111 protein-coding genes and 1 pseudogene (1 of these 112 only partly in view) are annotated in these 113028 nt (G+C 53.6%); 53 read left to right on the top strand and 59 right to left on the bottom strand.

What is annotated here, in order from left to right; translation table 11 throughout:
• Positions 1–357 carry the 5' portion of a hypothetical protein gene (locus IGQ16_RS02410; protein ID WP_024125770.1) on the bottom strand. 81 nt of this gene lie to the left of the window's left edge, so the window shows 357 of its 438 coding nt (coding positions 1–357); it begins with the start codon at positions 355–357; its stop codon lies off the left edge, out of view.
• A gap of 178 nt (positions 358–535) precedes the next feature.
• Here IGQ16_RS02410 and IGQ16_RS02405 point away from each other — a divergent pair, with 178 nt between their 5' ends.
• The 6 genes from IGQ16_RS02405 to scpB all read left to right on the top strand — a co-directional run bounded on the left by IGQ16_RS02405 (position 536) and on the right by scpB (position 5122).
• Positions 536–1162: a DUF3038 domain-containing protein gene (locus tag IGQ16_RS02405; protein ID WP_297060113.1), complete on the top strand. Its 627-nt coding sequence runs from the start codon at positions 536–538 to the stop codon at positions 1160–1162.
• Positions 1162–1821, top strand: coding sequence for a DUF4335 domain-containing protein (locus IGQ16_RS02400; protein WP_024125772.1), 660 nt, complete (start codon positions 1162–1164; stop codon positions 1819–1821). Before IGQ16_RS02405 ends, IGQ16_RS02400 begins: the two co-directional genes overlap by 1 nt.
• A 44-nt stretch (positions 1822–1865) precedes the next feature.
• Complete coding sequence (locus IGQ16_RS02395) at positions 1866–2399, top strand: gamma carbonic anhydrase family protein (protein ID WP_024125773.1); 534 nt, start codon at positions 1866–1868, stop codon at positions 2397–2399.
• 183 nt (positions 2400–2582) lie between these two features.
• Positions 2583–3608: a phosphate acyltransferase PlsX gene (gene plsX / locus IGQ16_RS02390; protein ID WP_024125774.1), complete on the top strand. Its 1026-nt coding sequence runs from the start codon at positions 2583–2585 to the stop codon at positions 3606–3608.
• Positions 3608–4597, top strand: coding sequence for a beta-ketoacyl-ACP synthase III (locus tag IGQ16_RS02385; RefSeq protein WP_024125775.1), 990 nt, complete (start codon positions 3608–3610; stop codon positions 4595–4597). Before plsX ends, IGQ16_RS02385 begins: the two co-directional genes overlap by 1 nt.
• A 3-nt stretch (positions 4598–4600) precedes the next feature.
• Positions 4601–5122, top strand: coding sequence for an SMC-Scp complex subunit ScpB (gene scpB / locus IGQ16_RS02380; protein ID WP_024125776.1), 522 nt, complete (start codon positions 4601–4603; stop codon positions 5120–5122).
• On the opposite strand, the gene IGQ16_RS02375 is transcribed toward scpB, so the two are convergent.
• Both IGQ16_RS02375 and IGQ16_RS02370 read right to left on the bottom strand, forming a co-directional pair.
• Complete coding sequence (locus tag IGQ16_RS02375; protein ID WP_024125777.1) at positions 5082–5960, bottom strand: FHA domain-containing protein; 879 nt, start codon at positions 5958–5960, stop codon at positions 5082–5084. The two genes, scpB and IGQ16_RS02375, sit on opposite strands and share 41 nt — an antisense overlap.
• Before the next feature lie 51 nt (positions 5961–6011).
• Complete coding sequence (locus IGQ16_RS02370) at positions 6012–6281, bottom strand: hypothetical protein (RefSeq protein ID WP_024125778.1); 270 nt, start codon at positions 6279–6281, stop codon at positions 6012–6014.
• A 161-nt stretch (positions 6282–6442) separates the two neighbouring features.
• On the opposite strand from IGQ16_RS02370, the gene IGQ16_RS02365 reads away from it, so the two are divergent.
• The 3 genes from IGQ16_RS02365 (at position 6443) to cysE (ending at position 9420) form a co-directional block, all read left to right on the top strand.
• Complete coding sequence (locus tag IGQ16_RS02365; protein ID WP_024125779.1) at positions 6443–6997, top strand: late competence development ComFB family protein; 555 nt, start codon at positions 6443–6445, stop codon at positions 6995–6997.
• Entirely contained in the window at positions 6994–8604 is a 1611-nt protein-coding gene (gene cimA, locus IGQ16_RS02360) for a citramalate synthase (RefSeq protein ID WP_297060111.1), read from the top strand. The genes IGQ16_RS02365 and cimA overlap by 4 nt, the downstream gene beginning before the upstream one ends.
• A 75-nt stretch (positions 8605–8679) precedes the next feature.
• Positions 8680–9420: a serine O-acetyltransferase gene (cysE, locus tag IGQ16_RS02355; RefSeq protein ID WP_024125781.1), complete on the top strand. Its 741-nt coding sequence runs from the start codon at positions 8680–8682 to the stop codon at positions 9418–9420.
• On the opposite strand, the gene IGQ16_RS02350 is transcribed toward cysE, so the two are convergent.
• The 9 genes from IGQ16_RS02350 to IGQ16_RS02310 all read right to left on the bottom strand — a co-directional run bounded on the left by IGQ16_RS02350 (position 9417) and on the right by IGQ16_RS02310 (position 17511).
• Positions 9417–9935, bottom strand: coding sequence for a DUF721 domain-containing protein (locus IGQ16_RS02350; protein ID WP_297060108.1), 519 nt, complete (start codon positions 9933–9935; stop codon positions 9417–9419). The genes cysE and IGQ16_RS02350 overlap by 4 nt on opposite strands.
• A gap of 16 nt (positions 9936–9951) precedes the next feature.
• Positions 9952–10842 carry a PRC-barrel domain-containing protein gene (locus IGQ16_RS02345; RefSeq protein ID WP_024125783.1) on the bottom strand — a complete coding sequence of 297 codons (891 nt, stop codon included), beginning with the start codon at positions 10840–10842 and terminating at the stop codon, positions 9952–9954.
• Positions 10843–10990: 148 nt separating this feature from the next.
• Positions 10991–11461: an allophycocyanin subunit alpha gene (locus IGQ16_RS02340; RefSeq protein WP_024125784.1), complete on the bottom strand. Its 471-nt coding sequence runs from the start codon at positions 11459–11461 to the stop codon at positions 10991–10993.
• Positions 11462–11510: 49 nt separating this feature from the next.
• Complete coding sequence (locus IGQ16_RS02335) at positions 11511–11984, bottom strand: allophycocyanin (protein ID WP_297060107.1); 474 nt, start codon at positions 11982–11984, stop codon at positions 11511–11513.
• 45 nt (positions 11985–12029) lie between these two features.
• On the bottom strand, positions 12030–12716 hold the full coding sequence (locus IGQ16_RS02330) for a V4R domain-containing protein (RefSeq protein ID WP_024125786.1): 687 nt from the start codon (positions 12714–12716) through the stop codon (positions 12030–12032).
• A gap of 162 nt (positions 12717–12878) precedes the next feature.
• Positions 12879–14948, bottom strand: a complete 2070-nt coding sequence (gene ligA, locus IGQ16_RS02325; RefSeq protein ID WP_297060104.1) for an NAD-dependent DNA ligase LigA — start codon at positions 14946–14948, stop codon at positions 12879–12881.
• A gap of 5 nt (positions 14949–14953) precedes the next feature.
• Entirely contained in the window at positions 14954–15877 is a 924-nt protein-coding gene (locus tag IGQ16_RS02320) for an NAD(+) kinase (RefSeq protein ID WP_297060102.1), read from the bottom strand.
• 8 nt (positions 15878–15885) lie between these two features.
• Entirely contained in the window at positions 15886–16878 is a 993-nt protein-coding gene (locus tag IGQ16_RS02315) for an NAD(P)H-binding protein (protein ID WP_024125789.1), read from the bottom strand.
• A 105-nt stretch (positions 16879–16983) separates the two neighbouring features.
• The gene (locus IGQ16_RS02310) at positions 16984–17511 is read right to left on the bottom strand and encodes a pentapeptide repeat-containing protein (RefSeq protein ID WP_051372852.1); all 528 of its coding nucleotides are present in this window, start codon (positions 17509–17511) and stop codon (positions 16984–16986) included.
• 48 nt (positions 17512–17559) lie between these two features.
• Here IGQ16_RS02310 and aat point away from each other — a divergent pair, with 48 nt between their 5' ends.
• The 4 genes from aat (at position 17560) to IGQ16_RS02290 (ending at position 20121) form a co-directional block, all read left to right on the top strand.
• Positions 17560–18150 carry a leucyl/phenylalanyl-tRNA--protein transferase gene (gene aat, locus IGQ16_RS02305; protein ID WP_297060099.1) on the top strand — a complete coding sequence of 197 codons (591 nt, stop codon included), beginning with the start codon at positions 17560–17562 and terminating at the stop codon, positions 18148–18150.
• Between the two features lie 174 nt (positions 18151–18324).
• Positions 18325–19200 carry a TPM domain-containing protein gene (locus IGQ16_RS02300; RefSeq protein WP_297060097.1) on the top strand — a complete coding sequence of 292 codons (876 nt, stop codon included), beginning with the start codon at positions 18325–18327 and terminating at the stop codon, positions 19198–19200.
• 55 nt (positions 19201–19255) lie between these two features.
• The gene (locus tag IGQ16_RS02295) at positions 19256–19774 is read left to right on the top strand and encodes a hypothetical protein (RefSeq protein ID WP_024125793.1); all 519 of its coding nucleotides are present in this window, start codon (positions 19256–19258) and stop codon (positions 19772–19774) included.
• Between the two features lie 86 nt (positions 19775–19860).
• Positions 19861–20121 (top strand): DUF1232 domain-containing protein, encoded by a 261-nt coding sequence (locus tag IGQ16_RS02290; protein WP_024125794.1) that lies wholly within the window; start codon positions 19861–19863, stop codon positions 20119–20121.
• Positions 20122–20124: 3 nt separating this feature from the next.
• On the opposite strand, the gene IGQ16_RS02285 is transcribed toward IGQ16_RS02290, so the two are convergent.
• From IGQ16_RS02285 to IGQ16_RS02265, 5 genes are read right to left on the bottom strand one after another with little or no spacing between them, the layout of a single operon-like run.
• Entirely contained in the window at positions 20125–20394 is a 270-nt protein-coding gene (locus IGQ16_RS02285; protein ID WP_024125795.1) for a hypothetical protein, read from the bottom strand.
• Positions 20395–20396: 2 nt separating this feature from the next.
• Entirely contained in the window at positions 20397–20834 is a 438-nt protein-coding gene (locus IGQ16_RS02280) for a tetratricopeptide repeat protein (protein WP_297039434.1), read from the bottom strand.
• A gap of 12 nt (positions 20835–20846) precedes the next feature.
• Positions 20847–21200 carry an iron-sulfur cluster assembly accessory protein gene (locus IGQ16_RS02275; protein WP_041429286.1) on the bottom strand — a complete coding sequence of 118 codons (354 nt, stop codon included), beginning with the start codon at positions 21198–21200 and terminating at the stop codon, positions 20847–20849.
• A 40-nt stretch (positions 21201–21240) separates the two neighbouring features.
• On the bottom strand, positions 21241–22677 hold the full coding sequence (gene lpdA, locus IGQ16_RS02270; protein ID WP_024125798.1) for a dihydrolipoyl dehydrogenase: 1437 nt from the start codon (positions 22675–22677) through the stop codon (positions 21241–21243).
• A gap of 58 nt (positions 22678–22735) precedes the next feature.
• Positions 22736–23698: a DUF362 domain-containing protein gene (locus tag IGQ16_RS02265; RefSeq protein WP_024125799.1), complete on the bottom strand. Its 963-nt coding sequence runs from the start codon at positions 23696–23698 to the stop codon at positions 22736–22738.
• 144 nt (positions 23699–23842) lie between these two features.
• Between IGQ16_RS02265 and IGQ16_RS02260 the strand changes: the two genes are divergently transcribed.
• Positions 23843–24247, top strand: coding sequence for a hypothetical protein (locus tag IGQ16_RS02260; protein ID WP_297060095.1), 405 nt, complete (start codon positions 23843–23845; stop codon positions 24245–24247).
• On the opposite strand, the gene IGQ16_RS02255 is transcribed toward IGQ16_RS02260, so the two are convergent.
• Entirely contained in the window at positions 24221–25678 is a 1458-nt protein-coding gene (locus IGQ16_RS02255; protein WP_297060093.1) for a site-2 protease family protein, read from the bottom strand. The genes IGQ16_RS02260 and IGQ16_RS02255 overlap by 27 nt on opposite strands.
• On the opposite strand from IGQ16_RS02255, the gene IGQ16_RS02250 reads away from it, so the two are divergent.
• Both IGQ16_RS02250 and IGQ16_RS02245 read left to right on the top strand, forming a co-directional pair.
• Positions 25677–26351: an MBL fold metallo-hydrolase gene (locus IGQ16_RS02250; protein WP_024125802.1), complete on the top strand. Its 675-nt coding sequence runs from the start codon at positions 25677–25679 to the stop codon at positions 26349–26351. The genes IGQ16_RS02255 and IGQ16_RS02250 overlap by 2 nt on opposite strands.
• A gap of 243 nt (positions 26352–26594) precedes the next feature.
• The gene (locus tag IGQ16_RS02245; protein WP_024125803.1) at positions 26595–27032 is read left to right on the top strand and encodes an Hsp20/alpha crystallin family protein; all 438 of its coding nucleotides are present in this window, start codon (positions 26595–26597) and stop codon (positions 27030–27032) included.
• Positions 27033–27132: 100 nt separating this feature from the next.
• Here IGQ16_RS02245 and grxD read toward each other — a convergent pair whose 3' ends face one another.
• The 3 genes from grxD to IGQ16_RS02230 form a co-directional block, all read right to left on the bottom strand.
• On the bottom strand, positions 27133–27456 hold the full coding sequence (gene grxD, locus IGQ16_RS02240) for a Grx4 family monothiol glutaredoxin (RefSeq protein ID WP_024125804.1): 324 nt from the start codon (positions 27454–27456) through the stop codon (positions 27133–27135).
• Positions 27457–27504: 48 nt separating this feature from the next.
• On the bottom strand, positions 27505–27756 hold the full coding sequence (locus IGQ16_RS02235; RefSeq protein WP_024125805.1) for a BolA family protein: 252 nt from the start codon (positions 27754–27756) through the stop codon (positions 27505–27507).
• A gap of 69 nt (positions 27757–27825) precedes the next feature.
• The gene (locus IGQ16_RS02230) at positions 27826–30930 is read right to left on the bottom strand and encodes a response regulator (protein ID WP_297060091.1); all 3105 of its coding nucleotides are present in this window, start codon (positions 30928–30930) and stop codon (positions 27826–27828) included.
• A 121-nt stretch (positions 30931–31051) separates the two neighbouring features.
• On the opposite strand from IGQ16_RS02230, the gene petG reads away from it, so the two are divergent.
• Positions 31052–31165, top strand: coding sequence for a cytochrome b6-f complex subunit V (petG, locus tag IGQ16_RS02225; RefSeq protein WP_011056721.1), 114 nt, complete (start codon positions 31052–31054; stop codon positions 31163–31165).
• Positions 31166–31206: 41 nt separating this feature from the next.
• Positions 31207–32556 (top strand): ribosome biogenesis GTPase Der, encoded by a 1350-nt coding sequence (gene der / locus IGQ16_RS02220; RefSeq protein WP_297060089.1) that lies wholly within the window; start codon positions 31207–31209, stop codon positions 32554–32556.
• Here der and IGQ16_RS02215 read toward each other — a convergent pair.
• Genes IGQ16_RS02215 through IGQ16_RS02205 form a run of 3 tightly spaced genes read right to left on the bottom strand, consistent with a single transcriptional unit; the run spans position 32553 to position 34971 of the window.
• Complete coding sequence (locus IGQ16_RS02215) at positions 32553–33734, bottom strand: ABC transporter substrate-binding protein (RefSeq protein ID WP_297060087.1); 1182 nt, start codon at positions 33732–33734, stop codon at positions 32553–32555. The two genes, der and IGQ16_RS02215, sit on opposite strands and share 4 nt — an antisense overlap.
• A 24-nt stretch (positions 33735–33758) precedes the next feature.
• Positions 33759–34277, bottom strand: coding sequence for an acetolactate synthase small subunit (ilvN, locus tag IGQ16_RS02210; RefSeq protein WP_011056724.1), 519 nt, complete (start codon positions 34275–34277; stop codon positions 33759–33761).
• 49 nt (positions 34278–34326) lie between these two features.
• Positions 34327–34971, bottom strand: coding sequence for a J domain-containing protein (locus IGQ16_RS02205; RefSeq protein WP_297060085.1), 645 nt, complete (start codon positions 34969–34971; stop codon positions 34327–34329).
• Positions 34972–35040: 69 nt separating this feature from the next.
• Here IGQ16_RS02205 and IGQ16_RS02200 point away from each other — a divergent pair, with 69 nt between their 5' ends.
• The 3 genes from IGQ16_RS02200 to IGQ16_RS02190 are packed head-to-tail and all read left to right on the top strand — an operon-like array spanning position 35041 to position 36735.
• The gene (locus tag IGQ16_RS02200) at positions 35041–35592 is read left to right on the top strand and encodes a shikimate kinase (RefSeq protein WP_024125810.1); all 552 of its coding nucleotides are present in this window, start codon (positions 35041–35043) and stop codon (positions 35590–35592) included.
• Entirely contained in the window at positions 35586–36143 is a 558-nt protein-coding gene (locus IGQ16_RS02195) for a DUF4126 domain-containing protein (protein ID WP_024125811.1), read from the top strand. The genes IGQ16_RS02200 and IGQ16_RS02195 overlap by 7 nt, the downstream gene beginning before the upstream one ends.
• A gap of 43 nt (positions 36144–36186) precedes the next feature.
• Positions 36187–36735 (top strand): pentapeptide repeat-containing protein, encoded by a 549-nt coding sequence (locus tag IGQ16_RS02190; RefSeq protein ID WP_297039473.1) that lies wholly within the window; start codon positions 36187–36189, stop codon positions 36733–36735.
• On the opposite strand, the gene msrA is transcribed toward IGQ16_RS02190, so the two are convergent.
• The 5 genes from msrA to IGQ16_RS02165 form a co-directional block, all read right to left on the bottom strand.
• On the bottom strand, positions 36732–37391 hold the full coding sequence (msrA, locus tag IGQ16_RS02185; RefSeq protein ID WP_024125813.1) for a peptide-methionine (S)-S-oxide reductase MsrA: 660 nt from the start codon (positions 37389–37391) through the stop codon (positions 36732–36734). The genes IGQ16_RS02190 and msrA overlap by 4 nt on opposite strands.
• Positions 37392–37479: 88 nt before the next feature.
• Positions 37480–38049, bottom strand: a complete 570-nt coding sequence (locus tag IGQ16_RS02180; protein WP_297060083.1) for a DUF4340 domain-containing protein — start codon at positions 38047–38049, stop codon at positions 37480–37482.
• 37 nt (positions 38050–38086) lie between these two features.
• A complete protein-coding gene (gene acs, locus IGQ16_RS02175; RefSeq protein WP_297041166.1) occupies positions 38087–40057 on the bottom strand; it encodes an acetate--CoA ligase in 1971 nt (656 codons plus the stop codon).
• 60 nt (positions 40058–40117) lie between these two features.
• On the bottom strand, positions 40118–40594 hold the full coding sequence (locus IGQ16_RS02170) for a DUF2214 family protein (RefSeq protein WP_024125816.1): 477 nt from the start codon (positions 40592–40594) through the stop codon (positions 40118–40120).
• A 105-nt stretch (positions 40595–40699) separates the two neighbouring features.
• Positions 40700–41053, bottom strand: a complete 354-nt coding sequence (locus IGQ16_RS02165; RefSeq protein ID WP_297060081.1) for a hypothetical protein — start codon at positions 41051–41053, stop codon at positions 40700–40702.
• A gap of 189 nt (positions 41054–41242) precedes the next feature.
• Between IGQ16_RS02165 and IGQ16_RS02160 the strand changes: the two are divergent.
• Positions 41243–41437, top strand: a pseudogene (locus IGQ16_RS02160) (ATP-binding cassette domain-containing protein); the annotation flags it as partial.
• A gap of 129 nt (positions 41438–41566) precedes the next feature.
• Here IGQ16_RS02160 and IGQ16_RS02155 read toward each other — a convergent pair.
• Positions 41567–42577 (bottom strand): FkbM family methyltransferase, encoded by a 1011-nt coding sequence (locus tag IGQ16_RS02155; protein WP_024125819.1) that lies wholly within the window; start codon positions 42575–42577, stop codon positions 41567–41569.
• Positions 42578–42754: 177 nt separating this feature from the next.
• On the opposite strand from IGQ16_RS02155, the gene IGQ16_RS02150 reads away from it, so the two are divergent.
• Positions 42755–44107: an AAA-associated domain-containing protein gene (locus IGQ16_RS02150; RefSeq protein WP_024125820.1), complete on the top strand. Its 1353-nt coding sequence runs from the start codon at positions 42755–42757 to the stop codon at positions 44105–44107.
• A 7-nt stretch (positions 44108–44114) separates the two neighbouring features.
• Here the strand turns inward: IGQ16_RS02150 and IGQ16_RS02145 are convergent, their stop codons facing one another.
• Positions 44115–44459: a carboxymuconolactone decarboxylase family protein gene (locus tag IGQ16_RS02145; protein WP_024125821.1), complete on the bottom strand. Its 345-nt coding sequence runs from the start codon at positions 44457–44459 to the stop codon at positions 44115–44117.
• A 150-nt stretch (positions 44460–44609) separates the two neighbouring features.
• On the opposite strand from IGQ16_RS02145, the gene IGQ16_RS02140 reads away from it, so the two are divergent.
• Positions 44610–45794, top strand: a complete 1185-nt coding sequence (locus tag IGQ16_RS02140) for a hypothetical protein (RefSeq protein WP_297060078.1) — start codon at positions 44610–44612, stop codon at positions 45792–45794.
• 2 nt (positions 45795–45796) lie between these two features.
• Here the strand turns inward: IGQ16_RS02140 and IGQ16_RS02135 are convergent, their stop codons facing one another.
• Positions 45797–46603 (bottom strand): 7-carboxy-7-deazaguanine synthase QueE, encoded by an 807-nt coding sequence (locus IGQ16_RS02135; RefSeq protein ID WP_367116108.1) that lies wholly within the window; start codon positions 46601–46603, stop codon positions 45797–45799.
• Positions 46604–46697: 94 nt separating this feature from the next.
• Here IGQ16_RS02135 and IGQ16_RS02130 point away from each other — a divergent pair, with 94 nt between their 5' ends.
• The 3 genes from IGQ16_RS02130 (at position 46698) to coaE (ending at position 48885) form a co-directional block, all read left to right on the top strand.
• A complete protein-coding gene (locus IGQ16_RS02130) occupies positions 46698–47621 on the top strand; it encodes a DUF928 domain-containing protein (protein ID WP_024125824.1) in 924 nt (307 codons plus the stop codon).
• A gap of 99 nt (positions 47622–47720) precedes the next feature.
• Entirely contained in the window at positions 47721–48281 is a 561-nt protein-coding gene (locus IGQ16_RS02125) for an FxLYD domain-containing protein (RefSeq protein WP_024125825.1), read from the top strand.
• Complete coding sequence (gene coaE / locus IGQ16_RS02120) at positions 48274–48885, top strand: dephospho-CoA kinase (protein WP_297039627.1); 612 nt, start codon at positions 48274–48276, stop codon at positions 48883–48885. The genes IGQ16_RS02125 and coaE overlap by 8 nt, the downstream gene beginning before the upstream one ends.
• Here coaE and IGQ16_RS02115 read toward each other — a convergent pair.
• Entirely contained in the window at positions 48856–51048 is a 2193-nt protein-coding gene (locus IGQ16_RS02115) for an ATP-binding protein (RefSeq protein WP_297060074.1), read from the bottom strand. The two genes, coaE and IGQ16_RS02115, sit on opposite strands and share 30 nt — an antisense overlap.
• A 157-nt stretch (positions 51049–51205) precedes the next feature.
• Between IGQ16_RS02115 and cobN the strand changes: the two genes are divergently transcribed.
• Positions 51206–54889, top strand: a complete 3684-nt coding sequence (gene cobN, locus IGQ16_RS02110) for a cobaltochelatase subunit CobN (protein WP_297060072.1) — start codon at positions 51206–51208, stop codon at positions 54887–54889.
• Here the strand turns inward: cobN and IGQ16_RS02105 are convergent.
• Together IGQ16_RS02105 and IGQ16_RS02100 are read right to left on the bottom strand one after the other, a co-directional pair.
• Positions 54886–55428: a biotin transporter BioY gene (locus IGQ16_RS02105; protein WP_081711829.1), complete on the bottom strand. Its 543-nt coding sequence runs from the start codon at positions 55426–55428 to the stop codon at positions 54886–54888. The genes cobN and IGQ16_RS02105 overlap by 4 nt on opposite strands.
• Before the next feature lie 74 nt (positions 55429–55502).
• Positions 55503–55871: an FHA domain-containing protein gene (locus tag IGQ16_RS02100; protein WP_024125830.1), complete on the bottom strand. Its 369-nt coding sequence runs from the start codon at positions 55869–55871 to the stop codon at positions 55503–55505.
• A 299-nt stretch (positions 55872–56170) separates the two neighbouring features.
• On the opposite strand from IGQ16_RS02100, the gene IGQ16_RS02095 reads away from it, so the two are divergent.
• The 9 genes from IGQ16_RS02095 (at position 56171) to IGQ16_RS02055 (ending at position 69923) form a co-directional block, all read left to right on the top strand.
• Entirely contained in the window at positions 56171–57475 is a 1305-nt protein-coding gene (locus IGQ16_RS02095; protein ID WP_024125831.1) for an HlyD family efflux transporter periplasmic adaptor subunit, read from the top strand.
• Positions 57476–57650: 175 nt separating this feature from the next.
• Positions 57651–59486 (top strand): NAD(P)H-quinone oxidoreductase subunit F, encoded by a 1836-nt coding sequence (locus IGQ16_RS02090; RefSeq protein ID WP_024125832.1) that lies wholly within the window; start codon positions 57651–57653, stop codon positions 59484–59486.
• Positions 59487–59513: 27 nt separating this feature from the next.
• On the top strand, positions 59514–60992 hold the full coding sequence (locus IGQ16_RS02085; RefSeq protein ID WP_024125833.1) for an NADH-quinone oxidoreductase subunit M: 1479 nt from the start codon (positions 59514–59516) through the stop codon (positions 60990–60992).
• Between the two features lie 11 nt (positions 60993–61003).
• The gene (locus tag IGQ16_RS02080) at positions 61004–62317 is read left to right on the top strand and encodes a CO2 hydration protein (RefSeq protein WP_024125834.1); all 1314 of its coding nucleotides are present in this window, start codon (positions 61004–61006) and stop codon (positions 62315–62317) included.
• Positions 62318–62430: 113 nt separating this feature from the next.
• Complete coding sequence (gene grxC, locus IGQ16_RS02075; protein WP_024125835.1) at positions 62431–62694, top strand: glutaredoxin 3; 264 nt, start codon at positions 62431–62433, stop codon at positions 62692–62694.
• Positions 62694–63650, top strand: coding sequence for a glutathione synthase (gene gshB / locus IGQ16_RS02070; RefSeq protein ID WP_297060070.1), 957 nt, complete (start codon positions 62694–62696; stop codon positions 63648–63650). Before grxC ends, gshB begins: the two co-directional genes overlap by 1 nt.
• A gap of 447 nt (positions 63651–64097) precedes the next feature.
• Positions 64098–65501 (top strand): 3-isopropylmalate dehydratase large subunit, encoded by a 1404-nt coding sequence (gene leuC / locus IGQ16_RS02065; protein ID WP_024125837.1) that lies wholly within the window; start codon positions 64098–64100, stop codon positions 65499–65501.
• Positions 65502–65654: 153 nt separating this feature from the next.
• Positions 65655–66056 carry a hypothetical protein gene (locus tag IGQ16_RS02060; protein WP_024125838.1) on the top strand — a complete coding sequence of 134 codons (402 nt, stop codon included), beginning with the start codon at positions 65655–65657 and terminating at the stop codon, positions 66054–66056.
• 132 nt (positions 66057–66188) lie between these two features.
• Positions 66189–69923 carry an EAL domain-containing protein gene (locus tag IGQ16_RS02055; protein WP_297060067.1) on the top strand — a complete coding sequence of 1245 codons (3735 nt, stop codon included), beginning with the start codon at positions 66189–66191 and terminating at the stop codon, positions 69921–69923.
• Here the strand turns inward: IGQ16_RS02055 and IGQ16_RS02050 are convergent.
• From IGQ16_RS02050 to IGQ16_RS02035, 5 genes are all read right to left on the bottom strand, one after another.
• The gene (locus IGQ16_RS02050; protein WP_297060065.1) at positions 69920–70369 is read right to left on the bottom strand and encodes a hypothetical protein; all 450 of its coding nucleotides are present in this window, start codon (positions 70367–70369) and stop codon (positions 69920–69922) included. The two genes, IGQ16_RS02055 and IGQ16_RS02050, sit on opposite strands and share 4 nt — an antisense overlap.
• Before the next feature lie 8 nt (positions 70370–70377).
• Positions 70378–71547 carry a cysteine desulfurase family protein gene (locus IGQ16_RS02045; RefSeq protein WP_297060064.1) on the bottom strand — a complete coding sequence of 390 codons (1170 nt, stop codon included), beginning with the start codon at positions 71545–71547 and terminating at the stop codon, positions 70378–70380.
• Positions 71548–71714: 167 nt separating this feature from the next.
• Positions 71715–72080 (bottom strand): winged helix-turn-helix domain-containing protein, encoded by a 366-nt coding sequence (locus IGQ16_RS11705; protein WP_367116107.1) that lies wholly within the window; start codon positions 72078–72080, stop codon positions 71715–71717.
• A gap of 56 nt (positions 72081–72136) precedes the next feature.
• Positions 72137–73366, bottom strand: a complete 1230-nt coding sequence (locus IGQ16_RS02040; protein ID WP_367116106.1) for a ribonuclease Z — start codon at positions 73364–73366, stop codon at positions 72137–72139.
• Positions 73367–73368: 2 nt separating this feature from the next.
• Positions 73369–74016 (bottom strand): DUF3386 domain-containing protein, encoded by a 648-nt coding sequence (locus IGQ16_RS02035; RefSeq protein ID WP_024125843.1) that lies wholly within the window; start codon positions 74014–74016, stop codon positions 73369–73371.
• 162 nt (positions 74017–74178) lie between these two features.
• Between IGQ16_RS02035 and IGQ16_RS02030 the strand changes: the two genes are divergently transcribed.
• Positions 74179–74712, top strand: a complete 534-nt coding sequence (locus IGQ16_RS02030; protein ID WP_024125844.1) for a P-loop NTPase family protein — start codon at positions 74179–74181, stop codon at positions 74710–74712.
• Between the two features lie 16 nt (positions 74713–74728).
• On the opposite strand, the gene IGQ16_RS02025 is transcribed toward IGQ16_RS02030, so the two are convergent.
• From IGQ16_RS02025 to IGQ16_RS02000, 6 genes are all read right to left on the bottom strand, one after another.
• Positions 74729–75601: an alpha/beta hydrolase gene (locus IGQ16_RS02025; protein WP_041429295.1), complete on the bottom strand. Its 873-nt coding sequence runs from the start codon at positions 75599–75601 to the stop codon at positions 74729–74731.
• Positions 75602–75766: 165 nt separating this feature from the next.
• A complete protein-coding gene (locus IGQ16_RS02020; protein ID WP_024125846.1) occupies positions 75767–75964 on the bottom strand; it encodes a hypothetical protein in 198 nt (65 codons plus the stop codon).
• 131 nt (positions 75965–76095) lie between these two features.
• Positions 76096–76908 carry a carbon-nitrogen hydrolase family protein gene (locus IGQ16_RS02015; RefSeq protein ID WP_024125847.1) on the bottom strand — a complete coding sequence of 271 codons (813 nt, stop codon included), beginning with the start codon at positions 76906–76908 and terminating at the stop codon, positions 76096–76098.
• Positions 76909–76968: 60 nt separating this feature from the next.
• On the bottom strand, positions 76969–77154 hold the full coding sequence (locus IGQ16_RS02010; RefSeq protein WP_024125848.1) for a hypothetical protein: 186 nt from the start codon (positions 77152–77154) through the stop codon (positions 76969–76971).
• Between the two features lie 469 nt (positions 77155–77623).
• A complete protein-coding gene (gene queA / locus IGQ16_RS02005; protein WP_024125849.1) occupies positions 77624–78688 on the bottom strand; it encodes a tRNA preQ1(34) S-adenosylmethionine ribosyltransferase-isomerase QueA in 1065 nt (354 codons plus the stop codon).
• Positions 78688–80559, bottom strand: a complete 1872-nt coding sequence (locus IGQ16_RS02000; RefSeq protein ID WP_297060062.1) for a PP2C family serine/threonine-protein phosphatase — start codon at positions 80557–80559, stop codon at positions 78688–78690. Before IGQ16_RS02000 ends, queA begins: the two co-directional genes overlap by 1 nt.
• 343 nt (positions 80560–80902) lie before the next feature.
• On the opposite strand from IGQ16_RS02000, the gene IGQ16_RS01995 reads away from it, so the two are divergent.
• Positions 80903–83221: a diguanylate cyclase gene (locus IGQ16_RS01995; RefSeq protein ID WP_297060059.1), complete on the top strand. Its 2319-nt coding sequence runs from the start codon at positions 80903–80905 to the stop codon at positions 83219–83221.
• Here IGQ16_RS01995 and IGQ16_RS01990 read toward each other — a convergent pair.
• Complete coding sequence (locus IGQ16_RS01990) at positions 83216–84478, bottom strand: PAS domain-containing sensor histidine kinase (protein WP_297041898.1); 1263 nt, start codon at positions 84476–84478, stop codon at positions 83216–83218. The two genes, IGQ16_RS01995 and IGQ16_RS01990, sit on opposite strands and share 6 nt — an antisense overlap.
• 57 nt (positions 84479–84535) lie before the next feature.
• On the opposite strand from IGQ16_RS01990, the gene IGQ16_RS01985 reads away from it, so the two are divergent.
• The 4 genes from IGQ16_RS01985 to IGQ16_RS01970 are packed head-to-tail and all read left to right on the top strand — an operon-like array spanning position 84536 to position 89713.
• Positions 84536–86266, top strand: a complete 1731-nt coding sequence (locus IGQ16_RS01985) for an ABC transporter ATP-binding protein (protein ID WP_024125853.1) — start codon at positions 84536–84538, stop codon at positions 86264–86266.
• Entirely contained in the window at positions 86267–87127 is an 861-nt protein-coding gene (locus IGQ16_RS01980) for a 3'(2'),5'-bisphosphate nucleotidase CysQ (protein ID WP_024125854.1), read from the top strand. It abuts the gene before it with no gap.
• A 28-nt stretch (positions 87128–87155) separates the two neighbouring features.
• The gene (ftsY, locus tag IGQ16_RS01975; protein ID WP_297060057.1) at positions 87156–88535 is read left to right on the top strand and encodes a signal recognition particle-docking protein FtsY; all 1380 of its coding nucleotides are present in this window, start codon (positions 87156–87158) and stop codon (positions 88533–88535) included.
• Positions 88532–89713, top strand: a complete 1182-nt coding sequence (locus IGQ16_RS01970) for an LL-diaminopimelate aminotransferase (protein WP_297060055.1) — start codon at positions 88532–88534, stop codon at positions 89711–89713. Before ftsY ends, IGQ16_RS01970 begins: the two co-directional genes overlap by 4 nt.
• A gap of 4 nt (positions 89714–89717) precedes the next feature.
• Here IGQ16_RS01970 and IGQ16_RS01965 read toward each other — a convergent pair whose 3' ends face one another.
• Genes IGQ16_RS01965 through IGQ16_RS01950 form a run of 4 tightly spaced genes read right to left on the bottom strand, consistent with a single transcriptional unit; the run spans position 89718 to position 93451 of the window.
• Positions 89718–89879, bottom strand: a complete 162-nt coding sequence (locus IGQ16_RS01965) for a hypothetical protein (protein ID WP_024125857.1) — start codon at positions 89877–89879, stop codon at positions 89718–89720.
• Between the two features lie 11 nt (positions 89880–89890).
• Positions 89891–90595 carry a 3-oxoacyl-ACP reductase FabG gene (fabG, locus tag IGQ16_RS01960; protein ID WP_297060053.1) on the bottom strand — a complete coding sequence of 235 codons (705 nt, stop codon included), beginning with the start codon at positions 90593–90595 and terminating at the stop codon, positions 89891–89893.
• Positions 90592–91302, bottom strand: a complete 711-nt coding sequence (locus IGQ16_RS01955) for a M15 family metallopeptidase (protein WP_297060051.1) — start codon at positions 91300–91302, stop codon at positions 90592–90594. The genes fabG and IGQ16_RS01955 overlap by 4 nt, the downstream gene beginning before the upstream one ends.
• Positions 91303–91342: 40 nt before the next feature.
• Positions 91343–93451: a transglycosylase SLT domain-containing protein gene (locus IGQ16_RS01950; protein WP_297060049.1), complete on the bottom strand. Its 2109-nt coding sequence runs from the start codon at positions 93449–93451 to the stop codon at positions 91343–91345.
• 142 nt (positions 93452–93593) lie between these two features.
• Between IGQ16_RS01950 and IGQ16_RS01945 the strand changes: the two genes are divergently transcribed.
• The 5 genes from IGQ16_RS01945 to mreD all read left to right on the top strand — a co-directional run bounded on the left by IGQ16_RS01945 (position 93594) and on the right by mreD (position 96788).
• A complete protein-coding gene (locus tag IGQ16_RS01945; RefSeq protein ID WP_297041885.1) occupies positions 93594–93917 on the top strand; it encodes a hypothetical protein in 324 nt (107 codons plus the stop codon).
• Positions 93914–94273 carry a YtxH domain-containing protein gene (locus tag IGQ16_RS01940; protein ID WP_297060047.1) on the top strand — a complete coding sequence of 120 codons (360 nt, stop codon included), beginning with the start codon at positions 93914–93916 and terminating at the stop codon, positions 94271–94273. Before IGQ16_RS01945 ends, IGQ16_RS01940 begins: the two co-directional genes overlap by 4 nt.
• A gap of 195 nt (positions 94274–94468) precedes the next feature.
• Entirely contained in the window at positions 94469–95509 is a 1041-nt protein-coding gene (locus IGQ16_RS01935) for a rod shape-determining protein (protein WP_024125862.1), read from the top strand.
• Between the two features lie 12 nt (positions 95510–95521).
• Complete coding sequence (gene mreC / locus IGQ16_RS01930; protein WP_297060045.1) at positions 95522–96286, top strand: rod shape-determining protein MreC; 765 nt, start codon at positions 95522–95524, stop codon at positions 96284–96286.
• A complete protein-coding gene (gene mreD, locus IGQ16_RS01925) occupies positions 96252–96788 on the top strand; it encodes a rod shape-determining protein MreD (RefSeq protein ID WP_024125864.1) in 537 nt (178 codons plus the stop codon). Before mreC ends, mreD begins: the two co-directional genes overlap by 35 nt.
• A 76-nt stretch (positions 96789–96864) precedes the next feature.
• On the opposite strand, the gene IGQ16_RS01920 is transcribed toward mreD, so the two are convergent.
• Complete coding sequence (locus tag IGQ16_RS01920) at positions 96865–97389, bottom strand: alpha/beta hydrolase (RefSeq protein WP_024125865.1); 525 nt, start codon at positions 97387–97389, stop codon at positions 96865–96867.
• 141 nt (positions 97390–97530) lie between these two features.
• Between IGQ16_RS01920 and rlmD the strand changes: the two genes are divergently transcribed.
• A complete protein-coding gene (gene rlmD / locus IGQ16_RS01915; protein ID WP_024125866.1) occupies positions 97531–98880 on the top strand; it encodes a 23S rRNA (uracil(1939)-C(5))-methyltransferase RlmD in 1350 nt (449 codons plus the stop codon).
• On the opposite strand, the gene IGQ16_RS01910 is transcribed toward rlmD, so the two are convergent.
• From IGQ16_RS01910 to IGQ16_RS01885, 6 genes are all read right to left on the bottom strand, one after another.
• A complete protein-coding gene (locus IGQ16_RS01910; protein ID WP_297060043.1) occupies positions 98863–99525 on the bottom strand; it encodes a hypothetical protein in 663 nt (220 codons plus the stop codon). The two genes, rlmD and IGQ16_RS01910, sit on opposite strands and share 18 nt — an antisense overlap.
• A gap of 21 nt (positions 99526–99546) precedes the next feature.
• Positions 99547–101505 (bottom strand): ribulose bisphosphate carboxylase small subunit, encoded by a 1959-nt coding sequence (locus IGQ16_RS01905; RefSeq protein ID WP_297060041.1) that lies wholly within the window; start codon positions 101503–101505, stop codon positions 99547–99549.
• 18 nt (positions 101506–101523) lie between these two features.
• Complete coding sequence (locus IGQ16_RS01900; protein ID WP_041429302.1) at positions 101524–101823, bottom strand: EutN/CcmL family microcompartment protein; 300 nt, start codon at positions 101821–101823, stop codon at positions 101524–101526.
• On the bottom strand, positions 101823–102164 hold the full coding sequence (locus IGQ16_RS01895) for a carbon dioxide-concentrating mechanism protein CcmK (protein WP_011056790.1): 342 nt from the start codon (positions 102162–102164) through the stop codon (positions 101823–101825). Before IGQ16_RS01895 ends, IGQ16_RS01900 begins: the two co-directional genes overlap by 1 nt.
• A 96-nt stretch (positions 102165–102260) precedes the next feature.
• Positions 102261–102569, bottom strand: coding sequence for a carbon dioxide-concentrating mechanism protein CcmK (locus IGQ16_RS01890; RefSeq protein WP_011056791.1), 309 nt, complete (start codon positions 102567–102569; stop codon positions 102261–102263).
• Between the two features lie 410 nt (positions 102570–102979).
• Entirely contained in the window at positions 102980–105184 is a 2205-nt protein-coding gene (locus IGQ16_RS01885; protein ID WP_297060039.1) for an argonaute PAZ domain-containing protein, read from the bottom strand.
• Positions 105185–105320: 136 nt separating this feature from the next.
• Here IGQ16_RS01885 and IGQ16_RS01880 point away from each other — a divergent pair, with 136 nt between their 5' ends.
• A complete protein-coding gene (locus IGQ16_RS01880; RefSeq protein WP_297060037.1) occupies positions 105321–106421 on the top strand; it encodes a hypothetical protein in 1101 nt (366 codons plus the stop codon).
• Here IGQ16_RS01880 and IGQ16_RS01875 read toward each other — a convergent pair.
• Positions 106357–108291, bottom strand: coding sequence for an AarF/ABC1/UbiB kinase family protein (locus tag IGQ16_RS01875; protein ID WP_024125871.1), 1935 nt, complete (start codon positions 108289–108291; stop codon positions 106357–106359). The two genes, IGQ16_RS01880 and IGQ16_RS01875, sit on opposite strands and share 65 nt — an antisense overlap.
• A 62-nt stretch (positions 108292–108353) precedes the next feature.
• Between IGQ16_RS01875 and rfbD the strand changes: the two genes are divergently transcribed.
• From rfbD to IGQ16_RS01860, 3 genes are all read left to right on the top strand, one after another.
• Positions 108354–109247: a dTDP-4-dehydrorhamnose reductase gene (gene rfbD / locus IGQ16_RS01870; protein ID WP_297060034.1), complete on the top strand. Its 894-nt coding sequence runs from the start codon at positions 108354–108356 to the stop codon at positions 109245–109247.
• Positions 109248–109764: 517 nt separating this feature from the next.
• Positions 109765–110673: a restriction endonuclease gene (locus IGQ16_RS01865; RefSeq protein ID WP_297060032.1), complete on the top strand. Its 909-nt coding sequence runs from the start codon at positions 109765–109767 to the stop codon at positions 110671–110673.
• A gap of 168 nt (positions 110674–110841) precedes the next feature.
• On the top strand, positions 110842–113028 hold a 2187-nt coding region (locus IGQ16_RS01860), incomplete at its 3' end, for an SNF2-related protein (RefSeq protein WP_297060030.1).

The raw sequence follows: 113028 nt of genomic DNA, 5'->3' as shown, positions 1-113028 counted from the left end.
ACGTTCTGTGGAAGTATTGAAGTTGCGGTAGGTTTCGCCAAGGGGAATATGACGGGTACTTTGGGGACGGGCAATGTAGGTGCGGGCAGCGGCTGCAAGGCGATCGCCATAGTCATCACACAGATGGGCAGTGGGGGGAAACTGCGGTCGCACCTGCTGTGGGTCTTGGGCAGCACCGTAGGTGAGGGCATGGGCTTCACTGTAAGAAGTGGGCAAGCCATGGAGCAGGGCTTCCAAGGCCGCTGAGGGAATCGGCTCAATAATCTCTACGGGCTGGAGTTTTCCCTCTACTTGCACAAAACAATGAGCCAGTCCAAGCACCACATAGGCTTCTGGGGGAGGAATTTCTTGACTCATTGCAACCTCACAATCATCTGGTTCCCCTCAAGTCTAGCCTGATTTTTCGAAGAATCAGCCTCGTGGGCAACATTAAGGACTAGGCGGCAGTCGTCATCGGTGAAACGGGTAAGATCATTTAGACCTACTTCACCATGCGTCCTGTCATCATTGCTGTATAGTGAGCACTCTAGAGAGTATGGAAACGGCAAACTCAAGGCCAGAAACAATCCAATCCCCTGAGGTGGAGCTATTACCCCCGATGTTGGCGGCACTGCCCGACCCCCAAGGGGTGAGTCTGTGTCCTCGGCGGGCCCGTTGGCAATTAGACTTATTGTTGCTTGCCCTAGAGTGCGTTGATTTGAATGCCTCTGAGTTGATGCTCCAAGTGCTGCGGGATCTGCAACTGCAAGTGATGATCCCCAATCGGGTTGTATTTTGGCAAATTCGCTGTACCAATCCCTTTCGCCAAATTACCCAGCGTACCCCCTTACCCTTGGCGGAAACAAAGGCCCTCACCGCCGTAGTTGTGCAAGTGGCGCGGCGGCAGACGGCAATCCTGCGGCATTTACTTTTGGTGTTGGATCAGTTGCAGGCGCAAAATTTGCCCCCGGAAACCTATGCCCCCTTGGCGGAATATTTAGATCGCTTCCGCCGTCACTTCCGCAAACGCATGAACCTCCAGCGATCGGGTCTCTTTCTCTACAAAAATAACCAAGCCCTCAATGAGTTGGGTCTAAAGCTTTTGGCACAACTTCTGCTCTGCGCAGGCACAAAGGGCATGGAACGCCTTTGGTTGAGTTTATTTGACGGGGAAGTGAGTTAATGCTGCTGCAACGCCAGTATTCATTGCCCAACTGCACACTGCGAATTGAAGGGCTCAGCAGTCAAGCGGGCGCAGAACAGTTGGATATTGTCACCCTCTGTGAGTGGGAAATCGTTGGCCAGAATCAGCGGCTCAAGGGGGGCAAAGAATTCCTTGTGGCCTTGCTCAATAGCGTGCCAGCCGCTGCCCAAACCTGGTTGAGTGGTGTCAAGTTGCGGCGATCGCCCCAGTACCCGATTCAGGTCAACATTCAGGGCTTTAATCAAGTGTCCCTCCACATTCCGCGAAAGTTGCTGCAAACGTCTCCCCAAGAGAATGCAGAGCCATCCCCTGAACCCCTAGAAGTGCAGCTCACTTGGCTGCAACTGGCGGATCTGGTGGAGGCCCTAGATCAACTCTGTAGTGATAGCCAGACACTGCCTACCCTAAGACCAACATTCCATTCCCTCCCTCGGCGGGCGATCGCCCCTGCTGTGCCCTTGCGCAAACAACTCATGCCCTTGGGTATTGGCGCCGCCAGCTTAGCCGTCATGGCTGCGATCTTTTTCCACCTACCCGTGCCTGAACGCCGTCCTTCCCGAGAGGAGGCCCTCCCTCCCACCCCGGAAGCCGTCACGCCCTCACCGGCACCTACGACACCAGCAGTTCCGAATCCTTAGGTTGAGTTTGCAAACAGTCGTTTAGGTTTTTGTTGGGATAAACCATGGTAATCACTGCCCCTAGTGCTTTTTGGCCACCCGTTGTCAGCGATCGCGCTGCCTTTATTGCCCCCAATGCCACCCTTGTTGGCGATGTTCGCTTGGCTGAAGGCTGTAGCATTTGGTACGGCGCTGTTTTACGCGGTGACGTGGCCTACATCGAGATTGGTGCCCACACCAATGTTCAAGATGGTGCCATCCTCCATGGCGATCCGGGGCAGCCTACGATTCTTGGTGAAGAGGTCACTGTTGGGCATCGCGCAGTCATTCATGGGGCAACGGTGGAAGACGGCTGCTTAATTGGCATTGGCGCGGTGGTTCTCAATGGCGTTCGGGTGGGAGCTGGCAGCATTGTCGGTGCTGGGGCAGTGGTCAGCAAAGATGTTCCTCCCCGCTCGTTGGTTCTGGGCATTCCCGCCAAAGTCGTGCGTGAAGTGAGTGACACTGAGGCCGCCGATCTACGTCAGCATGCCCGCAAGTACGAACAACTGGCCCATGTCCACAATGGTACAGGCCTCAATTTAGGTTTCTCTGCCTAGATGGGCTTCCCGCTTGGCAAGTGAAGGGTTCAGGAGGACTTTAGCCCCTTTTTTGCAAATTGGGCTAGGGATTGGGGGATCGAAGACCCTCTCCCCCTGGCCGCCCCTGGGGATTGGCCATCCACCGGAAAAGGCCTGCCATCTGCTAAAATTCTGAAGGATTTTGTCGTAAGAGTTCAGCCAATGACTCGTGCACGGATTGCTGTGGATGCCATGGGGGGTGACTATGCTCCCGATGAGATTGTTGCTGGCGCCCTCAGAGCCAGTGAAGAATTAGATGCCGATATTCTCCTTGTGGGTGATCCGGTGCCCATTCAGCGCTACCTCGATGAACATGCCCCCACAGCCAAGCCCCAAATTATTGAAGCCAGTGATGCTGTTGACATGGGGGAAGAACCCCTCAGCGCCCTCAAACGCAAGCCCAAGGCCTCGATTAACGTGGCGATGGATCTGGTCAAAGCAGGTGCGGCTGATGCAGTTGTTTCCGCTGGTCACTCAGGGGCAGCGATGGCCGCGGCACTATTGCGCTTAGGCCGACTCCCTGGGATCGATCGCCCCGCCATTGGTGCAGTCTTACCCACCCTCATCCCCGGCAAATCCGTCCTCGTGCTTGATGTGGGCGCCAATGTGGACTGCCGCCCCAAATACCTTGAGCAATTTGCACTCATGGGATCCATCTATAGCCGGTATGTCTTAGATGTGTCCGATCCGAAGGTGGGCTTGCTCAACATTGGCGAAGAGGACTGTAAAGGCAACGATCTGGCCCTAAAGGCGCATCAACTCCTGCGGCAAAATCGCCAAATCTCCTTCTTGGGCAATGCAGAAGGCCGCGATGTCCTGTCGGGACAATTTGATGTTGTGGTCTGCGATGGGTTTGTCGGCAACGTTCTGCTCAAATTTGCTGAATCCTTGGGGAGTGTCCTCATACAAATTCTCCGTGAAGAGTTACCTCGGGGCTGGCGGGGTCAACTGGGTACGGCGCTGCTGCGTCCCAATCTCCGCAAAATTAAGCAGCGCATTGATCATGCAGAACATGGCGGTGGCCTCCTTTTGGGGGTGGATGGCATCTGTATCATTAGCCACGGCAGTTCCCAAGCCCCCTCGATTTTTAATGCCATTCGCTTGGCCAAGGAAGCAGTGGATCATCGTGTTTCAGAGCGGATTCAGGCCTGTTACCAGCATGCCGTTGCCGTTGAGGATCAGGCTTAGTGACTGTGCAGGGCGTTAAATTTAGCGGCGTGGGTGCGGCAACCCCCCGTCAATGCTTGACCAATGCCCACCTCAGTGCCCTTGTGGACACCTCAGATGAGTGGATTCAGTCCCGTACGGGTATTCAAGAACGGCACGTGGCGGCTCCTGAGCAGTGCCTTGTGGATCTGGCCAGCGAAGCAGCAGGGGCAGCCCTACAGATGGCAGGACTAGAACCCACAGCGGTAGATTTGATCATCTTGGCTACCTCGACGCCCGATGATCTCTTTGGTACGGCCTGCTTGGTGCAAACTCGCATTGGGGCAGTGAATGCCGTGGCCTTCGACTTGACAGCGGCCTGTTCTGGCTTTCTCTTTGCCTTGGTCACGGCGGCTCAGTATTTGCGCACCGGTGCCTACCGCAGTGCCCTTGTCGTGGGGGGGGATCTTCTCTCCCGTTGGGTGGATTGGGGCGATCGCCGTACCTGCATTCTCTTTGGCGATGGCGCCGGCGCGATGGTCTTGCAAGCCAGCGATGTCGATCAGCTCTTGAGCTTTGAACTGCGCAGTGATGGTCGCCTCAATGAGCACCTTACCCTTGCCTTTGTGGGTACTCCCCAGACCTTAGGGGAAAATCTCGCGATCGCCCAAGGCGGATTTGCTCCCATTGCTATGAATGGCCGTGAAGTGTATCGCTTTGCCGTCACCCAAGTTCCCGAGGTGATTGAGAAAGCCCTGCACCGCGCTGGGTGTACCGTTGAGGAAATTGACTGGCTGGTGTTGCATCAGGCAAACCAACGCATCCTTGACGCGGTGGCTGAGCGTTTAGGCATTCCTCAGGAGAAAGTGATTAGCAATGTGGCTCAGTGTGGCAATACCTCCGCCGCCTCGATTCCCCTCGCCCTTAGCAAGCCGATTCAACAGGGGCATATTCAACCTGGAGATTTAATTGCCACCGCTGGCTTTGGTGCCGGTTTAACTTGGGGAGCTGCCCTGTTCCGCTGGCAATAGCCTATGCAAGGGGACACCGACCTGCGTACATTAACGATGCGGGTAGAGGCAATTCTATATCTGAAGGCACAGCCCCTTACGCTGACTGAACTGGCAGCCCTTGCCGGCACTGACCCTGAGGCCATTGAACTAGCGCTGATTGAGCTCCTCAACGACTATGCCCATCGCCAGACGGCCCTCGAAGTTGTCCAAATTGACGATAAATATAGCCTGCAACTAAAGTCCGCCTTTCAAGAACTAGTTCAGTCCCTTGTCCCCGTTGAATTGGGGGTTGCGGCACAACGCACATTAGCCCTAATTGCCCTTCGTGGACCCATTCGCCAACCAGAGGTGATTGCACTGCGGGGTTCTAGCGCCTACCAACACATTCAAGAACTCCTTACCCTGGGGTTTATTCAGCGGCGGCGGGATAACCGAAGTCGCTCCTATATCCTCCAAGTCACTGAGCGCTTTCACCAGTATTTTCAGGTGGATCAACTGCCAACTATTGCAGAGGAAAGGGCGGACGATTCACATACTCACTGAGCAACTGGGAGGGCAAATCATCAGTTATCGCCAATTGCAGATTCAAAAGGGTAACTGCGAGCTTCTCTTGCTCTAGTGTGTTGCGCCCCAAGGCCTTGAGAATGCGCCGCAATTGAGCCGCAATTTCCGCCCCAAACATTGTGAGATTTTCATCGGGCAGTGCCGGCAACCAATCCATTGCCCCATGTTCTACTGCCCATTGTCGCTGCACGGGGGAAATATGGTTGTCGTAACGATCAATGATGAAACTGCGCAGCTGGGGATACGTTGCCTTGATCCAATTCAAGAGGTTGCCAATATCCGGTTTTTCCAGTTGCGAATCAAGGAGCAACAGGTCAGGGTTGCGCTGCATCACGGTCACAAAATCACTAATGATGCGGCGGCTGTTGATTTGCCCCGATTCAACGACAACTTCTAGACCCTGACTGCGCAGGAGTTCTTGCCAAATTTGTACCTGAATGCCGGGGGGTTGAATGATCAGAATGGTGGGTTGAAGGGTAACAGGGGCATCTGGCGGTGTGGTGGAGACAGCTTCATCAGTGCGAAATTCAAGGGTTGTTTTGCCGATAATGAAGCGATCGCCCGTTTTAAGAAGCGTTGGCACCTGAATCATTTGGCCATTGAGAATAGAGCCATTGCGACTCCCCAAATCAATAAGGTAGTAATCATCATTATCCAGACGCTGAATCATCGCATGGCGACGGGAGGACCAGCGATCCGCCAAAACAATCGTGCAGTCTTTGCCCCGGCCAATCACCCATGAATTTCCTTCGATAAGAGGGACGACATAGGTGCTCGCCTCTGTGGAGATGACCAATTGTGGATACTGTCGTAGCAAGGTGATCCCTCTTCCAACTCCCTTTAGGAATAAATTAGGTTCCTTAGGGCTTTATTCAAAATGATAGTCAGGACATTGAATAGCCGCTTCAGTAGCTGCCCAATCGGGATGCAGTGAACACTTTAACCGATAGTCTCCCGAAAAGAACCGACAGCGGGCACAGGGAATTTGATGCAGGCGGCGAGCGATCGCCAGCCCCTCCTGGGTCAGCTGCCACAGATCCCAAGCCAAGATTGCCAGCAGTAACCAAGCAAAACAAAAACAAATTGGCACTAGAACTGGCCCTACTGCCTGGAAAAAAGAGACTAACCAAACAACCATAGGCCACCCCGGCAAGCCCTAAAATGGGAGGCTGCTAGCAATTATTATTTTATCTTGTGATCTGACCTTGATAGTTTTTCAGCATATACCACATATACTAACCACATATACTAAATTTGAGTGGGGTAAATCTCCCCAGAGAAATTACATTGGAAACACCTATGGGCATTCAAGAGATTGTTGAGCAAGCACTGCGCAACGGTTATTTGACACCAACGCAGGAAGCAGAAGTAGGACGCATTTGCGATAAAGCCACAGAACTTTCCGTGGAAGATTACATGGCGTTAGATCGCCTCATGGGTGCCCTATTGACGGGTCAAGTGGTCGCTGTCCCCCGCAAGCAATTTATCAACGTCATGGAAGAACTGGTGCTCACGGAGGCCATGACCCGCATCGCCGCTGTTGAAGCAGAGCAAAAGTGTGCCCTTGATTTAGGAGATATTGCTGCCTATGCCCTCAACCGTCTGCCGCCCCTTTATGCCACCACCGAAGAGGGAGCGCAGTACCAGCGCCAGCGGGCCCAAGAAGAACTAATGGACATAATTCGCACCCAAGTTCAAGAGGCCATTAACCACAACATGGCGCGACCACAATTTCATCCGGAGCGATCGGCCATTGGCAAAACCTCCGGTAAAGAGGTCTTTAGCCAGGTCAGTTCTCTGCTCCAAGCCTACGCCAATGACTATGAGGGTCCCAAGGGAGAGTCGGCACAGTGAAAATTTGGCTGTACGATACTACCCTGCGCGATGGCGCCCAGCGAGAAGGTCTCTCCCTCTCTCTGGAAGATAAACTGCGGATTGCCCGCCAACTGGATCGCCTTGGGATTCCCTTTATTGAGGGGGGGTGGCCGGGAGCCAATCCCAAGGACGTACAGTTTTTTTGGCAGTTGCAGGAGACACCCCTACAACAGGCAGAAATCGTTGCTTTTTGTGCCACTCGTCGCCCCGGTCGCAAGGCGGCAGAGGAGCCAATGTTTGAGCCGATCCTAGCAGCCGGTACTCGCTGGGTGACCCTCTTTGGCAAGTCTTGGGATCTCCATGTCACTGACGGTCTTAAGACCAGCTTGGCGGAAAACTGCGCCATGATTGCCGATTCCATTCAGTTTCTGAAATCCCACGGACGACGGGTGATCTACGATGCTGAGCATTGGTTTGATGGTTACTTTGCCAATCCCGAATATGCACTCCAAACCCTTGAAACGGCTCTAGCAGCCGGCGCCGATTGGTTAGTTCTCTGTGATACCAATGGCGGTTGCCTCCCCCATCAAATTCAGGCAGTGGTGGCAGAGGTGATGGCGCACTTGGGTGGTCTTGATTGTTTGGGGATTCACACCCACAATGATGCGGGGACGGCAGTGGCCAATGCCCTTGCGGCGGTACAAAGCGGTGTGCGGATGGTGCAGGGAACCATCAACGGCTATGGCGAACGCTGTGGCAATGCCAATCTGTGTACCTTGATTCCCAATCTGCAATTGAAACTCGGCTATGACTGTGTCACCCCAGAGCAGTTGGCGACGCTGACGGAAGTAAGCCGCCATGTGAGTGAAATTGTCAACCTTGCCCCCGATGATCATGCGCCCTATGTGGGTCTGTCGGCCTTTGCCCACAAGGGGGGAGTCCATGTCAGTGCTGTGCAGCGCAACCCCCGTACCTACGAGCATATTGAGCCGCATGTGGTGGGCAATCAACGGCGCATTATTATTTCTGAGCAGGCAGGCATCAGCAATATTTTGGCGAAAACCAGTGAACTCGGCTTTGAGTTGGATCGGCAGCATCCCCTGAGTCGGACGATTTTGGAGCGCATTAAGCACCTAGAAAGCGAAGGCTATCAATTTGAAGCGGCGGAGGCTAGCTTTGAACTGCTGATTCAGGAGGTACTAGGGCAACGCCAGCGACCCTTTACTCTTAAGGGCTTTGATGTCTTTTGCCGCACTGATTCACGCCAACTGGAGGCCACGATTCGCAGCCAGTCTTTGGCCACGGTCAAAGTTGAAGTCAATGGTGAGGAGATGCTCACGGCGGCGGAGGGCAATGGCCCTGTCTCGGCATTGGATCAAGCACTGCGCAAGGCCTTGATGTCCTTTTATCCAGAGATTGCCGAGTTTCACCTGACGGACTACAAGGTGCGGATTTTAGATGGTCATGCGGGCACGGCGGCTAAAACTCGGGTGCTGGTGGAATCCAGTAATGGGCGCGATCGCTGGGCAACGGTGGGGGTCTCTGCCAATATCATTGAAGCTTCTTACCAAGCGGTTGCTGAAGCCCTCGAATATGGCCTACAGTGCACTCGGCGATCGCAGGCTTCTCCTTTGATGGTCTCCTGAAGCCTCTGAGAACTTGACAAAATCCGCTAAGATCAAAACTGGTGTTTAGGTTGCATCACTGCCAAGGAGCCCCGTGTGCTCAGCACCCTCAAAGCAGATTTTCAAATTATCTTTGAGCGGGATCCTGCTGCCCGCAACTGGCTAGAGGTTGTTTTTTGCTATCCCGGACTGCAGGCCATTGTTCTGCATCGGTTGAGCCACTGGCTTTGGCGGCGGGGTATTCCCTTTATCCCTCGGTTTATTTCCCACATTGCCCGCCTCCTCACAGGGATTGAAATTCACCCCGGCGCCACGATTGGCAAGGGCGTTTTCATTGATCATGGCATGGGGGTCGTCATTGGTGAGACAGCGGTTGTGGGTGACTATTGCTTGATTTATCAGGGGGTCACCCTGGGGGGGACGGGTAAAGAAACCGGCAAGCGCCACCCCACCCTTGGTGAAAATGTGGTTGTTGGTGCCGGGGCAAAGGTGTTGGGCAATCTCACAATTGGGAACAATGTGCGCATTGGCGCAGGGTCTGTGGTGCTGCGGGATGTGCCTTCAGATTGTACGGTGGTGGGGATTCCCGGGCGGATTGTCTATCGTGCAGGAGCTAAAATTGCCCCCTTGGAACACGGTCAACTGCCTGACTCTGAGGCCGAAGCCATTCGCTATCTGTTGGATCGCATTGAACTCCTAGAGCAACAGGTGCAAGCCCTGCAACAGCAGGAAAAGGTGCCTGCCCTGGTTCAAGGACATTTACAAGCATCCCAAGGGCAAGCCTGTCGCCTCAGCGATCGCCCCATTGAAGAGTTTCTCAACGGCGCTGGTATTTAGGCTGACCGCGCATAACACAGCCCACAGACTCCCCAGCGCTGCAATTCTTTGACTGGTGTAGGGCACTGACAGCGGGGGCACAGAGGATAGTCTCGCGATCGCTGGTACACTTGGACTTGCCACCGTTGAAAGGCCTCCTGGGGAGTGGCTGCAGGAGCCACATTGGGAAGATTTCCTACTTTCGGTAAGGCCTCAGGGCGGGCGATCGCCGGGCGTGGGGGACGCCAGTCTCGATGAGAGAAGCGAATATCGCTGAGGCTAATGCCTAGGGTCTGCTGAATTTTAGCCCTCAGGGGCGATCGCGAGAACGTCAAATGATGTGCCCAAGTACTACTGGCAACTGCCACGAACAAAACCCCTTCAGCGGTGAGTTCCAGTGGTACAGTGTGCTCAGCCACAATCGCTCCCACAAGCTCTGACCAATGCGCCAAGATACGCAAGAAATGGTGTGGCTGTTGCCATTCAGGAGCCTGCTGCCATTGCTGAAGTACTGTGGCCAGTAGGGTATAGGCCATTGCGGACTATTCCCGACTATTCGTGATCGTATTCCTCTTGCTTTTGCCGCTGCTCAAGGCGAATCGGTTGCTGTTCTGCCCAGGGATCGGCCGTGGGTTCTGACTCGGGCAGTTCTACGGGCATGGCTTGAGCTGGAGGTTTAGCTTGGCGCGGCCGCTCTTCGTACTCATACTCATACTCCTCCTCGTACTCCACATACTCAGGCTGGCGCCGGCGTCGCCGCGGAGGGGTTTCCCACTCGACTTCGTCGTAATCGCTGCGGCTGCGTTGGGGAGGATAGACGGGCGATCGCGCCCCTGAGGGCAGTTGATTACTGCTCGGTGTCACAGGTTGATAGTACTCGTCCTCGTCATTTTCCCAGGGGGGTGCCCCCAAGCCAACCCGTTCTAAGAGTCCCACGGTCAATTGCCGCAGGCGGGTTTCTGCCCCTTCAAACACAATAATGCGATCAGGTCCAGTGCTGACAATTTCCTCAATGGGCAACTCGTAGGTGCTGATCAGTTGGGCCGGAATCCAAGGGAAGCCAATGGAAGCCAAAATCAAATCCGTAATGTCACCCGTTTCTGGATCAAACTTAAAGCCCCGTACCTTACCCAGCACTTCGCCGGTTTCCGTCACAATCTCACTATCAATCAGTGTGCTGTAGTTGTAGGTATTAAGAGCCTCGGTGACATCATCATCGTGCTCAACGAGAATGACATCGCCAATTTGGCGAATACTGTCGAGAAGAATGTAGCGTTGCTCCCCGGTAAAGAGGGTATTGCGTACCCCCAAGGCCACCACTTGCCGCTGGTCGATATCGACCCAAACTTGATTAATGACGCCTAACTTCCGACCAGTATCACGGGTAATTACCTGTGTACCGATCAAATCTGCCCGTTGCAGCAACTGCGTCGATATGGTCATGCCTTTGTGTATCCCAATGAATCTTAGTAATACTATAGCGGCGAATACCAATGGTACGCCAAAGGCGATCGCAGGAGTAATCAGTTCCCCAGTGCAATCGGTGCTTCTAGGCTAGCGCATTTTTGCCCCACGGCTCAGTTGAGCTAGCCTATTCCCCAAGAATGGACTGGGTGAGGCTCATCACAGGTTGCATTAAAGGTGCTTCCTCGCTAGAGAGAGCTTGATTGACCACCTGAGGCAGGACTTGGTACGTTACCTGCGCTGCCTTCTCATCCCTGAAGGCTTTAATAATCGTGCGGTACCACAGCAAAAAACCCTCCCGCAGGGCATTCAAATCCCCAAATAACATCGCGGTTGCCCCTAGGCGAAGTACATGCCGGCGATCGCGCCGACACACGGCTGAATAGTCTTGATTGCCCTTACGGAAAATGTAGGGATTTCTAGCTCGCAGTTGCCGCTCTACTTCATCAAGGATTTTCTCCTCGGCATCCCGGATTTTTTCATAGGCACTAATGCGCTGCTCTACTGTGGCTAGATAATTTTTCAGAAACTCCAGCTCCTGGGCACTGGCATAGCGACCATCCGTCTCAAGGCTGAGCTTTTCCAGTTGACGTAGCATCTTTGGGCACCCAGTTCTAAACTTAACTTAATATTGCTAGTTATTGCGATTATTGTGCCAAAATCGAACTGCTGAGAGCAAGGACAGGCTCCATGACCTGTTGCTCTTGCGGCGTGAGTAGTTGTTTCATCAAATTTGGCAAGTACTTGCCGTAGGTGGAAGAGGAGGTCTGTTCGTAGTTAAAGGATTTGACAATGGTGCGGTACCAGAGCAGGAAGTTATCCCGTAGCAAATCCAACTCGGAAAAGAGCATTGCCGCAGCGCACAGGCGAATTGTATCCACCAAGTCACGACGGCAGATTTCCGAGCGATCGCCATTGACGAAATGGAAACAGCGGGGATTTTCTGCCTTTTGCATAGATTGAATTTTATCCGCCATCATTTCCGCCTCAGCACGGATTTTTTCGTAGGCACTGATGCGAGTCTCCACCGAAGCCAGATAATCCTGCAGAAAATTTAACTCCTCAGGACGGGCATAGCGACCATCGGCCACAACGGTTAGGTGATTCAACTGACGGAACATAGGGCAACCCTCGCTAGAAAATAAATGAACGCACTCTCCTATCGCCTATCGTTTCACCAGCTCCCCTTGGCGCAGGCGTTTTTCAATATCCCGTGCCGTAGCTCCTTCGTTTTGCCAGAAGGCAGCAGCATCAATGCGATCCTGTTTACCGACAAGGAACTTACAGTAGGTTTCCCCCATGGCGTAGCACTGCAGCTCAATGCAACCCAGGGGCTTTTGAATCAATCCCGAAAAGAAGCCCGCAAATAGACCAGCATAGATATAGCAGACCGGTTTGCCCACATCCCCCAGGGTGCGTGCTACCACGGAGTCAAAGATATTGATGAACATAAAACCATTCTTTTGCTCCGTGAGATCCACTTCCCAGTTCCCCCAACCTAGGGTTGTAAAGGGCCACCACCAAGCCTCTAGAATAAATGTTAAAGTGGCCTTCCGTAGCTCCCGCTGGTACTCCTGCTCAAAGTGTTGCTTAAAGACAACTGCATCGCGCTTGCCCCACTCTTCGCCAATTTTGTACATGACGAGGGTAGCGGCAGCGCCAACTTCCTCTTCGAGACCTTCCACTAGACCAATAACGAAGTCTTCTGTTGCTAAGGTAATCCGCTGATCATACCAGTCGGTAATGCTGCCCCGTTGGCTATCAAATTGGAGATAGTCCCGCAGGCTATAGTGATTGGTGCGGCTTGGATGGATTTGGTGTAACTGATGCTGATAGCCCTGACCAGTCGTCATAGCATTAGCACTTCCAGCAGGTCGAGACGGCGTGACAGAAACCATAGATCAGCGAATTGCCCCCTATTGTGCTTTAACGTAACGTTAGGTACTAAGCAGCCACATTTTTTAGGCTAAAAGATTTTTCAGAATCGTGACTCCGTACTCCCACTGATTTTTTGTCTAACGACACATTTCTATAAGTTCTGTTTCATTGATGCAGGGGATGCCCAATTCTTGAGCACGTCGCAATTTACTCCCTGCTTTTTCGCCCACCACCAGATAATCCGTTTGCCGACTTACACTCTCACTCACTTGGCCGCCGTGCTTTTGGATCAGGGCTTTTGCTTGCTCACGGGTGAGGGTGGCTAGGGTGCCGGTAATCACAAAGCGTTTGCCATCGAGGGATTTCTCTGTAGTCGGGGTAGTTGGCGCAGGCGGAAGTGCTGCAGCCAGTTGCAGTCCCAACCCCTTCAGATCAGCAATTAGAGCCTGGTGATCAGGGTCTTGGAACCACTCCTGAATCGCTTGGGCAATTTCCTCACCAATGCCATAGACCCCACACAGATCAGCGACGGTGGCCGTGGCTAGTTCCTCAACAGACTTGAATCGAGCGGCCAGCATTTGGGCATTGACACTCCCCACATGGCGAATGCCTAAGCCATAGAGCACCCGTGGCCACGGTTGTTGTTTCGAGTCGGCGATCGCCTGCAACAATTTATCAGCGGACTTTTGACCCATGCGCTCGAGGCTCAACAGTTGTGCTGCCGTCAGACGATAGAGATCCGCAGGGGTGCGCACCAATTCCTTCGTCACCAATTGCTGTACCAGCTTTTCCCCTAAGCCTTGAATATCCAGGGCATCCCGACTTGCCCAGTGCAGGATCTGGCCCCGCACGATCGCTGGACACCGAGGATTGACACAGCGACTCACCGCCTCATTGGCAGAACGCACAACTGGCTGGTGGCATTCGGGACAAGCAGTGGGCATTGTAAAGGGTTGAGCCGTTGGCGGTCGCAATTCAGGAAACACCCGCACAATCTCTGGAATGATTTCCCCTGCTTTGTGGATCACGACCTTATCGCCAATGTGCAAATCCAATTCAGTAATGTAGTCTGCATTGTGCAACGTTGCCCGTGATACAGTAGTACCTGCTAATTGCACCGGCACCAGTTCAGCCACGGGAGTAAGGGCCCCTGTGCGTCCCACCTGAACCGTAATTCCCAGCACATCCGTAATAGCCTGCTCCGGTTCGTACTTCCAAGCAATAGAACCTCGGGGAAACTTTTGCGTAAACCCAAGGGCCTGTTGCAGCTCTAAGTCATTGAGCTTGACCACAATGCCATCGGTCAGATAGGGCAGTTGATGGCGTGCGGTTTGCCAGTAATCATAGTAGGCTTTCACGGCCTCTAGGTCAGGGCAGTCGGCATTGTGGGGATTGACCCGAAAGCCAAGGTGTTGCAGCGCATAGAGCACTTGCCGCTGCGATTGAGGTTCCCCTGCTTGGTTCTCCCCCAAGGGAACGCTACCCCCTTCAGGCAAATGCAGGGCATAGGCAAAGAAGTCTAATTGGCGTTGGGCAACAATGCGGGGGTCCAGTTGACGCAGGGTACCGGCTGCGGCATTGCGGGGATTGGCAAAGGGGGACTCCCCCTGGGCTTGGCGTTCTTGGTTTAGTTGATGGAATCGCTCCAAAGGCAAAAAGGCTTCCCCGCGAACTTCAACGACAGGGGGTGGATTTTCAAGGGCTAATCGCAGGGGAATGGTGCGAATTGTGCGCACATTGCTGGTAATATCCTCACCGCGTTGGCCATCGCCCCGCGTTGCTCCCCGCACAAGTAAACCGTTTTCATAGCTTAAGGCAAGAGCCACACCATCCATTTTGAGTTCGCAGACATATTCGGCTGAGGGGAGTGGTTCCTCTTGCCGTAGGGTGCGCCAATAGCGCTGCCAGCGTTCCTGCCACGCCACCATATCGGCAAAGGTAAAGGCATTTTCAAGGCTATAGAGGGGAATGCGATGGCTGACACTCTCGAATTGACTGACAGGCGCTTCACCGATCCGTTGGGTAGGACTGTCGGGGGTAATGTACTCGGGATGAGCGGCCTCTAGTTCCTGAAGCTCCCGATAGAGTTGGTCATAGACCTCATCTTCCATGATCGGCTGATCCAGGGCGTAGTAGGCGTAGCTCGCACGCTGAAGCAGGCGCCGCAGTTGTTGAATCCGTTCAGCTGGGGGTTCCTTCAAGACCATTTGCCCTATGAATCTGTACTATTCCTGGCGCGTGGCTTGGCCACATGGGGCAGTCCCCAGCCCAGTTTTTGTTGCAGCACATGGAAGAATTCTGGCGCCCGCAGGCGAATAAAGCGGGCACGGTAGGGGGCACGTTGCACAAAAACCTGATCCTCTGGCTGAATGTAGCAACCTGCATTGCCATCCACCACAAGAATCAGATGCTTGAAGGGGTTCGCTGGATAGATCCACACCGGTTCGCTGTTGGAAAAGACAAGGGCACGGGAGGCTAAAGAGTGCGGACAAATGGGCACTAATTGCAAAGCTGCCACGCCGGGGGTAATCACGGGACCCCCTGCCGAGAGGGCATAGGCCGTAGAACCCGTGGGGGTAGAGAGAATCAGACCATCGGCAGCAATATCAACGCGGGCATGGGCACCCACATCCACTTCAAAGTGGCACATTCCCGTCAGGGGTTCTTTGTGGATCACCATTTCATTGAGGGAGAGGGCTTCCCAAATGACGGTTTGATCCCGCAGGACTTGAACCGTGAGCATTGTGCGATCTTCAATCGTGTAGTCGCCGCGTAGCACTTGATCCAGGGCCGGTTCTAGATCGGCCACGTAGCCTTCGGTGAGAAAACCCAAGTGTCCAGTGTTGATGGTGAGCAGGGGAATCTCGCAGGGAGCCAACTGCCGAAAGGCAGAAAGCACAGTGCCATCGCCGCCAAGAACAACCGCAAAGGCCATGGAAGCATCAAAGCCGGGGGGCACCAGTTGATCAATAGGGGTATGGCAGACGGGACTATCGGGACGGGAATAGCCAAGAATGCCACCAATTCCCGTAGCCATCTGTACTTCCCAGCCCTGAAGTTCTAAAATTCGGCGGACATGGGCAGCCAACTCGACTGCGAGGGGTTTGCCTTCGTTGTAGATGATCCCCGCCTTCACAGCAACTCCTAGGGGGTGGACTTAAAGGGACTGCGTTTTTTGCGTCCAGATTTTTTCTGTTTGGCTTTTTCGTAATCCAATTCTTTGAGTTTACGCAGAATTCGGGTGAAATAGTCCTGTAAATAGTCCTCAAGGGTCAGGGTTTCCTTGGGATCGAGATCAAAGGTGCGATAGACGTCCTCCATCGGGGCATCGAAAACTTGACCACTGGCAATCACTTCCGTAAAGGCTAAGCGATCGCTAATGTTCCACGTCCACTGAAACCACTGGGTGGCCTGCCGTGCCGCTCGCAAGACGCCAATGGGCAAGCGGGTAATTTTTGCCTGCTGTCCTGAGAGGTGTTCACACAGCTTAATAATTTCATCCGCTGTCCAAGCGCGGGTGCCCGCCAAGTCAAAGGTTTTGCCATAGGTGGCAGGCCGATCAATGGCGCGCACTGCAAATTTGGCCACGTCCTGAGTATCCATGTAGGCAATGGCGGTGGACTCTCCCAAAACCCAAATGGATTGATTTTCCAGAATCGGGATCGCATATTGGCCAATTAAGCCCTGAAAGAAACCGCAGGGACGCAGAATCGTGTAGTTTAGCCCCGATTCGCGCAAGAAGTCTTCGGTACAGTGTTTGATTTGCATCAGCGGCACCTGGGGATAATCCTGCGCCCTCATAATTGAGAAAAAGATCAGGTGTTCAATATCAGCGGCTTGGGCAGCCTGAATCAAGTTGACTTTGCCTTGCCAGTCCACTGCTGCAATGGTCAGCGTATCGGTGGGACGAGTGGCAGAGGCATCAATGACTACTGAGGGTTTGGCGTACTTCAGTGCTTCAAGAATACTGTCGGCGGCACAGAGGTTTCCCTGAAGAATCGTGGCGCCCCACTCCCGCAGAAACGTGGCTTTGGCTGGACTGCGGACAAAACAATACACATGATGTCCTTCATCGAGGGCACGGCGCACAATTTGCCGCCCTAGGGTACCCGTACCGCCAACAATAAAAACGTTCATGAAAAACTCTAGTCATAAATCTTAACTTTTGTAATACTTTATCAGAATTCCCGACAGAGGCGATCGCCCTTGGGGATCATTCTCCCTTGAGCAAACGAAGACGGATTAAGGGGCAAAGTCTTCACAGTGGAGCGTTTCCCATGTTTTGCGCCCCGTTACGGGATTGGTGCCACTGGCAACCTTGCAGAGTTTGCGTTGGGCGTCTTCCCGCAGTTCTACATCGGTAAAGTCAGCACCGGTGATAATGGCATCGTCAAAGTTGGTATTAAAGGCAAAGGCGCCCTCAAGAATGGCATTGGTGAGGTTGGCCTTAGTCAGCCGCGCCGTGTCCAATGTAGCGTAGCGCAGATCAGCACCTTCGAGGTTAGCTGTTTCCATGTTGGCACCAAAGAAGCTCACCCCCTGGAGATTGGTGTGGCTGAGGTTGCTGTGGAAGAGATTCGCTTTGGTGAATTCCGACCCCCGCAGATCCCGTCCGGAAAAGTCCATATTGATCAGGGCTTCTTTCGTATAATCTTCGGCGATCGCTCCTGTGGGGGTGAGCAAAATCCACAGGATGGCCAATAGCAGTGCTACAGACCAGCGCCAGTAGCGGCTAATCGTGGTCATGACAGCCGAGGATAAGAGTAGCATAGGCAACACTAGAGCTAATGCGAAGTGTCTATTGTTTAGATTATCAGTATGGAGATTTCTAAGGCGGACTGGGTACGCAATACCTTTATTGATGATGGCTATGCCAAGGGCTACTTTCTCATGGGGAGGAACAATCACCTGGGGTGGTACACCAGCCGCCAACGAGCCCTAATTCCCTTGGATGAGCGGTTTCGCTATCCCACCTCACTGCGACGGGTGCTCAATCAAAATCGCTTTCAAGTGGCGATTAACCGAGATTTTCGTGCTGTGGTTGAGGGGTGCGCCAATCGCCCGATAACATGGATGACGCCCCGTCTCAAGGAAGTGTACCATCTGCTTTACGCCACGGGTTGGGCGGTGAGTTTTGAAACGTGGCAGGGGAATGAACTCGCAGGGGGTATTCTCGGTATTGTTATTGGCGGTGCATTTATTGGCGAGTCCATGTTCTATCGCATCCCCGACGGCTCAAAAGTGGCGATGGTAAAACTGGTGGAACATCTGCGGCAGCGGGGCTTTTTACTGTTTGATGCTCAACTGCAAAATCCTCATCTTGAGCGCTTTGGGGCAGATGTTGTCAGCGCTAGCAAGTATCGGCAGCTATTGGCACAGGCCATTCGTAAGCCCTGTCAATTTCTCTAATGCTTTGAGGCAAGTGCCTGCCTCAGAAATCTATCAAAAACAATTAATCTTTTTTAAACTAAAGTTAATTATAAATTACTCATCAAGAGGGGCATTTTGTGAGTTTTTTTAAAATTTTTGACGAGAAAAGCTCCACTGCTAAACTCTCATCTAAGAAGTATTCCTCTCAAAAAGATGATAACTCTGCGTCGGCAAAAGCCCCTTCTTTTTTTGCTGCTTTCTCTGGTCAGCGGTCTGATTGTCAGCTTTGCTCCATCCCCTGTCCAGGCCTACGTGAATTTCCCGGCCTTGCCGGATACCTATGTTAACGATCTGGCGCAGGTTTTAGATGACTCCCAGCGAGAGCAGGTGCGTTCGCAACTTCAGACCTTTCATCAGCGCACCAATCAACAGGTACTTCTAGTCACTATTAATTCCTATCGGGAGCACAGCAACCAACACGCCAGTTTCGAGGCGTTTGCGATGGAGTTGTTTAATCATCGAGGGGTGGGTAGCCGTTGGCGCAACGATGGTGTGATGCTCTTAGTGGCTCCGGGCGATCGCAAAGTGCGCATTCAATTGGGCAGTGCCTACGGCAGGGATTGGAATTCCCGTATACAAGCAGTGATTGACAACTACATGCTGCCGGATTTTCGTCGTGGCCAATTGGCGCAGGGAATCATCAAAGGTGTGGGCGCCTTACTCAATACATTGCAGACCGACGGGCTAACAAATGCCGCTAGCGGTGTTCCGGCAATTGACCTGTCCAGTTTTCTTAAGTTTTTTTCTGTTCCCCTTCTGCTGCTGTTTATTGGAACTTTCTGCTTTCTTTATCCGATCTTAAGCTTAAGGCTTTTTTTCAAAATTTTCGCGTTCAACTCTGTGCAATCAGGCGATCGCTCTCGCTCCTCCTATCACAATGATGACGATGATCGCTACCACACTTACACCAGCGATGACACTTACTCCAGCTATGAGGGAGTGACAGTTCCTCGAGTAGTAGTGATGAAGGTGGGCGCTCCTCTGGCGGTGGTGCCGAGGGCAGTTGGTAAACTAATTGCCCCCTACTAGAAATGGCGATCAAGATGCTAAAATAGCGTCGTTCCGTAGCACATGAGAGACGCTCTTGACGCAGGCGACAAATCTTCCGGGCATTGATTCCCCCCAAATTGATGAGTTCTTGCAGGAATTAGCGACAATCCAAGACTCTGGCCCTAAACGGATTGCGCTCCTTGGCTCGCGTCATGTCCCCATTACCCATCAGCACCTTATTGAAATGATGAGCTATGCCCTTGTGCTGGCTGGGAATCGCCTGATGACCTCAGGTGCGGTTGGAACCAATGCGGCGGCGATTCGGGGGGCAATGCGGGCAGACCCCAATTTGTTGACGGTGATCTTGCCCCAAAGTCTAGAACGCCAGCCTCGGGAATCCCGCCAACAGCTGGATAAGGTGATGCACTTGGTGGAGAAACCTGAAAATGATCACCTCCCCCTTGCAGAAGCCAGCTCCCTCTGCAATCAGGAGATTATTTCCCGCTGTCAGCAACTGATTTGCTTTGCTTTCCACGATAGCCACACACTACTGCAAACCTGTGAACTAGCGGAAGAGCAGCACAAGGTGGTCACGCTCTTTTACTTTGATTAACTTTGATTAACTAAGGACGGTTTTCCCGACCTAGGGCAATTGCGTCCCTATGCCAGAATAGGGGCAGGATTCAAGGTTGATACTCCATGAGCGGCTTCTACAACTGGTATCGGAAGCTGTTGCGGCATCCTAAGTATCGCTGGTTCATCATTGCCGCGAGCTTGATCTATTTGCTGAGTCCTCTGGATATTTCCCCAGATTTAGTGCCGATCGTTGGCCAGCTGGATGATGTCACGGTTCTGGTCATCCTTGCCAGTGAGCTAACGCAATTGTTGGTGGAGCGCATTAAAAGCCGGCGATCGCCCAACATCACCACAACAGTAGATGTGGAAGCAGAACAGGTTTAAGGATCAATCCCGCGATCGCAAGTCACTGCCGACAGAGCGCAGCAGCCAGCGGTTTTGCACATAGCTGCGGACACCGCTAATCAGTGCCGCCGCCATCAGTAGACCAATGGCGGGCATAAAGAGGGGTTGCCATAGACGCAGCCAGAGATCAAACCCCAAGGGAAGCTCAAAGGACCGACCAGCCAGGGCAATCACAAACCAGCCAAAACTGGCCAGCACAAAGAAGGTATCGGCGACCAACAGCCAGTTGATCATATCCCGCAGCCGTACCATGATTACCCCCCCAGTACCCATTGTTTGACACGGGCAAGGCTCTCCCAATCGGGTTTGCGCTTCAGGCCGTCGGCAAAGTTATCGATGACCTCTTGGCGCAGCTCAGCCACAGCGGCAACAACGGTTTGCGCCAATTCAATGTGGGGACGAACGCCCTTTTGTCCGGTTTCTAGCATTGCCACCGCCAGGTTAATGCGCGCTTGCGGGTCTTCGGGGTTGAGCTTGACCGCTTTTTGGGCAGCCTTTAGGGCAGATTGGGGCTTGTCATCCAGAAGGTAGAGCCACGCCAAGCACGTCCAAGCGGCGCTACTTTTTTGAGCACGCTGGCAAATCTCTTTGAAAGTGGGAATTAACTCTGAGGCAGGTGCTCCTTCTTTGTAGCGGGCGATCGCTGCCTCAAATTGACGTTCAACGTCGCTCACAAACTGAGATGGGGTCAAGGGCAGGACTCCTTAGGCAGAAAATGAGGTACCACAGCCACAGGTTTGGGTGGCATTGGGATTCATAAACTTAAAGCCACCACCAATAAGGGCGTTGCTGTAGTCCAACACCAAGCCATAGATGTAGAGCATACTCTTGGGATCGGAGACCACCTTGAAGCCATCATAGTCAAAGACTTCATCATCGGCACGAATATTGGCGGGGTCTTCAAAGTCCATCGTGTAGGACATCCCTGAGCAGCCACCCCCCTTGACGCCCACCCGCAAACACAGGTCTTTACCGTGTTTATCGCGGAGCTCAAGCACATGCTTGAGGGCAGCTTCGGTCATCATGATTCCCCTAGCGGGTTGTGTGGCCTGTGTCATCACCCACTCCTAAAAGACTCCAAACTTTATCGTAGCAAGTTCAGCGGTGGGTCACCATCTCGTGGGCACGCTTGAAGGCTTCGTCAAGTACCTCCGAGAGGGTGGGATGAGTGTGGACATTGAAGGCCAAGTGGCTCACCGTCTGGCGATCGCGAATGGCATTAGCCGCCTCTTGAATTAAATCCGAGGCATGGAGACCAAAGATATGCGCCCCCAGTAGCTCGCCAGTATCAGCGCGGAAGATCACCTTGGCTAGGCCATCGGTTTCGGTTTCCGCCAGGGCCTTGGAGTTGCCCTTGAAGTAGGTGCGTGCCACCTGCACCTCAAAGCCTTCTTTTTCCCCTAGCTCACGGGCTTGGGGTTCCGTCAAGCCGACAAAGCTCATTTCTGGGTGGGTAAAGGCCGCCGCAGGAATACTGCGATAGTCCACTTGGCGAGGCCGTCCGACAATTGTTTCAACAACGGCAATCCCCTGTGCCGAAGCGGCGTGGGCCAGCATCATTTTCCCCGTGGCATCACCGATCGCCCACAAATGGGGGACGGGTTTCCCTTTTTTCGTTACTGCCAAATACTCATTGACGGGGATAAAGCCACGCTTATCGGTGGTCACACCCACACTCTCTAGGCCAATGTCTTGGGTAGCGGGAATGCGACCGGTGGCCACAAGGCAGGCATCCACTTCGAGGACATCCACGACTTCTTGTGTTTTCGCATCTGCGAGTTCAATAACCACCGGGCTACCGGGGATGACACGCTTGGCTAGGGTGCCGCTGTAGGTTTCAATATCGCGCGCCGCAATCAAAATCCGCTGTGCCTGTTTGGCAATATCTGGATCAAAGGTGGGCATCAGTTGATCTAGGGCCTCAATCATTGTCACTTCGCTGCCGAGGGCCGTGTAAATATCGGCAAATTCTAGACCAATGTAGCCGCTGCCAATAATGGCCACCCACTGCGGCAACCAATCCAGCTTAATGGCATCGTCACTGGTATAAACCGTCTTACCATCTACCTCCACACCGGGGGGCACCCAAGGCACTGATCCCGTAGCAATGATAATGTCCTTGGCGGTTACGATTTTTTCCCCTGTGGGCGTGGTGATGCTCACTTTTTGGGAACCGGCTACTTTCCCTCGGCCAATGAGCGTATCCACACCGAGACGCTTGAGACTATTGGTGAGATCACTGCGGATCTTTTGAACTAAGTTGGCGGCATGGGCAGCGACGCCGGCGCGATCCACATTTACCTGCCCCAGTTGAATCCCCAAGGCTTGCCAGTGGCTGGCTTGGCGTAGTTCCCGTACCCGTCCGGCTGCCGCCAGGAGTGCCTTTGAGGGAATGCAACCGCGATTGACGCAGGTGCCCCCCATGTCTGCTGCTTCCACTATTGCTGTTTTTAGTCCAACACTGACGGCATGGAGAGCAGCCCCATGCCCCCCGACACCAGCACCAATAATGATGAGATCGTAGTCAAAGCTCAAGGACGCTTCTCCCCAACTGCATTCCCTTAGCTTATCAAAGGGCGTTCCCCCTGAGAACTTAGGCCTTTTGGCTATAGGCAGTTAGGGGTTCTTTGATCCAGCGAATATAGAGATGTTTGAATGTGGATTTGAGAACGCGGGGGGCGCCAAAGTCAATGGGCATCATTTGCTGCGGCAGTTGCCAATCGCGAATTGTTAATTCGTGGGGCTGTGCCAAGGGAAACTCAATCTCACTAAGTTCGTAGTTGTAGCCGAGGGCGGTGGCAGCGCGTTGGGTGGGAATGCGCTCAGGGTCAACATTCAGGATAGCCACAAAGGCGCGATCGAGGGCAAAAACGTCGCGACTGGCACCCAAAACATGCAGTGGTCGTGGCGTTCCACCACTGGGGCCATTCCCTTCATGGCCAATAATGCCATCCATAATTGTGAGGTCGGGGGCGATCGCCCGCGCCGTTTCCACGAGCATACGGCCAAAGCGATCGGCATCCTTACCCGCTTCCATGTGCCACCATGCCTTCATTTTGCCCGGGACACAGCCAAAGAGATTCTTCACCCCGAGGGTGAGGGTCAGTTGCACGTGGGATTTGACCTTGGGCAGGTTAATGACGACATCGGCGGCCATCGCTTCTTTGCTTAGGCGCAGGTGAGCAAATTCGGGATTGTCGGTGGCGTAGCGATCGCCATGGAATTCAATGACGGGCAAATTTAATTCTTGAATATAGGGCAGGTAGCCATTGCTGCGGGCGACCCCCAATGCGGAGCCAAAGGCGGGTCCATCCCCTAGAAAAGGTCTGCCACCGGCGGCTTGCACCATTTTGGCGACGCAATAGACCAGTTCAGGACGGGTAACACATTCCTGCTTTGGCCGTGCCCCCGTGAGTAAGTTGGGCTTGAGGAGCACGCGATCGCCCGGTTGAACAATTGCCGCCATTCCCCCCAAGGGCGCTAGGAGTTCCTCAAGGGAGGCACTGAGATGGTCAAGGTCATAGGAGGTTGCTCGCAGTAAGCTCACACGTGGCATTAGAGGTTCCTCATGGCTTGGCAGTCTTTCCCCACAGTGTGCCACAAAGCATCATAGAGAGACATCCTGTAGCCACCCCCCCGACCCACCTCAATCCCCAGGTGAAAATGAAAAAATAGCCAGAAAATACGATAAGGAGGATAGATGCCCCCCAGGGAGCGATCGCGAATGCCCCAAGGCCTTGAATCAGAATTTCGGCAGCAGGTGGATCGCCTGCATCGCTTGACCGTTGTCATGCGCTGGAGTGTGGTGCTCTTTCTTTGGCTGAGTGTCGGCACATGGAGTCTTTGGGGCTTCCGTTATGAAATGAGCCTCATGCGTGAGCATTTTACGTGGGCAGCGCTGCGCTATGGCATTCTTTTCAATCGGCTGCCGGCGATCGGTTTGGCCCTGTGTATTGGCACGACCCTGAGCGTTCTGTACTGGCAGACCCGCAACATTTTCTGGGGCAGATCCCCGCGGTGGCAGCAACGTCTAGAAAAACAAGTCTTGCGCATTCGTCAGCAGGGGCAACGTCATCCCCTATGGCATTGGGTGTGTCGGCAGTAGCAGCGCTGCAAGGGGCGCTGGCACCGGGAAAATAATGAGCAATAGCAACACCAGTGCCATCAGGCCAAGGGCATCGCGCCAGTTGTCCAATTCACTGACATCATTGAGGGCAGGTTCATCAAAAGCGGGCATAAAGAACAGGATCAGTGCCCAAACAAAGAGCCACGGTTGAATAAACGAGAGAATCAGCACCAGTAAACGGCTAACTTGGCCAATGACTGCCCCCGTTCGATGGCCGTAGATTGCATGAACAATGTGACCTCCATCCAATTGACCCACAGGCATCAGGTTCAAAGCCGTCACTACCAAACCCAGCACCCCCGCCACTGCCATCGGATGCAGGTGTAGCGCACTGTTACTCTTGAGGGTGGCGCCAAAAATGGCTTTAGCAATCAGGGCCAAGAGAATCGAAATACGTGGACTCAACACTTGGGGATTGAGGGACTGCTCCGAAGCATTGGCAGGCAGTTGCACCACCTCGGACTGCTGTAACCCCCAAACTAGAATTGGTAGCGTCACGATCAACCCAGCAATAGGACCCGCAATACTAATGTCGAAGAGGGCACGGCGATGGGGAACAGGCGATCTCATCTGGATAAAGGCCCCCAGTGTGCCCATGGCAAAGGGCAGAGGAATAAAGTAGGGCAGCGTTGCCTTCACGCCGTAATACCATGCAGTGGCAAAGTGTCCCAGTTCATGGATGCCCAAAATCAACAGCAGACTCAGGCTGTAGGGCAACCCCTGCCAGAGCAAACTGGGATTGAGCCGCAGTTCCGCCGCTGTCAGATCAGGCGCCACAAGTGCCAAGCCAGCAACGGTGGTGGTGAGAAAGGTTAAGGCCAGAAGGCCAAGGCTGAGACCAGGACGAAAAAGCTGTTGGGGCTGGGGCAGGCGATCGCGGGGAATCAGGGCAAAAAAAGGCTTATTACTCAAACCCATTTGAAACATGACCAGAAAGCGATCGCCAAAGCGTTGGGCAATATTGCGCTCCACTGTTTCATAGACTTGGTTGGCATCACCGCGCATTTGCCCACGGCAGATCACCGCCTGTGGACGATACTCAATTTGCTGCAGATAGTACATTCCCCAAGGGAAACAGCTCTGCAATTGCGTTTCTTCCTCCTGATTGAGGAGCTTGCCATTGTCCGTCAGTGGTGGTGGCGGGGGTGTGGGTGGCGCAGCCGGTAAGAAGGACTGGCCTCGGCGCAAGAGCACAAGGTAGAGCACCGAACTGGTGACAAAGATCAGGATCAGCCATCCCGAAGGTACAGGTGTATTCCCCAACAGCAGCAGCCAACCTGCAATAAAAAAGGCCGGCAACATCAGCACTAGCCACAGGAGCCACCAAGGGGTTTGACTGACACGGGCAGCACTCTGGCGGACAATAAAGACCAAGATTAAACCCAATACAATAAGGGAAATCCATGTCATGATTTGGATACCTGTGGCTCAACAACAGAAACTGCCCCGCCTTGTATTACCGAGGGTCTATGGGTTTCCACCCAACCGCGAGACACTGGGAGGTACTGCTTATCTCATTGTAGAAAATGATGGCAATACCCTTATTGATGCGCCCTTTTGGACAGACACAACTCAGGATTGGCTCAGGGCCCAGGGGGGCGTTCAGCGCCTTATCCTTACCCATCGCGGGGCGATCGCCCGCGTCAGGGAAATTCAGCACACCTTCAACTGCGAAGTGATCATCCATGAGCAGGAGGCGTATCTGCTGCCCCAAGTGACGGTAACCCCGTTTAACCACCATCTAGCTATCGGTGAAACCCTCGAAATTCTCTGGACACCTGGTCACTCCCCCGGCAGCGCCTGTGTCTATTGGTCTTGCCAAGGGGGCGTTCTCTTTACAGGTCGTCACCTACTCCCTACCCCTACGGGAGAACTCGCACCGATTAAAACGGCTACCACCTTCCACTGGCCCCGTCAACTGCGCAGCGTTGAAGCATTAAAAGCCTTCTGTCGGCAGAAGTGCTTAAGTTATCTGTGTCCGGGGGCAAATATAGGTTTTCTGCGGGGGACGCTGGCGATCGCCAACGCCCAAGCCGTCCTGCAAGGACTCTCAGTTGATAACCTTCTTTCTAACAAATTTTAATGTTTTCTTAATTTCCTCTCCAGAGTAATTTTCAGCACCCCGGGTTCGGAAATAGGAACTGGGAGAGATCGTTAAACCCCACTTGTATCAAGACTTCCATGCTCTATAGTGAAGGTAGCCAGAGGGAATCAGCCCAAGTCACCAGCAAAAGCAGTACAAGCAAATTTGGTTGTTGGTGCTGTTCTCTCTGTCAACCATCCCGTGGGCAATCTAAAGCCTTAAGGAGTACAGGAGGATAAGCGTATGGCACTCGTTCGTTGGGAACCGTTCCGCGAAATTGATGCAATTCAACGCCAAATGAACCGTCTATTCGATGAATTGATTCCCTTGACGGAGCGGCGCAGTGATCTTAGTTTTCTGCCCGCCGCAGAACTGGAAGAAACCCCTGAAGCCCTTTTCTTGAAAGTAGAGCTTCCGGGGATGGATCCCAAAGACATTGACGTTCAAGTTACAGCTGAAGCGGTTTCCATTAGTGGCGAACGCAAATCTGAAACCAAAACTGAAACAGAGGGCATGAAACGTACAGAATTCCGCTATGGCAAATTCCAACGGGTCATTCCTCTGCCAGTTCGGATTCAAAACACCGATGTCAAAGCCGAATACAAAGATGGTATCCTGCGCCTGACCCTGCCGAAAGCGGAAGAAGAGAAAAACCGCGTCGTCAAAGTGAGCCTTGCCTAATCCGCCCCTTTGAGGCCGAACAGTCAAGGTTGTTGAACAAATGATGACGATCCCCCAGCAATGGGGGATTTTTTTGAGCGTCAGTGAATGGCAGAAAAAGTTATGAAGCTAAAGCCACCTCAACCAGTTGTTGCAATTCACCACTTTGGTATAGCTCAATGAGAATATCGGAGCCACCAATAAACTCGCCGTTGATAAACACTTGGGGAATCGTTGGCCAGTTGGAATACTCCTTAATCCCTTGACGAATCTCAAAATCCTCAAGGACATCCACTGTTTCATAGGGGACGCCGAGGGCATTCAAAATTTGCACCGCATTGTTAGAAAAACCGCATTGGGGCATCAGCTTGCTCCCCTTCATGAAAACAATGATCTTGTTGCTCTTGACAAGGTTATCAATTTTGGCATGGAGTTCGGGTGTCATCGTTCGCTTTCCCTCTTAAGTTGACAAGTTACAAAATTGCATTCTAAATCACTGACGTTGTGCCCATTGTTGGGGAGTATAGGTCTTCAGGGCAAGGGCGTGGAGTTCATTGCTGGCCATGAGATCCTTGAGGCTGCTATAGACCAATTGGTGCTGCTGCACCAGTCCCTTGCCCTCAAAGGCGGCGGAGACCACTACCGCTTCGTAATGATCGCCACCCCCCGTCAAATCCTGTACTTGAACAAAGGCATCGGGCAAGCTGGATTGAATTAAGGTGGTCAGTTGTTCAGGAGTAACCATAGATCATTATTTATTTTTGCTGGAGGCGACAACCCTCTGAGTCTATCTTTTTTAGTGTATCGCTAGATGTTAAGTTGTTGGGGTCTGAAGGGGCTGACACTGGCGAAGGGCACGCACCAATTCCTCAAGGTGAATAGGCTTGCTCACATAATCGTCCATGCCTGCATCGAGACAAAGCTGGCGATCGCTCTCCATGGCATTGGCGGTCATGGCAATAATTCGCGGACGGGGTTTCTTGAGCCCTTGAAACAGTTGAGTCACTTCTCGGGTAGCCGTAATGCCATCCATCTCCGGCATTTGCATATCCATCAAGATTACATCGTAGGGCTGCCGCTGCACCGCATCCAGGACCTCCAAGCCGTTGGCCGCAATATCACCGCGATAGCCCAACTTTTCCAAAATCCGCAACGCCACCATCTGGTTGACCTTGTTATCTTCAGCCACCAGAATGCGCAGGGGCGGTAATTCGGTTTTTAGCTGTTCAAAGGATGGCGCTGTGGCTGGTTTGGAGGATACGGCTTTCTGCTTTTCGCAAAATAAATTATTCAGGGCATTGTACAGTGTCGATTGTTTCACGGGCTTGCTGATCAGGCTAGAGAATAGAGTCTTCTCTGACTCCGTGAGGGTATTTCCCAAGGAAGTGAGAAGGATCAGGGGCAATTGACCGTAGGCTGTGCGAATTTGGCGAGCGAGGGCAAGCCCATCCATCTCAGGCATCTGTAGGTCTAGAATAGCTACATCCGGTACCCCTTGTTGTTGGAGAAGCGTAAGGGCACTGGCCCCACTATCGGCCACCAGGGGGTGCATGTTCCATTTTTTGGTTTGTAGCGCTAGAATTTGGCGATTGGTCGCATTATCGTCGACAATAAGAACGCGGCGGTTTGCAAGGTGGCAAGTGTCATCAACTGCCTCTGGTGCCGACTTCGGATTGAGCAAAAACCGCACCGTAAAGTAAAAAACTGATCCGCTCTCGGGTATTGGAATTGACTCATAGGCCGCCGGGGGTGTTCCGCCTACGGTGAGGGGTTCTTCCGCCTTTTTGCTTTCTACCCAAATTTGCCCCCCCATCCGCTCCACAAGGCGTTGGCAGATGACTAAACCTAGTCCAGTGCCGCCATACTGACGAGTGGTGGAGGCATCCACTTGGCTAAAGGGCTTGAAAAGGCGATTCATGCCGGCTGGAGAAATACCGATCCCTGTATCCTGAATGGCAAATAAGTAGGAGTAATATGAGGGCATAAATTCATACTGACTCATCGGTGTTGGCATTGCCTTCACGTAGAGTGTGACATTGCCTTTTTGGGTAAACTTGATGGCATTGCCGATGAGATTGACAAGTACCTGTCGCAGCCGTCCCATATCGCCAATGACAGTGCAGGGCACCCCTGCATCAATGTCGGCAGCAAGTTCCACCTCACGTTCGGCGGCACGACTTGCCAATAGATCGAGGACTTCTTCAACGCAAGTGCACAGATTAAAGGGATAGCTCTCCAGCTCCAACTGACCCGACTCAATTTTCGAGAAATCGAGAATATCGTTGATTACCGCCAGCAGAGCATCCCCACTGAGGCGAATGGTATTGACAAACTCCTGTTGTTGGGGATTGAGGGGGGTGTCGAGCAGCAGTCCGGTCAGACCAATGATGGCGTTCATGGGGGTGCGAATTTCATGGCTCATGGTGGCCAAAAACTCGCTCTTGGCACGGCTGGCTTCCTCGGCAGCTTGGCGCGCTGTTTCTAGGAGCTTTTGCTGCTCCATCATTTGGGAGATATCTTCCCAGGTACCGACAAAACTATCTGTGGCGCTGCTTTGCTGGAGGGGAATGATGCGGGCGTTAATCCAGTGACTGCTGCTATCGTGATGGACAATTCGAAATTTCTCATGGAAAGGTACTCTTTGCTGCTGGCATGTTGCCCAGGCTTTCAAGACGCGATCGCGATCCTCAGGATGGAGACGTTCTATCCACCGCTGTTGAGCTTCCTCTAGGCTGTGAACCTGCAACAGTTGCAGTAGCCTCTGGTTAAGAAACGTGGGTTGTCCTTGGGCATCCAGGGTAAAAATCCCCACAGGTGCCATTTCACTGACACTGCGAAAGCGGGCGTTACTGGTTTCCAGTAGCTTCTGTAAGCTCCGTTTGCGTTGGCGATCGCGGGCTATGAGTAGGACAGCTACGGCGGCCAAGAGACAGAGTGCAGTAAAGGAGAGCAAGAAGTCGCGATTTAAGCGCTCCAGGTATAACTCTATGGAGCTGTTGGGTACGAATCCAATCAACCACCAACGAATGTTACTTTGGAGGCGAGATGAATGCGCTGCGCTCTCAGCAGAGACAGAGTCCTCCTTCAACGGAGAAAAACTTTGATAGACAAATAAGCCATCGGCGCTAAACAGGCTGCCCCTCGACTGATGTTGCATTTGCTGCCACAGGAGGGGGTACTGCTGGCGGACAGTGAACTGCCGTCGCTCAGGAAAATGAAATCCCCACTGCTCGCGAATATCTTCCCCAAGAAGCCAATAGCCCTGATTGTTTGCGAGCAGGCACAACCCTCCTTGGGTGTTACATATCCCAAGCAGCGCCTCGAAAAGATGGTTGACTTGGTAACGGAGAAGGAGCACTCCCTTGCGTGTGGACTGGTGGTACAGAGGTACCCCCACATACACCACCGGCAACGGAAAACGCAGGCTTTCGGTCTCTATAATGTCCACAGGGGAGACAAACACTTGATCAGGAGCTAATTCCCGAAGGAGAGGCCAGTAGGGGGGAGTGGCTTGCAGCGAAGAGCGGGGGGTAATCTGGGGCATTGCCCTCCACTGAAAACGGATTCTGCCCCTGCTATCCAGCACATAAAGGAGATCGTAATACTTCTTAAAGTGATGCCACTGCTCTACTGTGTCCTGTGCTTCTTGATCTATGTCCTCCCTCTGTTCCCTAGCGGTGCTATCAACTAACTCGTGCCAGAGATGAAGGCTGGCCAACACCTTGAGATCATTTACAGTATCGCCGAAGGTATTCGCCAGCATCAAGTTAATATTCTCTAGTTTACTTTCTTGTTCTACTCGAAGCTCCTTGAGAAGCGCCTGCCGTTCGCTAAAGTAAAGTGGTGTCAAAAGAGCAGCTATTGCTGCGGTTGTCGGCAAAAGAAGCTGAAGGAGGGAGAGCAAAGGAAAGCGAAACATGAAGATTCTCACCCGCGGTGACGATTCTTTGAAGAGGAAACTGCCGATGCAACACTTATCAAAACAATTATCAAATAGTGTATCGTGGGGAATGAAGTGATGGTTGAGTTCCGATCGAGCGATGATTGAACCTTTACTATGTGGGATTGTTTTAGGGCTGATTCCAGTGACGTTGGCAGGGCTATTCTTTGCTGCCTACCAACAATACAAGCGGGGCAGCCAGCTTGAACTCTAGGGCATTGCCCAAAACACGATTTGCGAAGACCACTCCTGACTATGGCTTTGCCGATTGTTGCTGTCGTTGGCCGCCCCAATGTGGGCAAATCAACCTTTGTGAACCGCCTAGCCGGCGAACGGGATGCCATTGTCCACGATGAGCCGGGAGTAACTCGCGATCGCACCTACCGACCGGCTTTTTGGCAAGATCGGGAATTTTTGGTCGTGGATACCGGGGGCTTAGTGTTTGATGATGATAGTGACTTTTTGCCCCTGATTCGTCAGCAGGCAGAGCTTGCCCTGCAGGAGGCCACGGCAGCGATTTTTGTGGTAGATGGTCAAGCAGGGCCTACGGCACTCGACTATGAGATTGCGGCGTGGTTGCGCCAGCTTCCTGTACCCGTTTTAGTGGCGGTGAATAAATGCGAGTCGCGCCAAATGGGTCAAGTACAGGCGGCGGAGTTTTGGTCCCTGGGGCTGGGAGAACCCTACCCGATTTCTAGTATCCACGGCAGCGGTACGGGGGAGTTGCTGGATCAATTGATTACCTACTTGCCATCGGGGGAAACGCTTCCCGAGGCGCCGGAGATTCAGGTGGCCATTGCAGGGCGTCCCAATGTGGGTAAATCTAGCTTGCTCAATGCCCTAATTGGGAGCGATCGCGCCATTGTCAGTCCGATTTCAGGTACCACCCGCGACGCCATTGACACAGTGATTGAACACGAGGGCACCCAGTACCGCTTCATTGATACCGCTGGTATTCGGAAACGGACTCATGTGGCCTATGGGCCCGAGATGTTTAGTGTCCATCGTGCCTTTAAGGCCATTCACCGCTCCGACGTGGTGCTGTTGGTGTTGGATGCCCTTGAAGACATTACCGAACAGGATCAACGCTTGGCAGGGCACATCGCCGATCAGGGGCGGGCCTGTGTGCTGATTGTGAACAAGTGGGATGCCGTCCCCGACAAAGATACCTATACCATTAACGCTTATCGCGATCGCCTATATCAGCGGTTGCATTTTCTGGAGTGGGCAGATGCCCTTTTTGTCAGTGCCCATACGGGTCAACGCCTTGACAAAATTTTTGCGGCGGTGGATGCGGCGGTTGAACAACACCGTCGCCGCGTCAGTACAGCAGTGGTGAATGAAGTCATTCAAGAAGCCCTACGCTGGCATACTCCCCCCGCCACTCGCCAAGGCCGCCAAGGGAAAATCTACTACGCTACCCAAGTCGCCACCCAGCCGCCAACATTTGCGATTTTTGTCAACGATGCCAAACTCTTCAAGGATAACTATCGCCGCTACATTGAGAGCCAAATTCGTCAGCAGCTAGGATTTCGGGGTACCCCAATTCGCCTCCTTTGGCGGAGCAAGAAACCTCGTGAAGCTGCTGAGTTGGTTGCCCATTAGGGCTGTCGTTCAACTTTTTTCACCAAGCTAAATTTTCCGCTTTGGCCATCATCACTCATCTCAATCTGACCGACGTAAAAGAAGCGTTGCAGCACCTCTCCCTCAGGTGTAAAGCGAATTTCTCCAAGGGGGGTTTCATAGACTCCCTTGAGAATCTCTTGGTTCAAGGCCTGACGCAAATCTGCAAGGGGCAATTCCGACACGTTCTTTTCTTGGGAAAGGCGCGCTAAGGAGTCCGCAAAGACCTGAACCGCCGTAAAGGCTTGGGCACTGAACTGAGAGGGGACTTGGCCATATTTGGCTTCAAAGGCGTTGCGGAACTTGACGTTCATCGGATCGGGGTTTTCGGAATTATAGGCCTGCGCCACCAGAACCCCATTACAGAGACGACGACAGACAGGGAGGATGTTGACGGTATTGACGCCATTGCCCCCCAAAATTAACCCTTGGTAGCCCAGTTCCCGCAGTTGACGAATGAGGTTACCGCCGTCCGCCGCTAGGCCAGAGATGACAATTAAGTCCGGTTTGACACTGAGGGTGGCATTGATTTGGGCTTGGAAATTTGTATCAGTGGTTTGGGTTTGCTGGACACTCACCAGTTCAAGCTGGGGATGCTCACGAATGGCTTTTTGAAAAATCTCGGTTTCTGACCGACTAAAGGCATCATCTTGGGCAAAGAAGACAGCCACTCGGCGAATGTTGGGGTTAATCTCAAGGGCCGCTTGAATCGCCGTGGGCGCCACCACCTCCACCCCTGCGGAGATGCGACTAATGAAGGCACCAATTTCAGGAATGCCACGGGCTGTATTGGAGGGAGCGACAACCGGTACCCCCGCTTGCTCGGCAATGGGATCGGCACTAAAGGCTTGCTGCGAGAGGGTAGGGCCGACAATACCAATCACGCGATCGCCATTGATCAAGGTTTGAAAAACATTCACTGCGCCGGCCTCATCACTGCCGGTATCCTGAATCACCAGCCGCAGGGTCTGCTCCTTGATTTGGCCTGATTGATTAAAAAATTCGGCGGCGACTCGCACCCCCTGGAGTTGCTCTTGGCCGTAGAGAGCCGCATTACCCGTTTGGGCGAGGGCAACCCCAAGGGGCAATGCCTTCTTGTTTGCTGAGGGAGACTCGGTTGCCGTACAACTGCTGAGGGCGATCGCCCCCAATGCAAGCATTAACCAGGGATACTTCACCGCCAATTAGACCCGTGCTTCCAAGGACTTCAGGTATTCTGTATTCACCCCAGACTCGCGCACAAGGGCAATTTTACCGGTGCGGGCAATTTCGCGAATCCCAAATTTATTCAGCATTTGTACTAGGGCAACCATTTTGCCAGGGTCACCGGAGACCTCGATGATTAGTGAATCGTCGGACACATCCACCACCTTAGCGCGGAAAATTTGCACCAGTTCCAAAATTTCAGAGCGGGTACTGGCGGTGGCATTCACCTTCAGGAGCATCAGTTCCCGTTCTACACAGGGAATTGTGGTAATATCCTGCACCTTGAGGACGTTGATCAGCTTGTAGAGTTGCTTGGTCAACTGCTCAATGACAGCATCATCTCCAGGCACCACCATCGTAATACGGGAGATGCCAATTTGCTCTGCCGGTCCTACCGCCAAGCTCTCGATGTTAAAGCCACGCCGCGCAAATAGACCGGCAATGCGAGTGAGGACACCCGCCTCATCTTCCACCAAAACCGATAGGGTATGTTTCATAACTGGGATTGAATCTGGCTGCCGTGCTGGGATGCTGATTCTCTTTAGTTTAGCGGACAAGCCGACACTCTGCGAAGAGGCGGTGGGCAATGCGAAAGAGTTCCTGCCCCGTATGCAGATAGCGATCGTCGTAACTGTGGCTAAATTGCTCTAGTTCGTCGAGACCATCCACCAGTTGATTCAAACAGTAATAGAGGTGGGCTGCCACCTTGGCTACAGCTGCGGGGTTGGGTTGGGCTTGAAATGTATAGCGGGCACGGGTAAGGGCGCGGCGACAGTCCTGCAAGTAGGTGAGGAACTGATCCATGAGGTCATCATCAAAGGGATCGGCAGCGAGGGCATCAATCTGCGGGGGGAGCGATCGCAAGACCGCGTCAATAATCTGAGTCACGGGCTTGTAGGTGAGTGCCAGCCATTGTCCTAGCTCGCGATCGGCAGCTTGGAAACGCCGAACATCGAGCCCAGCGTCTTTGGGGTGGACACGGTACTGGGCATCATAGGCTTGCCGAGACTGCTCATCCCCCAAGATTTCATAGGCGGCGTTAATGGCAGCCATTCGCTCGTGGCTGGAGCGATCGCTGGGGTGGTAGTCGGGGTGATACTGCTTTACTAAGCGCCGATAGGCGGCCTTAATCTCGGCTTGGGTGGCAGTAACGGCCACCTGTAGGGTCACGTAGGGATTGGGCTGGAGCATGGAAATTGTGGGCAGACCTCTATATTTAGGTTAAAGTGCTGATTTGGCGGTGTCGAGAAATGGTTATCTATGGAACTGCAAGAACGCCTTGGGGGAGCCAATATCTATCTTGTGGGCATGATGGGTGCCGGTAAAACCACCACGGGTCGCATCCTGGCACAACGCTTGGGCTACGGTTTTGTGGATACCGATGCTGTGATTACGGAGTTTTGCCAACGACCGATTCGCGAGATCTTTGCCCAAGAGGGGGAGCCTGCCTTTCGCAAGTTAGAACAACAGGTCCTAGCACAAGTCTCTAGTTACCATCACTTGGTGGTGGCCACAGGTGGCGGCATTGTCCTTAACCCGATGAACTGGAGCTATCTGCATCACGGTATTGTGGTCTGGCTTCATGTCCCCCTTGCGGTGCTCTGTCAACGCCTGCGCCAAGATCAAGAGCGGCCCCTACTGCAGGAACAACCCCTTGAGGAACGCTTGAGTGAACTGCTGCAAGCGCGTCAATACCTCTATGCTCAGGCAGATTTAGAGCTAAGGATCACGGTGGAAGATACCCCGGAAACGGTGTGCGATCGCCTGTTGGAAACGCTACCCCATATCTTGAAACCAATGGAACCATGCTAGAGGTTTTGGCCATTCTTTCAGCGGCAGCAGCAGGGGGACTACGCCTGGCACTTCCCCTCCTGTTGATAGGTCTATTGCAGGGGGAACAACTCTGGTCACAGGTACCTTTGTTGCGCCATTGTTCCCCCTATTGGGTAGTTGGTGTGCTGGCTGCTTGGTCGTTCCTGGAGATCTTTCTTTCTGGGAACCTCTGGGGCTACCGCTTCATTATCCTTGTGCAACTGTGCTTTAGCCCCCTTGTGGGTGCCCTCCTTGGCATGACCGTGGCAACAGCAACAGATACACCCCAGTGGCTCATTGGTACCTTTAGTGGTCTTTTTGCCTTTGTGTTGCAATTGGTGCAGGTGGGCTGGTTTTATCGCCTAGGGAAGCTACCCCGTTGGGTCATTGTCGGGCAGGATATCCTGTGTGTGCTGTTAGTTTTATTTGCCCTGAGGGCACCCAAGCAGGGCGGGTTGATTGCCTTACTCCTGTTGTGGTTGGCCGTTCGCAGTGCTAAGGATTGGCAGCAACGACATCGGTACTCCCGTCGCCGCAGGTTAAATTCTTAGCACTTGTGCTAGAGTCTCTCTAGCGTGGCAGGAGGAGGTGGATGTGAAGCGACAGGTATTCATCGCAACAGCAATGATGAGTGGGGCGATCGCTAGCCATACCGCCTTTGCCATGCCTTCCCCCATGCAACAACTTCTGCAAACCAATGCTTGTCCCGGCTGTGACCTGCGGCATGTTGATTTGCGCGGCTATAACTTGGCGGGGGCAAATTTGCGGGGTGCCAATCTTGAGGGCGCCAACCTCCAGGATACCAACCTCATGGTGGCCAATTTGGTAGGGGCAAATCTGAGTAATGCCAACCTCACCGCCGCCTATTTAGAACGAGCCAACCTAGAACAGGTCAATCTTAGTGGTGCTAACCTTAGCCGTGCAATTTTGCGCCACAGTCGTGCTCGCCGTGCCAATTTCAGCAACAGCAACTTAACGGGAGCCGATGTCCGCTGTGGGGATTTTCGCCGCGCCAATCTCAACGGTGCTACCTTTGAGCAAGCCAATATGCAGTGGGCACGGTTAAACAATGCCACGGTCGGTCAGACCAACTTTAGCGATGCTTACCGTCCCCGTATGCCCTATCGCCGCCATCTCCCCTAAACGCGGGGGGTAGCACTCATCAGTTCGTAGGGAACCTTGGTGCCCCCAAGGCCGCAGTAGCCATTCACATTGCGGTGGAGGTATTGCTGGTGGTAGGGTTCGGCAAAGTAAAATTCAGGTGCTGGCAGAATTTCAGTGGTGATCGCACCGTAACCTGCGGCTTTTAGGGCTGCTTGGTAGCGATCGCGACTCGCCTCGGCAAGGGCTTTTTGCTCAGGGGAATAGTAGTAAATACCGGAGCGATACTGCGTCCCCACATCATTGCCTTGGCGCATGCCTTGGGTAGGGTCATGGTTTTCCCAAAAGACCTTGAGCAATTCCTCATAGGTCACCTTCTGGGGGTCAAAGACCACCCGCACCACCTCATTGTGACCTGTCATGCCCGTACACACCTCTTCATAGGTGGGATTGGGGGTATAGCCGCCCGCATAGCCCACAGCGGTCACATAGACCCCGGGCACCTGCCAAAACTTGCGCTCAGCCCCCCAAAAGCAGCCCATGCCAAACATTGCTAACTCCATGCCTTCGGGATAGGGAGGAGTGAGGGGATGACCATTAACCAAGTGAGCCTTTGGCACAGGCATGGGTTCTGCTCGGCCGGGTAATGCAGTACTGGGGCTAGGCATTGTCAACTTTTTGAATCCGAAGAATCCCATGATTGATGTCCCCTCGATAGTTCACTACGCTTTTATATTCTGACGAGCTTTTGGTGAGTCGTGCTAGGATTGACTGCCGTCTCAAGCTTTAGTTGGCTGCTTGCTGACGTTCCCATTCCCTTAGGGGGCGCTGGAGGGCATTTTTGAGCTCAAGGGGAACAAGGGTCACTGTCATTTTTTCGCGGGGTTCTGAGGGAGGGTCAATTTCCGCGTAGAGCTTGAGGCCGTCAAAGGTGGTGTCCCCCAGGTGTAAACGGTGCTGCTGGCCGTCTTTGAGAGTGATATCCACAGTGGTCAGGGGGGGAGCAAGGCCATAGTCTCTGGCACGTTCAGTAGGTACGTCGAGGGAGCGATCGCGCTGCCCTGTGGTCAATAAGTTGAGTAAGAAGACGACTGTGCCCTCTTCTGCGGGGGTTTGCTTTTCCCGATCAATCACCCAGTTGCCTGTAGCCAACTTTTTCAAGTTCAGGCTGTAATCAGGGGCAATAATTTTCAACGCCACAACCTCCGCCTCTTGGAAATGGAAAAGGGGTTGCTTGATTTGGGTATCACTGCTGTTGGGGCTGGGCAGTTGTTGCTCAAAAAGCAAGAGACCGCCGCCTAAAATGGCTGCCGTTGCTAAAAGAACTAGCGTTTTTGTGCGGATGCCACTTGCCATGACCTACCAATTATAAGGCCATTGATAGGGGAGACGCTCAAGCCCCTTGGCGCAGCCTATCGAGCACTGAGCGATCCTCCAATGTTGAAGTATCCCCAACCACCTCTTGACCTGCGGCTAGAGAACGCAAGAGCCGCCGCATGATTTTGCCTGACCGCGTCTTGGGCAGGGCATCTGTGAAGCGAATCTCCGCTGGACGTGCCAAGGCACCAATTTCCTTGACAACGTGTTGCTTTAATTCCTGTTGGAGGGCATCACTGGGGGTTGCCGATCCTTCCAGAATCACAAAAGCAACGATCTCTTCTCCTTTGACCTCGTCGGGTTTACCCACAACGGCGGCTTCAGCAACGGCAGGGTGGGAGACCAATGCTGATTCAATTTCCATGGTGCCCAAGCGGTGGCCAGAGACATTGATTACATCGTCAACCCGTCCCATTACCCAAAAGTAGCCATCCTCATCCTTGCGGGCGCCATCGCCGGCAAAGTAAAAATACTGACCATTGCGAGGTGGAATGTGCTCCCAATAGGTGCGGCGGAAGCGATCAGGATCGCCATACACGGTGCGCATCATCCCGGGCCAAGGGTGACGAATGACCAGATAGCCACCCTCATTGACGCCGACAGGGTTGCCCTCAAGGTCCACGACCTCAGCGAGAATCCCCGGGAAGGGCTTGGTGGCAGAGCCGGGCTTCATGGGAATTGCCCCCGGCAGTGAGGTGATCATATGACCACCGGTTTCCGTTTGCCACCACGTATCCACAATCGGGCAGCGCTCACCGCCAATGACGCGGTAGTACCACATCCATGCCTCGGGGTTGATGGGTTCACCCACGGTTCCCAACAGGCGTAAGGAGGAGAGGTTGCGTGCCCGGGGCAAATGTTCGCCCATTTTGATAAAAGCACGGATCGCCGTCGGCGCCGTGTAGAAAATGGTGACCCCATACTTCTCAATCACATCCCAGAAGCAACCGGGATTGGAGGCGCGGGGTGCCCCTTCATACATGAGGGTGGTTGCCCCATTGGACAGTGGCCCATAGACAATATAGCTGTGACCCGTAATCCAGCCAACATCGGCGGTACACCAATAGACATCGGTATCTTGGAGGTCAAAGACCCATTGAGTAGTGATGTGGGTGTAGAGGTTGTAACCTGCGGTGGTGTGGACAACGCCCTTGGGTTTGCCGGTGGAGCCGGAGGTGTAAAGGATAAAGAGTAAATCCTCGCTGTCCATAGGTTCGGCAGGACAGTCGGCACTGACCCCCTTTTGCAGATCGTGCCACCAGTGATCGCGGCCGGGCACCATGGTCACTGGCTGTTGAGTGCGCTGCACCACTAGGACATTTTCAACGGTGGGAACCGCCTGATTGGCTAGTGCTTTATCCACTTGCTCTTTGAGGGGCACAATGGCATCTTTGCGCCAGCCACCGTCAGCCGTCACAACCAGTTTGGCTTGGGCATCAATGAGGCGATCGCGCAAGGCTTCGGCACTAAACCCTCCAAATACCACTGAGTGGGGAGCGCCAATCCGTGCACAGGCCAACATGGCAATGGCTGCCTCTGGAATCATCGGCATATAAATACCGACGCGATCGCCCTTTTTCACCCCTAGTTGCTTCAGGACATTAGCAAATTGGCACACTTCGTGGTGCAGTTGGGCATAGGTAAGGGTGCGGCTATCACCGGGTTCTCCTTCCCAGATCAAAGCTGCTTTATTCTTGCGCCATGTCTTGAGGTGGCGATCCAAGCAGTTGTGGGTGATGTTGATTTTGCCGTTAACAAACCACTTGGCATTGGGGGGCTGCCAATCCAGTACCTGATCCCAAGGTTGAAACCACTCTAATTCCTGCTGTGCCAATTCGCCCCAAAAGGCAGCGGGATCAGCTTTGGCCTTTTCGTAGAGGGCATTGTAGGCCTCAAGGGAATTGATCCGCGCTTTGGCCACAAAATCAGCGGAAGGATAAAAAAGGCGGTTTTCCTGAAGAATGGACTCAATCGTGGGATGACTCATCCGTTTTATCCGTGGCAGCAGGATCTATCATAGGGGCGATCGCCCCCCTGCTGAAGAGTCTTACCGTTGAATCCAATCCAAACCAATCCCCCGCGCCATCATCGCTGCCAAAAAGGGAATAGCGCTGAGAAAAGCCAATTCAGCCCGAATCACCCAAGTCAAGCGCTGCACAGTCGGCAACTCGAGGGTGGGTACTTTCTCTTCCCGCAGCGGTTTAATCCACAGTAGGAAAGAAATCGTCGGATACAGCGACAATAACCCCACTAAAATAAATAAGCCCACTTTGAGGTGAAAGACAGGGTTGCCTAAATAATATTCAGTGCCTTTGCCAAAATAAAGAACCCGTAAGATTCCGGTCACAAGAACGGTAACCGCAGCAATGCCATAGAAGGCATCGGCAATCACCAATCGCCAAGCCTGTTTGAGGTCTAAGTCTTTGCGCAGGGTGAGGTGCTCCACCACAAGGGCAGCAAAAGCCACCATAAGGCTGAGGTAGTGTAGATAGGCGATCGCGGCACTGCTCCAAAGGTCATTCATCCAAAGTGTTCCTTGGCAACTGAGAGACTTTGCAAAAAGGGCTGTATTGATCCTAGGGGGCAGCCTTGGGATGCGCAAGTGCCAACCCCCAGAAGTTTTTAGGCTTTAGCCACGGCCTAGATCTTTGGCCATAGAACGGAAGAAGTCCAAGCTCGGATCGCTGCGACGGCGTTCCTGTTCTTCTGCTGGAGGCGTCATGATATCATTGACACTCGGTTCCAGTTTACCTTTGTTTTCTGCTTCTGGATTCACCCTTTCGATGGAGGAGACCAACTCCACCACTTCTACTTCTTCTTTGGCACCGCCAGTTGCAGGGAAGGTTTTTTTCACGACCCTGGGGGTACGCATGTACTCAATGTTGCTGTAGGTCTTGGCTTCATCGGGATCGAGAAAAAAGTCTTTGCTGGGTGGGGCATCAGCTTGCTTGCCCCGACGGAAAAGACCATCAAAGAGTCCCATAGCCGAATTGTTACCTTTTGTGAAAAACCGCTGATCAGTTTACACTAAACAAAAGCTTAAGGGGGGCTATCAGAAATTCCACAAATGAGTGGCGATCCCTAATCCTGGGGGCAGTTTTTGTCCCTTAGGTTTTCTAACTCTAAATCCTCATGGTAGGTTAACGGTGGAAATGCCACAGGATGCAGAACCATGCAAGCCAAAACCAAAGGGGAATCGCTCGTCCGCTTACTGAATGTTGGGAAGGCCTACCGTCAGCCCAACGGTCAGGTCATTAGCATTATGGAAAACATTGACCTTGAGTTACGCACAGGGGAAATTGTTGCGCTGTTAGGGCCCTCAGGATCTGGTAAATCAACCCTGATGCGCATTATTTACACATTATTACAGGTTGGGCAGTAGCCAGCGATCGCAGGGAAAACAATACTTCCAGCAAGCCTTTGCCAAGCAAAACCAAGTCTCGCGAGGCATTCGGGAAGAAATTCAGCAGTTTAGTCACCGCACGCTTGTCCAAGGCTAGCCCCCTGGCTGCAACAAAAGCTGGGCAATTGGCAGCTCAGTAATATCCCTGTCCATCAGAGGCTGTACTTGTTCCAAGATAGAGAAAATTTCTTGGCGACAGTTCCATTGAGGATTCTCACCGTACTCAAGGGTGAGATGTACTAAAATTTCCAGTGCATAGTCAGGGAAGTCTAGGGCATCCGCGATAGCTGCCAGTTTTAGTAGGTGTACTGGCGTCTGCAGGTGAGCATTTTGCGGCTGTTGATCGTGGCTGAGTAAATCTCGCAGGTAGATCGCATCTGCCCATAGAAGTTGGCCTGTTCGCCGTTGAGACCGTAAAGGTGAAAGGTAACGCGGCAAGCGGCACCAGCCGTCATTAGTTAACAGATCAAAGAGCACAAAGCCTTGCCCTCGCAAGTAAGCATCAATATCACTAAAGAGGGGTTGACCTCTATACACCTCTGAGAACTCAACTTCAATAATAATCCCTAAAGTAGTTGCGGCTAAAAGAGCCTCACCCCCTTTCAAAACATCAAGATCTGCACCTTGAACATCCACCTGGAGAACGTCCACGCTCTCCAGTCCTTTCTCTTGGGCAAAAGCGCTCAGGGTAGTTGTTTCCACCTGGACGGTTGCTTCAATGTTCAGACTAGGGTTAAATCCTTGAAAGCGGGATGTATAACTCAAATTGGGCTCATAGAGAGAGCTGCAGTGGGTTGCACGCGTAATATAAAGGGTTGCTTCACCCACTGCTCGGCCAAGGGCAAGAGGATAGTGCCGCTCAAACCAATGGATTCCTTGGGCTTCGAGAGCAGCATTTGCCTCATCACAAGCCTCTGGATCCGCATCAAAGCCATAAATCTTTAAGTTGGGAGCAAAAATATGCCAAGGGGATTGGGCATAGTTATCTTCACGATAGATTTTGCGAGAACCAACAATGCACAGGGTCAAGGAAATGGGGTCAAGCTTTCCAGCAGTCTTTAGCGTGTTGTTAATGAGTCCCATGGCACGATAGAACTTGTACAAGTGAACCAGTGTTCTGAGTCATGTTCCAAGACTGAGTGTATTTTGCTCAATTCTAGTTACCTAGGCCAGGTAGCCGCTCCGACATCATTGATTTTTTTCTAATTTTCATTCCTTGGCTCTCCAAGACTGAAGTCCTCATGATAGTTTAACGGTGGAAATGCCACAGGATGCAGAACCATGCAAGCCAAAACCAAAGGGGAATCGCTCGTCCGCTTACTGAATGTTGGGAAGGCCTACCGTCAGCCCAACGGTCAGGTCATTAGCATTATGGAAAACATTGACCTTGAGTTACGCACAGGGGAAATTGTTGCGCTGTTAGGGCCCTCAGGATCTGGTAAATCAACCCTGATGCGCATTATTACAGGTTTGGTTGCACCTACATCTGGGCAGGTCTTGTACCGCGAGCAGCCAATGCAGGGCTTGAATCCGGGGGCTGCGATTGTTTTTCAAAGTTCGGCGCTCTATCCGTGGCTAACGGTTTTGGAAAATGTGGAGTTGGGGCTAAAGGCCTTGGGAGAAGGTCCGCGATCGCGCCGGCGCAAGGCACTGCGGATGATTGACATTATTGGCTTAGACGGGTTTGAAAATGCCTACCCCAAGGAACTGTCGGGGGGGATGCGGCAGCGGGTGGGATTTGCCCGTGCTTTGGCGGTGGAGCCGGAACTCCTGTGTATGGATGAGCCATTTTCGGCCTTGGATGTGCTGACCGCCGAGAACCTGCGTTTTGAACTTCTCGATCTGTGGCTAGAGCACAAAATTCCTACCCAGAGCATTTTGATTGTCACCCACCACATTGAAGAGGCGGTGATTCTCGCCGATCGCATTATTGTTTTGGGGAGCAACCCCGGTCGCGTCCGCGCTGATTTTCCAGTCACCTTGCCCCACTATCGCGATCGCAAGAACCCCGAGTTTCAAGCCACGGTGGATCGCATCTATAAAATTCTCACTAACCCCCATGTGGACGAATTAGAGGAACTGGAACCCAGGCCAACTACCATTGCCAGCCCTCAGGAACCGCGTTACCCGCTGCTTCCCCATGTGCGCATTGGCTCGATCGCCGGTCTATTGGAACTCCTAGAACACCGCAAAGAGGACCTCTACCGCATTGCCCAGGAGTTGCAATTGGAGCTAGATGATATTCTGCCCATTGTCGAAGGTGCCCAGATGATGGAACTAGTGGAACTGAAAGAGGGGGATATCAGTGTGACCCCTATTGGCAATGCCTTTATTCAGGGGGACATTGACCAGCGCAAGCTGATTATTCGTCAGCAACTCCTCAAGCATATCCGCCTTGTGCAGCAAATCCATACTTTCCTGATGGCCAAGCAAAACCACCGCATTCCTGAAAGTTTGGTGCTGGATATTCTAGAGCGACACTTTACGCCGCAGGAGGCCGAGCGCCAGCTCAATACCGCCATTGACTGGGGACGCTATGCCGAACTCTTTGGCTATGACGAACCGTCTAAGGAAATTTTCCTTGAAGTCAGTGAACCTGAAGAGCCACTGCCCCTTGAAACGACTGCCGTTTGACAACCGCCTAGGGAGACTGTTTTTGGCTAAATTCCTCTAGGGCTTCCATGACGTGGGTGGCATACATCAAGGCAGGACCGCCGTCCATGGCCACAGTCACCATTAGGGTCTCCATGATTTCCGCAGCGGTTGCGCCCGCCTGCAAGGCAGCACGGGTATGGAAGGCAATGCAGCCATCACAATGCTTGGCCACACCAATGGCTAGGGCAATCAGCTCTTTAGTTTTAGTGTCAAGGGCACCAGGGGTTGAAGAGGCACGACTCAAGCTATAAAAGGCTTTCATGGCATCGGGCATCGCTGCCGTCAGCTTTGCCGTGTAGGATTTGATGTGGTTAATTTGTTCGGCGTACATTGCTGTTCTCAAACATTTCGTGTTATGCCTATCATCGCCGCTAAACGGCGCTATCCTACTGAAACTTCAACGTTTTTTCTTCTTTGTGTTCCTTTGATGGCAAAAAGCGGTTAGGGAATAAAATAATTTGGACAATTTCAATGTGTACCTATGCGATTCTATTGGCTAAGTGCGGCAGGTCCTCTGAGTATGATGTTCTTGGCAGTGGGGTGTCAAGCGGCAACGGTGCCGTCAGCACCAGCAGCAGTATCTACAACAGTTACACCGTCCCCTGTTGCTGTATCTTCCCTCTACACCGTACTGGATGAGTTTGGCCAACCTCAGTTTCAAGTGGATGGGCGCAAACTGTTTCGCGATCGCCCCCTGCCACCGCACCGCATTAGCACCGCTCCCATGAAGCTACTGCAAGTGTTGCGCAGCACTCGCCAGTATTTTCAAGACTTTAGTGCAACCGACCCCATTACCCAACGGGAAGGCATTCTGGCGATGAAGGGGGTTACGCTGCCCCAAGTCCTCGAGACGCTAGATTTCATGATTGCGACGCTCACGGTAGATATTAGCCGCAAGCGGCCAATTCGTTTGCAGGACCCCGCATTTATTAATCAGCACTTTCGTGTCATTCAATGGCTGCCCCACAATCCCCGCAATCCAAACCAAACTGAAGAATTGCGCCTCACTAACTACGCGGTATTTACCCATCGCGGATCACGCAGCCGCACGCAGACCTACAATGCGGCCCTTTATGCTCTGCCGCCCCATGTTCCCGATCAACCAGAGGATTTATTTTATAAGCAACTCACAAAGCAACAGGTGCTCGCAGGGATTTTTGAACCGGGTGGCTCCCTCTATGGACGGGTGAAGCCTTTGGCCTACCTAACGAGGAGAGGGCTTGAGGATGCCCTGATGCAGGGGACGATTTTGGTGCAATTTACCGATGGCACTGAAGAATTTTTCAATGTGGATCGCCATAACGATATTCCCTTTGCCAAGGGGCTTGATCCCTATGAGCAGCGGCGCTACTGGTATTTTCGCCAAGTGGCTGCCATTAAGGGCTACGGCAGCACCATTGAGAACAAAATTAATATTGAGCCTGAAGTGACGTTTGCTGGCGATGTCTGGAATATTGGTCTTGGCCGAGTCGTTGTAGTGGAAGATACTCAGGGCGGTCGGCCTAAACTGCGCCTTGGTGTGATTGCCGATACGGGGGGAGCTTTTATGCCCAATCTCTATCAGTTGGACTTTTTGGCGGGAATTTTTCCTGACCGTGCCAGCTATCAAGCGGCTGCTCGTCGCATACCCCATTACGTCCGTGCCTATATCCTGATTAAGAAATAAGCCTAGCGCTGACCGAGAAATTTATGGGTTTGGGGAATGACGCGCACGTGGGTCAGCCGTGCCTTGAGTTGCCCTTGCCACTTGAGGACTTGGTCAGGGGTGGGTGGGGGGGTACAGCGACCGGTACCTACGGGCGTCACAGGTTGGAGAAAGACGGGGATATGGGGGTTTACGCTGGCCACAAGGGTACTGAGCCGATCGAGATCGGCCGGATCAGTGGTGCGGGAAATAATCACTTTGCAAAAGACCTCAACAGAGGCGCGATCGCACAGGCGCAAAAAGACTTTATGGGCTGACCAATGGCATTCACCGCTGACACTGGGGAGCTTGATGTCCATACCCACGCTATCGATAGCGGGAAGAATGAGTTGAAGCGCCTCTGGATGATGTCCGCCCGTTTCAAGGTAGAGGGGCAGGGAGCTGTGAGCCTTGAGGAGGGGCAAAAATGGTGCCAGCGTTGCGGCATGAAGCAGGGGTTCGCCGCCGGTGAGGCTAATACTGTCGTGGATTGGCGGAGTATTGAGCTGCTGTACGGCTTCGAGAATATGGGCAGCAGGGACGGGGTTGGGGATGGCTTGAAAGTGGCGATCGCCACTCTGCTCTTCAATCAGGGCATGGGAGGGAACAAACCATGTATGAGCACTGTCACAATAGGTGCAGCGTAGATCACAGCCTGCCAAGCGAATAAATATTTGCCGACACCCCACATTGGCGCCCTCCCCTTGAATGGCTGAGAAGATCTCCACCAAGGGAAGCGCAATCTGCGCAAGGGAGGAATAATCCTTAATTTGCTGCTCTTTTACAGAAATCACAGGGGGTAGGCAAGCTTGATCACAATGGAGCCCTCTTCCCGATAGTACCTTAAAGATAGTTAGTAGTTAGCGTGTTCAGTAGGTAAATGCTATGTCTGCCCACCGTTTTGGCCTTGCGTGGCTACTCCTTGGTACCTTGGCAATGGGGATGGGTGAGCTGCCAGTCATTTTGCCATCGTTACCTGCTGTTGCCCAAAATTCCTCTAACCCAGCCAGTGAGTTTGATCGCTACATGCAGCGGGGGTATCAACTCACCGCCAAGCGCGACTATCAATCAGCCTTAGCCAATTTCCGCCGTGCCCTCAGTTTGCGTCCTGGTAACCGCTATGCCCTCATGGCCATCAGTAATGTGGAGGCCTATATTGCTCGCGATCGCTACGCTGCCCAATCCAGTCATCGCCTCACCTTTGTGCCCTTAAATCGCGGGATGCCGGGGCAACGGGTCGCAGGCGCCACCCGCTTTGGTGAATGTACCCAAGGCTCTCTGGCAAAAATTGTTGCCATTGTTCCCGATAACAACTTGGGTATGACGGCTGTAGACAATCCCAGTCTCTTTTTCTTTGTCCCCCAAAGCACGGCCAAATCTGCGGAACTGATGCTCCTTTCAGAAGCTGGAGATCTGCTACTCGCCCAACAAGTCCCCTTGAATGGCAAAGCGGGGATTTTGCCCGTAACTGTTGATGCCAGTAAGGTAAAGCTACAACCGGGGCAAAAATACCAGTGGATCTTCTCCCTCACCTGTAAGCCCAATGAACCCGATGCCAACCCCTTTGTGACGGGCTGGATTGAGCGGGCTGAGCTAGATAGGAACCTGGCTCGAGTGATGACCACCCTGGCACCGGCGGATCGCCTGCCCCTTTTGGCCACCAGTCAACTCTGGAACGATACCTTGGCCACCCTTGTGGAGTTGCAGCAAAGGAATCCTGATAACCCTGTAATTAAACAGCAGTGGCAGGATCTGCTCAAGAGTGCGGGTATTGAGCCACAAATTGTCAATATGCCGTTGTTGCGATAAATCCCCCTGTGGCGATATTGAGGGCAGCTGGCTGAGGGCAACCCTCACATCCAGTTGCACTAGGATAGAAGGTAGGCTGCATTGTATGGAGTGTGCGCCATGCTAAAAAGACATCCATTGCCATTCCCCCTTTGGTTAACCGGTATTGTGCTCCTTGGAGCGATCGCCCCTCTGCCGGCCTTGGCACAACGGGTTGCGGGTGACATTGTGATTATTGGCAACTCCCCTTCTGAGTGGGGGCGTAACCAGCGCTACTGGAACCACTTGCTCAACCTTTCTGGAGCAGCCGCCGCTTCTGCACCCACCACACCAGGGGCTTCCCAAGAAGTTGATCCCAAAGCTCTAGAACAAGAGCTCCTGCGCAACATCCGCGTCAGTCAACCCCAGTTGGAGCCGGTTATTAGGTTACCGGGGTCTTCAGTGGTGAAAGGCACAGTTACAAACAACAACCGCCAACCCGTGACCATTCAATCTATTAACTATGAAATTGTGGCTGCCAATGGAGAAATTCTCCAAACTGGTGCCGCCACCCCTGAACCCGCCACAGTGGCTCCGGGTCAAACGGTGACATTTCAGCAAATGCTGCCTACCGTGCCGGCAGATAGTGGCGCACGGGTACGGTTAAGCCAGCCCCCAGTACTGCTCCAGGGAGGTGTCTAGTCCCTTTCGGCTCGGTATCACCGGGGGGATTGCCTGCGGTAAATCTGTGGTGGCTGGTTATTTGCAGCAGCAGTATGGGGTGCCCATTGTCGATGCCGATATATTAGCGCGGCAAGGGGTTGCCGTCGGCACACCCATTTATCAAGCCATTGTTGATCGCTATGGTGAGGGGATTTGCCGTAATGACGGTACCCTCGATCGCTCCCGTTTAGGGGAAATTATCTTTGCTCAGCCGCAGGAGCGTCAATGGCTAGAGGCCCAAATCCACCCTTGGGTAATTGCCGAGATGGAGCAAGCGATTGATACCTGTGAGCAACCCCTGCTGGCCTTGGTCATTCCCCTACTGTTTGAAGTACATCTTGAAGGGTTAGTGGATCACATTTGGGTAGTAGCGGCTACCCCTGAGCAACAGTTAGCCCGTCTGCAGCAGCGCGATCGCCTCGCTGGGCATGCAGCTGCCCAACGCCTAGCCAGTCAACTGCCCCTAGAGGAAAAAATTCGACGGGCAGATACAGTGCTCTGGAATACAGGTTCTCGGGAGGAACTTTACCGTCAGGTGGATCAGGCCTTTTCCCTACTGGCCAGAAATGGCAAGGGAAGTTAGCCCCATGGTCACCTGTTGTAGGAAACTTTCTGGATTAATGGGCAAGGGAATGTAGCGCTCAACCCCTTGGTAATTGTCCTTTGACCCCAAAATGAAAATCTTGAGTTGCTCAGGGGTGCAGCGTTGCCGCAACTGATCCACTAACTCCTGCACATTGCCATAGCTAAAGGGTTCTGCCAAAAGAACCGCAATCGGGGTCAGTGCCAGCAAGCGTTCCACTTCAGCATCCACCAGCCAAATCACTTGATAGCCTGCGGTAGTCAAAATCGAGCAGATGAGTGTGGCCGTGGCTTCGTCCTCGCTCACAAGAACAATTCGCCCTTCAGGTTCCACCAGCACATCCGTTGTTGCCAGAGGCGGGACATCCAGCTTGAGTTTAGGGGGGTCTGGTGGAGGGTCTGAAGGAATTGCCGGCAGCCCCACCGTGAAGGTACTGCCTTTGCCTTCGGTGGACTCCACATCAATCCAGCCATGGTGCAGATCCACCCACTGCTTGGTGAGGGCTAACCCCAAACCTGCGCCGGTATAGGCGCGGCCAAAGGAGCTATCCAATTGTTGAAATTTTTGAAACAGCAAGGGTTGTAGGTGTGCAGGGATGCCAATGCCATTGTCCTGCACTTGAAAAATGAGTTCATCCTCTTTCCACCATGCCCGTAGAATCACTTCCCCCCTGGCAGGCGTGAACTTGATAGCATTGCTGAGCAGGTTAATGAGAATTTGCTGGATGCGGCGATAGTCTCCCCAAAAGCGATCGCGACTAGGCGGGATCATCAGTTGATGGCGCAGGTTCACCTGATGGCGGTGGGCTTGGGGTTTGGCGACTTCAATGCAGTCCGTACACAGTTGCCGAATTGAAAAGGCGCTGCGATGGAGGTGCGATCGCCCCAATTCTGCCTCCGAGAGATCGAGAATGCTGTTGATTAACTCCAGCAGGTGGGTACCACTCTCATGGATAATTTCCAGATATTCCCGCTGTTTTGCTGTCAATGGGCCAAGAGGCCAGCGCAGTAGGGTGGCGGAAACCCCAATGACACAGGTGAGGGGCGTGCGCAGTTCATGACTCATGGTTGCCAAAAAGTCGTTTTTAATCCGGTGGGCGGCTTCCATAGCACTTAGGGCTTCCCGCAGCGCCTGGGTGCGTTCATTCACCCGCTGTTCGAGGGTGGCCTTTTGCTGTTGTAGTTCGCTGTAGATTTGCGCTTGGTAAATGGCAATGCTTAGGTGTTGACTGAGGTGCGTGAGAAATTCAACCTCCTGGGGTTGCCACTGGCGGGGGCGATCGCACTGGTGAGCAATGAGCACTCCCCAGAGCCTATCTTGAACCATAATGGGCACAATTAGCCATGACTTGATCTGCCAGTGAGCGGCAAAGGACTGGAGGCAGGGCACCTCCGCATAGAACTGTTGAATGTCACTCACCACAATCGCCTCACCCTGACTCAGGCGCTGATAGCTACTGCTAGGTAAAGCTGACCACTGCCAACATTCATCCCATATTCCCAAAACCGAGGGAATTTCGCTATTGCGGCAGGATTCATAGGTGATTTGGCCGTGCAGTTCCCCTTCGGTCTGACCGAATTGCCCCACCAGCAACCGATCCACATCCAAAAACTCGCGAATGCGATCCACGGCTGTTTTCAGGAGTTCAGGCAGCTCCAGGCTCTGGCGAATTTGGGTTGTCACCTGATGCAGCAGCCGTTCTTGGGCTTGGCGTTCATTGAGGGCAGCTGTCACTAGGGGTTGGCAACTTTGGCACTGGGCGGTCGTTTCTTCACTGAGGACCGCCATGAGCGCGATCACCAGATCAGCGGGCAACATCTGTTCCTTGGCATTTAAGGGGGTCAGTTGCTGCAAGACAGCGCGGATCAGGGGGCGGCGGTTCACAGGAACTTGGCTACGGATTTTGCGCAAAAAGCGGGCGATCGCCCTAGGGTCAGTGAGAATTTCTACCCGATAGGTACTCATCTGCGGCACGGGTTCTGCCTGCAATAGCAGTGCAAAGGTCTCTGCCACCACGACGAGAAAAGGGGCATCGGCAGACGGGATAACCTCTTCACGGGTGAGGACAGTTGCCCTGCGATGGCTTGCTTCTGCGAGCAGGACTGTGGCAATTCGTTCATAGAAAAATGCTGGTAAAATTCGATCAAAGACGGGCTGGTGCATAGTTTTTTAAGTTCAATCCTTGATCGGTTCATCGCAGGAAGGGGCATCGCCAGGGGCGGTGTGATTACTATCGGCTTTTCCTATTCATTTCTGTTGTAGCGGTTCGGAAGGAACAGGGGAAAAGCCCACCGGTTTTTTTAATGATTGTTGTCAACCTATGCATCGAATTCTTACGTTCAATGATCTGACTATTGCTACAGATAACAGCAATGTTGCATTTCTACAGCAAAGTAGTGCTCCCATTGTTATTTTAACGGGAGCGGATACGGATATTGCTCTGCTGGCCCAAGCCTACCATCAACTGCCAAAGGATTTTCCGTCGCTGCGCCTTGCTAACTTACTGCATTTACAAGCGGCAGCAGCCATTGATGACTATGGCGATCGCGTTCTGGCGAAGGCCGATGTTGTGGTGATTCGCCTCTTGGGGGGACGCAGCTATTGGAGCTATGGTCTCGAGGTGGCACAGCAAATGGTCAGCGATCGGGGGGGACAGTTGATTTTGCTGCCGGGGGACGATCGCCCCGATCTAGAACTGATGAGCCTCTCCAGTTGGCCACTGGCGCAAGTTGATCGCCTCTGGCACTACTTTTGTGAAGGAGGATTGGAGAATATTCGCCGGGCCCTTGAATTTATTGGCCACTACGGCTGCGGTTGGGGGGCTCCTCCCCGCCCTCCCCAAAGGATTCCCCGCTGGGGCGTTTATCCTATTCAGGGGAAAATAGCAAGGGATTGGCCACAGGTGGGCATTCTCTTTTACCGTGCCCATTACTTGGCGGGCAACACCGCTGTGATTGAGACCCTTGCTCAGGCCTTGATGCAGCGGCAATTGGCGCCTGTTGCCGTGTTTGTCTCCTCGCTCCAAGACCCAGAAATTCAACGGGGACTGCTGGCAGCATGGCAGGGCAAGGTAGAACTGATTCTCAATACAACGGGGTTCGCGATCGCCAAAGCCAACGAGGTCAATCTGTGGCAGCAATTGGACGTTCCCGTTTTACAGGTCATTCTCAGCAGTAGCACGTTTGAAACATGGCAGCAAAACCCCCAAGGGCTCACCCCCCGGGACTTAGCAATGCATGTGGTTTTGCCGGAGGTGGATGGCCGCATCATTACCCGTGCCGTGTCCTTTAAGGCAATAGCACAAATTCAACCAGAGGTGGAAACCACCGTGACCACCTATGTCCCAGTGGGCGATCGCCTAGACTGGGTCAGTGAACTGGCCGCCAACTGGCTGAAGCTCCGCCGCAAAGCCCCAGCTGAACGCCGCATTGCCCTCATCTTAGCCAACTACCCCTGCCGCGATGGTCGCCTTGCCAACGGCGTCGGCCTTGATACCCCCAACAGTACCGTGGCACTGCTCAGGGCACTGCAACAGGCGGGCTATGATCTTGGCCCTAACCCCTTACCCAAGGATGGCGATGCCCTAATCCAACACCTCAGCCGCTATCGCACCAACGACCCCGAAGGCAATCACTGGCGGCTGCCCCGCTATACCCTCTCCCTTGACACCTACCAGCACTATTTTCGGAACCTACCAAGGGCAGTACAGGCGGCCATTAACCAACGCTGGCCGGCACCCACCACCGATCTCCCCATTGCGGGTGACTGTTGGGGGAACATTTTTGTCGGCGTCCAACCCAGTCGGGGCTACGATCGCGACCCCAGTTTGAATTACCATGCCCCCGATTTGGAACCTACCCCAGAGTATCTCGCCTTTTACTTTTGGTTGCGCCATGTCTTTGGGGCGGATGCAATTGTCCATGTGGGCAAGCACGGCAATCTCGAATGGCTGCCGGGCAAAGGGATAGCCCTCAGTGATACCTGCTTCCCTGAAATTGCCCTTGGCCCTGTGCCCCATTTTTACCCCTTTATTGTCAACGACCCCGGTGAAGGCGCCCAGGCCAAACGCCGCGCCCAAGCGGTGATTTTGGATCATCTGACACCGCCCCTCACCCGTGCCGAGTTGTATGGTGGCCTAGAGACCCTCAGCCACTACATTGAGGAATACTACGCCGCTGAGCAGTTTGATCGCCCCCGCTTAAGCGTCCTACGGCAGCAAATTGAAACCCTGGTCCAAGAACTAGATCTAGATCAGGAGATTCCACCCCCCCGACCGCAAGAAACATGGCTAGAATGGCTGGCTCGCACCGATGGCTACCTCTGTGATTTACGGGATGCCCAGATTCGCGATGGCCTACATATTCTTGGCCAATGTCCCCAAGGGCGGCAGTTGCGAGATCTAATGGTGGCGATCGCCCGCACTCCCAGTGACCAGCACAGGGGTCTCACTCGGGCTCTGGCACAGGATCAAGGGGTGGATTTAGACCCCCTCACCGCTGATCCAACCGCTCCCAGTCCTGTCCCCGGCTACCGCTCCGTGGGCGAGTGGCAAAATGCCCTAGAGGCAGAGGCGGCAAAATGGGTAGAAAGTTTGCTTCTGGGTACCCCTGATTTCCCCTGTGGCCGCGCAACTCAGCAGGTACTGGATTGGATTCGCACGGTCCTCTACCCTGCCCTGCAACAGACCCGCCAAGAAATTGACCACTTCCTCCACGGCCTCAATGGTGGCTATGTTCCCAGTGGAGCCGCTGGTGCCCCCACTCGCGGTCGTCCCGATGTCTTACCCACGGGACGGAATTTCTATGCAGTGGATCTGCGGGCAGTGCCGACAGAGGCTGCTTGGGCATTGGCGGAACGAGCGGCGGCGGCACTGATCGAACGCTATTGTCAAGAGCAGGGCGACTTTCCCCGTACCCTTGGCCTCTCGGTGTGGGGCACAGCAACAATGCGCACCGGCGGCGATGATATTGCCCAAGCCCTCGCCCTTTTAGGAGTCCGACCGGTCTGGGAAGGCGCCTCACGGCGGGTGGTGGATTTGGAGGTGATTCCCTTGTCGCTGTTGGGTCGGCCACGGGTGGATGTCATGCTGCGCATCTCCGGTTTTTTCCGGGATGCTTTTCCCAACCTCATTGCCCTCTTTGATGAGGCGGTGCAGCGGGTGAGCCAACTGCCAGAACCCCCCGATCAAAATCCCCTGGCCGCTCAAGTGGCCAAAGAAACAGAGTATTGGCAACAGCAGGGTCTCCCCTTGGATCAAGCTCGGGAACGGGCATGCTTTCGCATCTTTGGTTCCAAACCTGGTGCCTATGGTGCCGGACTCCAAGGACTCATCGAAGCCCAAAACTGGCAGGGGGATGAGGATCTTGCCCGCGCCTACATCCACTGGAGTAGCTATGCCTACACTGGGGAAGCCCACAGCCACAATGCAGCGGAAGCCCTAGAGCAGCGGCTCAGTCAACTGCAAGTGGTGCTGCAAAACCAAGACAACCGCGAGCACGATCTCTTAGATTCCGATGATTATTACCAGTTTCAGGGGGGCTTGACCGTTGCGGTGCGATCGCGATCAGGGCAGCAGCCCACGGTTTACTTTGGCGATCACTCACGGCCAGAGCAGCCGAAAATTCGCACTCTGCAAGAGGAACTGCTGCGGGTCTATCGCTCCCGCGTCATTAATCCCAAATGGCTAGCAGGCATCAAGCGTCATGGCTACAAAGGCGCCTTCGAAATGGCGGCCACGGTAGATTATCTCTTTGGCTATGCCGCTACGGCTCGCTGTGTACCCGATTATGTGTTTACAGGCATCGCCCAGACCTATTTGCTCGATAGCGCAATGCAAGCCTTTGTGGCACGCCATAATCCTTGGGCACTGCGGGACATGGCTGAGCGACTCCTGGAAGCTGCCCAACGCCAACTGTGGCAGGCACCTGATCCGCAGATGTTAGACCGCCTGCGATCGCTCGCCCTTGAGGCCGAAGGTTTAATTGAGGGCAACAGTGCCCCCTAGTACAGCAAAATCAGGCGCAGCACCCGCGCGACTGCCGCCACCAAGCAGACAATCACCAACTGCCCCGGCAAGGCAAAAAGCGAATACTGCTCTAGTAGCTCCACCAAGGGGTAACTCAACTGCCCTGCAAGAGCCAGAGCACTGAGGTAGAGGGCACCGCAGACATGAATGAGCACCAGTCCCCCTAGGCTGCTCAAGGCAAGCCATTCTAAACTAACCCGTTTTTGGGGGCGAAAGGCCAGCCAACCACAGACCCAGGCCCCCGGCACAAAACCCAAGAGGTACCCGAATGTCGGTTCATGCCAATAGCCTAGGCCGCCCCCTTGGGAAAAAACCTGAAACCCGCTCAGCCCCAGAATCAAATAGGCCACCTGTGAGAGAGCTGCGGCTTGCCGTCCCCCCATACAGCCGACAAAGAGAACAGCGGCCACCTGGTAGGAGACTGGTAACGGCTGCACTGGAACCGCTGCCCATGAGGTGGGTAAAACAAACTGCCCCGCCGCGTTAAAGAAGTTGGGGAGGGCGATCGCTGCTTCCATGAACGTTCCGGCAACGGTTAGGAGGAGGCCTAAAATCGCCCACAAAAATTCATCAAGGGGTGACAAGTCGTTTCTCAAGAGCGCTGCAACACGTTCGGTGTAACTGACGGACTCGTATAGTGAAATGTGAGATCTGTATCCCCCATCATGATAATGTCCCCATGGTGTAATACCCGCTCATCCGATAGAGGAGTACCGTTAACCACTGTACCATTGCGACTATTGTTGTCACGGATTAGATACACTACGGCATTGCCACGAGGCCGCAGTTCAATGGTTGCCTGATGCCGGGAAATATAGGGATCATGAATAATAATGTCACAGTCGCTGCCGCGGCCAATTTTCCAGCACGCTTTTCCTGTGAGGTGATACTTGCCCACCACCACGCCTTGGGAGCGCACAATCAGCCATGCTTGTTTGTCAACATCTGGAAAGCGCATCATGAGGGTTGACCACGGATACTTTTATCATAGGTACTCCATCCGTACTTTTGGAGATGGCTGAGATTTTGAAAATCTATGGGAATCCGAGATTGGATGCTTTTGATCTGCAGATGTCAACTTCAGTATTTTTACGGATAACAAAAGGTTAGGAACTGTGTTTAGATAGAACCATGGAAAAACTATTTTAAGTAAAAAAGTTTTTGGAGTAAGGCTCTCACGTATCAATTAGATACATACATCAGTGAGACAAAATAGCGAGGTAATTTTATTTGCTTTAACTAACTTGTTATAAGGTTCCTATGAACAAGCCGGCCCCAACTTCTTTGACGGAGATTAAAAATCAGGTTGTACCGGCTCAGCAACTCAAGCTACGGCGATCGCTCCTTGCTAATCTGTTAGTTTTCGCAGCCGGGTGTGGCATCCTTGCCTTTGCAGGCTGGTTTCTCTACCGCCATTTAACAACGGTGCGTAGTCGCGATGCAGTTATTAATGGCGTGATTGTGAACGTGCGTGCTCCAGAAGAAGGAACACTGGAGAAACTCCAGGCGCAGGTAGGGGACTTTATCGAACCCACCGCTGCCCCCTTAGCCCTCATAGAAAATGACTATGTCAGTCAAGGCAACGCTCGAGAAGTTGAAAAATGGTTAGAGCGGCGGCGGGGAGAATTAGAAGCTGCTCAGGCAAAGTTGGCTCAATTGCAAAAACTCCTTGCCTCTGCCCAAAGGGATGAACGCAATCAGCACAGACTAGAGGTAGAGCAAACCAATCGCCAAGTGGCTGCTGCTCAAGCAGAACTCGCAGCAGCTCAGGCCAAGCTTGCGGATGCCAAGGCACGCTATCAACTGGCACAAATTAACTACCAGCGCTTTAGCCAGTTAGCACAGCAGGGAGCAGTACCCCAAGCCCAAGCCGATGCGGCTCTAACGGAGTTGCAGCAAAGCCAAGCCCAAGTGGCTGCTCGTCAACGGGATGTGGAAGCTGCGGCTCGCACCGTTGAGGCGCTGGAGGCCGATGCCCGTGCTGCTGCATTGGGGCTGACACTGCGCAACACTCGCAGTAACTATGACCCCCGCCTACGGCTGCAAGAGTTACAAATTCAGATTAGCGAACAGCAGGCGATCGTCCAAGGGATTCAACGGGAAATCGCTGCCCAACAACGACAGGTTGCCCAAGCCCAGCGGGAGGTTGCTCAGCGCAAAGTGGTGAAGGTGACTGCTCCCATTGCCGGTTATGTCTGGCATGTGGATGCCCGTCCGGGGATGTTTCTCGGTAAAGGGGATCAAATTTTGCAGTTGTTGGATTGTGGGCGTCGTTGGATCGATGTCTTTGTGGATGAACAATCACTGCGGCTCATCCATCCGGGCACTCGGGCAAAGATTGAACTCTATGGGGCCAAAGGGAAAGTTCTTCAGGGCACAGTCACCAATATTCGCTCTGGCTTGGGGCGCCTCAACCCCGGTGATGATCAGGTCATCCCAATTCCCGAAAACTATCCGCGTCAAAGTCAAGTGCGTGTTGAGCTAGATTCTGACCACGATTGGGGTGACGGTAACTTTTGCTATGTGGGCTACACTGCACGGGTGACCTTTCAAATTAGCCCCTAGGCTTTTGTATTTAATCCTCTGGGATAGGCAACCTTCATAGCAACCTTCATAGTTGCCTTTTATCTAGGCAATAAGGGATATTGATGCAACTTTATTCTTGACCCTGTGAAGTGCAGCACCATTCATAGATAAGATTAAATCTAATCAGTCTTATCCATAGCCATAAGCGGGGTTTATGTTGCAATCATTGGCGGACACAGTATGGCTCATTCCCTTCTACTCCCTGACGGGAATGGTGCTGTCCTTGATTTGGTCACCGGGGATTACGCGGAAAACGGGGCCACGGCCAGCGGGCTATTTGAATATCTTGCTCACCTTTTTCTCCTTTGTGCATGCCCTGTTGGCAACGGTGGCGATCGCCAACCAACCACCGCAGTATTTGCACTGGACGTGGCTGGATGTGGCGGGTCTGCACTTTGACATTCCCGTTGAAATTTCGATCTTGACAACTACCGCCCTGATGCTGATCACGGGCTTAAATTTGCTGGCCCAGGTTTTTGCGGTGGGCTACATGGAGATGGATTGGGGCTGGGCCCGCTTTTTTGCACTGCTTGCTCTTTTTGAAGGGGGCATGGGGGCGCTGGTCCTCCTTGACTCTCTCTTTTTCAGCTATGTGGTCTTGGAAATTCTGACCCTTGCCACTTACTTGCTGATTGGACTGTGGTTTAACCAGCCCTTGGTGGTGACGGGTGCCCGCGATGCCTTTTTAACGAAACGGGTAGGGGACTTAGTGCTACTGATGGGAGTGTTGGCGATTTACCCCCTTGCCGGTTCTTGGAATTACGACGATTTAGCGGCTTGGGCGGCAACGGCTCAAGTGAACCCCACCCTTATTACTCTGATTTGTTTAGCGCTAATTGCAGGTCCGATGGGGAAATGTGCCCAGTTTCCCCTGCACCTGTGGCTGGATGAGGCAATGGAAGGGCCAATTCCCGCCTCGATTTTGCGGAATGCAGTGGTTGTGTCTACGGGGGCATGGGTGCTGGTGAAGCTGACACCAGTCCTCAGCCTTTCCCCATTCGCTCTAACGGCCTTGTTGGTGATTGGGAGCGTCACCGCCTTAGGAGGAACCTTGATCGCCATTGCCCAAGTGGACATTAAACGCGCCCTCTCCTATTTGGTGAGTGCCTACATGGGGTGGGTGTTTATTGCTGTTGGCCTCAAGGAGCCGGGCTTAGCTTTTGTCTTTATCCTCACCTATAGCCTGGCCATGGCACTGCTAATGATGAGCATCGGCGGCATCATCTGGAATAGTATTACCCAAGATCTGCGCCTGCTGGGTGGGCTGTGGTCCCGGCGCCCCATTTCAGGGATCTCCTTCCTCGTCGGCTCCGCAGGGCTGCTGGCGGTTCCACCCTTGGCCAGCTTTTTCCCCCAGGCAGAATTGCTGGATACAGCTTTTGCCCAGCTGCCTTGGGTCGGGGTGGTGCTTCTGTTGATGAATACCTTTGCTGCTTTTAGTCTTGGGCGCACATTTTGCCTAGTTTGGGGCGGTGAGGTCCAACCGATGACGGCGCGATCGCCCGAGGTCTTTTGGCCGATGATTTTGCCGATGACCGTTGATCTGGGGTTCGTGCTGCATTTGCCCATTCTCATGGGGCGCTTTGATTGGGTGATTTGGACCCAGCCTTCCTTGACCACCGCTGCTGCACTGACTGTAACTGCTCTTTTGGGCTGGGGTGCAGCCGCATGGGTCTATCTCGGCAAAGCAGTTCCCAAACCCGTGCAGTTCCCCCTACCGTCGGTGCAGGATCTGCTGGCTTACGACTTCTATACGCCAAAGCTCTACAGGGCAACGGTGGTGGGAGTGGTGGATATTATTTCCCGCATTACCGCTTGGTTTGATCGCACGTTTGTGGACGGGACCGGCAATGCCTTTGGCGTGGTCACCCTTTTGGGGGGCGATCGCCTGAAATATAGTACAACGGGGCAATCCCAGGCCTATATCCTCACCATTTTGATGGGCGTTGCCATTCTAGTCATTGCCATTTGTTGGCCCCTGCTGGCCTAGTGCTCCATTCTTTGAGGTTTCTGCCCTATGCTGACACTGTTAATTGTTTTGCCAGTGATCGGTTCCCTCCTGATGCCGCTGCTGCCAGAGCGAGTCCTACGTTCGGTTACTTTAGTTATCGCTGGTGTCACCTTTGCCCTGTCCCTCTGGATGCTGACACAGTTCGATGTCCAGCAGAGCGCACTGCAATTTACGGAATTCCTGCCGTGGCTGTTGCCCTTGGGATTGAACTATTCCCTTGGTGTGGATGGCCTCTCGCTGCCCCTCATTGTTTTGGGAACCTTCTTGACCCTTGGGGTTGTATTGACGGGTGAAAAAAGTGGACAGCGGCTTTTTTATGCCCTTGTTCTTTTGGCCAATGCCGGCATTACAGGTGCCTTGGCTGCCCAGAATCTGCTGCTGTTTGTTCTCTTTTATGAACTTGAGTTGGTGCCCTTTTACCTGTTGATTTTGATCTGGGGTGGGCAGCGTCGTGAGCAAGCGGCGGTCAAGTTTCTCATCTATACGGCAGTGTCGGGCATTCTTGTCCTCGCTGCCTTTTTGGCAATGGGCTGGCTGACCCACGCTCCTAGTTTTGACTGTGCCGATATTCAAATCGCTGGCTTGGCACCCACCACTCAAGGGATTCTGCTGTTGCTGTTGATCTTGGGCTTTGGGATCAAAATGCCGTTGGTGCCCCTCCACAGTTGGTTGCCTGATGCCTATGTAGAAGCTTCAACTCCGACAGCAATTCTCCTTGGGGGGGTATTCGCAAAACTAGGTGCCTATGGCTTGGTGCGTTTTGCCCTAGGCGATTTTCCAGAGGTTTGGGGGCAGTTTTCTGGTCCCTTGGCGATCGTGGCGGCGGTGGGGATTGCCTATGGTGCCCTTGCGGCCATTGCCCAAAAGGATATTAAACGGATGGTGGCCTACAGTTCCATTGGCCACATGAGTTACGTCCTCCTAGGGGCAGCGGCTCATACCCACCTCAGCATGGTGGGGGCGATCGCCCAAATGGTGAGTCACGGCCTCGTCTTGGCACTCCTGTTCTATCTGGTGGGCGTGATTGAAACGAAAGTCGGCACCCGGGAACTGAATGTGCTCAATGGCTTGCTCAATCCGCTGCGGGGGTTGCCGACCACCAGTGCCCTCTTAATTTTGGGTGGCATGGCGAGCGCGGGTATTCCAGGACTTGTGGGGTTTGTGGCGGAATTTTTGATCTTTCAGGGCAGCTATGGAGTTTTCCCCGTGCCAACCCTGATTGCTGTGGTGGGCACTGGCCTCACAGCTGTTTATTTCGTGATTATGATCAACCGCACCTGCTTTGGTCGCCTTGACAATGCCACTGCCTACTACCCGCGCGTGGTGTGGTCAGAGAAAATGCCAGCCCTCGTCCTGACCCTGTTGATTCTGTTTTTGGGGGTTCAGCCCACCTGGCTGGTGCGTTGGAGTGAAACCACCAGTGCTCAGATCGTTGCTGCCGTCCCCAGTGCCAATGAAATTGTTGCCACCTTAGCCAAGCGTTAGGAGAATTTCCCATGGTTCAAGCAATGGAGCGCCCCAGTTCTGCCAAGCTGCCACCCCTAGATCATCCCCTCGCCGATATTATTTACCGCCTTGAGGCAGGAGGTGCCCTGATTCCCGATACACCCGTGAACCTGATGAAAATTATCGGGATGTACAAGGCCTACTCAATTCCAATGGACTTCTACTGGCGGGACTTGCTCTATCTCGGTGAGCGGGTCTTTATTAATCCCTTTCCCTTCTTTAAGTATTTTCCGACCAAGGAATACTTTGAGTTGCCGAACCACTACGCCGGTGATACTGCCGATCTGCGGATTTGGCGTGGCCCTGCCCATGCCCACCCGGAACTCATGGAGTTTATTGAAAAAGGGGAGACCGGCAAAATGCCCCGTCTGCTCCACCACCTCTGGCATGACCGCATCAACATGGAATTTTCCGAAGATTTAGCGCGGGCAATGATGTGGCACCGCATGGGCGGTCAGTTGGATATTTACCTTGACTCCGAGGAGTACAAAGCGGCAGCGGATAAGGCGATTCGTGCCTACTTCAAGCGCAACCCATTGATGCTTGGGCTGTACAAACTCTTTCCCGACCTCTTTTTAGAGCAGGCTCGCCAAGCCACGTACATGAATGTGCTGGGGCTATTTTGGGAAGTGATGGCACCCGTCTTCTTTGAGATTAGCGATCGCTACGATGAGGGCAGTATTACCAGTGTCAAGGATGCCATGAACTTCTTGGTCAATGGCATTTTTGCCGCTGCCGGTCGCCCTATTTACCACCATGTCTATATTGACGATGAGGTTCATGTCCTCGTGCCCAAAGAAAAAGGGTTTATGTGGCTCTACGAGGCGGCCTTCCCCTATGTGGAAGCGGTCTTTTACCGCACTTCTCCTTTCCGCGGCACAAAGTCCTACAATGCCCAAGCCAATCAGGTGCCCACTGATCAGGTGGACTTCCACTATGGTATTCTCTTTGCCGATAAATTCCCTGTGGGGACGGCGGGGATTCCACCAACGCTGCTCCACCAAGATATGTATCACTTCTTACCCCAGTACCTAAGGGATTACTTCCACCAGCACTGTCGCGGTGAGGATGATATTTTGGTGCAATTGGGCATTGCCTTCCAGCACGCTATGTACACCGTGACCTCCGCCGTTTTGCAAGCCACCCGTGCTGCCTTCTACTACCCCTTGGATGATCCCAATCCAGAGCATTTAATGGCGAATCGGCGCTTCTTTGTTGCCCAGATGGATCGCTTTTTGCGGCCCCAGTACGGCATTGCTGAAGCCTGCAAAATCCGCAATGTTCAAGATCCCAATTACTTGTAGTTATTTGTATTTGTAGAAAGTTGTAGGGCAGGAGAAGGGAGAGGGGGTGTATCTCTTCTCCCTTTTTGCTAGGCTGGAAGCAAAGTAAATTTTTGTAACGAGGTGTTACTGCTGTGGCTAAAGTCGAAATCTATACGTGGTCCCGTTGTCCTTTTTGTATTCGGGCAAAGCAATTGCTGACGCGCAAAGGAGTGAAGTTTACGGAGTACGTCATTGATGGAGATGAAGCTGCCCGTAGTGCGATGGCAAAACGAGCCCATGGCCGGCGATCGGTACCGCAGATTTTTATTGACAATGAACACATTGGTGGCTGTGACGATCTCTATGCCCTGGAGGCTCAAGGAAAATTGGATGCCCTGTTGCAAGAGGTCGCTTAGTGGATATTGCCTTTATTATTGACCCGATCGCCAGCCTTGACCCCGGCCACGATACCAGTGTGGCCTTGATGGAGGCTGCACAAGCGGCAGGGGCACGGGTGTGGGTAACGGAAATTTCCCAACTGCTGATCCAAGAAGGTCAGGTATGGGCGGCGCTGACCCCGATCCGGTTGTCGCCAGTGCAACTGGTGGATGGCCAGTGGCAGATTCCCCAACCTTGGTTTCAGCCGGGCGCAGTCGCATGGCGCCCCCTCAATACCTTCCGAGCAGTGTGGATGCGCAAGGATCCGCCCGTCAACGCCGCCTATCTCTATGCCACCTACTGTCTTGATTTAGTCGATCCCCAAACCACCCTTGTCCTCAACTCGCCAGCGGGGCTACGCCATGCCAATGAAAAGATGTATGCTCTGCAATTTACCAGTGTGATTCCCAAGACCATTGTGACTGCAGACAAGCAGCGCATCCGTGAATTTGTGCAGCAGCAGGGCATGGCGGTGCTCAAACCCTTGGGGGGCAAAGGGGGCGAAGGCATTCTCTTTTTGCAGGCGGGCGATCGCAACCTCAACTCCATGATTGAAATCAGTACCCAACGGGGACAACTGCCTGTGATGCTGCAGGAATACCTACCCGCGGCTAAGGATGGGGACAAACGGATTATTCTCCTCAACGGCCAGCCGATCGGTGCCGTTAATCGGATTCCCACAGGGGATGAATTTCGGGGCAATATGGCCGCGGGTGGGCGCGTGGCAGCCGCAGAGATTACGGAGCGCGATCGCCAGATTTGTCAAACCCTCGCTCCTGCCCTTCAACGCGATGGCCTCTATTTTGTTGGCATTGATGTTATCGGCGGCTACTTAACAGAAGTGAATGTGACTAGCCCCACTGGTGTTCGCGAAATTGATCGCCTCAATGGGACTTGCCTCGCTCAACAGGTGATGACTTGGCTATTCAGTTAATGTTCCATTCATTCAATTCTCTGGATCAGATGGAAATGTTTTTGCAGCAATTGTGCTAACTGCATAGGAGGCTTAGGGAATTCAGGTATAGGTTGAATAGGGTAAATTTTTGCCAATAGAGTTCCTAGATGCGGACCGTTTAACAAGTTGGAGCTTTGGCTGCGGGACAAATCCAGATTGTCAACTCTAATGATTTAAGGATTAACTGTGGCTACTCCCCTAAGCAGTAAATGCCTAGATTGTGTGAGCTATTATGGTCTATTATCTGAATTCTACCCCCGTGAAATCAGTGAAATTGAGGTCAGTTGCAATAGTTTCCAACAGTTCGCGAGTTTTAGCTATAGGGATTAAGGCCCTTTTTACAGGAGCCAGCCTCTTAAGCAAAACTGCTGTACTGAGTCTGCTACTTTTCCCTATAATGGGTAATCTACGTTGTTTAGCATATCTATGAGTCGCGGCACGCTCTTCGATAAGGTTTGGGAACAGCACACAGTAGCTACACTGCCTTCAGGGCAAACTCAACTGTTTATTGGCCTGCACCTGATCCACGAAGTGACGAGTCCCCAAGCCTTTGCCATGCTGCGGGAGCGAGGGTTGCCAGTGCTCTATCCCCAGCGAACGATAGCGACTGTGGATCACATTGTGCCTACAGATACGCTGGCGCGTCCTCTCCAAGACGCCCTTGCCGAAGAGATGCTGCAAGCCCTTGAGGCGAATTGCCGTGCCCACAATATTCCCTTTTTTGGGATTGGCTCCGGTCGTCAGGGCATTGTCCATGTCATTGCCCCGGAACAGGGGTTAACGCAACCCGGGATGACAATTGCCTGCGGCGATAGCCACACCTCTACCCACGGTGCTTTTGGGGCGATCGCCTTCGGTATTGGCACCAGTCAAGTGCGGGATGTTTTGGCCACCCAGACCCTTGCTCTCAATAAGCTGAAGGTTCGCAAAGTGGAAGTCAATGGCTCCCTTGGGGCTGGCGTCTATGCCAAAGATGTCATCCTGCACGTTATTCGCCACCTGGGTGTCAAAGGGGGTGTTGGCTATGCCTATGAATTTGCCGGTACCACCTTTGGCCAACTTTCAATGGAGGAACGCATGACCGTCTGCAATATGGCCATTGAGGGAGGTGCCCGCTGCGGCTATGTCAACCCCGATGAAACCACCTTTGCCTACCTCAGGGGACGCCCTTTTGCCCCCCAAGGAAAAGCCTGGGACGAAGCGGTGGCATGGTGGCGATCGCTAGCCAGTGATGCGGATGCTGAATACGATGATGTTGTTACATTTGCGGCTGCTGATATTGCACCGACGGTGACCTGGGGCATTACCCCCGGCCAGAGCGTTGCGGTGGATGGAACCTTGCCCACCCTAGAGAGCTTGCCCGAAGCAGAACGGGCGATCGCTGCAGAAGCCTATGCCTACATGGATCTCCAACCAGGTCAGCCCATTCAAGGAACCAAGATTGATGTCTGCTTTATCGGCAGTTGTACCAATGGGCGCATCAGTGACCTGCGGCAGGCGGCCAAAGTTGTCGAAGGGCGCAAAGTCAAACCCGGTGTCAAAGCCTTCGTTGTCCCCGGTTCAGAACGAGTGAAAGCCCAAGCCGAAGCTGAAGGCCTAGATGTCATTTTCAAAGCCGCAGGGTTTGAATGGCGCAACCCTGGCTGTTCAATGTGCCTTGCCATGAACCCCGACAAGCTGCAAGGGCGTCAAATCAGCGCCTCCTCCTCCAATCGCAACTTCAAAGGACGCCAAGGCTCTCCCAGCGGGCGCACTCTCCTCATGAGTCCGGCGATGGTGGCAGCAGCGGCAATTGCCGGTGAAGTTACCGATGTGCGAGCGTTCCTTTAGACTCCTGCTGAATTCCCGAGCAGCCCCTTTGCGCTCACTGTTTTGTCAAGGCAGTTCCTCAGAGAGGAGAGACTATAGAGAAATAGTCTCGTCTAGGATCATCATCTAGGATCATCATAATGTGATGTTCGATGTTCTAGACGAGGCGTTCCTATGAAGGTGTTACAGAGTGTGCTGGGTACTCTAGTTTTGGGTGTGGCCTCTGCCCTGCCGGCTGCCGCTGAAACCCTGATTTCCGATAGCGGTCTGACCCGCATTGATAACTATCAGTTCAGCCACGCCCCCGGAGATGTCTTGACCTACACCACAAAGGTCAATGGGCGACTTTATGAGGGCACAATTACCCTAACGGCAATCGGCAATGGATTTGTGCGTGGCTTTTTTAGCGATCGCGATCTAGGGGGTAATTTTGGCTGTAGTGGTGAAGTCACCATTCAATGGGTGCGTACCGATCGCTATATTTCCGTCTGGCGCATTGGTGGCACCTATGCTCCGTACCTGCGGTGTCCACAGGCGGGAACCACGGCTCGCTTAAATATGCGCCGTTATCCCTGAGGGGGAGTGCCAACTGGTGGGCAGTCTCCTCGACAAATAATTAATAAATTAATAATTAGTAACATTCAACTGCGATCATGAATTAAAATAAGTTTTGGCACCTTTGGTGCTGGCAGGGAGAAGTTTTCAAGAATGATCATTGACGAATTTGAGCACTTTACCGAATTATTGGTGAACTACACCGATGATCTGATTTGCTTGCACGCAACCGATGGCAACTACCTATACGTGACTCCCTCCAGTCAAACCCTTTTGGGCTATTCTCCTGAAGAACTGATTGGTAAAAATCCCTATACCCTGTTTCACCCTGAGGATGCTGAGCGAATTCGCAGTGGCGCCCACGCCCTCGCCCTAAAGGGCAGCGCCAATTTGACAGAAACCTATCGCATGCGGAAAAAAAGTGGTGGCTATGTTTGGTTAGAAACCTTCATTCAACCCATTTGTGATGAAGCGGGAAATGTTTTATTTTTAGTGACAACATCGCGGGATATTACGCGTCGCTGTCAACTGGAACTAGAACTCAAAGCGAATCAGAAACTCTTAGAAGCCTTTTTTCAGCAGTCCCTTGAGGCCTGCTTTTTCATGATGTTGGATCAGCCTATTCGCTGGGATGACACGGTCAATAAAGAAGACATATTGGAGTATGTCTTTGATCATCAGCGGATTACCCGCGTCAACAATGCCTTTGCCCAGCAGTATCAATTGCCCCCCCAAGAGTTAATTGGCCGAACACCGCGCCTTTGCTTTAAGGAAGATCTGGAACTGGCTAAACGCTTGTGGCGAGCCCTCTTTGATTTGGGCTACTTTCACACTGAACTTGAGTTGCACCGCCACGATGGTAGCTCTTTTTGGATGGAAGGGAGTTACGTTTGTCTGTACAACGAAAATCGGGAAATTATTGGCCACTTTGGTGTGCAGCGGGACATTAGCGATCGCATCCGTCTGCAGGCGGAAATTGTCCAAAAGACAGCTGAACTAGAGTATTTCTTTGGCTCTTCCCTAGAGCTATTTATGATCGCCGATAGTGAGGGACGGCTGCGGCGGGTGAATCAACATTGGCAAACCTGCCTAGGCTATGACCTACATCAGGTGATGGGGGCAAAGTTTGAGGAATTTCTGCATCCGGGCGATCGCTCCCGCCATCGAGAAATGCAGCAACGTCTCCTTGCCGGCGAGCAAATCACGAACCACACGATTCGCCTGCGCACGCAGCGGGGAGACTACCGCTGGTATGAATGGCAAGGACTGCTGAGCCAGGGTCGAATTTACGCAGCGGCGCGGGATGTGACTGAGCAGCAGCAATTTGGCGATCGCCTGCAAGCGGCCTACAGCCAAGTGAGTGACATTTTAGAGAGCATGTCCGATCACTTCTTTGAGGTCGATCATGATTTTACGGTTATTTATGTCAATGGCAATCTCTGCCGCTTGGTGGGCAAATCCGCCTCACAAATGCTAGGAAAAAACCTCTGGGAGCTCTTCCCCGATGCCCGCAACTCGATTTTTGAGGAGCAATGTCAGCGGGCAATGACACAGCAGACTCCGGTCCAATTTGAAGCCTTTTATGAGGGGCTCAACCAGTGGTTCGCCGTACGGGTATTTCCCACCAGCCGTGGTTTGGCCATTTTCTGCCAAAATATTACACTGCAAGTGGACTCCAGTACCTTGTTGCAGCGGCGGCAAACTCAAGCCGAACTCCTGCATCGTCTGACCATCAAAATCCGCCGCTCATTAGATGTAGAAACCGTCCTCAAAACCGCCCTAGAAGAAATCCGCCAGCTCTTGAACGTAGATCGCACCGTCATTTTCCAGTTCTACGCTGACGGCAGAGGGGAAGTGGTGGCCGAGTCCGTTGCAGCACCCCAGTTTTCCCTCCTCAACCGTACATTTTGTGATCCTTGTTTTCAACGGGAGGCTGCCGAAGCCTACCTGCAAGGGCGAGTGCTGGCGCTTGCGGACATTAACACCGCCACAATGGCTCAGTGTCACCGCGACTTTCTCAACCAATTGCAGGTGCGTGCCCTCTTAGCAGTACCGATTATTGAGGAGGAACGCCTCTGGGGATTATTTCTGTGCCACCACTGCTCTTCGCCGCGGCCTTGGGCCAATGACGAGGTGGAACTGATCCGCCAACTGGGGGAACAACTGGGCTTTGGTATTCACCGTGCTGAATTAGTGAGTGCGCTACATCAGGAAAAAGAGCGCTATCGGCGGGTTCTCGAGGCGCAGACAGAACTGCTCTACCGCTGCACGCCTGAGGGACATCTGACCTTTGGCAATCCCGCTTTCTTTCGCTATCTGGCTGAAGTGGGCGTGAGTTGTGATCTGGGGGAGGTCCTCCAACATCCCTTTGATCCTGTAACCCAGCAACGCTTTCAACAGCATCTGCAAACCCTTAGCCCAACGCAGCCCATCAGCACCATTGAATGCGCTGTGACATTAAGTACAGAAGGAAGTACAGGACAGCTTGCCTGGTTTGAATGGACAACACGTGCCTTTTTTGATCACCATGGGCGCTGTGTGGAGTATCAATGTGTGGGGCATGATATTACCCGCCGCAAACAAATGGAGGAGCAGCTCATTCACGATGCTCTCCACGATCCCCTGACGGGACTTCCCAACCGTACCCTCCTCCAGGAGCGATTGCAGCATTGTTGGCGACAATATCAACGCCGTGGCGATCGCCCCTTTGCTGTTGTTTTCATTGATATTGATCGCTTTAAGCGCGTTAACGATAGCTTGGGACACCAAGCCGGTGACCAGGTACTCATCACCCTTGCCCAGCGAATGCAGAGTGTGGTGCGTGAGGGGGATACCTTAGCTCACCTGAGTGGGGATGAATTTGTGGTCCTCTGTGAAGACCTTGATTCTCAACAGATGGTGGCACAAGTGCAAGCGCGGATTGCTGACCTAGAGCGGGTAATTCAGGAACCCCTGATCATTGATGGTCACTTGTTAAGCCTGAGTGCCAGTATTGGTGTGGCCTTTAGCGATCGCGAGGCCGCCTCTGCTGCTACCCTCCTGCGGGATGCTGACATTGCCATGTACCAAGCAAAAAAACAGGGACTGGGGCAGTGTCGCATCTTTGACCCGCAAATGCACACCCAAGCCCAAAGTTGCTTTACCCTTGAGAGCCAACTGCATCAGGCGATCGCCAACAGTGAGTTACAGGTGTATTTCCAGCCCATTGTTGAGATGAATACGGGGGCAATTGTAGGACTTGAGGCCCTCAGCCGATGGTTTGACCCCGAAAAAGGTGAAATTCCTCCCAGTGAATTTATCACCCTGGCGGAGCAGGCAGGTCTCATCGTTAGCCTTGGCCGGCAGGTCCTTGAACGCGCGATCCAGGAATTCAGCCAGTGGCGGCAACAGGACAGCCGTCGCCAGACCATGACCCTGGGTATTAATATCTCGCCTCAACAACTGGTGGATGCCAACTTTGTCGGTGATATTTTGGCGGTGCTGCGCAGTGCCCAATTGCCCCCCCATCTCCTCCATCTGGAGATTACTGAAACGACAATGATCCGCAACCTTGAAGCCACATTGCAGGTGGCCGAGGAACTGCAACAACTGGGGGTTGCCCTCAACATTGATGATTTTGGCACAGGTTATTCCTCCCTGAGTCGGTTGCATCAGTTACCCATCCACGCCCTGAAAATTGATCGCTCCTTTGTCCAGAGCTTAGAGGAAAGCCGAGCGGCACAGGAAATTATTGGTGCCGTGATTGCCCTAGGCAAGAGTCTACGTTTAGATGTGGTTGCAGAAGGCGTGGAAACGGCGGTTCAAGCCGCCCAATTGATGGATCTCGGCTGTCTGTATGGCCAAGGGTACTTCTTCTATCCGCCCTTGCCCATTGATCGCCTGCCTTAGGATTTGCTGCTGGTATCCTCATGGGGAAGAAAGGGGAGGCTTTCCCACCAACTTTGATAGTTTTTGGTGATTTCCTGCCACCAGTCGGCGGGCTGCTGCAGGGCCTGTTGCAGGCGATCGCGCTCCTGTTCGAGGCGTTGAAGATTCATCTCCAGTTGGTGATAGGTGGCTTCTAGGGTGGTGAGTTGATCATTGAGGCTTTGGTGCTGCTGTTGCCAGTAATCGCGCTCTGCTCGTAAGTGTTGATTTTCCGCGGTTATTGCCTGAAGTTGCTGCTGGAGTTGAGTGCAGTAATTTTGTAGCCGTGCCAATTCGGCTTCAAGGGTGGCGTTTTGGGACGGATGCCGTCGCGATCGCAGAATCGTCCACAGCAGAATCAGCGTGGCCACTACGCCGTAGCTAGCCAGTACCCAGGTCCCCTGTGCAGATAATGCCGCCCACACCATGATGCATCCTAGGAAATGGATACCGCTAAGGGGGGAGCGATCGCCTCTGCAAGATATTGCCGCAGCACCATCGCTAACCAATCCACATCGGCAGCGGTGGTCTCTCGCCCCAAGGTAATACGAATTCCTGCTTTGGCGGTTTCAGGATCGTAGCCCATGGCCAAGAGGGTTGGACTTGGTTGGGTTTGGCCACTTTGACAGGCGGATCCCGCACTAATGCCAATCCCTGCCAGGTTGAGTTGCCGGACAAAGGTTTTGCCATTCAAGGGCTGGCCGTGGCGATCGCGCACAATCAAACTCAAGTGATGGGGCAGTCGCTGCCAGGGATGTCCCGTTTGTTCCACTTGGGGATGATTCTGTAACTGCTGCCACAGGCGATCGCGCAATTGAGCAAGGCGCATTGGTTCTATTGCTAGTTCAGTGGCTGCCCACGCCGCCGCTACCCCAAAACCCACGAGGGTCGGCACTGCCTGCGTTCCTGCCCGCAGGCCAAATTCTTGTCCACCGCCGCGCAAGAGCGGTTCTAAGGCCACCCCCGATCGCACATAGAGCGCCCCCGCCCCCTGAGGGCCGTAAATTTTATGACTAGACAGGGAGAGTAAATCTACCCCCAAGCTTCGCACATCCAAGGGAACTCGTCCCGCCACTTGAACCGCATCTGTGTGGAAAAGCACCCCTCCCTCTTGGCAAATGGCTGCGAGTTCAGTAATGGGTTGGAGGGTGCCCACCTCACTTTGGCCGTAGATAATGGAGACCAAAACCGTATTCGGTTGAAGTGCCTGCCGCAGTTGAGCAGGTTCCACCTGTCCCCAGTGATTCACCGGCAAGCGCGTCACCTGCCAGCCTTGGGCTTCAAGGGCAGCAGCCGGTTTAGCCACCGCCGAATGCTCAACCGCCGAAATAATTAAATGCTGAGGTTGGCGGTAGCGCTGGCAAACTCCCCACAGGGCAAGATTATCGGCTTCTGTGCCCCCAGAGGTAAAGATGATCTCATCGGCTTGGGCATGAATCAGTGCCGCCACCTGCATCCGCGCCTGTTCCAGGGCGATCGCCGCCCGTTGTCCCCACTCGTGAGTACTGGACGGATTGCCCCACTGCTGCTCATAGGCCGCCGCCATGGCCGCAAGAGCCTCCGCTCGACAGGGGGTCGTTGCACCATAGTCGAAATACAGTTGCATGGGCCGGAGCAGCTCCCAGAAACCAGTGGTGGAACTGTCTTAAAACTCAGTCCCTTAAGCCCATTGTAACTGATGATTCCCTAGCTCCTTTTTGCTGCCAAAGCGCTGATTTTAGGAAATAACGCTTAGCATCAGCAACAGCTGGTAGAAACCTTTGCAGGGTTGCCTCAGACCCTATCCTGGTCTTGATCATGGTCTTGCAGGTATTGATATCCCTTTTCAGAGATCTCCCAGGTGCCATAGGGGCTGCCGCTCTTGAGAAGACCCTTTTTGACCATGTCGTTCCTTGCCCATCGAGCCGTATCTCGCCAACACGGCTCGTTACCGGAAGGGACGGGCTGAAGGTCCGCCTCTGTCAGGATTTCTTGCACCTCCTCGTATACTTCCTCAAGCACATCTGCAGTCCTGCCAGAACCGCCACGACGAGCAAGGACACGCAGGATCGGCCGGTAGTACTCACGCTCCGGTGTGCGCTTACCGCGGGGCAGCCGACCCAAATTGCCACGGCTCTTCTTTAAATTGTTCTGTGTCACCTCGATATGCCTCCAACTTGAAGGTTTCCAACCAGAACCTGCCTCACGATCGGTCTTTAGAAGAGGACATTTAGGGTGGACCAATCCACTTGGGGATAGAGGCGTTCCAGTTCCCCTAGGCAGGTAAACTTTTGCTGTCGCCGTCGCTCTAAAATCGCATTGGCTGTGGTGGCGTCAATTCCTAATTTTTGTTGCATCTGTTGGCGAGTAGCACGGTTGATGGCGATCGCCGGCCGACTGTTTGGATCGGGAGCAACGGCTTGCGCCTCAAGGGGCCCTAGGGTTGCATCCAAAGTGTCTGTATTAGCCGCAGCAGGACTGTCCTGATGGCTAGAGGGCATTTCCTCGCCGATCTGGCCATCGCGGGGAATCGCGTAGTGGAGAAAATCCCGCGCCAAGCGGGTATTGGGGAAAATGGCCTGTGCTTCTGCCAAAAGATCTTCCACCTGCACAGGGTTGCCGGGGGCGTAGCGGGCGCTAAAGTGGGTGAGGAAAAGCAATTTCACTTGGGCAAAAGCTGCTACCTGCGCCGCCATGGTGGATGTGGAGTGGAGACGGGCAAAGGCCAGATTCGCTTCCTGGTGGGAAAAGGTGGCTTCGTGAATGAGGACATCCGCCTGCTGGGACAATTCCACAGCACTATCACAAAAGACGGTATCGGTACAATAGACCATACTGCGTCCTCGCTGCGGCGGATCGCAGAAGTCGCGACCATCAAAGGTGCGGCCATCCTCTAAAGTGATGGTTTTTCCCTGCTTGAGTTGACCATATAGAGGGCCAAAGGGAATCCCCAGGGCTTGGGCTTTTTCCACATGAAACCGACCGGGGCGATCCCCCTCAGTCACCCGGTAGCCAAAGGCGGGAACGCGATGATGCAGCAGCCGACAGGTGACGGTAAACTCACCATCGCTAAAGACTTCCCCCGGCTCTACCGTATGCACTTGCAACTTGTAGGGCAGTCGCATCACTGACCAGCGCAAACAACTGGCAATGTAGCGATCTAAGGTCGGTGGGCCATAGACATCAATTTGACTCACCGTTCCCGCAAGGCCACAACTGGCCAGCAAGCCCATTAGGCCAAAGATGTGATCGCCGTGCATGTGGGTAATGAAAATCCGGCGAATCTGACTGGTTCGCAGGTCGCTGCGCAGCAATTGGTGCTGGGTGGCTTCACCGCAGTCAAAGAGCCAAATTTCCTTGCGTTGGGGCAGCCGCAGAGCCACACTGGAAACATTGCGTGTGCGGGTGGGCACCCCAGAACTAGTGCCTAGAAATGTAATTTCCACGCTTAGTTGTCTAGGAGTTGCAGATCATCAAAACGGATTTCCACAGTGCTGGTTTGGCCATTTTCATGGGTGTGCACCACCTGCCGACTCATGAGATAGTAGTTGCCCACGGGTACATAGGTATCCTCAAACGCCATTTGCCGCACCACTTCGTTCGTCTGGGGATTGCGGAAGACAGCCACATAGTTGGTGGAAATGTAGCCTGAGCCGGTGTCAAGGGCTTCCTGATGGGTAATGGCAAAGGCGACCCGGCCCATGACACGGCTAACGTAGACAATTTGATTGTCCCTGACTTTGTAGTTGGAGCCCATGGCATCGCCACTGACGAGGATCTCCACAGCACCGCTAGCATCGGTTTGGCCAATTTGAAACGTGTTTTTACCGTGGGCTGCCTCAAAACTGTTGCGTTTGCGGTGAACAATCACATCCCGTAGTTGATTGTAGAGGGATTCCCGGATATGTTCATCTTCGATCCCGCTTACCTCAACGCTGTAGTCACGGCTAACTTTGACCTGCCCTTGGTAGGTGCGATCGCCCTCAATGAGTGTGACCTTTGCCGTAAAGCCGGGAAAATTTTCATCCCATGTGTAACGATTTTCGTAGGCAGCGCGAAAGAGCGCCTGCGCATCAAGGGCCTGTGTTGCTGGCATCGGTGCATCCTCGGTAACAGTTACTGTGTTTTAAGATAACTGATTCTCACCCCCCTTGACGGCCACGTATATCTAGTGTTCACTAGGGTTAAATCACAGCGTACTACACTAGATGTATAACCCCTAGGGGATCGTTCTCCTTTTTGACTGGACAGAAACACTATGGTGGCACAACTCTCGGTTTCCGCTTCTGAGGCAAGCTTGCCCCTAACCTATGGCATTGAGGGAGTGGTGCAGGTGTTTACCTGTCCGCAGCGGCACTTTTTCACCACAGTCATGGCCCAGGCGTTGCGGGTTGCTGCCCAGGGCAGTGAGGTTATGATTGTTCAATTCCTCAAGGGCGGCATTCAAATGGGGGTCGAGCACCCGATTCAGTTGGGGCAGCATCTCACTTGGTGGCGACCGGCGCTGCAACGCTGTTTAGGCCAAGGAGATTCGATCACTCCCCAAGAAAAGGCAGCAGTGCGTGAGCTGTGGCAGCATTTGCAAACCAAAGTGCAGGAGGGACAGCACCGTTTGGTGGTTTTAGATGAGGTAAGTGTGGCCATGCAACTGGGGGTGCTCACTGAAGGGGAGGTACTGGACTTTCTCAAGAATCGGCCACGCACCCTCGATGTCATGTTGACGGGGCCTGAAATGCCAGAATCGCTGCTGGCGATCGCTGACCAAATTACACAGTTACGTCGTTTGATTTAGGTGGAATGATTTAGGTCTAATTGAGGGGGGCAGAAACGGTTTCTAACCACTCGAGCAGATACTCATTCACCAAGTCGGGTTGCTCCTGCTGCACAAAGTGGCCACAGTGGTCCAAGTATTGAATTTTCAGTTCCTTAACGTAGGCTTCCGTGCCGTAGGTCAGTTCAATGCCCAAGATGGGGTCTTGGCGCCCCCAGAGCATCAGCGTTGGTATGTCGAGTACGCCCCACTCGCGACTGTAAAGACTTTGTAACCCCGCACGGTAGTAGTTGAGCATTCCCGATAGAGCACCCCGCTGAGCCGCGGCATCCTGATAGCGGGCAATGTCCAGGGGGCGGATGGCCTGCTGGTTCACAGCTGCCCAGCGAAAGATTTGGGCGATCGCCCCATAGCCTCCCCACTCCAAGAGTATCTCTGGTAGCCACGGCAGCTGAAAGAGCAGCATATAACTACTGCGCAACCATTGCTCAAAACTCAACTGTTGAAACTTGGCAGGATGGGGGCAAGCCAGCACACTCAGGGTTTGAATCCGCTCAGGTGCGGCATAGGCAACCCCCCAGGCAACCATTCCCCCCCAATCGTGCCCCACCAAGTGGCAGCGCCGATAGCCAAGGCCGTCAAGGACACCGACAATGTCAAGAATTAATTCATCAAGAACATAGCTAGCGGTATCTTGGGGTTTATCGCTGAGATGATAGCCCCGCAAATCTAGGGCAACGACTTTGTGTTTTTCCGCCAATACCGGAATTTGATGTCGCCAAGAGTACCAAAACTCTGGAAAACCATGGAGCAGTAGCACCAACTCCCCCTCTCCTTGGGTGACATAGTGCAGACGAATACCATTGGAGACAATAAACTTATGGATCCACGGGCCTTCAATCATATGCATCTTGGGGGCTGGCACTTTCCACTATACCCAAGGAAACCCTGAAGGAGGGTGTTGCCGCAGCCTCAAGAATAAAACCCCCAGCTGGAATGCGCCGTGGGGGTAATATGTGACCTAAGGAGTCGGAATGCTCCTCGTATAGGGGCAAAGCTGACAATTCCTACCAACTTAATAGGCAAGGGTTTCGAGCGCCTGACGCAGGTAAGCGGTAACGCAAGCATCAAGATCCGTGGGCTGCTCAATAACAACACTCGCCTGCTTTTCGCTCAGCCAGCGCTGAAAACCCGAGCTGTGGGCGATCGCTCGCTTTAGGGAGTTCCAAACCTCGGCGGAGGCTTGCGGGTTGGGAACCGTAACACTTTCCATAGATACTCTCCTAGTCGGTTTGGAGTGAGCGGAAGGAATCAGTTATGGTTCTACGATAGCTTAGGAAACTCCCCCCGTCTGTATGGAATGTTACGATTTATTTCACAATTTAGCTAAGAATGAGCTAAGAATCAAAAAAAGACGCGGTGTTGTAGGCAAGGCATCTGTTGACGCACTTGCTCGAGGCGGCTGGGTTCAATGGCCGCAATGGCGAGGCCGGGGCGATCGCCCGCATCGGCGAGGATGGTTCCCCAAGGATCCACAATCAGTGCATGGCCGTGGGTTTGCCGCCGTGCATAGTGAATCCCCGTCTGGGCCGGGGCAATCACATAACAGGTATTTTCGATTGCCCGAGCCTGCAGTAGAACTTGCCAGTGATCCTTACCCGTGAAGGCAGTAAAGGCAGCTGGCACAAACAACACCGTTGCCCCCGCTTGAGAGAGGGCACGGTAAAGTTCTGGAAAGCGGACATCATAGCACACCGACAAGCCAATATTGCCCAGTTCCTTACTGGGATAGACCGAGGGCAACTGCCGTCCAGCAAGCACTGTGCCCGATTCGTGGTAAATATTGCCATCGGGCAAATCGACATCAAATAAATGCACCTTTTGGTAGCGGCTCAATTCTTCCCCCGTCGGCCCAATCAATACCGCTGTGTTATAGACCTTGCCTGCCGTTGCCGGCACCGGGTAGCCACCCCCCACCAGCGTAATCTGAAATCGCTGGGCCATTCGTTTCAAAAAGGCCTCAGTCCGCTCAGCGATCGCTGCCGCTTGGGCAACCTTCTCGCGATCGTCACCCAGAAAGGAAAAATTTTCTGGCAACCCAATCAGTTCTGCCCCTTGTTGCACCGCCAATTCAATGAGTTCTTCTGCCTGAGCCAAATTGGCTTCAAGATTGGGTTGGCTCGTCATTTGGACTGCGGCAGCGAGATAGGATTTCATGCCCGTTGCAAAAAAGACAGCAACCCCTCATTCTAGCGCTGCAATCTGCCTAGGGCAAGTTTAGCGAGAACGCAGGTTCCGCAAGATCGGATTGCGTTGGGTAGGGAGCTGATGCTCATGGGCAGTGCGATAGGCCCAAAAGACATAGCCGGCAATAAAGAGGTTCAACAGCACGACTAGCAGGAGCTTGGTACTGCTAATGGGATGCAAGCGTGGCGTTTTTTGGGGTAGAAATTGGAGGGCCATGGCTGCGCTCAGAACGCAACAGTTCCAGAGTCCACCATCATTAGTCGTTGCTCAGTCTCAATTTGTCTCATTTTGTCTCAATTTGTCTTCTGTGACCAACAATGGCGAAGTTCCGGTTGCCTCTACCATAGATGCTCCCTCAGGCACAACCCCGCATCTGAAATGTCTTTTAATAGTCGATCATAAAACTATATTATTTATTATTCTCAGACATGCTAAGGTACCCCTAAAAAGCCATCCGCCCCCCAGGAAGGCCTCGGGAGCGGTCTGGTGGTTATCGTGAGTATCAACTCCTAGGAGAAACGACCTCCTAGATGCTGATTTAAAATCAACAGATGGAGAACAACTCTTCCCTAGAGCTGAGGAACTCCAAAACGACGACCCAAGCGTTTACTACTATCTGCCATGGGCATCACCTCCATCTCCCTAAACGGTAACTTGCAAAACAACTGACTTTAGGATAGCACACTCAAACGGTGTTGTGGCAAGCGCTGGGCAAAATTAGCATGGCATCGCCAAAGGAATAGAAGCGGTACTGGCGATCGATGGCCTGTTGGTACAACTGCAGCAACCGTTCACGGCCAATAAAGGCACTGACAAGCATCATCAAGCTAGAGCGGGGCAGATGAAAGTTGGTAATGAACCCCTCGACAATCTTGGGCTGATACCCCGGATAAATATAGAGATCGCTCTTGCCGCAAAAGGGCTGAAGGGTGCCTGACTGGGCAGCTGTTTCTAGGGAGCGAATAACGGTGGTGCCGACGGCAATGATTCGCCCCCCGGCGGCTTTGGCCGCCTGAATCCGTTCGACGGTGGCAGCCGGTACCTCAATCCATTCTTCGTGGAGATGGTGGTGACGAATATCCTTGGCCTCCACAGGACGAAAGGTGCCAATGCCCACATGGAGCGTTAGAAAACAGTGATCAATGCCGCGATAGGCCAACTTGCTAAAGAGTTCGGGAGTAAAATGCAAGCCAGCGGTTGGCGCAGCCACGGCACCGGGACGGCGGGCATAGACGGTTTGGTACTGCTCAGTATCCGCAATGGGATGATCAATGTAGGGAGGTAAGGGCACTTCCCCCAGGTGATCCAGGTATGACCACAGGCGATCGCCCGGCGGCAGGTCGAATTCAATCACCCGTCCTCGGGTTTCCTCATCAATGGCCTGTACCGTTGCTTGCAGCGAGCCGATTTGAATCACTGCCCCAGGGCGCAATTTTCGACCGGGTTTTACCAAGGCCAACCACTGGCGATCGCTCAACTCTTCAAGGAGAAACACCTCAACGGTGCCGCCGGCGCCGCCCACTTTTTGACCCATCAGCCGCGCTGGAATCACCCGCGTATCATTGAGCACCAGCAGATCCCCTGGCTCTAACAGTTGCGGTAGCTCATAGAAGTAGTGATCTGCGGCTGTGTTGCGGGTCACCACCATCAGGCGGGAGCGATCGCGGGGGGAAACCGGCTGTTGGGCAATCCGCTCCGCCGGCAAGGAATAGTCGTAGGCATCGAGGGAAAAATCCGCAGGGTTAGGCATCACTTGGGGGCGATCAACGGTGAGGATGAGGGCTTTTCTACAGTATTAGACCGATTCATAGAAGTCATAACAGCCAGAAAGCTAAAGGCAGCAGTGGCAACACCCACAGCAATCAGCAGGAGCAGCCACCCCTGGGAACCAAGTTTATGGACTTGCTGCAGTTGGGGTTGAGGGGATTCCAGAACTTGGGAAACCGTCAGATTGAGTTCTGATGGCTCGGGTGGAGGGACGTAGCCCATTGTAATGTCTGTCACCTCTGGCAGCTCCCCTTGACAGACAATGTCGCTATAGTCCAAGTCAAGGACACCGGCTGTATTCTTTACCCGACAGTGAATCAGCACCACCGTTACATTGTCATGGCCATTGAGGCGATTGGCAAGATCAATCAGTTGTTCAGCAGCAGCAGTAAGGGAAACCCGACCTTGGAGTACAGGCAGCAGGTACTGTCGCCAGTAGGTTTCCACGCGGTTAAAGTCGCTGAGACCGTCGGAACACAGCAGCAGAATTCCCTCTTCATCCAGCAAAAAGCGCTCAACCGTGGGGTGGAGATGCTGGGAGGGTGCCATGCCCAAAGCTTGCACCAAGGAGCCACCATAGGGCAACTCCAGGGCTTGATGGTAGGTACTCATTCCCAAGCGCACATCGCGGCTGGCCACATCGTCATCGAGGGTGAGTTGGTAGCAGCCCCAGCGGTTGATCCAGTAGGCGCGGCTGTCCCCAATGTGGGCAAGGTAAAGATGGGCGTGTTCAATCAGGGCACCGACAACCGTGGTTCCCATGCGCTGGCGCTCGTGGCGCTGCTCCGTATCATTGCGTTGATTGATCGCATCATTAGTGGCGTGAATGGCTGTTTGAATCGCTTGCTCCACTGTGGCGGGAGGGGTCTCTAGAAGATTAAGGGATTTGAGGGTTTCCGCCAGGATGTCAATGGCCAAGCCTGAGGCCACATCGCCGCCTTCATGGCCCCCCACACCATCGCACACCAAGGCCAAAACCCGTGACTGATCGGCAAGGTCAGTCTGGGGCAAGCACTTATCCTCATTGCGACTGCGACTAGGCCCCTGGTCGGAGCGGCTGGCAATATCGTAGTGGTACTCATAACCAAGGTCATCGAGAGCCTGTTGAAAGAGGACCTCTAGGGTTTGGCGCACAGATTCAGGGGCGGCTTCCCGAGGATCCTGCATTTGTTGACACAGGATTGTGAAGGCCTGCTGAAAGTTTTCCCCTTGATCGGTAAAGTTGAAATGGGTTTGCCAGAATTGGCCAAGGTCAGCCAAAGTAGGATTATTGCCTGCTTGCAGTTGCAGAAGCCGCACCAGGGAACCCTCGGCTCGCAAAAGCTGGGGATTGAGGAGTGTGAGAGCTACATTTTCTGCCACCAGCGCTGGCCAAAGGGAGATGATTTGCCATAACCAGTTGAGGCGGCGCACTAAATTGGCTTTGTCCCAGATGGTGGTGAGGGGAGCGGCATGGGTCAGGCCGGGGACAACTTTGGCATCGGCAATGTCAATGCAACTGACGGGGGCATGCTCAAGGAGCAACAGTTCTCCTTCTGGGAGGGAAAGCGCGCCAAAGAGTTCTGGAACATGGGGACGCTTGGGAAATAGACGTAGGTAGGGACGGTAAAGTTGGGCAGTATTGTCCACACTGGGGGCTGGCTCCCCCGGCAATAAGTCCAAGAGCAAGTGTTTGCCTTGCACCAAGTAGCGATCGCCCACCAGCTCACCGACGCTATAGTGATCCAAAGCGGAGCCAATGGCCCACAAATAGCGTTTTAGGAGTGGCACCTGACAGTGGTGACACTCAACTTGGTGAATGGAATTGGCTGTGCCACACTCCGGGCAAATAAGATTAGGGGCAGGTGGATTCATCGCTTCAATCCTGAGATGGCCGCCGCAGTCATAATCACCCGCAGCAGGTATGCATCAAGTTACTGAGCCAGTCATTCGCTAGTTCATAGCAGCGGCAAATAGCATACATTCCAATTCCCTATCCTAGCCTTTCTGCGGCAACAGCGGAATTGTGGGTCAAGCCTATAGGTGCCTACCGCAGCCCCCAGGATAGAATTGAATAAAGCCAATCTTTAGGCAAGGGCATCAAAACCAGGGGTGCAAATTTTTGTGAATTTTAATGTTATTTGCTACAGCGCTTATCAATAAACGCATAAATCATAAATAAAGTCTTAAGGAATCATCGAGTTGAGAGGGATAGACTATGGAGCAATTGAGTTCAGGCTTAAATTTGCAAGCCTTAGTGCAAACGCACTTTGTTTCAATTGCTCCAGGGGATTCCTTCAATAACATTCTCCAAGGCTTACAGGAAAGTCAGGGTTCTGGCCTTGTTGTAGAGGAGCAGGGGCAGTTTCGGGGATTGATCACCCAACGGGAAGTGATCCGCGCCCTTGGCAAGGGCTACTCTCCCCAGGAGATAACTGCTGAGCGGATCATGCTGCCATCGGACTACTGTTTGAGCCTCAAGGATCTGGATCATCTCCTGGGGGTTCTCGGGCGTTTTCGTCATCTGGGCGTGGATGCCCTGGCAGTGGTCAATGACTCTCAAGGGGTTGAAGGACTGCTGACCCGCCAAGCGCTGCGTGAGCGCTTGCGCCCTGCGGATCTGCTGCGGATCAAGCGGGTAGTGGAGGTGATGGTATCTGATGTGGCCACTATTACGGCTGAGGCTTCGTTACAGGAGGCAGTTGTTCTGATGAGCGAACGGGGTGTCACCAGTTTGGTGGTTCCTGAGGAAACATCCTCTGGTGTGCTGCCGCGCGGCATTATTACGGAAAAGGATATTTTTCAGGCACTGCATAGCCAAGGGGGAGTGCTCACAGGAACCGTCGGCAGTATTATGTCCCAGCCCGTGCTGACCGTCAAGCCCGATCAAAGTTTGTGGCAGGTGAATCATTTGCTCCAGGAGCATCAAGTGCGTCGCGTCGTGGTTGTGGACGATGATGGCCACATGGTAGGAATTGTGACCCAGAGCAATCTTTTGGCGGCCATTGACATCACTGAGGCTCAAGGGGTGATTCAGGTGCTAACACAGGAACTCAGCAAGGCAACGGCGGAACTGCGCTGGCAACTGTCGCGGCAACAGGCAATTACGGCGGCAATTACGGAGAGTGAACAGCGCTATAACACCCTCATTAGTCACTTACCTGTTGCCCTCTATCGGCGCGATCGCGATCGCCTGTGGCAATTCAACTATGTCAGCGACCAAATTTACCAGCTCACGGGTTACTTTCCCCAAGATTTACCCGACTGGCGGCAAATTGTCCCACCTCCGGATCTGATCCTGGCTGAACGGGAGATTGAGCAGGCCATTCAGCAACAGCGGGCCTACAGTACCACCTACCGCATTCGACATCGGGATGGCTGTTTCCGCTACTTGAGCGATCGCGGGCAGTTTGACCCCTACAGTCAAATGCTCCATGGCGTCCTTGTGGATGTATCGGATCAAAAGCGTACAGAGGAGCGATTAAAAACTTCCCTAGAGCGGGAAATGATTGTCAGCACCATCATTCAGGACATTCGCCAGTCCATTCGCCTAGAGGAGATTTTGCAGCGGGCGGTAACCAGCATCCAACAACTGCTGCTGAGCGATCGCGTGCTGATTTACCGCTTTTTAGCGGATGGCAGTGGTATAGTTGCCGTGGAGGCCACCGCCCTACCCCAGTACTCAATTTTGGGTCGAGTGATCCACGATCCGTGTTTTACCAAAGAAACAGCGCAGCGGTTTTTGGAAGGGCGCACGCTGACCATTAGCGATGTCAACCAAGCGCAACTCCAGGATTGCTATCGTGAGTTACTGACTAGCTTGCAGGTGCAGGCCAATCTGGTGGTGCCCCTGCTGCAGGGCCAGAACCTGTGGGGACTCCTCATTGCTCACCATTGTCGCAGCCCTCGCCTGTGGCAGCGGGAGGAGTTGTTCCTACTGCAGCGGATTGCTGAACCCTTGACGGTGGCCCTACAACAGGCGGAGATGTACGAAGCCCTAGAACAGGCCAATGCCAATCTCCAGCAAATGGTGTATATTGACAGTCTCACGGATATTGGCAATCGCCGCTGTTTTGATGAATTATTCCCAAAGGAATGGCGACGCTGCCAACGGGCGCAAAAACCCTTAAGTTTAATCATGGTGGATATTGATTGTTTTAAGGCCTACAACGACCACTACGGTCATTTGCAGGGGGATGAGATTCTCAAGCAGGTGGCACAAATTTTGGAAAGCCATTTACAGCGGGCGGGGGATTTGGCCACCCGCTTTGGCGGGGAAGAGTTTGCTCTGATCCTACCCGATACCGATCACAGGGGAGCTATTCATATTGCTGAGAATATCCAAGCAGCACTGGCTGCAGCCAATATCACCCATGCAAAAAGTACAGTGGGGCCGAAACTAACGGCCAGTTTTGGGATTGCGACAACCGTCCCTAGCCCTGACCATACCCCAGAAATGCTCTTGCATCTGGCGGATCAGTGTCTCTATGAAGCAAAAACCCGCGGGCGCGATCGCTGGGTGGCTAAGGAGCTATAGCTGGGTGAGGGGTAGATAAATTCGTAGCCACGCTCCCCCATAGTCAGGATGATTGGCCGCTTCGATATAGCCCCCATGGCACTCAACAATTTGGCGGGCAATGGCTAACCCCAAACCGCTGCCACTGCCCACAGGAGGTAGCTGCCCTTCATGATCCGTGGGAATGACAAAGCGATGCCGCCGTGGCTGTGCCCGATAAAACCGCTCAAAGACATAGGGTAAGTCCTTGGGGGGAAAACCACTGCCAGTATCAATGACTTCGAGACAGAGATACCCCCCCTCGCGATCGCTCAGGAGCCGCGTCAGGACTTGACCGCCTACAGGGCCGTGTTTAATGGCGTTGTCGTAAAGATTCATCAGTAGGCGCAACAGTTGCGATTCATTCCCCCAGTAGGGAGCTTTGTCTGGACCGCTGTACTCGTGCTGGATGTTTTTGTTCTGGGCTAAGGGAGCAAGGCATTGCCAAGCGGTGCGAATGACTTGCACCAGATCCAGAGGGTGCCGCTCCAAACTATCGGCAGGAGTATGGCTGAGGCGGTTGAGTTCCAGAAGTTCTTGCACTAGGAGGGTAAGGCGAATAATTTCTGCGAGGAGGCGATCGACCCAGTGCTGCAGGGACTCCGGTACCCGCTGCTGCAGGGTTTCAGTTACCAGGCGCAGCGAAGTGAGGGGCGTTTTCAGTTCATGGGCCACATCTGCTGCCCAGCGATCGCGCTCATCCCGCAGCCGCACGACCTCTTCGCAGTCCTCAATAAATACCCCCACATGTCCTTCCTCAAGGAAGAGTCCCCGTGCCCGCAGGGGTTTGCGCTTGGTTTGCCCTACTGGTGTGATGTAAGCGTAAAGCCATTCCTGCTCTGTTATGGTTTGCTCTTGGCGCACCTCCTCAATGAGACAGTCCAGTTCATAGGAGCGCACCAGTTCTAGAAAAAGGCGGCCTTCAGGAGACCTTAAGCCAAAAAGCGATCGCGCCGCTTCGTTGCAGCAGACCACACAGTTGGCCTCATCCACCTCCAAATAGGCAATGGGGGCATATTCAAGGATCGTTTGATAGCGCTGGATTTTCTGACGGCAGCGTGCCTGTTCCTGAAGTTGTTGGCTGAGGAGGGTTTGTAAGCGTTGCCACGGTGAGGACTTGAAAGGACGGGCAGCATACTGTTCGAGGAGCGTCTCCACAGCATGGCGCATTTGTCGCCACTGCCAGAACCAAACCATTAGCCCCAACAGCAGACCAACCCCAAAAAAGATCAACTCCATGCGTGAATGCCAGAATTGTCTCTATTCTATGGTTATTCCGCGTTGGTTTGCTCTGCGATGTCATCACCCCTTTTGCGTGTCGAAGCCCTCACCGTTGACTTTCCTCAGACCGATCAAACCCTACGGGCAGTGGATGGGATTTCCTTTCGCTTGGAGCGTGGCCAGACCCTTGGCATTGTCGGTGAGTCGGGTTCAGGGAAATCAGTGACCTGTTTGGCGCTCTTGCAGTTGCTCTTGCCGCCGGGACAGATCAGCCACGGCCAAGCCTGGTTTCAGCCAGAGCCAGAGGGGACAGCCATTGATTTGCTGCGCTGCACCCCCCGCCAAATGCAGCAGATTCGCGGTCGCCAAATCAGTATGGTCTTCCAAGAACCGATGAGTTCCCTCAATCCGGTCTATTCCATTGGCTTTCAACTGGCAGAGGCCATTGATCCGCAGCAACGACTTTCCCAAGGGCAATGTCAACAGCGGGCGATCGCCCTCCTTGAGCAGGTGCATCTCCTCAAACCGGAAGACCCCCTTGAGGAGAAAAAGCGGTTTCTCGGTCGCTATCCCCATCAACTCTCCGGGGGGCAAATTCAGCGGGTGATGATTGCCATGGCTATGGCCGCTTCGCCAGCGCTCTTAATTGCTGATGAGCCCACCACTGCCCTCGATGTGACTGTACAGGCGGCAATCCTACGGCTATTGCGAGAATTACAGCAGCAGTACCCTCTCTCATTGATTTTTGTGACCCATGATTTGAATCTGATTGCGGAATTGGCGGATCAGGTCGTTGTCATGTACCAAGGGCAAATTGTTGAATCGGGGACCCTTCAGCAGGTGTTTCGCCACCCCCAACATCCCTATACCAAGGGGCTACTGGCCTGTCGTCCCCGCTTGGATCAGCGTCTGGCGATTCTGCCAACGGTGGCGGATTTTCTAGGGGCCACCTCCCCGCAATTAGAAGTGATTTCCCCAGGGCAGCAGCGGGAACGCCTAGCCCATTTGGCCAGCCAACCCCCCTTGGTGCAGGTGGAGCACCTCTGGGTTAAGTATCCGGTTGCGGGGGGGCAGCGCTCGCTAACCGCAGTCAGGGATGTCTCATTTACGATTCGCACAGGGGAGACCTTGGGCCTTGTGGGGGAATCGGGCTGTGGCAAAACCACCTTGGCACGCACCCTCTTGCGCCTCCTAGAACCCGCCCAAGGCAAGATTCTTTTTGGCGATCGCGACATTAGCCATTTATCGCCTCGCCAATTGCGTCCCCTGCGGCAGCGCATGCAACTGATTTTCCAGGATCCCTACAGTTCCTTGAACCCACGCATGACCATTGGCGAGTTGGTGGCCGAACCGCTGCGGATTCACCGCCCTCATCACTCGCAACGGCAACACCAAGAGCGGGTGGCCTATCTCCTTGAGCGGGTGGGCATTGATCCCCAAGCTCAGAATCGCTATCCCCATGAATTTTCGGGGGGTCAGCGGCAGCGGATTTGCATTGCCCGTGCCTTGGCTTTGAATCCCGAGTTTGTCGTCTGTGATGAGTCGGTGTCTGCCTTGGATGTGTCGGTTCAGGCGCAGGTGCTGAATTTACTCAAGGAACTCCAGCGGGAATTTCAACTGACCTACCTCTTTATTTCCCACGACCTGAGTGTCGTGAAATTTATGAGCGATCGCCTGATGGTTATGTACAATGGCGAAATTGTGGAAATGGGTGAGGCGGAAGCCGTTTACCAACAGCCCCAGCACGACTATACCCGCACATTAATTGCCGCGATTCCCCGTGGTCTTTCCCTTGAGGCAGCCTAGATGTTCTCCTCCCTTGATCTTGAGAAGACCCTTGCCACCCTGCGCCCCATTCTTTGGCAGGCCCTTGAGCAACTGCGCCAGTTTTACCGCCAGGTGAAGGATCTAACGGTCCAGGATAAAGGCGGTGATCCCGTCACCCTCGCGGATCAGCAAATTGATGCCTTTTTGCGCCGTGCCCTCCAAGAACATTTTCCGGCCTCGGCGTTTGGCTATCTCACAGAAGAAACCTACACAGCAGGTCAGCCCCTATCGCAGCCCTATGTCTGGATCATTGATCCTTTGGATGGCACCTATGACTTTCTGCAACAGACGGGGGAGTACGCAATTCACGTTGCCCTTGTCCATAAACACCGCCCCTGTTTAGCTGCTGTGGTCTGGCCTGAGCAGGAGGTGATCTACACCGCCATTGCCGGTGGCGGCACCTATCGAGAAACCCGCCACAGTTCAACACGCCTGCAGGTTCAGCCCCCCAGCCCTGACCAGCCCCTGCGGGTGGTGATGAGCCGCAGCCATGGGGGCGATCGCCTAGAGGCATTTCTAACCAGCTTGGGATCGGTGCAGCTAATGCCGATGGGCAGTATGGGCTGTAAAACGGCGAGTATTTGCCAAGGGGATGCGGATCTGTACGTCAGCCTCACAGGGGGCAGTGCCCCCAAAGATTGGGACTTGGCGGCACCGGATTTGATCATGCAGGAGGCGGCGGGGGCCTTTACCTATGTCAATGGCGAATTACCCCGCTACAATCGTGCCGATGTGCAGCACTGGCAACCTCTGGTGGTATGTCATCCTGTCTTGAGCCGTTGGGTGGGCGATCGCCTGCAAGCCTTTTTACAGGAAAATCAAGGCTATTCTGGAAAATAGGCAAGTTCAGTCGGATAAAGGACAGGGCATGGTTTTTAATTGGTTTCGACGCAAGTTTGGCGGCAGTGGTGAGGAGCCATCCCCCGCTGCAGAAAGCCCAACGGAAGCGCCACCTGCAGAATCCACCGAATCCACTGCTTCCCCCAGCATCCTCAACTGGGCCAAAACGGCACTCCAGTCGATTCAAGCGCGACAGGCATCGCAGCGTCCTACAACCGTTGAAACCACTGAAGAAACTCAGGAAACACCGACGGCTGAAGCAGTGGCGGCTGATGCCCCCCTTCCTGTCTCTGGGGAGTCTGCCCAGACCGCTGTTGCGGATGAACCTGCTGCTGTCCAGCCCGTTGTTGAAGCTGAGCCTGGGGAACCAGACCCCTCCCCTGTCCTTGATGAGGGCTTTTTGTGGTCGGCGGCGGTCCTTGCCGCCCAAGGCCGGCGCCCAGAGGAGGTGGATATTGAGGAAATTACTTGGTTACAACGCCTGCGCCAAGGTCTGGGCAAAACTCGTCGTGGGTTGGTGCATCAACTGCGGGCGATCGTCGGCCAAGGCCCCTTAAGTCGGGATGCTGTCGAAGCAATTGAGATGCTGCTGTTGCAGGCGGATGTGGGGGTCAAGGCCACAGATCAAATTATTGCGGCGCTGCAAACAAAAATTCGCCAAGAAACCCTCCCTGCCGATCAGGCGATCGCCTACCTGAAGGAGATTCTGCGGGACATTCTTGATCGCCCCTTTCAACAGGGCTACCGCCGCAACTTTGCTCCGAAAAAGGGCACGCTGAATATTTGGTTGATTGCCGGTGTCAACGGCGTCGGGAAAACCACCACCATTGGTAAGCTCGCCCACATTGCTAGCCAGTCGGGCTATCGCTGTTTGATTGCGGCGGCAGATACCTTTCGGGCAGCCGCTACCGAACAGGTGAAAATTTGGGGACAGCGCTCCAATGTGGAGGTAATTGCCAACCCCGGCAAAAATACCGATCCTGCTGCTGTGGTCTTTGATGCTATTGGGGCTGCCCAGGCCCGAGGCACAGAATTGCTCCTGGTGGATACCGCTGGCCGCTTGCAAAACAAGGCCAACCTGATGGAGGAACTCAAGAAAATCCGCCGCATCATTGATAAAAAGGCGGGCGATGCTCAAATTGAATCGCTCCTAGTTCTCGATGCTACCCTCGGCCAAAATGGTTTGCGTCAAGCGCAGATCTTTGCAGAAGCAGCGCAACTGACTGGGGTCATCCTGACCAAGTTGGACGGAACGGCCAAGGGGGGGGTGGCCTTGGCGGTGGTACAGGAATTGGGGCTACCGATTCGCTTCATTGGTGCTGGCGAGGGCATTAAGGATCTGCGCCCCTTCTCCAGTTTTGAATTTGTTGAGGCCTTACTCTCCAGTGATGTGGAGGTGGCAGCATGAGGCTGGCCGATCGCCTGCGGTATTTCCAAGGCAATGTTTTTGATGCAATGGATCGAGCAAAGGCAGCGGTGGCGGCCACTGGGCGGCCGATTGTGGATCTCTCCCTTGGTTCTGCGGATTTGCCCGTAGCCGATCACATTCTTGCGGCCATTGAAGCGTCGGTGCGCGATGCCAGTACCTATGGCTATCAACTCTTTGCTAGTACGGCGGCCTTTCGCCAGGCAGTAGCCACTTGGTTTGAACGCCGCTTTGGCCTCAGGGTGGATCCCGAGCGGGAGGTGCTGACGCTCATTGGCTCCCAGGAGGGGACGGCGCACTTGCCCCTTGCGGTGATGAACCCCCAAGAGTATGCCCTGGTGCTCGATCCGGGGTATCCCTCCCATGCGGGTGGGGTCTATCTTGCGGGTGGACAAGTGTATCCACTACCCCTGCGCTCAGAAGATCACTTTTTGCCAGATTTGGCAGGGATTCCCCTGATGGTACGGGAGCAGGCCAAACTTTTGATTCTCAGCTATCCCCACAATCCCACCACGGCAGTGGCGCCCTTGGACTTTTTCAAGACGGCGGTTAAGTTTTGCGATCGCTACGGAATTTTACTGGTACATGATTTTCCCTATGTTGATCTGGTCTTTGACGGGGAGCGGGCACCCTCGATCTTTGAAGTGGATCGCGATCGCCAAGTGGGGATTGAATTCTATAGCCTCTCGAAGTCGTACAATATGGGCGGGTTTCGCATTGGCTTTGCCATTGGCCGTGCCGATATCATTGCTGCCCTGCGCCAAATCAAATCGGTGATTGACTTTAACCAATACGCCGGCATCTTGCGGGGGGCCATTGCCGCCCTCACAGGAGATCAAACCTGTGTCCAGCAGACGCGGGAGATTTTTCGGCAGCGGCGCGATGCCTTTGTCCAAGCCCTCGGCGATCATGGCTGGCCGGTGCCCCTCCCGCCAGCGACGATGTATGTGTGGGCACAACTGCCGGCGCCTTGGCAACGGGATTCCCTTGGCTTTTGTCAAGCCCTTGTTCAGGCAACTGGGATTGCAGCGGCTCCCGGCTCGGGTTTTGGGGAGGGGGGAGAGGGCTATGTGCGCTTTGCCCTAGTGCGCGATCGCCCCTGTTTAGAGGTGGCCGCTGCCCAAATTGCCGAATTTAGCCAAACGGTCCTGAAGGTGTAGGGCTCTAGTCTCCCATGATCCACGCCAACAGCAGGATCAGACCGCCCCAAAGGAGGATTGCAGGAACATGAATGGCGCGCAACACTTCTAGGGGAGTTAAAATGAGCACCTTGGTAAAGAGATTGGTGATCGTACAAAGAAGAACCAGCAAAATGATAAAGAGCATGGCAACTCGCCCTAGGCATTGCCATAGATGGGAATCACGGCGCCACTAATGGCCGCCGCTCCCTCGGAAATGAGGTAGGCAATCAGTTCGGCGATCGCCGCAGGACTCACCCAATTTGTTGCTTGGGCTTCCCCCATCGCCGCCCGATTGGCGGGGGTATCAATAATGCTGGGAAGGATCACATTGGCCGTGATATTTTTGCCTTTGGTTTCAGCAGCGATCGCCCGCGTAAAGGCCACTACTGCGGCTTTGGCGGCGCAATAGGCGGCCAGTTCAGCCGCTGGCTCAACTGCACCCCGTGAGCCAATGGTGACGATGCGTCCGTATTGCTGTGCTTGCATGCGTTTAAGGGCGTGCTTACAGACCAAGAAGGTGGTCTCCACATTGAGGCGAAAACTCTGCTGCCAATCACTGAGGGCAAATTGTGCGGTTGGCCCCATACTAAAGCCACCCACGAGGTGAACCACGGCATCCAATTGCGGCATTCGCTCCACCAGAGCTGCCACTTCACTTTCATTGTTCAAGTCCGCTGCCACAAACCGCACATTGGCCAATTCCGCCGCCGCCAATTGCTTTTCGAGAGCAGCACGGGCAGCCCCATCAATGTAGGGAACTGTCAGGGTATAGCCGTGGCTCAGGAGAACTGGCACTACCCCTTGGCCCAGCCCGCCTGTGCCGCCTGTCACTAAAACCGCCCGATGGCCAAATCCCCTCATGGCTGATCCCTCAGTGTCAGTTGTCGTGCTTTGTAGAAGGTTTGCAAACTGTGGCGATCGCCAACAAATCGCCAGTGCCAAGGTTCATAACTCACTCCCTGAGGATTATTACGGGGAAAGGACAGTTCAAAACTAAAACGAGCCGCATTCTTTCCCAACCAACGAAAGGCAGGGGTATCCTCAAAGGTTTCCTTAAGATGGGTCTGTGGCCGGGTGCCATCACCAATATCAATGGCATAGCCCGTATGGTGCTCGCTATAGCCGGGGGGCGCACTCACCAATGCCCGCTCCCTTGCCCGTTGTGCCCGCTGCTCCTTGACCTCAAAGAAAAGATAGTCCTGATCCTGTTTGGAACGAAATCCAGAAAGCGGTATCAACACCACCCCCTCCTGCTGCGCGGCGGCCACCATTGCCCGAAACCGCTCTGCTGCGGCGCGCCGTAACTTGATTTGGCCATCGGCGCTCACCGGTTCCAGTTCTGCGAGGGGAGCCTCTTCATAGGGCAGATGTCCCAGCAGATTCTCTGTTGGCGTTACCGTTGACGCCGTTCCCCTGGGTGATTCCGCAGGACGATTCAGGAACCACGCTGCTCCTACCCCCATGAAAGCCACGAGCGCAATAGCGCTGGCGATTGCCCCTCGCCGAGGCTCCTCCTTACCCTTGGTGATGGGTTGTAGCCGCTCCGCAACAGGAATATCTTGATCCATGATTCAACCCTGTTCTTTTGTAGAGAATAGACGATTTTTCCTAGGGCTGGGCATAGAGTTGCCAGTAGTTCCAGTAGTTTTCCAAAACACTCTTGACATAGCCATAGGTCTCAGGAAAAGGAATCGATTCCACAAAGCGATCGCTATCGCCAATGTCGAACCGCTCTAGCCACTGACTGACATTGCCGGGACCGGCATTGTAACTGGCCAAGGCTAGGAGCGTGTTTTGATTGTATTGATTGTGGGTGTAGTCAAAGTACCACGTGCCCAAACGGATATTGTGCTCTGGATCCACAAGGGAATAGTCCTCTAGGTTCAACTGCTCGGCAATCCAAGCGGCCGTCTCTGGCATCAACTGCATTAACCCCGTTGCCCCCACCACTGAGCGGATGTCCTTTTCGAAGCGAGATTCTTGGCGAATCAGGGCCATCACCAACAGGGGATTTAAGTTGTGGGTCAGTGACCACTTTTTGACCAATTCCCAGTAGGGCAAGGGGTAAAGGGCATACCAGAAGCGGACATCACGGCGAAGGGGCGCCAAGAATGTGGCCACCTGCGGTTCCCTGGCGGCCCGTGTAAACAAGTTTTGCAGCATAAAGATGCCATCGAGGTATTCCCCCACACCAAGGCGAATCAGGCCATCAGTGAGTTGCTCTGCCGCTGTTGGTGTCACTCGGTTCTGGAATTCCCACTGCCAGCGCTGCCAAGCCTCCTGAAATTGCCGCAGCAGATACAGTTCTTGCAGGGTTGGGCTGCCCGTCGCTAGAGGGAGCAGGGTTTGGCGATCGCCCGCCACTGAGGGGCGCTGCTGTCGCAGGGTTGTAAAGGTGCCCACTGGTTTCTTAAGCAGACTGGCAGCTCGCCAAGCATAGTAGGTGTGGGGATAGCGCTCCGTAACCAGTTGCCAGGTTTGGCGTTGCCCTTGGGGTTGTCCTGCCTCCCCTTGCCATTTTCCTTGCCAAAAGGCGGCTTGGGGGGCAAGCTCACTCTCAGGGTTAAACTTGAGAATCTCCCTAACCCACTGTTGTGCCTGAGACCACTGCCGTTTTTGGGCAGCTCCTTGGGCCAGTTGCCAGCGCAGTTCTGCTGCAGCGCTGCTTTGGGGATAGGTCTTGAAGAGCTGTTGCTGGGTTTGTTGTGCCCCTTTGGTATTCCCCAGTTCCCTATAGGCTTGGTACTGTGCCAGAAGGGCATCAGCAGCGATCGCTGGCGCTTGATTTTGGGTGGCGAACTGAAGACACTTGGCCAGCAAAGGGAGACGTGCCGCCGGTGTTTTGGCTAAGTGGGCAAGGCGCAGTTGGGCAAGGGCGGCTTCTGAACTGTTGGGAAAGCGTTGGATCAGGGCTTGATAGGCAGCAATCGCCCCGGCGGTATCCTCACTCAATTGGCGTCCCCGGCCGACCCGATAGAGATTCAAGGGGGTTGGCGGTGCTTTGGCGTAGGCCGCTGCTGCCGAGGCATACTGCATTTTTTCCCAATAGCCAAAGGCGATCGCTTCCCAATCGGCCGGCGTGAGTTGATCGGCGTAGCGCTGGCGCAAAATTTCCAGGTAGGTACCGTACGCCTGAAGAAAAAGACCGTGGCGTGCCACCAGCTTCAGGTAAGGGACTTGATCGGGATTTTTCTCTAACTGTTGCGCCACATAGTTGACGACGGCAGGATGCTGTGGAAAGCGCGCAATTGCTTCCTCTGGCCGGTTCAGATTCAACAGGGCCACCGCTGCCTCCGGCGCCGTGCCATACTCCCGCAGCAACTGTTGCCACGTTGCCTTTGCCTTGCGGTCATCTCCCTGTTGCTGATAGGCCTTAGCCCGAAGGAGCAGAATCGGTGCAGCCATAGGCCGGTAAGTCTGCTCAAGACCCTCGAGCCACTGGAGAGCCCCTTGGGGCTGATTTCGACCCAGACTGTCTACTGCCAGCAGATAACGGGCGCGATCGCGTTTGAGGGGATCCCCAGAGCGTGCCCACTGCACCAACGCTGGCACACTTTTGGGCGGAGCCTCGCCATTGAGCCTATAGGGAGGCGCCGGCGATCGCCCATGATGCCACTTGACCAGCCCAGCCCCGAGGACGAGCGTCGCCAGCAACAGCGACAGTAGCCAAGGCCCTATCCGTTGGTAACGTTTTACTTTCGAGAGGAATTGGACCATTGCGGTGCCCTCAGCCAGTAACCCTGCTGTCTTTAGTAAACTACGGTGTGGCCATCTGCAAACCAGCCGCGACTGAAGTCCCCGGCTTCCTTTTGCCTTGCGGAGGTGCTATGAAAAGATCAACCCATCATGGTCAATCTCAATGCCCCCGACACCGCGCATGGTTTGGATTGTAATTGGCTGCAATTGCCTGATTGCGCTGATTGCATTGTGGTTGGCCTGGCAGTTGGTGAAGCTGCGGCAGATTCTGCGGGGGGTGTCCCGTGCTCTACTGAATGCCGAGCGGAGTACCCACCGCGTCTTAGGTGGTGCTCCGGAGGTAATCATCATTGGCCAGCGGGGTGTGTCAAGTGTGCGATTGCAATTGCCTAAATGGCGTCGGCAACAGCGCAATGTCCGTCTGTTTTTAACCTTGCTAAGCTGGATAGGATGGTATAGTAGCCGCCTACGAAGGAGAAAGCGATGAGTCGGCAACAGAGTGGCGGTGGTACCTTTTTGGGGGGGCTGCTCCTAGGGAGTGCGATCGGCACAGTCGTGGGGCTATTGATTGCTCCCCGCTCTGGTCAAGAAACCCGCCAACTGCTACGCAAATCCGCTGATGCCCTACCCGAACTGCTCGAAGACATTACTGCCAGTTTTGAGCAATATCGCGATCGCCTTTCAGAGACCACCCAGGAGCGCTGGCAGGCAACCCTAGAACGGCTCAAGGAAGCGATCGCCGTCGGTATCGAAGTCACCCAGCAGCAGCAGCAAACCTTTCGGCGTGAAGCCAATGGCATGGCCTTGAGTGACCCTGATGAAGAGGATGTTGTCAATCAATAGCTTCATAGCTTACTTTGGAGTCGTCAGCTAAGGAATATGAGCCAAGAAACTAGGAGTCATCCCCTTAGCCAACAATCTCGACAGAGGGAAAACCCAGCGAGATTTTCCAAACAAAACATAATACAATCTTGCCATCACGTTTTTTGGTAACAGCACTGCTACAACCAACAGGATTCAAAGAAGGGGTACACCATCGTGGGATTATTTAGTCGGCTATCACGAGATATTGGCATTGACTTGGGGACAGCCAACACACTGGTTTATGTATCCGGACGCGGTGTGGTTTTAGAGGAACCGTCCGTTGTCGCCATTGACCAAAACACCAAACAACCCCTTGCCGTTGGTACTGAAGCGAAGCGAATGCTGGGTCGGACACCCGGGAATGTGGTGGCCGTACGTCCACTGCGGGATGGTGTGATTGCCGACTTTGAACGTGCCGAACTAATGCTGAAGCACTTTATGCGCCAAGTGCACGGCGGCAAGAATCTGTTTGCCCCCCGTGTGGTGATTGGTATTCCCAGTGGTGTTACCGGTGTCGAACGCCGTGCCATTGAGGATGCGGCTCGGGGTGCGGGGGCGCGGGAGGTGCATTTGATTGATGAACCCGTGGCCGCTGCCTTTGGCGCAGGTTTACCAGTGGAAGAACCAACGGGCAACATGATTGTCGACATTGGCGGTGGCACGACTGAGGTGGCGGTTCTCAGTTTACAGGGCACCGTTTTGAGTGAATCCGTCCGTGTGGCTGGGGATGAAATTTCTGAGGCAATTGTCCAATATTTGAAAAAAGTACACAACTTAATTATTGGTGAACGCACAGCTGAGGAGATCAAGATTCGCATTGGCTCTGCCTATCCCAATGACAGCTATGACTCCGAATCCATGGAAGTGCGGGGCCTGCACCAACTCTCTGGCCTACCACGCACAGTTGTAGTCAAAGCAGAAGAGATTCGCGAAAGCATGGCCGAACCCCTGTCGGCGATTATTGAAGCGATTAAGCGTACCCTTGAGCGAACCCCGCCGGAACTGGCCGCAGACATTGTTGATCGCGGGATTATGTTGGCCGGCGGTGGTGCCCTGCTACGGGGTCTCGATACCCTGATTAGCCATGAAACCGGCATTGTCGTCCATGTGGCAGCGGATCCCCTGCGGTGTGTAGTCATGGGTACTGGGCGCGTACTGGAAAACTTCAAAGACTTGGCTCGGGTCTTTTCTACACAACCGGCAGTGATTGGTTAAGGATCAGCAGTGATGGCTTTTCTGCTGCGCTGGTGGGGACGATATGCAGGTAGCCTCGGCCTTGTCGCCTTAGTCCTCACAACGGCTTGGATTTTGCGCGCGACCAATGGGGCAGCGATTCGTGAACTCTACCGCCTTTTCAGTTTGCCCTTTCAAGGCGCAGTGGACGATCAGCAAGCCCTGATTCAAGCTCGCACATGGCAACTGGAGCAGCAACTGGCTGCCCTTCAGGCGGAAAACCAACGGTTGCGGCACATGCTGAATGCACCGATGCTCCCCAATTTGAATGGCCGCATTGTGCCGGTGATTGGTCGCAGTTCCGATCAGTGGTGGCGATCGCTCCTCCTAGGGGAAGGCACTCGTCAGGGCTTAACCGTTGGCTCAGTGGTGGTGGGTAACGGTGGTCTTGTTGGCCGCATTACCAGCATTACCCCCAATACCAGCCGAGTCATGTTACTCACGGATCCCGCCAGTCGCGTGGGGGTTGTGGTTGGTCGAACGCGGCAGATGGGGATTCTGCGGGGACAACTCAACCAGCAGGTGATTGTCGAGTTTTTAGAGAAAGACCCGAAGGTACAGCCCAAGGATGTTCTCTATACCTCAGCCCTGAGTAGTCTTTATCCAGCAGGCATTCCCATTGGTGAGGTGCAATCGGTGGAACTGAGCGATCCCACCCATCCCCATGCCACCGTTATTCTTGGGGCGCCGTTTGATCGCCTTGAGTGGGTGACCGTCATTCCCTATGCTGAACCGACAGACACGTTTACACCGAACTAGTCTCACTAGTCTCAACTGGCTGATTACCATTGGCTCTGTGGGACTCTGTGCCCTGCTGAGCTTTATTCACTTACCTAACTTGCCTCTATTGGTGCCGGACTGGTTTTTAATCTGGGTGGTGGTCTGGAGTGTCAAGCGATCGTGGGGCCAAGGGGTACTGGCGGGTATTGCCCTCGGCTGGATTCAAGATGGCTTGGTCAGTGCTCATCCTAGCCATGCAGTCAGCTTAGCTTTGGTGGGGGGGCTGACCGCCCTGATGCAAAAGCAGCGTTTTGTTTCTGAGGATTTTATTTCCGTTGCTCTGATTACCTTTGCAATGGCCATCCTGCAGCAAACCATCATCGCAATCCAAATGACCCTTGGCAGTGGCTTTCCCCTAGAGGAAATTTGGCAGCACCATCGGCAAGTAGCGCTTAGCTCAGCTATTATGAGTAGTCTTTGGGCACCCTTGCTCTATGCCCCCTTGAATCGCTGGTGGACGTGGCTGCGAGAACAGGAGTAGTTCATGAAAAAATGCAGGAGCTTCCTTACCCCTGCACCTGAATTGTTCATTTTAAATCTCAGTCAATGCTTTGGCGCTATGGGCGTAATTTCCCGAACATGCTCATAATGCCGTCTTGTTTCTTGAGCATTTGGTTGAGCTTGCGCAAATCCAAGTTAATGGTTTCACCAGGATAGTTTTTCAAAAACGACATCACGCTCAATCCTTCTGGAGAGGCAGCGGCAGTGAGCATCGCACCCCGAAGGGCAACTTCCCCAGCTTGATCACGGCGAATTGTGACCTGAGAAAATTGTTTGAGTAAATCTTTGCCAATGGGACTGGCTAGAATTTGATCGGTTTGCACAACATTAAAGGGCAGCCGCATACTCAAGAGTTCAAGGAGCTTGGCTTGGCTATCTTTGGGAACCAGCCGCATCAATGCTCGCAATTGACCCGTTGCTTCTTGGGTGGACACAAATTCCTCTAGCTCCGACAGGGGGAAGGATCGCTGAAAAGGACCATAGGTGAGGGAGACAACGTTAGCTGCTTTGACAGGGGGGGTGAAAAGGGCACCTACGGGTAGTGCCAGTGCCAGTAACCAAGGTGAAAGACGCTTCAGCATAGGGGATCGACTCCAAAATCACTTCGGTACAAACGTCGGATTGCACCGCTAGCAGTATAGCAGCGAAAATAGAGCTTGCTGGTTCTCCTTAACTTATCCCTAAACTTATCCTTAACGTTTAGTGACTTTAGACGTAAATTGATGAGCGTTTGGCAGCAGGGCGCCACGATTGAGCTCAGGATTGACTCCTTAAGCCACACGGGGGAGGGGGTAGGACGCTGGCAGGATCGGGTGGTTTTTGTGGCCGATACGGTTCCGGGCGATCGCCTGCGGGTGCGCCTGACCCACGTAAAGCGACAATATGCCCACGGCAAAGTTTTGGAGGTGGTGCAGCCTTCAGAACGGCGGGTGCGCCCAAGCTGTATTGTCGCCGATAAGTGTGGCGGCTGCCAGTGGCAGTGTGTGGCCTATGCAGCTCAATTGGCGGCCAAAGAACAACTGGTGAAGGACGCGATCGCCCGTATTGGTCATCTCGAACCCCAAGCCTTTCTACCGATTTTGGCTGCCCCTAACCCCTTTGGCTATCGCAATAAAGTGACGTACCCCCTCCGTCGCCGCCACGGTGCCGTGGTTGCCGGCTATTACCAAAAAGGCTCCCATCACTTGGTGAACCTGAATCAATGTCCGGTGCAGGATCCCCGCCTCAATCCCCTCTTGGCTGCCCTGAAGCAGGCATTACAACCCTGGCCGATCTACAGCGAACAGACCCATGAACCGGGGTTTCGCCACCTTGGTTTGCGCATAGGTCAGCGCACAGGGGAGCAGCTCATTACCCTCGTGCTTGCGGGGCCATTACCCGCTGGTTTGCAGGCAGCGGCAGAAGGTTGGTTACAGCAGTTTCAAGGGGTGATGGGGGTCTGTGTCAACTTCAATCATCAAGTGGGAAATCGCATCTTTGGCGATGAGACACAGGTGCTGGCCGGGCGGCCCTACCTTTGGGAAGAAATGGCAGGGGTGAGGTTTCAGATTGCCTCGACCACTTTTTTTCAAGTCAACACAGCCCAAGCGGAGCAACTGGTCACCACCCTGCGAGACTGGATTGCTCCAACGGGTCAGGAACGACTGGTGGATCTCTACTGTGGCGTGGGGACCCTGAGCCTACCCCTTGCGGGCGCTGTGGCTGAAGTCATTGGTGTTGAAGTGCAGTCTGCCTCGGTACAGCAGGCGATCGCCAACGCCCAACACAATGGCATTAACAATGCTCACTTTGTCTGTGCCAAGGCAGAGGAGTGGCTACCCCAGTACAATCAGGCCGTGGATGTGTTGATTCTTGATCCACCGCGTAAAGGGTGCGATCGCGCCGTTCTTGAGGCCATTCTCCACAACCGTCCCCCACGCATTCTCTATGTCAGTTGTCACCCCGCCACCTTGGCACGGGATCTGGCTCACCTCTGCAGTACCGGTACCTATCAACTAGCAAACATTCAGCCCCTCGATATGTTTCCCCAAACGGCTCATGTAGAAACCATTGCTTTACTGACGACTGCCTAGGGCAGGATTATCCCCCGTGGGTGGGATGGGCCCCACCTGAAACATCTTGGCAAACATCCTACTAACATAGGCTTGACCATAGACCACGTTTGCCTTAGGCCTTGTCGCAGTGCTTGTCTCTGGTGGAGCAGTGGCTGGACTTTCCTGATGACTAGGGGAAGAGTCGGTAGGGTCCTGCTGCTCTGGTGGGGAATTCTCTGAAGGATGGACAGTTGTTGGTGGCTCTTGCCAAGGATCCTCAGGGAAAACAGCCCCCTGTTGGGGGTGACTCGTTTCTGCGGCGGGCGGCCAACGACGACTCCGATCCCCCAGAAGAGAACCGGCGGCCACCACAGCACCAGCCGGAATCGTTGTTTCCATCACCGTGGTACTGGCGCCAATACAGGCATGGGGTTCAACGGTCACCGCCCCAATCAGCAGCACTCCCGCACCAATGTTGACCCCTTCACCAATTGTGATGGTGCCGCCGTGGGCGTGAATGACGCTACCCATGCCAATGCAGACCCCTGCAGCAATCCGAATCGAAGCCCCTGCTTCTGCCCAAAGCAACACCCCCGGTGCCAAAACGGCTTGGGGATCCACCACCACATCACCCACAATGCGAACCGCAGGTGAAGGGGGCAGAGCTAAGGGCGGCAGGGGCATGGGGGCACCTCACAGGGAGGGCTACTTAGCAGCCTGTTGGAGTAGGATTTCGGCCACCCGCTGCTTGCCGACAGGATTAATACCAATCAGCCGCACATACTCGCCACTGTATTCTTGGAGGCAAGCCTGAATCGCAGCAAGGGCTTCATTAAGATTTTTGGCCTCAATGCGGGGGCCACTTTGCCAGGAGTTGGTGCGGTAGCGACGGGCATCCACATGTTCTAGGCCGAGGGTATAGCCCTGTTGCAGGAGTTGCCGGACTTGTTCAATCACCTCTTGACTGAGGCTATGGGTGCTTGTGCCCCCTTGACTGGAGGCGGTTGGACGCGGTGTGAACCCTTGACTACGGGTGCTATTGCCATTGCTGGCGGCTTTGCCATTGGGACGGTGAATAATGGTTTCCAGGACCCGCTGTTTGGCTTGGGGATTGACCCCCACAAGGCGGATATAGTCCCGCTGGTGCTCAGCAAGGAAAGCCTTCAGATCATTGATTTGCTGGGCAGAGGTAATTTTGATGCCGCTTTGCCAAGAACTGGTACGGAAGCGACGCTGATCGGCATACTCGGTGATGACTTGGCAGCCTTGGCGCAACAGGTCTTGAATTTGGTTTACGAGATCGGCACTGAGAAGCGTGTCATTGCCGTCAGAACTGACGGAGACATGACTAGTAGCCACTGGGGTGGGTGCTTTTGTGGCGATCGCCACCGGTCCCTGTGGGCGCTGAATAATTTGCTCAAGGACGCGCCGCTTTTGCTTTTGATCAATGCCAATAAGGCGCACATATTCACCCGCATGTTCTTGGAGACAGGCCTCAAGGGCGGCCAACACCTCCGGCTCCTGTTTGGATTGAATGGGAGCGCAGCTTGTCCAAGAACTCGTGCGATAGCGGCGGGCATCGGCGTGCTCTGTGCCAATTTGATACCCCTGTTGGAGCAACTGCCGCACCTGAGCCACAACGGAGGCATCCAAGGAACCCACTGGCGCTGCGTTCACCGTTGCACTGGGACGAGGGCTACTGCGACTAGCCACAGCTGCTTGACCGGGACGTTGAATGATTTCCTCGAAAACCCGACGCTTGGCCTTGGGATCGACACCAATCAGGCGCACATACTCGCCCTCGTGTTCCTTGAGTCGTTGGGCGATCGCGGCCATTACCTGAGACTCCTGCTGCCCTGTCAAGGTCGGGCCACTTTGCCAAGAGCTAGTGCGATACCGCCGCGCATCGGCATATTCCAAGCTAATTTGGTATCCTTGCTGCAACAATTGCCGGACGTGAGTCCCATAATCTGTGGTCATGGTGTTCTTTTCCCCGGTGAGCATTTCAACGTGTAGGGTGGGTGGATCTTCTTGACGCTGGAGTTCATTCCGAATCGGGGCAATACAGGCAATATTCTCAGCACACTGGTACCCCGATAGCAGCGCTTCATTAATGCCAACCACGTGCTGGGCAAAGTGAATATCTGACTCTTCCACATTCGGCAGGCGATCGGCTTGCTGCTGCGTCGTGATCACCATTCCCGAAGGCACATATTTTCCCGGTGGAATTTCCACATCCTGAATGAGGACGTGCATCATGACCACACAGCCGGCACCAACCCGTGCATTAAACACCGTCGAGCGAAAGCCAATAAAACAGCCATCGCCAATGTAGGCAGGGCCGTGGATCAGTGCCATGTGGGTAATTGAGGCATTATCACCGATCCAGACAGAATACTCTTGGCCATCATCCCCAATCACCCGTCCCTGTTGGAGGCCGTGGATGACGACGCCATCTTGAATATTGGTGCGGGAGCCAATGTGGAAGGGCGTGCCTTCATCGGCACGGATGGAGGTGCCGGGGGCGATGTGAACATAATCTTTGATGCGGACATCGCCGATGAGGTTACTGAAGGAGTGGACGTAAGCCGTGGGGGCAATCTTTGGCTCCGCTAAATCCCTAGACCACGGCGTCGGGGGTGCCGCATAGCTTTGAACCGCCATAGGGAGAAGTCTCCAATGCTAATACTGGGTACGTTTGCTATAGAGCAAATAATTATCCCGACTTACGGTGTCAATAATGGCGACAACGGCTGCGTCAATGGGTTTGTCGGTGCCATTGATAATATAGCGGGCGGCACTGCCTCGGCTTACCAATACCCACTCATCCTGCCCTGCACCAACCGTATCCGCAGCCACTTCGTAGTCGGGTAAAAATTCGCCGTCCTCACCCAGATATTGCAAGACGAGAAACTTGACTCCCGTTAAGGTTTCTTCTTTTTGGGTACTGGTAACGGTGCCGCACACTCGCGCGATTTTCACTATGGGCGACCCATCGGGCGGATACCGCTAACGCTTTCGCGGAATTGTTCGACCGCTTCGGTGTAGCGAATGGGCAGCACGTATTCGAGGTTTTCGTGGGGACGAGCAATGATGTGGGTGGAGAGCACTTGACCCCCATTCACCCGTTTCACGTTTTCAACCCCCGCCGCGACTGAAGCCTGCACTTCAGAAACATCGCCACGGACAATCACGGTGACCCGACCACTCCCGATTTTCTCGTAGCCCACAAGGGTAACGCGAGCGGCTTTCACCATTGCATCTGCGGCTTCCACCACTGCGGGGAAACCAAGGGTTTCAATCATACCGACGGCAATTGCCATTGTAATAACTCCTAAACGTCAAACAACTCAAGAACTAAAAGAACCAGAGGAGCGATAAGCGATGCAACTGAAAACTCCACCAAACTGCCAAACCCCTTAGTTTCGGAATTGCTCCACTGCCTCGGTATAGCGAATGGGCAATACGTACTCAAGGTTTTCGTGGGGACGGGCAATAATGTGCGTGGACAGCACCTCTCCGCCATTGACACGTTTGGCAGAATCAACCCCGGCAGCCACTGAGGCTTGTACTTCGGAGACATCACCCCGCACAATCACGGTGACCCGACCACTCCCAATTTTTTCGTAGCCCACAAGGGTGACCCGAGCGGCTTTTACCATTGCATCTGCTGCTTCGACGACGGCGGGGAATCCGCGCGTTTCAATCATTCCCACAGCAATTGGCATGAGTAAGCTCTCCTAATTAGAATAAGGGTAAGCAGTACAAAAGCTAGAGTTGCAATCAGAGCGATCGCCACAGAAAATAATGACGGGATAGCCGATTGTTATCGTGACGTTGATCACCGTCTCTTTGTCTCTAAAATCAAGCATAGGGTGAGGGGTTTCTTTTGACAATATAATGATTGATAATCTTTTCTGGTTTTTCGTATTATCAAATCTAATTTGAAGCACCTGATGCCGCTTTCAGCCCAAGATAGGTCAATACAAATCGCCTAATTCATAGAATTTTATCTAAAGATAATTATCTCCTCATGGGCTAATTGCCCGATTCAGAGACTTCTGCCTGCACTTGGGTAGAATGCATAGATTATTTCAATTTTATCCTATATTTTGATAGATTGAGGTCTATTTTGTTGTCAAACCGCAATTAACTTTTCTCGATCAATATTCTGCAAAAGGCTGATCTGACCTATCCGCTGAAACTCCTTACTACTTCTATCGGCCAAGTGCAGTACCCAAGGCAGTCGGCAGGAGCTAAATCCGCTGGCAGGATGCAACTGAGTCAAGTGATAGGTCTGCAGAGCCAGTAGCTCTAAAGGTGTATTGCCATAGTGACGCACAACCCGCAGAGGTCTAGCACTGCCAAGGGAGCCAGTTTTCGTCTTGATTACCTCGGTGGTTTGTAATATAAATGAGTTACTTTCAGAATAAAAAATTACAGTGCCCACTTCAGCGTCATCATAGATTATTTCGGTATTGCCTGAATTAGATTCACGTCCCATCCTCCCTGAGCCACTCTTACGGACACTTAGAATATCGACATCAATACGCTGCTGAGTCAGTTCTTTGATTGTTTGTTCAAACTCCCCTTCTTGAACAAGCCCGTCGCGCATCAGTAGTATCTTCTTAGGGTAGGAACCATAGTTGTCTTGGAATTTAAGCACTAGCTTAGACACAATTTGCCAAATTGATTGACCAGAGAAAGTTTCCCCCCGTTGTATATCTGGCAACTCCCAACCCAAGCTTTGACCATTGGCTAAAATTGCAAAAGCAGACGTACCATAGTACAGCTTTCGGTTTGTACTTGTGTCAAAACCGATAATTAAGTCAGCAGCCTGAGGATCATCTAATGGTTTTAGATAGACAGGCTGCCACTTAGCTTTACACAACAGTCCCAAGGCAACATTGAGAGCTTTGTAGGGATTAGCCTGGGGTGTTGGTATCATGAACTGCGTAGCGATTCCTGCCTTTAATGCCTGAATTCGTAGCCTTGTTTTCTCCTCATGGGGCGACCAAGGCATCACTACTAAAACCGTTTTAATTCCTTGAGCAGCCCATTGTTGCCAGAATCTTTGTTGAGCTAGATCATCTTTTGGATAGTCACTTCCTGTAAAACAGGAGTCTATTTTTATCTGCGTGCCACTACTTCTTGCTATGTCCAGCAAGCATTTGCGCACTTCCTCTGGGTATTCAGGTTTATTATTAAATAAATTTAGGCAACCAAATTGCTTTTCGCCAATCTTGGCACAACCATAGGAGCTAATTCTAGCTATTTGATTGATTTCTTTATCATTTCGAGCTAATAGTTTTGCCCGAGGCATGACAAAACCATTAACTTTCATTGGCTCTGGTTGACTGCTGAGATTATAGATGGTTTTGAAAATAATTTGAGCTGTTTTTTGCGATTCTTGTAAACGCGCGTCAATATTTTTCCTGATGCGGGCAAACGCATCTTGAATTTGACTTTTTTCTCTTCCTTGTTCAGCAATTTGCGCTAAGATTTCCATTGTTAGAATTGGTGATAATCTTTGAGATAAATGATATAGCGGCTTAGCCTTGTAGTCGCTACTTTTCTTAACAATTACAACACGTGACTCATTTATTTCTTGTTCGGTTGCTCCCTCTCGACGGTGATACTCTGCTAAGCTTATTCCTAGCGCTTCTATTTCTGTTTCATTTGGATTTTTATCCGAAAAATTTTCAAGAACCCATGTTTTCTTGTCTTTGTAGGTATTCCTCACGTACTGGATTCGAATATTAGGATATTCACTGAGCCACCACTCAAGTGTGAATAGAGTATAGAATCGATAGTGAATATCAATTTCTAAGTATAATTTTCCATCTGTTTCTATTGTAAGATCAATTTGTCTGCCTCTATGTACTTGCCAGCCATGACCTGTTTTTTCTAACCCTTCTTGGCTAGGAATCCACCAAATCAACCCTAATTCATAGTCTTTTTCGATGATGGTTTTCTTAAATTTTTCTTTTAACTTTAACTTTAAATTTTCCTCTAGAGTTTTTCTTTCAAAGCTTTCCAGAGCCTTTCTTTCATGAGGGTTTTGACAGCTCAGTTCTCTACATCCTATCTGCTGTAACTGCCAATCCTGAGTTTGCATTCTTCTAGGGTCAATAGGCTCCCTTGTGATAATGCGGCTCCCTAGTCGAACAGCAGTGACTCCTAGTTTGTAGCAAACGCTGGAAAGGGCTTTTTGCTCGCTACCTTGTTCTGGCATTTGAGTAAATTGGCATTGGTATTCATGAAATGTAAGATCTGGTTGACTCAATTTTTTTACAAAAAAACGATTGAGTACAACCTCAACTTCTTGAAATGGGGTGGGCATCACTGATAGGGACAGTATTGGCAGCCAGCCATATTGGGACAGCGTTATTTGTTTATGGTAGCAAGTTTCGCTTGGCATTAGGAATAATCAGCCAAGATAGAATCGTCATGGATATTCACGGGTGTGGAGTTCTTGTATGCTGCGGTTACCAATTCAACCGATTTGGCAGAGGGTTTCTCAATGGCCAGTGTGGGAGCCAAACCGGCTGGCGATCGCCAGTTCAATTCTTTTGCACGCCGTTATCCTCTCCTTTGTGCGTGTCCCCGAACCCACACCCCCAGAGGTGCTCAATGATCAACTGGTGCCCTTGGTCAGCCTTTCTCCAGAACTAGAAGCGGATTTACCGTCTATCAAACCCCTTTTGCCTACAGAACTGCCGCCCCTGGCCACAACCACACCACCGCCGCTGCCATTGACAGGCATTGAGCCACCCCCCCTTTCCTTTGCCCCCTTGGCGCCGCTGCCTCCTTTGTCGCCCCCACTCCTCCCCAATCCAGTGCCGGTGCAGCCTTTGCCCCCCCTGTGGCAATTGCCCCCGCCCACCCGCCCCTTGCCGGGCCCCAATGAAGATGTTGCCGTTGCCCCAGAACTGGTCTTACCGACTCCCGCATCCCCACCGAATGAGCCGATCGCCCGTACAACAGCGGAGGCAGCAGCCGCTTTGTCCCGTTGGTTTAATGAAACGCGGTCAACGCTGAATACGACAGATATCCAAGTGAATTTTGGGCAGCGGATTGCGGACTTTTATCCGCAGGAGGCCTGTGGCGATCGCCTACAAGGGGAAACAACGGTTGCGGTGGTAGTCACTCCCCAGGGTGAATTGCTCCCTGCAAATGCCGCTCCAGAAACGGGCTTGCTCACCCGCAATCCCCAGATTATTCGCAGCAGTGGCTCGCCGCTTTTGGATCAGGCGGCTTTAGAACAGGTACGAAAGCAAGCTTTTGAGGCTACAGGCAAATATCAGGCCCTAGCGATCACCTTTGCCTTTGAGTATCGTCCTGAGATGTGTCCGCCCGCTGCTTCACCCCCCCGCCAACAACCCACCGCGCCAGCGCCTAGCCCCTCTGAGGCTCATCAGGCTTCACCCCCAGCTGCTGAGGATGCTGAGGAAGCGACCCCTGCACCAACACCCCCCCCTCCTGGGGCAGCACCACCGGCTGTATCCCCAGAACCTAGCGGGACAGACTCGTCGTCTGTAGCGCCGGCTGCGAGTCCGCCAGCAACATCTCCCGAATAAAGCGAGCGATCGCCCGTTGCAGGAGGCCGTTGACAATGCGCTGACCCATTTGCTGCACCTCTGGGCGCACAATAATCCGCAGAATCGCAGGGATAACTTTGACCCAATCAAAACCGGGGGTATCCTGCAAAATGCTGAAAATGCGGCGCAAATGCTCTAGGGCGTTGGCTTCACTGATGATGTTGGAACTGGCCGTTGCCGGTACTGGGCGGCTGACTAGGGGTAAGAGTTGCACAAGGTTCCATTGCCCCATCGTTGTCCGTGCCCAAGTGTCGAGGCTCTTGACAATTTCATCCGCTAGGCGATCGCGATACTCGGCTCCCCGCTCCGAAAAGAGAAAATCCAAAGCCTGCTCTAGCACCACATTAAAGTCATAGTCACGACTCTCGCGGGCATTGCGCAGCAGATTTTCTAGGCGCGTCCAGCGAAATTGACCATCCTTGAGGAGAAGGTTTGTGAGACTCGTACGCAGCTCCGGGGCAGGATCCGTGAGCAGTCGCTTGGCAATGTAGGGATAGGCGGCACTGAGTACCTTAAAGTTGGGGTCAACGCCCATGGCAATCCCCTCCATGGTCAATAGCGATCGCACAATCAAGGCATAATAGGCGGGCACTTGAAAGGGATACTCATACATCACCTCTGACAGGCGATCGAAAATGCGTTGGATATTCAGTTCCGAAACACTCGCCCCCAAGGCATCCTCAAAAACTAAGGCCAAGGCTGGAATAATGGGTTCCAAATCCGTATCGGGGGTTAGGAACCCTAAATGAACATAGTCGTAGGCAAGGCTTTCGTACTCGCGGTTAACAATGTGAACAATAGCATTCAGCAAGCCATAGCGCTGCTCTGGGGCAATCTCACTCATCATGCCAAAGTCGAGATAGGCCAATTTGCCGCTGGGCATGGCCAACAGATTCCCGGGATGGGGATCCGCATGGAAAAAACCATGTTCAAGCAACTGCCGTAGGGAGCACTGCACCCCCACATACACCATATAGCGCGGATCAATCCCCAGGGCCTGAATTTGCTGCAATTGGTTCAGTTTGACCCCCGTTACCCACTCCATCGTCAGCACTCGCCGCCGTGTGTATTGCCAGTAAATTTTAGGCACATAGACATCGGTGAGATGGCCATAGAGACGGGCGAAGCGTTCGGCATTTCGTCCCTCTTGGGTATAGTCCATTTCCTCAAAGAGGCGGCTGGCAAATTCATCGAGAATGGCCACTAAATCACTGCGAATCTCCTTGATCAGGCGTTTTGCCCAATAGGCCACCCCCCGCAGAATGTAAATATCCAAGGTGATACTCTCTGCCAAGCCGGGGCGCTGAACTTTAACGGCCACCTCTTCGCCACTGTGGAGTTTGCCGCGATACACCTGTCCTAACGAGGCAGCTGCAATGGGATGATCACTCAGTTCCGCAAAGAGTTCACTGGGGGGGGCGCCCAGTTCCTCCTCAATAAACTGAAAGGCCACTTCATTGGGAAAGGGTGGCAACTGATCTTGGAGTTTTGTCAATTCCTCCAGATACACCGCTGGCAACAAATCCGGACGGGTGGAGAGGGCTTGTCCCACTTTGATGTAGGCAGGGCCAAGGCGGGTTAGGGTTTCCCGCAGGGCGATCGCCCGCCGCTGTTGATTTTGTTTGCTTTGGCCTGTGACCCTGTCCCACCAACGATTAAAAAGCAGCCAAAACACCGGCCAGAGAATCCGCAACCAACGACTCAAGACCAGTAAAGGCCGCTGCCGATAGTAGGCATCGATAGCCAGCGGATCGTAGGGTTGAAAGCTCTCTGGATCATTGGGAAGGGTTTCAGCCGCGATCGCAATCTCTTGGGGCGCGGCATCGCTGGGGACAATGGCCGTATTCATGGGTAGTGGCGCAAACTCTTAAAGTATTTTAACAATCAGTTCATCACCCAGGAGTGTAGAAAATGCGGCTGGTGATTTTGGGGGCAACGGGGCAGGTGGGCTGGCAACTGGTGCGGCAGGCCCCGCCTAGCATTGAAGTGATTCCCGTGGCTCGCCAAGGTACCGCCGTAACCCTGGACCTGGAAGATGTAGATGCCATTCCTCAGTTACTGAAAACCCTTCGCCCCGATGTGGTCATCAATGCGGCGGCCTACACTGCCGTAGATCAAGCGGAACAGGAACCCGAGCGGGCCCAGCGGATTAATGGCACAGCGGTTGGCCGCTTGGCAGAAACCATGGCCGACCTAGGCGGGCTGCTGATTCACTACTCCACCGATTATGTCTTTGCCGGCACGCAGTCGCTACCCTATCGCGAAACCGATCCCCCTGCCCCCCTCAATGTCTATGGCTACAGTAAGTGGCTAGGAGAGCAGGCGATCGCCACCCACCACCCCGCCCACCTGATTTTGCGCACCAGTTGGGTCTATGATTTGCGGGGCAAGAACTTTCTGCGGACAATGGTTCGCCTGGCCCAAACCCGTCCTTTGGTTCGGGTGGTTGCCGATCAAATCGGTACGCCCACGGCTGCTCCCTTCATTGCCCAACTCACCTATCAACTCCTCGAGCGCTGGCAGATGGATTCTTCCCTGAGTGGCCTCTATCACCTGACGCCCCGCGGTAGCACCAGTTGGTATGGTTTTGCTGCTAAAATTTTTGATTACCTGCGCACCCAGGGCTGTGCAGTGGCTACCCTAGAGGCAATTCCCAGCAGGGAGTATCCCACTTTGGCCCAACGACCCGCCTTTTCCCTTCTCAACTGTGGGAAGCTGGAGGCTGTTTTAGGGATGCCACTCCCCCCTTGGGAAGCGGTTCTTGAACCCCTTTTAGACCAACTAGATCCCCAATCCGTTCTCTAGGGAGTGTCACGACAACTTTTTATGTCATCGGCAGGGGAGGCAGTTCCAACAGATGCCAGATAGGCTTTGAGTCATACCTTAAACATCTCGCTGTGATTGGGCACTTTCAGGTGCAGCAATTCATAGACAATGACCTCACGGCGCAACTCGGAGGTCTAACCCAAGCGATCGATGTCGAAGGTGAGCCGACCCTGCGAGGAGCAACTGGCCCGTTTGCGCTTCATTGGGCAGCAGTGCACCTCGCGTGGGGTTGCCACCCATGTCCTGGCTCAAGCTTTCACTTTAGCCCAGAACGCAGAACCGCTTGCTCCAGCGGCAACCACTGCGGGCTGACGTCTTTTTTTCTCATGTAACGGGCCTCTACCTCAAGCCAATGTTGATGGGTGTGAGAAAGAATCTCAAAGCAATTAGCAAGGACAAGGCGTTCTTTCAGGGCAGGACGCTGACTACAAACAGTAACTATGCATCCTGTTATCATCGTGTTGACAGCCTGATGTTCTGCTAGAAAGATCGCACTATGCCCATCCCTACTTACCAAGCGCTTATGCTGCCTCTGCTCAGGTATCTTGCGGACGGTGAGCAGCAGCGTTTGCGCGACCTGATAGACCATTTAGCCCAGGAATTCTCGCTCACTGTGGAGGAGCGGAGGCAGCTTTTGCCGAGCGGCCAGCAGCCGATTTTCGACAACCGGGTTGGCTGGGCGAGAACGTACTTGAAAAAGGCTGGGTTGCTCGAAAGCCCACGTCGTGGCTGGGTACAGATCACCGAGCGCGGACGTGAGGTGCTCGCGCAGAATCTCGATCGCATCGACATAGATTTCCTCAAGCAGTTTGAAGAGTTCCGGGCTTTCATAGCGCAGAGCAGCACCACCACAGTAACGAACGATGTCATGCCTTCCGACGATACAGGTTCGCCAGAGGAGTTGCTGGAACAAGCATACGAAACCCTGAAACAAAACCTATTGGCAGAGCTTTTAGAGCAGGTAAAGGAAGCTTCTGCCGCCTTTTTTGAGCGTTTGGTTGTAGAGCTCCTTGTGCGCATGGGCTATGGCGGTTCGTTCCAGGAAGCAGCGCGGACCATCGGGCGCAGTGGCGATGAAGGCATTGACGGCATCATCAAGGAGGATCGGCTTGGGTTCGATGTGGTCTATGTGCAAGCCAAGCGCTGGGGGCAAACCGTCGGCAGGCCTGAGGTCGAGAAGTTTGCCGGGGCGCTTCAAGGACAGCGTGCCCGCAAAGGTGTGTTTATCACCACCTCCACCTTCACCGAGGAAGCCCGACAGTATGTCGAAAAAATTGACAGTAAAATTGTGCTCGTCGACGGTGAGCGGCTTGCGGAACTGATGTTCGAGCACAACGTGGGTGTTGCCACTGTAACCAGCTATCCGGTCAAACGCATTGATAACGACTTCTTTCTCGAAGAATGAAAGGCCAACGATTTTCAAAGTTTTTCTTAGCCCAACCCCCTTGCGACAGGAAGGAGGAGGCAGCAAGCGCCTGTGCGAGGACAAGTGCTGGAAGTACGCTCTGTTGCCCGCCGGCAATGCCAACTTTGCCTGGGTACAGCCCATTCGATTTCCCAGGAGTTACCAACAATGAGCACCGTCTATCACGCCAAATATTTTGCGCATGAGCTGACCCGCATGGGCGGGACAGGGGTGGAGCGCCTTTCACGGTCTCTTTTCGACGCATGCGTGGATCTCAATCCGCACCAGATCGAGGCAGCGCTGTTCGCCTTCCGATCTCCTGTCTCCAAAGGCGTAATCCTTGCTGACGAGGTTGGTCTTGGCAAAACTATTGAGGCTGGACTCATCCTCTGCCAGCTTTGGGCTGAACAGCGGCGTCGGCTTCTGGTCATTTGCCCCGCCTCCATCCGCAAACAGTGGGCGATCGAGCTTTCCGAGAAGTTCAACCTTCCGACGGTCATCCTGGATGCGAAGGAGTACCGGGAGCGGCAAGCGCAAGGCCTCAATCCCTTTGAGGCAAACAAGATCGTGGTCACTTCCATGAACTTCGCCAGCACACGCGCGTCCGAACTTCGCCCTATCCAGTGGGATTTGGTGGTCATTGATGAGGCCCATAAGCTGCGCAACGCCTACCAACCGTCAAATCGCATGGGGCAAAACATTCGATGGGCCTTCGAGGATCGGCGCAAGGTACTGCTGACAGCGACGCCGCTCCAGAACTCACTGCTGGAGCTGTACGGTCTTTCCACCCTCATCGATGACCACATCTTCGGCGGCAACCCATCCTTCTTCCGAAGTCAGTTCGTCAATGCCAATGGGAATCTGGAAGAGCTGCGGAATCGCCTTCGCACCTTTTGCATGCGTACGCTACGACGGCAGGTCCTTGAGTACATCCAGTACACCGAGCGCCGGCTCATTACGCGGCCCTTCAAGCCGACGGAGCAGGAACACAAGCTGTATGAAGCGGTATCGGCGTTTCTTCAGCGTCCAGACACCTACGCGCTACCCCATCGGCAACGCCACCTAACGGTCCTGATCGTCCGCAAGCTTCTTGCTTCTTCAGCTCAAGCCGTGGCGGCCACACTTGAAGCCATCCGCGACCGCCTGATCGCCATCCGTGACAAGCTTCCGGCTCCCGAAGACCTTGTCGAGCGCCTCATTGCGAAGGAGGAAATTGACGACGAACTGTTGGACGAGATTCTCGACTCGCCTCCGGAACTTTCCGGCGATGAGGGTTCGGACGAGCAAGCCCAGGCAGCCGAGGCCGAACCGGCGGTATCCGCCGTGGACCGGCAGAAGCTGCTCGCAGAGATCGACGAGCTGAACCGCTACGCCCAATCGGCAAGAAGCATCGGAATTGATACCAAGAGCCGTGCCCTCATCAAAGCCCTCGAGATCGGTTTCGAGAAGATGGCCGAGATGGGGGCAGCGCAGCGTGCCGTGATCTTCACGGAATCGCGGAGAACGCAAGCTTACTTGAAGGACTTTCTGGAGACGAACGGCTACGCCGGCCGCATCATCACGTTCAACGGGACGAACAAGGAACCGGATACAACCGCCATCTACGATCGCTGGCTGCAAGCTAACAGGGATAGTGGCCGCGCGACGGGGTCCAGGCCTGTGGACATCCGCACAGCCATCATCGAGCACTTCCGCGATCACGGGCAGATCCTGATCGCCACGGAAGCCGGAGCCGAGGGCCTCAACCTGCAATTTTGCTCGCTGGTCATCAACTATGATCTACCCTGGAACCCCCAGCGGATCGAGCAGCGAATCGGGCGCTGCCACCGTTATGGGCAGAAGCACGATGTCGTCGTCATCAACTTCCTCAACGAGAAGAACGAGGCCGACCGCCGCGTTTATGAGCTCCTTGAGGAGAAATTCAACCTCTTCAGCGGTGTGTTCGGCGCCTCGGACGAAGTCCTTGGCACCATTGAGTCGGGCGTGGACTTCGAACGACGGGTGCTCGAGATCTACCAGCAATGCCGCACGCCGGAGGAAATCGAAGCGGCTTTCACGAGACTGCGTCAGGAGCTCGACGAAAAGATTCAGCTTCGCATGGCCGAGACCCGGCAGAAGCTTCTCGAACACTTCGACGAAGACGTTCATGCGCGTCTGCGCGTGAACCTGGAAGGAGCGCGGCAACAGCTTGACCGTTTTGGGATGATGTTCTGGCGGCTCACCCGGTTCGTTCTGGACGGGCAGGCAAAGTTCGACGAAGCAACGCTAACCTTCGACCTGAAACATCCTCCCCGCGAGGGCATCCAACCGGGGCACTACCGCTTGATCTCTAAGGAGCGCGAGAACGTTTCTGGG

Origin of the sequence: Thermosynechococcus sp. M3746_W2019_013, assembly GCF_015296045.1 — a bacterium.
Lineage (GTDB): Bacteria > Cyanobacteriota > Cyanobacteriia > Thermosynechococcales > Thermosynechococcaceae > Thermosynechococcus.
This window is presented reverse-complemented; position numbering and strand designations above follow the sequence as displayed.

Bases quoted from the DNA above. Each gene is read 5' to 3' on its own strand.
- IGQ16_RS02405 (WP_297060113.1), top strand. From the start codon at position 536: ATGGAAACGGCAAACTCAAGGCCAGAAACAATCCAATCCCCTGAGGTG.
- IGQ16_RS02400 (WP_024125772.1), top strand. From the start codon at position 1,162: ATGCTGCTGCAACGCCAGTATTCATTGCCCAACTGCACACTGCGAATT.
- IGQ16_RS02395 (WP_024125773.1), top strand. From the start codon at position 1,866: ATGGTAATCACTGCCCCTAGTGCTTTTTGGCCACCCGTTGTCAGCGAT.
- plsX (WP_024125774.1), top strand. From the start codon at position 2,583: ATGACTCGTGCACGGATTGCTGTGGATGCCATGGGGGGTGACTATGCT.
- scpB (WP_024125776.1), top strand. From the start codon at position 4,601: ATGCAAGGGGACACCGACCTGCGTACATTAACGATGCGGGTAGAGGCA.
- IGQ16_RS02370 (WP_024125778.1), bottom strand. From the start codon at position 6,281: ATGGTTGTTTGGTTAGTCTCTTTTTTCCAGGCAGTAGGGCCAGTTCTA.
- IGQ16_RS02365 (WP_024125779.1), top strand. From the start codon at position 6,443: ATGGGCATTCAAGAGATTGTTGAGCAAGCACTGCGCAACGGTTATTTG.
- IGQ16_RS02350 (WP_297060108.1), bottom strand. From the start codon at position 9,935: ATGGCCTATACCCTACTGGCCACAGTACTTCAGCAATGGCAGCAGGCT.
- IGQ16_RS02345 (WP_024125783.1), bottom strand. From the start codon at position 10,842: ATGACCATATCGACGCAGTTGCTGCAACGGGCAGATTTGATCGGTACA.
- IGQ16_RS02340 (WP_024125784.1), bottom strand. From the start codon at position 11,461: ATGCTACGTCAACTGGAAAAGCTCAGCCTTGAGACGGATGGTCGCTAT.
- IGQ16_RS02335 (WP_297060107.1), bottom strand. From the start codon at position 11,984: ATGTTCCGTCAGTTGAATCACCTAACCGTTGTGGCCGATGGTCGCTAT.
- IGQ16_RS02330 (WP_024125786.1), bottom strand. From the start codon at position 12,716: ATGACGACTGGTCAGGGCTATCAGCATCAGTTACACCAAATCCATCCA.
- ligA (WP_297060104.1), bottom strand. From the start codon at position 14,948: ATGGTCTTGAAGGAACCCCCAGCTGAACGGATTCAACAACTGCGGCGC.
- IGQ16_RS02315 (WP_024125789.1), bottom strand. From the start codon at position 16,878: ATGAACGTTTTTATTGTTGGCGGTACGGGTACCCTAGGGCGGCAAATT.
- IGQ16_RS02310 (WP_051372852.1), bottom strand. From the start codon at position 17,511: ATGCTACTCTTATCCTCGGCTGTCATGACCACGATTAGCCGCTACTGG.
- aat (WP_297060099.1), top strand. From the start codon at position 17,560: ATGGAGATTTCTAAGGCGGACTGGGTACGCAATACCTTTATTGATGAT.
- IGQ16_RS02300 (WP_297060097.1), top strand. From the start codon at position 18,325: ATGATAACTCTGCGTCGGCAAAAGCCCCTTCTTTTTTTGCTGCTTTCT.
- IGQ16_RS02290 (WP_024125794.1), top strand. From the start codon at position 19,861: ATGAGCGGCTTCTACAACTGGTATCGGAAGCTGTTGCGGCATCCTAAG.
- IGQ16_RS02285 (WP_024125795.1), bottom strand. From the start codon at position 20,394: ATGGTACGGCTGCGGGATATGATCAACTGGCTGTTGGTCGCCGATACC.
- IGQ16_RS02275 (WP_041429286.1), bottom strand. From the start codon at position 21,200: ATGACACAGGCCACACAACCCGCTAGGGGAATCATGATGACCGAAGCT.
- IGQ16_RS02265 (WP_024125799.1), bottom strand. From the start codon at position 23,698: ATGCCACGTGTGAGCTTACTGCGAGCAACCTCCTATGACCTTGACCAT.
- IGQ16_RS02260 (WP_297060095.1), top strand. From the start codon at position 23,843: ATGCCCCCCAGGGAGCGATCGCGAATGCCCCAAGGCCTTGAATCAGAA.
- IGQ16_RS02250 (WP_024125802.1), top strand. From the start codon at position 25,677: ATGATTTGGATACCTGTGGCTCAACAACAGAAACTGCCCCGCCTTGTA.
- IGQ16_RS02255 (WP_297060093.1), bottom strand. From the start codon at position 25,678: ATGACATGGATTTCCCTTATTGTATTGGGTTTAATCTTGGTCTTTATT.
- IGQ16_RS02245 (WP_024125803.1), top strand. From the start codon at position 26,595: ATGGCACTCGTTCGTTGGGAACCGTTCCGCGAAATTGATGCAATTCAA.
- grxD (WP_024125804.1), bottom strand. From the start codon at position 27,456: ATGACACCCGAACTCCATGCCAAAATTGATAACCTTGTCAAGAGCAAC.
- IGQ16_RS02235 (WP_024125805.1), bottom strand. From the start codon at position 27,756: ATGGTTACTCCTGAACAACTGACCACCTTAATTCAATCCAGCTTGCCC.
- IGQ16_RS02230 (WP_297060091.1), bottom strand. From the start codon at position 30,930: ATGTTTCGCTTTCCTTTGCTCTCCCTCCTTCAGCTTCTTTTGCCGACA.
- petG (WP_011056721.1), top strand. From the start codon at position 31,052: ATGATTGAACCTTTACTATGTGGGATTGTTTTAGGGCTGATTCCAGTG.
- der (WP_297060089.1), top strand. From the start codon at position 31,207: ATGGCTTTGCCGATTGTTGCTGTCGTTGGCCGCCCCAATGTGGGCAAA.
- IGQ16_RS02215 (WP_297060087.1), bottom strand. From the start codon at position 33,734: ATGCTTGCATTGGGGGCGATCGCCCTCAGCAGTTGTACGGCAACCGAG.
- ilvN (WP_011056724.1), bottom strand. From the start codon at position 34,277: ATGAAACATACCCTATCGGTTTTGGTGGAAGATGAGGCGGGTGTCCTC.
- IGQ16_RS02205 (WP_297060085.1), bottom strand. From the start codon at position 34,971: ATGCTCCAGCCCAATCCCTACGTGACCCTACAGGTGGCCGTTACTGCC.
- IGQ16_RS02200 (WP_024125810.1), top strand. From the start codon at position 35,041: ATGGAACTGCAAGAACGCCTTGGGGGAGCCAATATCTATCTTGTGGGC.
- IGQ16_RS02195 (WP_024125811.1), top strand. From the start codon at position 35,586: ATGCTAGAGGTTTTGGCCATTCTTTCAGCGGCAGCAGCAGGGGGACTA.
- msrA (WP_024125813.1), bottom strand. From the start codon at position 37,391: ATGGGATTCTTCGGATTCAAAAAGTTGACAATGCCTAGCCCCAGTACT.
- IGQ16_RS02180 (WP_297060083.1), bottom strand. From the start codon at position 38,049: ATGGCAAGTGGCATCCGCACAAAAACGCTAGTTCTTTTAGCAACGGCA.
- acs (WP_297041166.1), bottom strand. From the start codon at position 40,057: ATGAGTCATCCCACGATTGAGTCCATTCTTCAGGAAAACCGCCTTTTT.
- IGQ16_RS02170 (WP_024125816.1), bottom strand. From the start codon at position 40,594: ATGAATGACCTTTGGAGCAGTGCCGCGATCGCCTATCTACACTACCTC.
- IGQ16_RS02165 (WP_297060081.1), bottom strand. From the start codon at position 41,053: ATGGGACTCTTTGATGGTCTTTTCCGTCGGGGCAAGCAAGCTGATGCC.
- IGQ16_RS02150 (WP_024125820.1), top strand. From the start codon at position 42,755: ATGCAAGCCAAAACCAAAGGGGAATCGCTCGTCCGCTTACTGAATGTT.
- IGQ16_RS02145 (WP_024125821.1), bottom strand. From the start codon at position 44,459: ATGTACGCCGAACAAATTAACCACATCAAATCCTACACGGCAAAGCTG.
- IGQ16_RS02140 (WP_297060078.1), top strand. From the start codon at position 44,610: ATGCGATTCTATTGGCTAAGTGCGGCAGGTCCTCTGAGTATGATGTTC.
- IGQ16_RS02130 (WP_024125824.1), top strand. From the start codon at position 46,698: ATGTCTGCCCACCGTTTTGGCCTTGCGTGGCTACTCCTTGGTACCTTG.
- IGQ16_RS02125 (WP_024125825.1), top strand. From the start codon at position 47,721: ATGCTAAAAAGACATCCATTGCCATTCCCCCTTTGGTTAACCGGTATT.
- IGQ16_RS02115 (WP_297060074.1), bottom strand. From the start codon at position 51,048: ATGCACCAGCCCGTCTTTGATCGAATTTTACCAGCATTTTTCTATGAA.
- cobN (WP_297060072.1), top strand. From the start codon at position 51,206: ATGCATCGAATTCTTACGTTCAATGATCTGACTATTGCTACAGATAAC.
- IGQ16_RS02105 (WP_081711829.1), bottom strand. From the start codon at position 55,428: ATGGAAGCAGCGATCGCCCTCCCCAACTTCTTTAACGCGGCGGGGCAG.
- IGQ16_RS02100 (WP_024125830.1), bottom strand. From the start codon at position 55,871: ATGATGCGCTTTCCAGATGTTGACAAACAAGCATGGCTGATTGTGCGC.
- IGQ16_RS02095 (WP_024125831.1), top strand. From the start codon at position 56,171: ATGAACAAGCCGGCCCCAACTTCTTTGACGGAGATTAAAAATCAGGTT.
- IGQ16_RS02090 (WP_024125832.1), top strand. From the start codon at position 57,651: ATGTTGCAATCATTGGCGGACACAGTATGGCTCATTCCCTTCTACTCC.
- IGQ16_RS02085 (WP_024125833.1), top strand. From the start codon at position 59,514: ATGCTGACACTGTTAATTGTTTTGCCAGTGATCGGTTCCCTCCTGATG.
- IGQ16_RS02080 (WP_024125834.1), top strand. From the start codon at position 61,004: ATGGTTCAAGCAATGGAGCGCCCCAGTTCTGCCAAGCTGCCACCCCTA.
- leuC (WP_024125837.1), top strand. From the start codon at position 64,098: ATGAGTCGCGGCACGCTCTTCGATAAGGTTTGGGAACAGCACACAGTA.
- IGQ16_RS02060 (WP_024125838.1), top strand. From the start codon at position 65,655: ATGAAGGTGTTACAGAGTGTGCTGGGTACTCTAGTTTTGGGTGTGGCC.
- IGQ16_RS02055 (WP_297060067.1), top strand. From the start codon at position 66,189: ATGATCATTGACGAATTTGAGCACTTTACCGAATTATTGGTGAACTAC.
- IGQ16_RS02050 (WP_297060065.1), bottom strand. From the start codon at position 70,369: ATGGTGTGGGCGGCATTATCTGCACAGGGGACCTGGGTACTGGCTAGC.
- IGQ16_RS02045 (WP_297060064.1), bottom strand. From the start codon at position 71,547: ATGCAACTGTATTTCGACTATGGTGCAACGACCCCCTGTCGAGCGGAG.
- IGQ16_RS02035 (WP_024125843.1), bottom strand. From the start codon at position 74,016: ATGCCAGCAACACAGGCCCTTGATGCGCAGGCGCTCTTTCGCGCTGCC.
- IGQ16_RS02030 (WP_024125844.1), top strand. From the start codon at position 74,179: ATGGTGGCACAACTCTCGGTTTCCGCTTCTGAGGCAAGCTTGCCCCTA.
- IGQ16_RS02025 (WP_041429295.1), bottom strand. From the start codon at position 75,601: ATGCATATGATTGAAGGCCCGTGGATCCATAAGTTTATTGTCTCCAAT.
- IGQ16_RS02020 (WP_024125846.1), bottom strand. From the start codon at position 75,964: ATGGAAAGTGTTACGGTTCCCAACCCGCAAGCCTCCGCCGAGGTTTGG.
- IGQ16_RS02015 (WP_024125847.1), bottom strand. From the start codon at position 76,908: ATGAAATCCTATCTCGCTGCCGCAGTCCAAATGACGAGCCAACCCAAT.
- IGQ16_RS02010 (WP_024125848.1), bottom strand. From the start codon at position 77,154: ATGGCCCTCCAATTTCTACCCCAAAAAACGCCACGCTTGCATCCCATT.
- queA (WP_024125849.1), bottom strand. From the start codon at position 78,688: ATGCCTAACCCTGCGGATTTTTCCCTCGATGCCTACGACTATTCCTTG.
- IGQ16_RS02000 (WP_297060062.1), bottom strand. From the start codon at position 80,559: ATGAATCCACCTGCCCCTAATCTTATTTGCCCGGAGTGTGGCACAGCC.
- IGQ16_RS01995 (WP_297060059.1), top strand. From the start codon at position 80,903: ATGGAGCAATTGAGTTCAGGCTTAAATTTGCAAGCCTTAGTGCAAACG.
- IGQ16_RS01990 (WP_297041898.1), bottom strand. From the start codon at position 84,478: ATGGAGTTGATCTTTTTTGGGGTTGGTCTGCTGTTGGGGCTAATGGTT.
- IGQ16_RS01985 (WP_024125853.1), top strand. From the start codon at position 84,536: ATGTCATCACCCCTTTTGCGTGTCGAAGCCCTCACCGTTGACTTTCCT.
- IGQ16_RS01980 (WP_024125854.1), top strand. From the start codon at position 86,267: ATGTTCTCCTCCCTTGATCTTGAGAAGACCCTTGCCACCCTGCGCCCC.
- ftsY (WP_297060057.1), top strand. From the start codon at position 87,156: ATGGTTTTTAATTGGTTTCGACGCAAGTTTGGCGGCAGTGGTGAGGAG.
- IGQ16_RS01970 (WP_297060055.1), top strand. From the start codon at position 88,532: ATGAGGCTGGCCGATCGCCTGCGGTATTTCCAAGGCAATGTTTTTGAT.
- IGQ16_RS01965 (WP_024125857.1), bottom strand. From the start codon at position 89,879: ATGCTCTTTATCATTTTGCTGGTTCTTCTTTGTACGATCACCAATCTC.
- fabG (WP_297060053.1), bottom strand. From the start codon at position 90,595: ATGAGGGGATTTGGCCATCGGGCGGTTTTAGTGACAGGCGGCACAGGC.
- IGQ16_RS01955 (WP_297060051.1), bottom strand. From the start codon at position 91,302: ATGGATCAAGATATTCCTGTTGCGGAGCGGCTACAACCCATCACCAAG.
- IGQ16_RS01950 (WP_297060049.1), bottom strand. From the start codon at position 93,451: ATGGTCCAATTCCTCTCGAAAGTAAAACGTTACCAACGGATAGGGCCT.
- IGQ16_RS01945 (WP_297041885.1), top strand. From the start codon at position 93,594: ATGCCCCCGACACCGCGCATGGTTTGGATTGTAATTGGCTGCAATTGC.
- IGQ16_RS01940 (WP_297060047.1), top strand. From the start codon at position 93,914: ATGAGTCGGCAACAGAGTGGCGGTGGTACCTTTTTGGGGGGGCTGCTC.
- mreC (WP_297060045.1), top strand. From the start codon at position 95,522: ATGGCTTTTCTGCTGCGCTGGTGGGGACGATATGCAGGTAGCCTCGGC.
- mreD (WP_024125864.1), top strand. From the start codon at position 96,252: ATGCTGAACCGACAGACACGTTTACACCGAACTAGTCTCACTAGTCTC.
- IGQ16_RS01920 (WP_024125865.1), bottom strand. From the start codon at position 97,389: ATGCTGAAGCGTCTTTCACCTTGGTTACTGGCACTGGCACTACCCGTA.
- rlmD (WP_024125866.1), top strand. From the start codon at position 97,531: ATGAGCGTTTGGCAGCAGGGCGCCACGATTGAGCTCAGGATTGACTCC.
- IGQ16_RS01910 (WP_297060043.1), bottom strand. From the start codon at position 99,525: ATGCCCCTGCCGCCCTTAGCTCTGCCCCCTTCACCTGCGGTTCGCATT.
- IGQ16_RS01905 (WP_297060041.1), bottom strand. From the start codon at position 101,505: ATGGCGGTTCAAAGCTATGCGGCACCCCCGACGCCGTGGTCTAGGGAT.
- IGQ16_RS01895 (WP_011056790.1), bottom strand. From the start codon at position 102,164: ATGGCAATTGCCGTCGGTATGATTGAAACCCTTGGTTTCCCCGCAGTG.
- IGQ16_RS01890 (WP_011056791.1), bottom strand. From the start codon at position 102,569: ATGCCAATTGCTGTGGGAATGATTGAAACGCGCGGATTCCCCGCCGTC.
- IGQ16_RS01885 (WP_297060039.1), bottom strand. From the start codon at position 105,184: ATGCCCACCCCATTTCAAGAAGTTGAGGTTGTACTCAATCGTTTTTTT.
- IGQ16_RS01880 (WP_297060037.1), top strand. From the start codon at position 105,321: ATGCTGCGGTTACCAATTCAACCGATTTGGCAGAGGGTTTCTCAATGG.
- IGQ16_RS01875 (WP_024125871.1), bottom strand. From the start codon at position 108,291: ATGAATACGGCCATTGTCCCCAGCGATGCCGCGCCCCAAGAGATTGCG.
- rfbD (WP_297060034.1), top strand. From the start codon at position 108,354: ATGCGGCTGGTGATTTTGGGGGCAACGGGGCAGGTGGGCTGGCAACTG.
- IGQ16_RS01865 (WP_297060032.1), top strand. From the start codon at position 109,765: ATGCCCATCCCTACTTACCAAGCGCTTATGCTGCCTCTGCTCAGGTAT.